General features: G+C 72.6%; 104 protein-coding genes (1 of these 104 cut by a window edge). 62 read left to right on the plus strand and 42 right to left on the minus strand.

What is annotated here, in order from left to right:
* Positions 1-93: biotin carboxylase N-terminal domain-containing protein (locus AC069K_RS30835; RefSeq protein ID WP_280842533.1), on the minus strand; the 93-nt coding region annotated here is incomplete at its 3' end.
* A gap of 385 nt (positions 94-478) precedes the next feature.
* On the opposite strand from AC069K_RS30835, the gene AC069K_RS30840 reads away from it, so the two are divergent.
* Positions 479-952 (plus strand): hypothetical protein, encoded by a 474-nt coding sequence (locus AC069K_RS30840; protein WP_365111650.1) that lies wholly within the window; start codon positions 479-481, stop codon positions 950-952.
* A gap of 7 nt (positions 953-959) precedes the next feature.
* On the opposite strand, the gene AC069K_RS30845 is transcribed toward AC069K_RS30840, so the two are convergent.
* The 4 genes from AC069K_RS30845 to AC069K_RS30860 form a co-directional block, all read right to left on the minus strand.
* Positions 960-1571, minus strand: a complete 612-nt coding sequence (locus AC069K_RS30845; RefSeq protein WP_358837858.1) for a nucleoside triphosphate pyrophosphatase — start codon at positions 1569-1571, stop codon at positions 960-962.
* Between the two features lie 20 nt (positions 1572-1591).
* Entirely contained in the window at positions 1592-1720 is a 129-nt protein-coding gene (gene mmpB / locus AC069K_RS30850; RefSeq protein WP_358837859.1) for a morphogenic membrane protein MmpB, read from the minus strand.
* 99 nt (positions 1721-1819) lie between these two features.
* Positions 1820-2026 carry an acyl-CoA carboxylase epsilon subunit gene (locus AC069K_RS30855; RefSeq protein WP_358836262.1) on the minus strand — a complete coding sequence of 69 codons (207 nt, stop codon included), beginning with the start codon at positions 2024-2026 and terminating at the stop codon, positions 1820-1822.
* 16 nt (positions 2027-2042) lie between these two features.
* Positions 2043-3635 carry an acyl-CoA carboxylase subunit beta gene (locus AC069K_RS30860; protein WP_358836261.1) on the minus strand — a complete coding sequence of 531 codons (1593 nt, stop codon included), beginning with the start codon at positions 3633-3635 and terminating at the stop codon, positions 2043-2045.
* A gap of 136 nt (positions 3636-3771) precedes the next feature.
* On the opposite strand from AC069K_RS30860, the gene AC069K_RS30865 reads away from it, so the two are divergent.
* From AC069K_RS30865 to hutH, 5 genes are all read left to right on the plus strand, one after another.
* Positions 3772-4632: a biotin--[acetyl-CoA-carboxylase] ligase gene (locus tag AC069K_RS30865; protein WP_358836260.1), complete on the plus strand. Its 861-nt coding sequence runs from the start codon at positions 3772-3774 to the stop codon at positions 4630-4632.
* A gap of 171 nt (positions 4633-4803) precedes the next feature.
* Positions 4804-5961: an adenylate/guanylate cyclase domain-containing protein gene (locus AC069K_RS30870; RefSeq protein ID WP_358836259.1), complete on the plus strand. Its 1158-nt coding sequence runs from the start codon at positions 4804-4806 to the stop codon at positions 5959-5961.
* A gap of 76 nt (positions 5962-6037) precedes the next feature.
* Positions 6038-6838: an enoyl-CoA hydratase/isomerase family protein gene (locus AC069K_RS30875; protein WP_365111646.1), complete on the plus strand. Its 801-nt coding sequence runs from the start codon at positions 6038-6040 to the stop codon at positions 6836-6838.
* Positions 6839-6945: 107 nt separating this feature from the next.
* Positions 6946-8106, plus strand: a complete 1161-nt coding sequence (locus AC069K_RS30880) for a GGDEF domain-containing protein (RefSeq protein ID WP_478621816.1) — start codon at positions 6946-6948, stop codon at positions 8104-8106.
* Positions 8107-8818: 712 nt separating this feature from the next.
* On the plus strand, positions 8819-10360 hold the full coding sequence (hutH, locus tag AC069K_RS30885) for a histidine ammonia-lyase (protein WP_478621950.1): 1542 nt from the start codon (positions 8819-8821) through the stop codon (positions 10358-10360).
* Between the two features lie 100 nt (positions 10361-10460).
* Here the strand turns inward: hutH and AC069K_RS30890 are convergent, their stop codons facing one another.
* Positions 10461-10772 (minus strand): hypothetical protein, encoded by a 312-nt coding sequence (locus AC069K_RS30890; RefSeq protein ID WP_478621818.1) that lies wholly within the window; start codon positions 10770-10772, stop codon positions 10461-10463.
* A gap of 109 nt (positions 10773-10881) precedes the next feature.
* On the opposite strand from AC069K_RS30890, the gene AC069K_RS30895 reads away from it, so the two are divergent.
* Positions 10882-11262, plus strand: coding sequence for a hypothetical protein (locus tag AC069K_RS30895; RefSeq protein WP_478621820.1), 381 nt, complete (start codon positions 10882-10884; stop codon positions 11260-11262).
* Positions 11263-11388: 126 nt separating this feature from the next.
* Complete coding sequence (locus AC069K_RS30900) at positions 11389-12654, plus strand: L,D-transpeptidase (protein WP_365111638.1); 1266 nt, start codon at positions 11389-11391, stop codon at positions 12652-12654.
* Between the two features lie 139 nt (positions 12655-12793).
* Here the strand turns inward: AC069K_RS30900 and AC069K_RS30905 are convergent, their stop codons facing one another.
* The gene (locus AC069K_RS30905) at positions 12794-13702 is read right to left on the minus strand and encodes a helix-turn-helix domain-containing protein (protein WP_358834829.1); all 909 of its coding nucleotides are present in this window, start codon (positions 13700-13702) and stop codon (positions 12794-12796) included.
* Between the two features lie 148 nt (positions 13703-13850).
* Between AC069K_RS30905 and AC069K_RS30910 the strand changes: the two genes are divergently transcribed.
* A complete protein-coding gene (locus AC069K_RS30910) occupies positions 13851-14888 on the plus strand; it encodes an NAD(P)-dependent alcohol dehydrogenase (protein WP_365111635.1) in 1038 nt (345 codons plus the stop codon).
* 364 nt (positions 14889-15252) lie between these two features.
* Here AC069K_RS30910 and AC069K_RS30915 read toward each other — a convergent pair whose 3' ends face one another.
* The 6 genes from AC069K_RS30915 to AC069K_RS30940 all read right to left on the minus strand — a co-directional run bounded on the left by AC069K_RS30915 (position 15253) and on the right by AC069K_RS30940 (position 20979).
* On the minus strand, positions 15253-16923 hold the full coding sequence (locus tag AC069K_RS30915) for a hypothetical protein (protein ID WP_478621822.1): 1671 nt from the start codon (positions 16921-16923) through the stop codon (positions 15253-15255).
* 366 nt (positions 16924-17289) lie between these two features.
* On the minus strand, positions 17290-18141 hold the full coding sequence (locus AC069K_RS30920; protein WP_478621952.1) for a helix-turn-helix domain-containing protein: 852 nt from the start codon (positions 18139-18141) through the stop codon (positions 17290-17292).
* On the minus strand, positions 18123-18632 hold the full coding sequence (locus AC069K_RS30925) for a DUF6879 family protein (RefSeq protein WP_478621824.1): 510 nt from the start codon (positions 18630-18632) through the stop codon (positions 18123-18125). The genes AC069K_RS30920 and AC069K_RS30925 overlap by 19 nt, the downstream gene beginning before the upstream one ends.
* Positions 18619-18825 (minus strand): hypothetical protein, encoded by a 207-nt coding sequence (locus AC069K_RS30930; RefSeq protein WP_478621826.1) that lies wholly within the window; start codon positions 18823-18825, stop codon positions 18619-18621. Before AC069K_RS30930 ends, AC069K_RS30925 begins: the two co-directional genes overlap by 14 nt.
* Before the next feature lie 102 nt (positions 18826-18927).
* Entirely contained in the window at positions 18928-19593 is a 666-nt protein-coding gene (gene msrA, locus AC069K_RS30935) for a peptide-methionine (S)-S-oxide reductase MsrA (RefSeq protein WP_365111627.1), read from the minus strand.
* Positions 19594-19872: 279 nt separating this feature from the next.
* Entirely contained in the window at positions 19873-20979 is a 1107-nt protein-coding gene (locus tag AC069K_RS30940; protein WP_365111625.1) for a tetratricopeptide repeat protein, read from the minus strand.
* Positions 20980-21132: 153 nt separating this feature from the next.
* Between AC069K_RS30940 and AC069K_RS30945 the strand changes: the two genes are divergently transcribed.
* Entirely contained in the window at positions 21133-22287 is a 1155-nt protein-coding gene (locus AC069K_RS30945; RefSeq protein ID WP_365111622.1) for a cystathionine gamma-synthase, read from the plus strand.
* Positions 22288-22462: 175 nt separating this feature from the next.
* Here the strand turns inward: AC069K_RS30945 and AC069K_RS30950 are convergent, their stop codons facing one another.
* The 3 genes from AC069K_RS30950 to AC069K_RS30960 form a co-directional block, all read right to left on the minus strand.
* Positions 22463-22714, minus strand: coding sequence for a hypothetical protein (locus tag AC069K_RS30950; RefSeq protein ID WP_478621828.1), 252 nt, complete (start codon positions 22712-22714; stop codon positions 22463-22465).
* A 106-nt stretch (positions 22715-22820) separates the two neighbouring features.
* On the minus strand, positions 22821-23315 hold the full coding sequence (locus AC069K_RS30955) for a sigma factor-like helix-turn-helix DNA-binding protein (RefSeq protein WP_365111616.1): 495 nt from the start codon (positions 23313-23315) through the stop codon (positions 22821-22823).
* Between the two features lie 31 nt (positions 23316-23346).
* A complete protein-coding gene (locus AC069K_RS30960) occupies positions 23347-23850 on the minus strand; it encodes a MarR family winged helix-turn-helix transcriptional regulator (protein WP_358834839.1) in 504 nt (167 codons plus the stop codon).
* A gap of 155 nt (positions 23851-24005) precedes the next feature.
* Between AC069K_RS30960 and ilvA the strand changes: the two genes are divergently transcribed.
* The 3 genes from ilvA to AC069K_RS30975 all read left to right on the plus strand — a co-directional run bounded on the left by ilvA (position 24006) and on the right by AC069K_RS30975 (position 27216).
* Positions 24006-25235 carry a threonine ammonia-lyase gene (ilvA, locus tag AC069K_RS30965; protein ID WP_478621830.1) on the plus strand — a complete coding sequence of 410 codons (1230 nt, stop codon included), beginning with the start codon at positions 24006-24008 and terminating at the stop codon, positions 25233-25235.
* Positions 25236-25393: 158 nt separating this feature from the next.
* The gene (locus AC069K_RS30970; protein WP_365111610.1) at positions 25394-26368 is read left to right on the plus strand and encodes an ATP-binding cassette domain-containing protein; all 975 of its coding nucleotides are present in this window, start codon (positions 25394-25396) and stop codon (positions 26366-26368) included.
* A complete protein-coding gene (locus AC069K_RS30975) occupies positions 26365-27216 on the plus strand; it encodes an ABC transporter permease (protein WP_358834842.1) in 852 nt (283 codons plus the stop codon). Before AC069K_RS30970 ends, AC069K_RS30975 begins: the two co-directional genes overlap by 4 nt.
* Positions 27217-27284: 68 nt before the next feature.
* Here AC069K_RS30975 and greA read toward each other — a convergent pair whose 3' ends face one another.
* A complete protein-coding gene (gene greA / locus AC069K_RS30980; protein WP_358834843.1) occupies positions 27285-27782 on the minus strand; it encodes a transcription elongation factor GreA in 498 nt (165 codons plus the stop codon).
* A 261-nt stretch (positions 27783-28043) separates the two neighbouring features.
* On the minus strand, positions 28044-28445 hold the full coding sequence (locus AC069K_RS30985) for a DUF4307 domain-containing protein (RefSeq protein WP_358834844.1): 402 nt from the start codon (positions 28443-28445) through the stop codon (positions 28044-28046).
* Positions 28446-28571: 126 nt separating this feature from the next.
* On the opposite strand from AC069K_RS30985, the gene mca reads away from it, so the two are divergent.
* Both mca and AC069K_RS30995 read left to right on the plus strand, forming a co-directional pair.
* A complete protein-coding gene (gene mca, locus AC069K_RS30990; RefSeq protein WP_358834845.1) occupies positions 28572-29453 on the plus strand; it encodes a mycothiol conjugate amidase Mca in 882 nt (293 codons plus the stop codon).
* Positions 29446-29721, plus strand: a complete 276-nt coding sequence (locus AC069K_RS30995; RefSeq protein ID WP_478621832.1) for a hypothetical protein — start codon at positions 29446-29448, stop codon at positions 29719-29721. Before mca ends, AC069K_RS30995 begins: the two co-directional genes overlap by 8 nt.
* Positions 29722-30044: 323 nt before the next feature.
* Here AC069K_RS30995 and AC069K_RS31000 read toward each other — a convergent pair whose 3' ends face one another.
* Complete coding sequence (locus AC069K_RS31000) at positions 30045-33314, minus strand: tetratricopeptide repeat protein (protein ID WP_478621954.1); 3270 nt, start codon at positions 33312-33314, stop codon at positions 30045-30047.
* 134 nt (positions 33315-33448) lie between these two features.
* On the opposite strand from AC069K_RS31000, the gene AC069K_RS31005 reads away from it, so the two are divergent.
* Positions 33449-35452 carry a thioredoxin domain-containing protein gene (locus AC069K_RS31005; RefSeq protein ID WP_478621834.1) on the plus strand — a complete coding sequence of 668 codons (2004 nt, stop codon included), beginning with the start codon at positions 33449-33451 and terminating at the stop codon, positions 35450-35452.
* Positions 35453-35541: 89 nt separating this feature from the next.
* Here AC069K_RS31005 and trhA read toward each other — a convergent pair whose 3' ends face one another.
* Positions 35542-36222 (minus strand): PAQR family membrane homeostasis protein TrhA, encoded by a 681-nt coding sequence (gene trhA, locus AC069K_RS31010; RefSeq protein ID WP_365111600.1) that lies wholly within the window; start codon positions 36220-36222, stop codon positions 35542-35544.
* Positions 36223-36493: 271 nt separating this feature from the next.
* On the opposite strand from trhA, the gene AC069K_RS31015 reads away from it, so the two are divergent.
* From AC069K_RS31015 to AC069K_RS31045, 7 genes are all read left to right on the plus strand, one after another.
* Complete coding sequence (locus AC069K_RS31015; RefSeq protein ID WP_365111598.1) at positions 36494-38317, plus strand: phosphoenolpyruvate carboxykinase (GTP); 1824 nt, start codon at positions 36494-36496, stop codon at positions 38315-38317.
* 272 nt (positions 38318-38589) lie between these two features.
* Positions 38590-39573 carry a serine/threonine-protein kinase gene (locus AC069K_RS31020; protein WP_365111595.1) on the plus strand — a complete coding sequence of 328 codons (984 nt, stop codon included), beginning with the start codon at positions 38590-38592 and terminating at the stop codon, positions 39571-39573.
* The gene (locus tag AC069K_RS31025) at positions 39560-40018 is read left to right on the plus strand and encodes a hypothetical protein (RefSeq protein ID WP_365111592.1); all 459 of its coding nucleotides are present in this window, start codon (positions 39560-39562) and stop codon (positions 40016-40018) included. The genes AC069K_RS31020 and AC069K_RS31025 overlap by 14 nt, the downstream gene beginning before the upstream one ends.
* Positions 40019-40213: 195 nt before the next feature.
* The gene (locus AC069K_RS31030; RefSeq protein ID WP_478621836.1) at positions 40214-41230 is read left to right on the plus strand and encodes a hypothetical protein; all 1017 of its coding nucleotides are present in this window, start codon (positions 40214-40216) and stop codon (positions 41228-41230) included.
* A gap of 37 nt (positions 41231-41267) precedes the next feature.
* Complete coding sequence (locus tag AC069K_RS31035; RefSeq protein ID WP_358832964.1) at positions 41268-42032, plus strand: vWA domain-containing protein; 765 nt, start codon at positions 41268-41270, stop codon at positions 42030-42032.
* 7 nt (positions 42033-42039) lie between these two features.
* On the plus strand, positions 42040-42834 hold the full coding sequence (locus tag AC069K_RS31040; RefSeq protein ID WP_365111586.1) for a PP2C family serine/threonine-protein phosphatase: 795 nt from the start codon (positions 42040-42042) through the stop codon (positions 42832-42834).
* Positions 42831-43979 carry a hypothetical protein gene (locus AC069K_RS31045; protein WP_478621838.1) on the plus strand — a complete coding sequence of 383 codons (1149 nt, stop codon included), beginning with the start codon at positions 42831-42833 and terminating at the stop codon, positions 43977-43979. The genes AC069K_RS31040 and AC069K_RS31045 overlap by 4 nt, the downstream gene beginning before the upstream one ends.
* A gap of 604 nt (positions 43980-44583) precedes the next feature.
* Here AC069K_RS31045 and AC069K_RS31050 read toward each other — a convergent pair.
* Positions 44584-44958, minus strand: a complete 375-nt coding sequence (locus AC069K_RS31050; RefSeq protein WP_358832967.1) for an SCO4983 family protein — start codon at positions 44956-44958, stop codon at positions 44584-44586.
* 76 nt (positions 44959-45034) lie between these two features.
* Positions 45035-46246 carry a pyridoxal phosphate-dependent aminotransferase gene (locus tag AC069K_RS31055; protein ID WP_365114622.1) on the minus strand — a complete coding sequence of 404 codons (1212 nt, stop codon included), beginning with the start codon at positions 46244-46246 and terminating at the stop codon, positions 45035-45037.
* Between the two features lie 836 nt (positions 46247-47082).
* Between AC069K_RS31055 and AC069K_RS31060 the strand changes: the two genes are divergently transcribed.
* The gene (locus tag AC069K_RS31060) at positions 47083-49014 is read left to right on the plus strand and encodes an alkyl sulfatase dimerization domain-containing protein (protein WP_478621840.1); all 1932 of its coding nucleotides are present in this window, start codon (positions 47083-47085) and stop codon (positions 49012-49014) included.
* Here the strand turns inward: AC069K_RS31060 and AC069K_RS31065 are convergent.
* Positions 48981-49229: a DUF397 domain-containing protein gene (locus AC069K_RS31065; RefSeq protein WP_478621842.1), complete on the minus strand. Its 249-nt coding sequence runs from the start codon at positions 49227-49229 to the stop codon at positions 48981-48983. The genes AC069K_RS31060 and AC069K_RS31065 overlap by 34 nt on opposite strands.
* A complete protein-coding gene (locus AC069K_RS31070) occupies positions 49226-50041 on the minus strand; it encodes a helix-turn-helix domain-containing protein (protein WP_478621844.1) in 816 nt (271 codons plus the stop codon). Before AC069K_RS31070 ends, AC069K_RS31065 begins: the two co-directional genes overlap by 4 nt.
* Before the next feature lie 94 nt (positions 50042-50135).
* Between AC069K_RS31070 and AC069K_RS31075 the strand changes: the two genes are divergently transcribed.
* The 3 genes from AC069K_RS31075 to AC069K_RS31085 all read left to right on the plus strand — a co-directional run bounded on the left by AC069K_RS31075 (position 50136) and on the right by AC069K_RS31085 (position 53218).
* Positions 50136-50561 (plus strand): ATP-binding protein, encoded by a 426-nt coding sequence (locus AC069K_RS31075; RefSeq protein WP_365109343.1) that lies wholly within the window; start codon positions 50136-50138, stop codon positions 50559-50561.
* 55 nt (positions 50562-50616) lie between these two features.
* Complete coding sequence (locus tag AC069K_RS31080) at positions 50617-51858, plus strand: FG-GAP-like repeat-containing protein (protein ID WP_478621846.1); 1242 nt, start codon at positions 50617-50619, stop codon at positions 51856-51858.
* A gap of 130 nt (positions 51859-51988) precedes the next feature.
* Positions 51989-53218 carry an FG-GAP-like repeat-containing protein gene (locus AC069K_RS31085; protein WP_478621848.1) on the plus strand — a complete coding sequence of 410 codons (1230 nt, stop codon included), beginning with the start codon at positions 51989-51991 and terminating at the stop codon, positions 53216-53218.
* Between the two features lie 7 nt (positions 53219-53225).
* On the opposite strand, the gene AC069K_RS31090 is transcribed toward AC069K_RS31085, so the two are convergent.
* Together AC069K_RS31090 and AC069K_RS31095 are read right to left on the minus strand one after the other, a co-directional pair.
* A complete protein-coding gene (locus AC069K_RS31090; RefSeq protein ID WP_478621850.1) occupies positions 53226-54863 on the minus strand; it encodes an N-acyl-D-amino-acid deacylase family protein in 1638 nt (545 codons plus the stop codon).
* An 8-nt stretch (positions 54864-54871) separates the two neighbouring features.
* A complete protein-coding gene (locus AC069K_RS31095) occupies positions 54872-56140 on the minus strand; it encodes an amino acid deaminase (RefSeq protein ID WP_478621852.1) in 1269 nt (422 codons plus the stop codon).
* 177 nt (positions 56141-56317) lie between these two features.
* On the opposite strand from AC069K_RS31095, the gene AC069K_RS31100 reads away from it, so the two are divergent.
* From AC069K_RS31100 to AC069K_RS31115, 4 genes are all read left to right on the plus strand, one after another.
* Positions 56318-57424, plus strand: coding sequence for a sugar kinase (locus tag AC069K_RS31100; protein ID WP_478621956.1), 1107 nt, complete (start codon positions 56318-56320; stop codon positions 57422-57424).
* The gene (locus tag AC069K_RS31105) at positions 57421-58185 is read left to right on the plus strand and encodes an IclR family transcriptional regulator (protein WP_478621854.1); all 765 of its coding nucleotides are present in this window, start codon (positions 57421-57423) and stop codon (positions 58183-58185) included. The genes AC069K_RS31100 and AC069K_RS31105 overlap by 4 nt, the downstream gene beginning before the upstream one ends.
* Positions 58182-58613: a RidA family protein gene (locus tag AC069K_RS31110; RefSeq protein WP_478621856.1), complete on the plus strand. Its 432-nt coding sequence runs from the start codon at positions 58182-58184 to the stop codon at positions 58611-58613. The genes AC069K_RS31105 and AC069K_RS31110 overlap by 4 nt, the downstream gene beginning before the upstream one ends.
* A gap of 123 nt (positions 58614-58736) precedes the next feature.
* Positions 58737-60221, plus strand: a complete 1485-nt coding sequence (locus tag AC069K_RS31115; RefSeq protein ID WP_478621858.1) for a GntP family permease — start codon at positions 58737-58739, stop codon at positions 60219-60221.
* 597 nt (positions 60222-60818) lie between these two features.
* Here the strand turns inward: AC069K_RS31115 and AC069K_RS31120 are convergent.
* Positions 60819-62198, minus strand: coding sequence for a M14 family metallopeptidase (locus AC069K_RS31120; protein WP_478621860.1), 1380 nt, complete (start codon positions 62196-62198; stop codon positions 60819-60821).
* Between the two features lie 437 nt (positions 62199-62635).
* Between AC069K_RS31120 and AC069K_RS31125 the strand changes: the two genes are divergently transcribed.
* Entirely contained in the window at positions 62636-63478 is an 843-nt protein-coding gene (locus AC069K_RS31125) for a S1 family peptidase (protein WP_478621862.1), read from the plus strand.
* A 46-nt stretch (positions 63479-63524) separates the two neighbouring features.
* Here AC069K_RS31125 and AC069K_RS31130 read toward each other — a convergent pair whose 3' ends face one another.
* Entirely contained in the window at positions 63525-65327 is a 1803-nt protein-coding gene (locus tag AC069K_RS31130) for a chitinase (protein ID WP_478621864.1), read from the minus strand.
* A 125-nt stretch (positions 65328-65452) separates the two neighbouring features.
* On the opposite strand from AC069K_RS31130, the gene AC069K_RS31135 reads away from it, so the two are divergent.
* The 16 genes from AC069K_RS31135 to AC069K_RS31210 all read left to right on the plus strand — a co-directional run bounded on the left by AC069K_RS31135 (position 65453) and on the right by AC069K_RS31210 (position 78082).
* On the plus strand, positions 65453-66304 hold the full coding sequence (locus AC069K_RS31135; RefSeq protein ID WP_478621866.1) for a hypothetical protein: 852 nt from the start codon (positions 65453-65455) through the stop codon (positions 66302-66304).
* A 67-nt stretch (positions 66305-66371) separates the two neighbouring features.
* Positions 66372-67076 (plus strand): Flp pilus assembly protein CpaB, encoded by a 705-nt coding sequence (gene cpaB, locus AC069K_RS31140; RefSeq protein ID WP_478621868.1) that lies wholly within the window; start codon positions 66372-66374, stop codon positions 67074-67076.
* A 7-nt stretch (positions 67077-67083) separates the two neighbouring features.
* Entirely contained in the window at positions 67084-68319 is a 1236-nt protein-coding gene (locus tag AC069K_RS31145; RefSeq protein ID WP_365109381.1) for a CpaE/TadZ family protein, read from the plus strand.
* Positions 68316-68714: a TadE/TadG family type IV pilus assembly protein gene (locus tag AC069K_RS31150; RefSeq protein WP_478621870.1), complete on the plus strand. Its 399-nt coding sequence runs from the start codon at positions 68316-68318 to the stop codon at positions 68712-68714. The genes AC069K_RS31145 and AC069K_RS31150 overlap by 4 nt, the downstream gene beginning before the upstream one ends.
* A complete protein-coding gene (locus AC069K_RS31155; protein WP_478621872.1) occupies positions 68711-69118 on the plus strand; it encodes a TadE/TadG family type IV pilus assembly protein in 408 nt (135 codons plus the stop codon). Before AC069K_RS31150 ends, AC069K_RS31155 begins: the two co-directional genes overlap by 4 nt.
* Positions 69119-69135: 17 nt before the next feature.
* Positions 69136-70473 carry a TadA family conjugal transfer-associated ATPase gene (locus AC069K_RS31160; RefSeq protein ID WP_358832990.1) on the plus strand — a complete coding sequence of 446 codons (1338 nt, stop codon included), beginning with the start codon at positions 69136-69138 and terminating at the stop codon, positions 70471-70473.
* An 8-nt stretch (positions 70474-70481) separates the two neighbouring features.
* Positions 70482-71420 (plus strand): type II secretion system F family protein, encoded by a 939-nt coding sequence (locus AC069K_RS31165; protein ID WP_365109390.1) that lies wholly within the window; start codon positions 70482-70484, stop codon positions 71418-71420.
* Positions 71421-71431: 11 nt separating this feature from the next.
* Entirely contained in the window at positions 71432-72319 is an 888-nt protein-coding gene (locus AC069K_RS31170) for a DUF5936 domain-containing protein (RefSeq protein WP_365109392.1), read from the plus strand.
* A gap of 10 nt (positions 72320-72329) precedes the next feature.
* On the plus strand, positions 72330-73637 hold the full coding sequence (locus AC069K_RS31175; protein WP_478621874.1) for a sensor histidine kinase: 1308 nt from the start codon (positions 72330-72332) through the stop codon (positions 73635-73637).
* Complete coding sequence (locus tag AC069K_RS31180; RefSeq protein ID WP_365109398.1) at positions 73634-74356, plus strand: response regulator transcription factor; 723 nt, start codon at positions 73634-73636, stop codon at positions 74354-74356. Before AC069K_RS31175 ends, AC069K_RS31180 begins: the two co-directional genes overlap by 4 nt.
* A gap of 129 nt (positions 74357-74485) precedes the next feature.
* Positions 74486-74716 carry a hypothetical protein gene (locus tag AC069K_RS31185; protein WP_358833109.1) on the plus strand — a complete coding sequence of 77 codons (231 nt, stop codon included), beginning with the start codon at positions 74486-74488 and terminating at the stop codon, positions 74714-74716.
* Complete coding sequence (locus tag AC069K_RS31190; protein WP_478621958.1) at positions 74716-75411, plus strand: pilus assembly protein TadG-related protein; 696 nt, start codon at positions 74716-74718, stop codon at positions 75409-75411. The genes AC069K_RS31185 and AC069K_RS31190 overlap by 1 nt, the downstream gene beginning before the upstream one ends.
* Before the next feature lie 43 nt (positions 75412-75454).
* Positions 75455-76045: a hypothetical protein gene (locus tag AC069K_RS31195; RefSeq protein ID WP_478621877.1), complete on the plus strand. Its 591-nt coding sequence runs from the start codon at positions 75455-75457 to the stop codon at positions 76043-76045.
* Positions 76046-76203: 158 nt separating this feature from the next.
* Positions 76204-76884, plus strand: coding sequence for an OmpA family protein (locus tag AC069K_RS31200; RefSeq protein ID WP_478621879.1), 681 nt, complete (start codon positions 76204-76206; stop codon positions 76882-76884).
* A 347-nt stretch (positions 76885-77231) separates the two neighbouring features.
* Entirely contained in the window at positions 77232-77651 is a 420-nt protein-coding gene (locus AC069K_RS31205; protein ID WP_478621881.1) for an SRPBCC family protein, read from the plus strand.
* The gene (locus AC069K_RS31210) at positions 77651-78082 is read left to right on the plus strand and encodes a MarR family winged helix-turn-helix transcriptional regulator (protein ID WP_478621883.1); all 432 of its coding nucleotides are present in this window, start codon (positions 77651-77653) and stop codon (positions 78080-78082) included. The genes AC069K_RS31205 and AC069K_RS31210 overlap by 1 nt, the downstream gene beginning before the upstream one ends.
* A 9-nt stretch (positions 78083-78091) precedes the next feature.
* On the opposite strand, the gene AC069K_RS31215 is transcribed toward AC069K_RS31210, so the two are convergent.
* Together AC069K_RS31215 and AC069K_RS31220 are read right to left on the minus strand one after the other, a co-directional pair.
* Positions 78092-78508: a VOC family protein gene (locus tag AC069K_RS31215; RefSeq protein WP_478621885.1), complete on the minus strand. Its 417-nt coding sequence runs from the start codon at positions 78506-78508 to the stop codon at positions 78092-78094.
* Between the two features lie 18 nt (positions 78509-78526).
* Positions 78527-78922 carry a DUF192 domain-containing protein gene (locus AC069K_RS31220; protein WP_478621887.1) on the minus strand — a complete coding sequence of 132 codons (396 nt, stop codon included), beginning with the start codon at positions 78920-78922 and terminating at the stop codon, positions 78527-78529.
* Positions 78923-79510: 588 nt separating this feature from the next.
* Here AC069K_RS31220 and AC069K_RS31225 point away from each other — a divergent pair.
* The 3 genes from AC069K_RS31225 to AC069K_RS31235 are packed head-to-tail and all read left to right on the plus strand — an operon-like array spanning position 79511 to position 82671.
* A complete protein-coding gene (locus AC069K_RS31225) occupies positions 79511-80212 on the plus strand; it encodes a prepilin peptidase (RefSeq protein WP_478621960.1) in 702 nt (233 codons plus the stop codon).
* 54 nt (positions 80213-80266) lie between these two features.
* Positions 80267-81061 (plus strand): class I SAM-dependent methyltransferase, encoded by a 795-nt coding sequence (locus AC069K_RS31230; RefSeq protein ID WP_478621889.1) that lies wholly within the window; start codon positions 80267-80269, stop codon positions 81059-81061.
* Between the two features lie 38 nt (positions 81062-81099).
* The gene (locus AC069K_RS31235) at positions 81100-82671 is read left to right on the plus strand and encodes a DUF2079 domain-containing protein (protein WP_478621891.1); all 1572 of its coding nucleotides are present in this window, start codon (positions 81100-81102) and stop codon (positions 82669-82671) included.
* Between the two features lie 382 nt (positions 82672-83053).
* On the opposite strand, the gene mgrA is transcribed toward AC069K_RS31235, so the two are convergent.
* Complete coding sequence (gene mgrA, locus AC069K_RS31240) at positions 83054-84097, minus strand: L-glyceraldehyde 3-phosphate reductase (RefSeq protein WP_365109424.1); 1044 nt, start codon at positions 84095-84097, stop codon at positions 83054-83056.
* A gap of 163 nt (positions 84098-84260) precedes the next feature.
* Here mgrA and AC069K_RS31245 point away from each other — a divergent pair, with 163 nt between their 5' ends.
* From AC069K_RS31245 to AC069K_RS31260, 4 genes are all read left to right on the plus strand, one after another.
* Positions 84261-85022, plus strand: coding sequence for an isoprenyl transferase (locus tag AC069K_RS31245; protein WP_365109427.1), 762 nt, complete (start codon positions 84261-84263; stop codon positions 85020-85022).
* Positions 85023-85326: 304 nt separating this feature from the next.
* The gene (locus AC069K_RS31250) at positions 85327-86649 is read left to right on the plus strand and encodes a PhoH family protein (protein WP_365109430.1); all 1323 of its coding nucleotides are present in this window, start codon (positions 85327-85329) and stop codon (positions 86647-86649) included.
* A gap of 368 nt (positions 86650-87017) precedes the next feature.
* Positions 87018-87707: an aggregation-promoting factor C-terminal-like domain-containing protein gene (locus tag AC069K_RS31255; protein ID WP_478621895.1), complete on the plus strand. Its 690-nt coding sequence runs from the start codon at positions 87018-87020 to the stop codon at positions 87705-87707.
* 156 nt (positions 87708-87863) lie between these two features.
* Positions 87864-89237 (plus strand): AI-2E family transporter, encoded by a 1374-nt coding sequence (locus AC069K_RS31260; protein WP_365109434.1) that lies wholly within the window; start codon positions 87864-87866, stop codon positions 89235-89237.
* Positions 89238-89291: 54 nt separating this feature from the next.
* On the opposite strand, the gene AC069K_RS31265 is transcribed toward AC069K_RS31260, so the two are convergent.
* The gene (locus tag AC069K_RS31265) at positions 89292-89825 is read right to left on the minus strand and encodes an alkyl hydroperoxide reductase (RefSeq protein WP_358833092.1); all 534 of its coding nucleotides are present in this window, start codon (positions 89823-89825) and stop codon (positions 89292-89294) included.
* A gap of 13 nt (positions 89826-89838) precedes the next feature.
* Positions 89839-90393 carry a peroxiredoxin gene (locus AC069K_RS31270; RefSeq protein WP_358833091.1) on the minus strand — a complete coding sequence of 185 codons (555 nt, stop codon included), beginning with the start codon at positions 90391-90393 and terminating at the stop codon, positions 89839-89841.
* 162 nt (positions 90394-90555) lie between these two features.
* On the opposite strand from AC069K_RS31270, the gene AC069K_RS31275 reads away from it, so the two are divergent.
* Positions 90556-91608, plus strand: coding sequence for a hydrogen peroxide-inducible genes activator (locus tag AC069K_RS31275; RefSeq protein WP_365109437.1), 1053 nt, complete (start codon positions 90556-90558; stop codon positions 91606-91608).
* 499 nt (positions 91609-92107) lie between these two features.
* Here AC069K_RS31275 and AC069K_RS31280 read toward each other — a convergent pair whose 3' ends face one another.
* Genes AC069K_RS31280 through AC069K_RS31295 form a run of 4 tightly spaced genes read right to left on the minus strand, consistent with a single transcriptional unit; the run spans position 92108 to position 95821 of the window.
* Complete coding sequence (locus AC069K_RS31280) at positions 92108-94477, minus strand: ABC transporter permease (RefSeq protein WP_478621898.1); 2370 nt, start codon at positions 94475-94477, stop codon at positions 92108-92110.
* The gene (locus AC069K_RS31285; protein ID WP_365109443.1) at positions 94474-95166 is read right to left on the minus strand and encodes an ABC transporter ATP-binding protein; all 693 of its coding nucleotides are present in this window, start codon (positions 95164-95166) and stop codon (positions 94474-94476) included. Before AC069K_RS31285 ends, AC069K_RS31280 begins: the two co-directional genes overlap by 4 nt.
* Positions 95163-95687, minus strand: coding sequence for a PadR family transcriptional regulator (locus AC069K_RS31290; RefSeq protein WP_067163548.1), 525 nt, complete (start codon positions 95685-95687; stop codon positions 95163-95165). The genes AC069K_RS31285 and AC069K_RS31290 overlap by 4 nt, the downstream gene beginning before the upstream one ends.
* Before the next feature lie 2 nt (positions 95688-95689).
* Entirely contained in the window at positions 95690-95821 is a 132-nt protein-coding gene (locus AC069K_RS31295; protein ID WP_478621901.1) for a hypothetical protein, read from the minus strand.
* Positions 95822-96080: 259 nt separating this feature from the next.
* Between AC069K_RS31295 and AC069K_RS31300 the strand changes: the two genes are divergently transcribed.
* Positions 96081-98483: a transglycosylase domain-containing protein gene (locus AC069K_RS31300; RefSeq protein WP_478621903.1), complete on the plus strand. Its 2403-nt coding sequence runs from the start codon at positions 96081-96083 to the stop codon at positions 98481-98483.
* An 87-nt stretch (positions 98484-98570) separates the two neighbouring features.
* On the opposite strand, the gene AC069K_RS31305 is transcribed toward AC069K_RS31300, so the two are convergent.
* The 3 genes from AC069K_RS31305 to AC069K_RS31315 form a co-directional block, all read right to left on the minus strand.
* Positions 98571-100664: a SpoIIE family protein phosphatase gene (locus AC069K_RS31305; RefSeq protein ID WP_478621905.1), complete on the minus strand. Its 2094-nt coding sequence runs from the start codon at positions 100662-100664 to the stop codon at positions 98571-98573.
* Between the two features lie 237 nt (positions 100665-100901).
* Positions 100902-101576 carry a cytidylyl-2-hydroxypropylphosphonate hydrolase gene (fomD, locus tag AC069K_RS31310; RefSeq protein ID WP_358833083.1) on the minus strand — a complete coding sequence of 225 codons (675 nt, stop codon included), beginning with the start codon at positions 101574-101576 and terminating at the stop codon, positions 100902-100904.
* Between the two features lie 93 nt (positions 101577-101669).
* Positions 101670-103061: a class II fumarate hydratase gene (locus AC069K_RS31315; protein WP_365109455.1), complete on the minus strand. Its 1392-nt coding sequence runs from the start codon at positions 103059-103061 to the stop codon at positions 101670-101672.
* Positions 103062-103168: 107 nt separating this feature from the next.
* Here AC069K_RS31315 and AC069K_RS31320 point away from each other — a divergent pair, with 107 nt between their 5' ends.
* Positions 103169-104683, plus strand: coding sequence for a ricin-type beta-trefoil lectin domain protein (locus AC069K_RS31320; protein ID WP_478621907.1), 1515 nt, complete (start codon positions 103169-103171; stop codon positions 104681-104683).
* Positions 104684-104768: 85 nt separating this feature from the next.
* Positions 104769-107408 carry a GNAT family N-acetyltransferase gene (locus AC069K_RS31325; RefSeq protein ID WP_478621909.1) on the plus strand — a complete coding sequence of 880 codons (2640 nt, stop codon included), beginning with the start codon at positions 104769-104771 and terminating at the stop codon, positions 107406-107408.
* A gap of 135 nt (positions 107409-107543) precedes the next feature.
* Here the strand turns inward: AC069K_RS31325 and AC069K_RS31330 are convergent, their stop codons facing one another.
* The gene (locus tag AC069K_RS31330; protein WP_478621911.1) at positions 107544-109235 is read right to left on the minus strand and encodes a fumarate hydratase; all 1692 of its coding nucleotides are present in this window, start codon (positions 109233-109235) and stop codon (positions 107544-107546) included.
* A 206-nt stretch (positions 109236-109441) separates the two neighbouring features.
* Between AC069K_RS31330 and AC069K_RS31335 the strand changes: the two genes are divergently transcribed.
* Both AC069K_RS31335 and AC069K_RS31340 read left to right on the plus strand, forming a co-directional pair.
* Entirely contained in the window at positions 109442-110146 is a 705-nt protein-coding gene (locus AC069K_RS31335) for a DUF1707 SHOCT-like domain-containing protein (RefSeq protein WP_478621962.1), read from the plus strand.
* 149 nt (positions 110147-110295) lie between these two features.
* The gene (locus AC069K_RS31340) at positions 110296-110652 is read left to right on the plus strand and encodes a WhiB family transcriptional regulator (protein WP_067163559.1); all 357 of its coding nucleotides are present in this window, start codon (positions 110296-110298) and stop codon (positions 110650-110652) included.
* Positions 110653-110790: 138 nt separating this feature from the next.
* On the opposite strand, the gene glpX is transcribed toward AC069K_RS31340, so the two are convergent.
* The gene (gene glpX / locus AC069K_RS31345) at positions 110791-111822 is read right to left on the minus strand and encodes a class II fructose-bisphosphatase (protein ID WP_478621913.1); all 1032 of its coding nucleotides are present in this window, start codon (positions 111820-111822) and stop codon (positions 110791-110793) included.
* 127 nt (positions 111823-111949) lie between these two features.
* On the opposite strand from glpX, the gene AC069K_RS31350 reads away from it, so the two are divergent.
* Positions 111950-112240, plus strand: partial view of a DUF4245 domain-containing protein gene (locus AC069K_RS31350; protein WP_365104664.1) — the 5' portion only. 243 nt of this gene lie beyond the right edge of the window; the window shows 291 of its 534 coding nt (coding positions 1-291); it begins with the start codon at positions 111950-111952; the stop codon falls past the right edge of the window.

Here is a 112240-nt window from a genome sequence, read left to right on the forward strand (position 1 = left end):
GTAGACGGCTACGCTGGCGATCCCGGCGTCCCGACACGCCCGGGCAACGCGGACAGCGATTTCGCCACGGTTGGCGATGAGCACCTTGCGCACGATGGCTCCCTCCTTGAAAACAAGCTGAGTTTAGGGAAGCCGTACACCGGCGCACGACCCGTCCCCCGTGGTGAGGTTGCCCACACGGAGTGTGACGCGCGGCTCGCTCATGTCGCGAAATCCCTTGTCGCACCACGGTACGCCGGGTCCCTGCCCGGCACATTAGCCTTCCGGTGTGGTCAAGGTCTCTGTCCCGAAGGCCAGGGGGCGCCTCACATTCTTTGTGGAGTCCCTACGAATGGCCGAATGATTCTTTGCCGTCACGAGATCGTGGTCCCCCTCGGCGTGCAGGACCCTTGCCCAGGGGTTTACCCATGAGTAGCGTTCGGTTGGCAGACGTACTACCGGTAACAGGGGCTGGGTGTCAGCAGGGGGGTGGTGCGCCGTGGCGCGCAGAGCGGTGGCCGTGGTGGCCGCGATCGTTCTTCTGGGCGAGGCCGTCGGCTTCGTGCTGGTGAACTGGTTCCTCGGCCGGGTCGTGCACCAGCAGAACATGTCGCTGGGCGGGATCGACTCGGGCACCATGTCGACCGCTACGTACGTCATGGGCGCGGTCTTCGGCCTCTATCTGGCCGTGTGCGGCGCCATCCTGCTGTTCACCGGCGTACGCGACCGCGCGCCCGGCCGGTTCGGCCGGATCCTGCTCATCACCTGCGCGGTGGTGCACGGCGTGCTGGGGGCGCTGACGGTCGGGCTGATGGGCTGGCCCGCGTTCGCCTTCATGATGCTGGTGCTGGCCCTGGTCGTCCTCGCCCTGCTGATGTACGCCGCGCCCCCGCTGCCGGCCGAGCCGCAGGACGGGCAGCCCGTCGAGGCCCCGCCGGGCAACGGGACCCCGCCGGAGCCGGCCGCCGCCTGAGCGCCGGTCAGCGGTCCGCCCACAGGTCCGTGATCGCGATGTCCAGCTCCGCCAGCAGCGTGCGCAGCAGCGGCAGGGAGAGGCCGATGACGTTGCCGGGGTCGCCGTCGATGCCGTTCACGAACGGGGCCGAGCGGCCGTCCAGGGTGAACGCGCCCGCCACGTGAAGGGGTTCGCCGCTCGCCACGTACGCGGCGACCTCCGCGTCGCTGGGCTCGCCGAAGCGGACCGTGGTGGACGCGGTGGCCGAGGCGCGGCGGCCGGTCGCCGTGTCGATCACGCAGTGGCCCGTGCGCAGCACCCCGGAGCGCCCGCGCATGGACTTCCAGCGGGCCGTGGCCTCCTCGGCGTCGGCGGGCTTGCCCAGTGCCTCGCCGTCCAGCTCCAGCACCGAGTCGCAGCCGATGAGCAAAGCCCCGGCGGCCTCCGGGCGGGCGGCCACCGCGTCGGCCTTGGCCTCGGCCAGGACCAGGGCGAGCTCGCCGGGGGTGGGGGCGGTGAGGGCGTCCTCGTCGACCCCGCTGACGATGACCTCCGGCGCGAGACCGGCCTGGCGCAGCAGACCGAGCCGGGCGGGGGAGGCGGAGGCGAGGACGAGGCGGCGTGCGGGGGCAGTCATACGGTCATCGTAGACAGCGCTCAGCGGATGCTGACGACGAACATCGCCAGCACCATGAGCAGGGCGAGGACGAGGCCCGCGCGGCGCATCTTCGCCTGCGCCTCGCGCAGTTCCTCGGGCGGCTCGTTCTTCGGGTCGGACCACAGCATGCTTTCGATACTGCGGCGGGAAACGGCCGGGCGCCTGAGTACGGGTACTCAACGCGGGCCGCCTCCGTACGTACGGAGGCGGCCCGCCTCGGCGAGGGCCTAGGCCGGCCAGTAGGTGCGCGCCCAGGAGCGCGGGCCCGGACGCGGCACCGGGTGGCGGGCGATGCGCGCCGGGTCGGACCAGTCCTCGGGGGGCAGCGGCGCACCGGACGGCGCGGAAGCCGTCGCCGCGGCGCGCGCGCGGACCACCGCCAGTGCGGCGGCCAGCTCCTCCGGGGTGGGATTGCCCCGTACGACCTTGATCATGACCGCTCCTTGGGGCCTAGAGGGGGATGTTGCCGTGCTTCTTGGGAGGAAGGCTTTCCCGCTTCGTCCGCAGCTGACGCAGCCCCCGTACGACGTGGGCACGGGTTTCGGACGGCATGATCACGGCGTCCACGTAGCCGCGCTCGGCCGCGATGTACGGGTTGAGCAGCGTGTCCTCGTACTCCGAGATCAGCTGCGCGCGGGTCGCCTCCTGATCGTCGGCGGCGGCGATCGTGCGCCGGTGCAGGATGTTCACCGCGCCCTGCGCGCCCATCACCGCGATCTGCGCGGTCGGCCAGGCCACGTTGAGGTCGGCGCCCAGGTGCTTGGAGCCCATGACGTCGTACGCGCCGCCGAACGCCTTGCGGGTGATGACCGTGATCAGCGGGACGGTCGCCTCGGCGTACGCGTAGATCAGCTTGGCGCCGCGCCGGATGATGCCGCCGTACTCCTGGTCCACGCCCGGCAGGAAGCCCGGCACGTCCACGAAGGTGATCACCGGGACGTTGAAGGCGTCGCAGGTCCGCACGAAACGCGCGGCCTTCTCCGAGGCGTTGATGTCCAGACAGCCCGCGAACTGCATCGGCTGGTTGGCGACGATGCCGACCGGGTAGCCCTCCACGCGCCCGAACCCGGTGATGATGTTCGGCGCGAACAGCGCCTGCGTCTCCAGGAACTCGCCGTCGTCCAGGACGTGCTCGATGGCCGTGTGCATGTCGTACGGCTGGTTCGCGGAGTCCGGGATGAGCGTGTCCAGCTCCCGGTCGGAGTCGGAGACCTCCAGGTCGGCCTCCTCGGGGAAGGCCGGGGCCTCGCTCAGGTTGTTCGAAGGCAGGTACGAGAGCAGCGACTTGACGTACTCGATCGCGTCCTTCTCGTCGCCCGCCATGTGGTGCGCCACGCCCGAGGTGGTGTTGTGGGTGCGCGCGCCGCCCAGCTCCTCGAAGCCGACGTCCTCGCCGGTGACCGTCTTGATGACGTCCGGTCCCGTGATGAACATGTGCGAGGTCTGGTCGACCATCACCGTGAAGTCCGTGATGGCGGGCGAGTAGACCGCGCCGCCCGCGCAGGGGCCGACGATCAGCGAGATCTGCGGGATGACACCCGAGGCGTGCACATTGCGGCGGAAGATCTCGGCGAACAGGCCGAGCGCGACCACGCCCTCCTGGATGCGGGCGCCGCCGCCGTCGTTGATGCCGATGACCGGGCAGCCGGTCTTCAGCGCGAAGTCCATGACCTTGACGATCTTCTCGCCGTAGACCTCGCCGAGCGAGCCGCCGAAGATGGTGAAGTCCTGGGAGTAGACGCAGACCGGGCGCCCGTCGACCGTGCCGTACCCGGTGACGACACCGTCTCCGTACGGACGGTTCTTCTCGATGCCGAAGTTGGTCGAGCGGTGCCGGGCGAACTCGTCGAGCTCGACGAAGGACCCCTCGTCGAGGAGCAGGTCGACCCGCTCGCGCGCGGTCAACTTGCCCTTGGCGTGCTGCTTTTCCACCGCGCGCTCGGATCCGGCGTGCGTCGCCTCCCCGATGCGGCGCCGCAGATCCGCGAGCTTGCCCGCGGTCGTGTGGATGTCGGTCACTTCTTGCTGCTCCGGCTCGGACATCGGGACGCGGCTCCCTGCCTGGTCACGGGTTTTCGGCTGGCTACTGACTCGTAGGGTAGTGGCGCGCCTACCGTTCGGCAGTGCGTCGTTTGCCACACCGGGGTGCGCTTGCGCCCGCGCGCCTAACCTGGGCCGTATGACGCCCCAGGACGCATCCGAAAGCCGCTGGTCCGACCTCGACCGGCCCCCTCTCAACGCCTCCGCGCTGCGCCACGCCCTGGTGCGGCCCGGTGCCCTGTGGACCTCCCTGGAGGTGGTCGGGGCGACCGGCTCGACCAACTCCGACCTGACCGCCCGGGCCGACGAGCTGCCCGAGGGCGCGGTCCTGATCGCCGAGGAGCAGACCGCCGGGCGCGGCCGGCTGGACCGCAGCTGGTCGGCGCCGCCCCGCTCGGGCCTGTTCTTCTCCGTGCTGCTGCGGCCCGGCGCGGGCGTCCCGGTGGAGCGCTGGGGCTGGCTGCCGCTGCTCACCGGGGTGGCGGTGGCCACCGGTCTGTCCCGCGCCGCCGGGGTGGACACCGCGCTGAAGTGGCCCAACGACCTCCTGGTCACGGTCGGCGGCGAGGAGCGCAAGGCGGGCGGGATCCTGGCCGAGCGGGCGGGCCGGGACGCGGTGGTGGTCGGCATCGGCCTCAACGTCACCCTGCGCGCCGACGAACTCCCGGTGCCCGCCGCCGGTTCGCTGGCGCTGGCGGACGCGGTCTCCACCGACCGCGAGACGCTGCTGCGCGCCGTGCTGCGCTCCCTGGAGCAGTGGTACGTGGACTGGCGCGAGGCGGGCGGCGACCCGGCCGCCTCCCGCCTCCAGGAGACGTACGCGGCGGGCTGCGCCACCCTCGGCCGGACCGTGCGCGCCGAGCTCCCGGGCGACCGCGCCCTGACCGGCGAGGCGGTCGCGGTCGACGGCGACGGGCGTCTGGTGCTGGCCACCGAGGAGGGCGTGCGCGAGCCGGTGGCGGCGGGCGACATCGTCCACCTGCGCCCGGCGGCGGGCTGAGCGCGTGCGCGCCGGGCCCGCCCCGCGCGCGCTCCCTCGCCCCCCTGCACCGCCTCGGGGACAAAGGCAACGGGTGCGAGGACGTGAGCTACGGCACACCTGCCGTATCGTGGAGCCCGATCCAGCGACAGATCGGCAGGGAATGCGCAGGGAACGGGCAGGAGGCGGCTGGTGACCGTCGACGACACGCAGTCCGGCGAGGGTGACGGCCCCCACTCGGAGCCGGCGCCCTCCGCCTACCCGACCCCGCACCACGTCGTGGACCACACCGCCGAGCCCACCGCCGATCCGCTCGCCATCCGTCTGGAGCAGCTGATCCTGGGCGCGGACCGGCGGTACACGCCGTTCCAGGCCGCCCGGACCGCCGGTGTCTCCATGGAGCTGGCCTCCCGGTTCTGGCGGGCCATGGGCTTCGCCGACATCGGGCAGGCCAAGGCGCTCACCGAGGCCGACGTGCTGGCGCTGCGCCGACTGGCCGGTCTGGTCGAGGCGGGGCTGCTCAGCGAGCCCATGGCGGTCCAGGTGGCCCGCTCCACCGGGCAGACCACCGCCCGGCTGGCCGAATGGCAGATCGATTCCTTCCTGGAGGGCCTGACCGAGCCGCCCGAGCCCGGCATGACCCGCACGGAGGTCACGTATCCGCTGGTCGAGCTGCTCCTGCCGGAGCTGGAGGAGTTCCTCGTCTATGTGTGGCGGCGCCAGCTGGCCGCCGCCACCGGGCGCGTGGTGCAGGCCGCCGACGACGAGGAGATGGTCGACCGGCGCCTGGCCGTCGGCTTCGCCGACCTCGTCGGCTTCACCCGGCTGACCCGCCGCCTGGAGGAGGAGGAGCTCGGCGAGCTCGTCGAGGCCTTCGAGACGACCGCCGCCGACCTGGTCGCCGCGCACGGCGGCCGGCTCATCAAGACGCTGGGCGACGAGGTCCTGTTCGCGGCCGACGACGCCGGGACGGCCGCGGAGATATCGCTCCGGCTGATCGAGACCATGGGCCACGACGAGACGATGCCGGCGCTGCGCGTGGGCATCGCCTTCGGCACGGTCACCACCCGGATGGGCGATGTGTTCGGTACGACCGTGAACCTGGCCAGCAGGCTCACCTCGATAGCGCCCAAGGACTCGGTGCTGGTCGACGGCGCCTTCGCGGAGGAGCTGGCGCGTACGGGCGACGCGCCGGTCTCCGAGACGCAGGCGGCGGAGGAGGCCGCGCGGGCGGAGAAGGAGGGCGAGGAGCCCCCCAAGTACCGCTTCGCGCTCCAGCCCATGTGGCAGCGACCGGTGCGCGGGCTCGGCGTGGTCGAGCCGTGGATGCTGCACCGCCGGGGCGCGTAGCCGCCCCTTACGGGGCGCGCGCCCGGCTGCCTAAGATCCCGACGTAACGTTCGTTAACGTCGGTCGGGAGGGTCTCATGGGCACGGATGAGCAGCGGTACGGGGAGTTCGTCGGCGTCAGGCGGCACGAATACGTCGCCGAGCTGGTCCTCGACCGGCCCAAGGCGATGAACGCGGTGTCCACCGAGATGGCCCGCTCGATCGCCGCCGCCTGCGACGCGCTCGCGGCCGACCCCTCCGTCCGCGTGACCGTGCTGACCTCCACGCACGAGCGGGCCTTCTGCGTGGGCGCCGACCTCAAGGAGCGCAACTCCCTCACCGACGCCGAGCTGGTGCGCCAGCGCCCCACCGCGCGCGCCTGCTACACCGGCGTCCTGGAGCTGCCCATGCCGACGGTGGCCGCCGTGCACGGCTTCGCGCTCGGCGGCGGGTTCGAGCTGGCGCTCGCCTGCGACCTGATCGTGGCGGACGCGACGGCCGTCGTCGGCCTGCCGGAGGTCTCGGTCGGCGTCATCCCCGGCGGCGGCGGTACGCAGCTGCTGCCCCGGCGCGTGGGCGCGGCCCGGGCCGCCGAACTGGTCTTCACCGCACGGCGGGTGGAGGCCGCCGAGGCCCGCGAGCTGAACCTCGTCGACCTGCTGGTGGACGCGGGCGAGGACCGTACGCGGGCGCTGGAGCTGGCGGGGCGGATCGCGGCGAACTCGCCGGTCGGGCTGCGGGCCGCCAAGCGCGCGATGCGCCTGGGCCACGGGCTGGACCTGCGGGCCGGGCTGGAGGTCGAGGACGCGGCGTGGCGGTCCGTGGCGTTCTCCGGGGACCGGGCGGAGGGCGTCGCGGCGTTCAACGAGAAGCGGAAGCCGCAGTGGCCCGGGGAGTGAGGAGTGCGCCGTCCCGGGTAACCGTGCATGACCGACCTTGATCGAATGTGATCGATCTGGCCCAGCCTAACCGATCAAACCGGGGCAAACCTCCCTAAGCTGGAGGGATGCGCGGTGAGGGTGAGGGTGTGGGCGGGACCGAGGACGCACGGCTGCGGGCGGTGGTGTCGCTGGCGCAGGCCATGGCGGCGGCCCACACCCCGCGCGAGTCCTGGCAGGCGGCGGCTCTCGGCGCGCGGGACGCCCTCGGCGGGAGCTTCGCCGCGCTCTCCACCTGGGAGCGGGAGCTGGGGCGGCTGCGGGTGCTGGTGAACGCGGGCGAACGGGCCGCGGGGGAGGAGGAGTTCCCCGAGGACGAGACGTATCCGGTCCACCAGTTCCCCGAGATCACCGAGTTCCTGCACGAGCGGTGGGCGGGCGGGGGCGAGCCCAACGCGTGGGTGGAGACGGCCGCCGGGCCCGCCGACTCGGCGGGCTACTGCCACGAGCGCGTCACCGCCCTGCGCCGGCGCGGGCGCGGCTGCTGCGTGGTCGCGCCGATCGTGCTGCACGGGCGCGCCTGGGGCGAGCTGTACGTGGCCCGGCCGGTGGGCGCTCCCGTCTTCGACGCCTCCGACGCGGACTTCGCCACCGTGCTGGCGTCCGTCGCGGCCGCCGGGATCGCCCAGACCGAACGCCTGGAGGAGGTCCGCCGCCTCGCCTTCACCGACCCGCTGACCGGCCTGGCCAACCGGCGGGCGGTGGACGTACGTCTCGACGAGGCGATCGAGGCGCACCGGCGGGACGGGTCGGTGGTGAGCCTGGTGGTGTGCGACCTGAACGGGCTGAAGCGGGTCAACGACACACGGGGGCACGCGGTGGGGGACCGGCTGCTGGAACGCTTCGGCTCGGTGCTCTCGCTGTGCGGCGCGATACTGCCGGGCGCGCTCGCCGCGCGGCTCGGGGGCGACGAGTTCTGCCTCCTCTCGACCGGGCCGCAGGCGGACGAGGTGGTCGAGGTGGCGTCCGAACTGTGCCTGCGGGCCGGGGAGTTGGAGCTGGGGGACGGGGTGGCGTGCGGGGTCGCGTCCACGGGCGACCCCATCGGCCAGGTCCGCTCGGCCCGCCGCCTGTTCCGCCTGGCCGACGCGGCGCAGTACCGGGCGAAGGCGGCCCGTTCGACGACGCCGGTGGTGGCGGGGCGGGACGGGGCGGTGGTGCAGCTCGCGGATTCGGCGGGGCCGGAGCGGGGGGAGCGCCGCCGCTTCCGCGGCCGCGGCACGCCCTGACCCCCGGGGCCGCACCCCCGGGGCCCCCGCACCCTGCGGGCGGCCCCTGACCCCCTTTCTGTCTGCGGCCCGGCGGGGGTCGCCCGCGCAGTTCCCCGCGCCCCTTGAAGGGGCCTGCGGCCCCCCGGGTCTCGTGTTCGTCTGCGGGCCGGCGGGGGCTGGCCGCGCAGTTCCCCGCGCCCCTTGAAGGGGCCTGCGGCCCCCCGGGTCTCGTGTTCGTCTGCGGGCCGGTGCGGGCTGGTCGCGCAGTTCCCCGCGCCCCTTAAGGGCCTGCGGCCCCCGGGGGCGCCGGACAGGCCGAGCACACTGCCGCCGGAGCCCCGAACTACCCAGGGGCGCGGGGAACTGCGCGAGCAACCCATCACGCACCCGCAGTCGAACCTGGGCCGGGGCGCGAGCGGCCCCCGCTTACCCGCAGGGCGAGCCCCGGACCCCTAGGGGCGCGGGGAACTGCGCGAGCAACCCATCACGCACCCGCAGTCGAACCTGGGCCGGGGCGCGAGCGGCCCCCGCTTACCCGCAGGGGCAGTCGAACCTGGGCCGGGAGGGGGCGCGAGCGGCCCCCGCTTACCCGCAGGGCGAGCCCCGGACCCTTGAGGGGCGCGGGGAACTGCGCGAGCAACCGTCCACGCACCCGCAGACGAACCCCGGGCCCCACCCCTCCCCCCTAGTGACACGCGCCGATTCAATCCGTACGCTGCTGAATATGGATATGCACACTGTCGTGGTGGGGACGTCCGGGACGACCCCGGAGGACGTCGTCGCCGTCGCTCGTCGCAACGCCAGGGTCGAGCTCTCGGCCGACGCCCTCGACGCCCTCGCCCGAGCCCGCGGGATCGTCGACGCCCTGGCCGCCAAGCCGGAGCCCGTCTACGGCGTCTCCACCGGGTTCGGCGCCCTCGCCACCCGGCACATCAGCCCCGACCTGCGCGCCCAGCTCCAGCGCAACATCGTGCGCTCGCACGCCGCCGGCATGGGCCCGCGCGTGGAGCGCGAGGTCGTGCGCGCGCTGATGTTCCTGCGGCTCAAGACCGTCGCCTCCGGTCACACCGGCGTACGCCCGTCCGTCGCGCAGACCATGGCGGACATCCTGAACGCCGGGATCACCCCCGTCGTCCACGAGTACGGCTCGCTCGGCTGCTCCGGCGACCTCGCGCCGCTCTCGCACTGTGCCATGACCCTGATGGGCGAGGGCGACGCGGAGGGCCCCGACGGCGTCGTCCGGCCCGCCGGCGAGCTGCTCGCCGAGGCCGGCATCGAGCCCGTCGAGCTGCGCGAGAAGGAGGGCCTGGCCCTCCTCAACGGCACCGACGGCATGCTCGGCATGCTGGTCATGGCCCTCGCGGACCTCAAGAAGCTCTACACCTCCGCCGACATCACCGCCGCGCTCTCCCTGGAGGCGCTGCTCGGCACCGCCAAGGTCCTCGCCCCCGAGCTGCACGCGATCCGCCCGCACCCGGGCCAGGGCGCCTCCGCCGCCAACATGCTGGCCGTGCTGAAGGGTTCCGGTCTGACCGGGCACTTCCAGGAGGACGAGGCCCCGCGCGTCCAGGACGCGTACTCGGTGCGCTGCGCCCCGCAGGTCGCCGGCGCCGGCCGCGACACCATCACGTACGCCCTCACCGTCGCCGAGCGCGAGCTCGCCTCGGCCGTCGACAACCCGGTCGTCCTGCCGGACGGCCGCGTGGAGTCCAACGGCAACTTCCACGGCGCCCCCGTCGCCTACGTCCTGGACTTCCTGGCGATCGCCGCCGCCGACCTCGGCTCCATCGCCGAGCGCCGCACCGACCGCCTGCTCGACAAGAACCGCTCGCACGGCCTGCCGCCGTTCCTCGCGGACGACGCCGGTGTCGACTCCGGTCTGATGATCGCCCAGTACACCCAGGCCGCCCTGGTCAGCGAGATGAAGCGGCTGGCCGTCCCGGCCTCGGCCGACTCCATCCCGTCCTCCGCCATGCAGGAGGACCACGTCTCCATGGGCTGGTCGGCCGCCCGCAAGCTGCGCACCGCGATCGACAACCTGACCCGGATCATCGCCGTCGAGCTGTACGCGGCGACCCGGGGCATCGAGCTGCGCCACGGCCTCACCCCCGCGCCCGCCTCCCGGGCCGCCATCCGCGCCGCCCGGGAAGCGGGAGTCGGCGGCCCCGGCCCGGACCGCTTCCTCGCCCCCGACCTGGCCGCCGCCGACGCGTTCGTACGCGGCGGGCACCTGGTCGCGGCGGTGGAGACGGTCACCGGCCCGCTGGCCTGACCGCCGCGCGGTACACGTGAAGGGGCGCCCGGGAACTTCCCGGGCGCCCCTTCACGTACGCGTACTTCCGTTCCGGCAGATCCCGTGCGGCGGCGGGAATTCAGTACTGCTGGCGCGCCCTGCGCACCGAGAAGACGACGAACCCGGCCCCCAGGCCGAGGAAGGCCGTGCCGCCGAAGAGGTACGGGGACGTGTCCACCGAACCCGTGTCGGCGAGGGCGGGACCCGTCTGCGTGCCCGGTGCGGCGCCCGCCGCGGCCCTTGGCGCGGCGGAGGGCGCGGCGGCCGCCGGACGGGCCGGGGCCGACTGTGGCTTCTCGTCCGTGGCGTTGGCAGACGGGACGAACCACAGAGCGCAGAGCAGCGAGCCCGCCGCGGTGGCGGTGAGCAGAGGCCGGCGAGCGACGGACACCTAGTCGATCCCCCTTGTGGATACGGCGAATTGGTGGTGTACGCCGATGCTAGTGAAAGCAGCGGGTCGCAGGAAAGTCGCGGAGGTCGCGAGGCCTACGCTCCGACGCATGACGACTGAAGAGACACCACGCTATGTCCGTCTCCGGGTGGATTTGGTACTGGAGATCGATGACGCGGAGGCGCTGACCGGCGCGGCCCTGGAGCGCATCGCGGCGGACGAGCTCCTTCCGGATCAGGAACGCGCGCATGCCCGGTCCGCCGTACGGGAAGACGAGGCGGAGGCCCTGGCGTATCTGGTCGATCCCTTCGACCTGGTCGCCCAGGTGCCGGGGGTCGAACTCGCGCAGGCCTCCTGGAGCAGCGAGGAGATCGCGTACGACCCCGACGACGAGGACTGGGACCTCGACGAGGAAGATGAGGGCGACGAAGAGGACGAAGCGGGCGACGAAGAGGACGAAGCGGGCGGGGGCGACGGTCCGCGGCTGTGACGTCCGAGGGCGCCCCGGGCCGGCCGGTTGTCCGGCCCGGGTGGCGTTTCCCACACCTCCCCCGGAAGGGGAACCACAGCTTCAGTGACTATGTTGTTCAGTCGATGGCCTGGGGGACCGGCAACGATGGAGAAGCGTGTGATAACGGAGAGTAAGCGGCGCAAGGGTCTTGTGGCCGCGTCCGCGGTGCTCGGCGGTGTACTGCTGCTGTCGGCCTGCAACGACGACGGCAAGGACGGGGGCAGCGCCGACGCCTCGAAGTCGTCGCAGTCCCAGGTCGACAAGGCGGCCGAGAAGGACACCTCCGACGCGAAGATCACCATCACGCCCAAGAACGGCGCCGACAACGTCGGCATCAACAACGACACCAAGGTGTCGGTGGTCGACGGCAAGCTGACCTCGGTGGTCATGACGTCCGCCGAGGGAACGCCGGTCGCGGGGAAGATATCCGCGGACGGGCTGAGCTGGACGCCGGACAAGCAGCTCAAGCGCTCCGCCAAGTACAAGATCTCGGCGACCGCCGAGGACGCCAAGGGCCGTCAGGCGCACGAGAACACCGCGTTCGCGACCGTCTCGCCCGCCAACAGCTTCATCGGCAACTTCACGCCCGAGTCCGGCTCCACGGTCGGCGTGGGCATGCCGGTGTCGGTGACCTTCGACAAGGCCGTCACCAACAAGAAGGACGTCCAGTCCCACATCTCGGTGACCTCCAGCAGCGGCCAGGAGGTCGTCGGGCACTGGTTCGGCGCCCAGCGCCTGGACTTCCGCCCGCAGGACTACTGGAAGTCCGGCTCGACGGTGACCATGAAGCTCGACCTCGACGGCGTCGAGGCCAAGCCGGGCGTCACCGGCGTCCAGGAGAAGACGGTCACCTTCAAGGTCGGCCGCAACCAGGTCTCCACCGTCGACGCCAAGACCCACCAGATGACCGTCACCCAGGACGGCAGGACCGTCAAGACGATCCCGATCTCGGCGGGCGCGCCCGACCACAAGACGTACAACGGCACCATGGTGATCTCCGAGAAGTTCAAGGAGACCCGGATGAACGGCGCCACCGTCGGCTTCACGGACGGCGACGGCAAGGGCGAGTACGACATCAAGGACGTCCCGCACGCCATGCGCCTGTCGGCCTCGGGCACGTTCATCCACGGCAACTACTGGGGCGCCAAGTCCATCTTCGGCAGCGCCAACACCAGCCACGGCTGTGTCGGCCTGTCCGACACCAAGGGCGCCGGCGACCCGAACACCGCGGCCGCCTGGTTCTACGAGCACTCCATCGTCGGTGACGTGGTCGTCGTCAAGAACACCGGCGACAAGACCATCACGCCCGACAACGGCTTCAGCGACTGGAACATGAGCTGGTCGGCGTGGAAGGCCGGCTCGGCGGTCTGATCCATACGACCGTACGGCCCCGTACGTTCGTCAGTACCACGCACACGGCCGTACGACCTGTACAGCAGCGGCGACGGCCGCGCCCGGTGTCCCCGGGCGCGGCCGTCGCCGTTGTCATGCGGCCGTGGGCGTCCTCGGGTCACGAGGAGCGCGTCGGCGGTGCGACCGGAGCGGGGCGGCCACCGGAATCCGCGTCGTCCGGGTCCGGAGCGGCCGCCCAGCTCGCCAGCAGCCGCAGCGAGTCCGCCGAGGGCGAGCCCGGCTCCGCGTAGTACGTCACCAGCGACAGGTCGTGCTCCTCGGGCAGCTTCAGCGTCTCGTACGACAGCGTCAGCTCGCCCACCACCGGGTGGTGCAGCCGCTTCGTGCCGTGGCCCTTCTGGCGGACGGTGTGGGCGGCCCACAGCGTACGGAACTCGTCGCTCTTCACCGACAGCTCGCCCACCAGCGCCGTGAGCAGCGGGTCGTCCGGGTAGCAGCCCGCGCACAGCCGCAGCACGCCGACCACCTCGGCCGCCTTGTCCTCCCACTCCAGGTACCGCTCGCGGGCGACCGGGTCGAGGAAGACGTGCCGGGCGAGGTTGCGCTCCTCCGCCGGGAGCGAGACGAAGTCGCCGATCAGGGCCGCGGCCATCCGGTTCCAGGCCAGCAGGTCCAGCCGGCGGCCCAGGACGTACGCGGGCACCGACTCCATGGAGTCGATCAGATGCCTCAGCTGCGGCCTGAGCTGCACCTGGCGGGAGAGCCCGGCCTTCTTCTTCTTGGCCGCGGTCGGCTTGGCCAGGTGCGTGAGGTGCTGCTGCTCGGCGTCGGTCAGCCGCAGCGCCCGCGCGATGGCGTCGAGCACCTCGGCCGACACGTTCTGCCCGTTCCCCTGCTCAAGCCGGGTGTAGTACGCCACCGACACCCCGGCGAGCTGGGCCAGCTCCTCCCGGCGCAGCCCCGGCACACGGCGGTGCCGCCCGAAGTCGGGCAGGCCCACGTCCCCGGGCTTGAGCCGGGCCCGGCGGGAGCGGAGGAATTCGCTGAGTTCGGCACGCTGGTCCATGACACACAAGTATCCGCCGTCGTACGACCGTGAGCCTGACCCTGCCAGTGGTACGCACGGCGGACGTACGAAGGACAGGGGGGTGGGTGACCTGCGCAAGGTGGGGCAGCGTGGTGGACGTACCCGACAAGCACGAGGAGTCAAGGCAATGACCACCGTCGCCGCCTACGCCGCCCCCGCCGCCAAGGCCCCGCTGGAGCGCACCACGATCGAGCGCCGCCCCGTCGGCCCCCACGACATCCTGATCGAGATCAAGTACGCCGGTATCTGCCACTCCGACATCCACCAGGTCCGCGAGGGCTGGGGCGAGGCCATCTTCCCGATGGTCCCGGGCCACGAGATCGCCGGTGTGGTCACCGAGGTGGGCTCCGGTGTCACCAAGTACGCCGTCGGCGACCGGGTCGGCGTCGGCTGCTTCGTCGACTCCTGCGGCGAGTGCGAGCAGTGCGCGGCCGGGCAGGAGCAGTTCTGCGCCCAGGCCGTGGGCACGTACAACGCCGTCGGCCGCGACGGCGAGCCCACCTACGGCGGCTACTCCACCCACGTCGTGGTCAGCGACCGCTTCGCCGTCCGCATCCCCGACGCCCTCGCCCTCGACGTGGCCGCGCCGCTGCTGTGCGCCGGGATCACCCTGTACTCGCCGCTCAAGCGCTGGCAGGCGGGCCCCGGCAAGAAGGTCGCGATCCTGGGCCTCGGCGGCCTCGGCCACATGGGCGTCAAGATCGCGCACGCGCTCGGCGCCGAGGTGACGGTGCTCAGCCAGACGCTGCGCAAGCAGGAGGACGGGGTGAAGCTGGGCGCGGACCACTTCCACGCCACCAGCGACCCGGAGACCTTCACCAAGCTCGCCGGCTCCCTCGACCTGATCGTCTCTACGGTCTCGGCCCCGCTGGACCTCGGCGCCTACCTCTCGCTCCTCAAGCCCGGCGGCGCGCTGGTGAACGTCGGCGCCCCCGAGGAGCCGAACTCCCTCAACATGTTCGGCCTCATCGGCGGCAACAAGATCCTCGCCGGTTCGATGATCGGCGGCATCGCGGAGACCCAGGAGATGCTGGACTTCTGCGCCGAGCACGGCCTGGGCGCGGAGATCGAACTGATCCGCGCGGACCAGGTGAACGAGGCGTACGAGCGGGTACTGGCGAGCGACGTACGCTACCGCTTCGTGATCGACACGGCGACGATCTGAGCTGAGGGGAGGGGGGCTGGGGGGTGGGTGCGGGGCCCGGGTCCCGCGCTGAACCTGCCTCTCCGGGTGCCCCCATCCCCCTGGGGGGCGCCCAGGCGCTGGGTGCGCCGGGTCCTTGGAGGGGCGCAGGGGCGCCGGGGGCGGGGCTGACCTTCACGCTCCGGGTGCACCCGTCCCCCTGAGGGGCGCGGGGACGCCGGGGGCTGACCTTCACGCTCCGGGTGCACCCGTCCCCCTCAGGGGCGCGGGGAACTGCGCGCTCAGCCCCCCACGGTCCGCGGCCGAAATCGGGGTTGAGGGGCGCGGGGAACTGCGCGACCAGCCACACACGGCCCGCACCCGCACAACAGCCCGACCCCCCGGGTCAACACCCCCGCCCCCACCGATAGGAAGACCCCACCCGATACACCCCCGCCCGCCGCACGGCGACCCGCACGAACTCCCCGTCCCGGGACAGACACGCCCCCCCGTCCACCCGCAGCCACGGCGAGTACGCGACCCGCAGGGTCACCGACCCCGCCCGGGGCATCCGCACCACCACCGACGCGTCGTCCCCCCGCACCACCACCCCCGGCGCCGACACCAGCGGCACGGCCCCCCGCACCCGGTACACGGTCCAGTGGGCGTCCCCCCACACCCGCTCCAGCCACTCCGGCCGGCTGCGCACCAGGGCCGCCTCGGCCGTCGCGGGCCCGTCCGGCAGGCCGTCGTGGAGGACGACGAACCCGACGGCCCACCGGTCCAGCCACGCCCGGTACGTCCCGGCGGAGAACGACCCGTCGTAGAACAGCCGCCCCCGCTCCACGTCCAGCTGCCGGTTCCAGCCGCGCGCGGTGTTGACGTACGCCGAGAGCACCGCCGCCTCGCGGTGGTTGCGCGCGGGCACCACCTCCACCCGCGTCCGGTCCGCGCCGAGCCGGCGCAGCTCACCGACGAGCCCGTCGGTCTCCACCGCCCACGCGGGCGTGGCGGTGGACACCCGGATGTCGTCGACGGTCTTGTCCCGCAGCCAGTTGACGGAGACGAGCAGCACGACCACCAGCACGACCCGCCGCACCTTGCCGAGCCCGGGCGCGAGGACCGCGGCGAGCAGCACGGGCGGCCCGGCGAGCCCGAGGAGCCGCTCGACGTTGGTACCGACGGGCGAGGCCACGAGGTACGTGAGGACGACCCCCGCCGCGTATACGGCCGAGCCGAGGCGCACGACCCGCCACGTGCGCGAGGCGGGCGCGGCGAGCAGCAGCGCGGCGCAGACGGCGAGCGGCATCCACAACTTGCCGACCGCCATGGGCTGTTCGCCCTCGAAGGGGAAGAGGAGAGTGGTGGCGCCGACGACCACGCAGGGCGGTACGCCCAGGACGGCGGCCTTGCCCCACTGCCGGTCCAGCCCGTACGCGGCGGCCACCACGACCAGGAAGAGCCCGGCAACGGGGCTGGCCATCGTCGCGAGAGCACTGCTCACCCCCGCGAGCACCAGCCTCCTCCGAGAGCGCCGCTCCCCAGCGGGCCCCACCGCACCCCGCGTGAGCCCCTGCACCAGCACGCACCCGGCCAGCGCGAAGACGACCCCCGTGGCAAAGGTCGTACGCCCCGACACGACGTTGCACCACAACGCCGCCGCAGCGAGCACCGCGGGCCACACCCCCCGCCCGCCCCGGGCCCCCTCCGCCCGGACGAAGAGCAGCGCCATCAGCCACGTACCGCACAGCCCCGCCGCGACCGACACCGTGCGCACCCCGAACGCCGCCATCAACCAGGGCGTCAGCAGGCTGTAGTTGGCGGTGTGCGCGCCGCCGTACCACGAGAGGTTGTACGCCGACCCCGGGTGCCGGGAGGCGAATCCGGCCCAGGCGAGCTGAGCGGCGAGGTCACCGCCACCGGTGGCGAGGACCAGCGCCCACACGACGTACAGCGGCAGAACACCCAGCGTCACCACGACCGGCACACGCCACCCGGCCCGCCGCCCCCTGCCGAACAGGGTCGAGCCCGCCGCGCCTGTGCCAGGATCGGTCCCCAGGACCTGACTGATGCCCATCCGCACACCCTACGGTCCCGCAGGGAAGCACTCCGCTGAAGCAAGTGAGCGAGCCCGGCCGCTGCCTCAGACGCTCCCGGCCACCACCGCCTCCGCGATCCGCACAGCCACATGCGCCGGGACCATGCCGACGTCCACCCAGGGCGTGCCCCGGCCACTCACGGTGGGCCGCAACCGAACCGTCTGCCCCTCGGGCACCCCGAGCCCCACAAGGGCCGACTTCAGCACCTCAGTGGCTTCCTGAGCCCGGTCCCATCCGCCCCGCCATTCCCGCATCTCCACCCTGCGCCGCCTCTCGCCGCGTTCGCCGCGCGCATTCCGTTCCGCGCCGCGGATCCCCATGCTCCAGCCGCCCGCCGACTCGGGCTAGCGGCTTTCCTGTTGGGGCAAGAAGCCGTCCCGGACATGGGCGACCAGCGTGCGCATGGGCTCGCCGTAAAGGGCAACGGCCGCGAACCGTGCGAACGTCCGGACGTAGGTCTGGATGTCCTTGGGATCCCTGGTGGTCAGCTCGGAGTGGAACGTCTCCACGATGACCAGCCGGTCGTCGTGCAGGCTGAAGCAGGTCATGGGGAAGTCCGGCATTCGGGCGTCGAGCGGCACCACTCCGATGCGTACGGCCGGGAGCCGGGACAGCGAGATCAGACGGTCGAGCTGCAGAGCCATCACGACGGGTTCGCAGATCAGCCACCGCACGACGTGCTCGCAGATCAGGAAGTGAAAGGACTGGCCGGATTCGTACAGGACGGCTTGCCGTTCCATGCGGGCCGCCACCGTGCGGGTCCTGGTTTCCTCGGGGAGCGCCGGAGGCAGGGAGAGTACGGCCGACGCGTACTCCGGCGTCTGAAGGAGCCCGGGGATCAACTGGCCCTGAAACAGCCTGAGAACGGTGGTTCCCGCTTCGATGGCCCTGATGGTCTGCTGGTGTTTCCACGGACCCAGGCGGCGCAGCAGGCGCCACGCCGTCTCCTCGGTGGCGGCTGCCCTCGCGGTTTCCAGGAACCCTGCCTTGACGTCGTCCGACACACCGAGAGCCGACAGGATCAGATCGACGTCCTGGACGGTCGGCAGGACCCGGCCGTGTTCGATCTTCGAGAGCTTGCTCGCGGACATGGAGGCCCTGCGGGCCACGGTCTCGCCGGTGAGTCGCGATGCCGCGCGCAGTGCCCGCAGGGCCTTGCCGAGGGATCCGTCCGCGGTCAGCGGTGGCGCTCCCAGTACTCCGAGAAGGGCACGGCGGCAGTCTGTGCGGCGTCCCGGTACGCGCGGTACTCGGGCAGCCGGGGGGACGTCAACGGCTCCGCGCCGATGAACCTGCCCGCGCTCGTGTAGTGCATGCGGTACACCTCGCGGTCGTCGAAGAGCCAGAAGTCGTGATCCGGCAGAGCGGGACCGGGGCCGTCCGCCAGATCGATGATCCCGATGCTCTCCCCGGCACTGATGTTGCCCGGATACGCGGAGAGTTCGTAGCGCAGATAGTCCGTGAGCGGCGACGTCAGCACGTGGACACGGGCTACCTGCTTGCCCCTGTCGGTCATCGACCGGATCCAGGGATTGTCCTCCCACTCCGGGCCCATGGGTTCGCCGGCCAGAAAGCGGCGGAACTCGTCCGCCTCCTCCTCGACGTCGTACACGGCCAGAGTCTCCAGCCGGAACGCCGTCCGCTTGAAGGACTCGAAGAGCCGCCCGAACTGCTCACCGGCGAGCACGGAAGTACTCCTCCAGTACGGAAGCGGGGACGACGACGGCACTCTCCCCGTCGGGAAGGCCGAGCTGCGCCAGTCGCTCGGGGTCGGTGACGACGTACCCCTGGACGACGTAGTGCTCGGCGTCCTCAGTGACCCACAGGGTCGGACAGGTCCCGTTCTTGCAGTCCGGGTCGCCGGACAGCTTCCGTAGCATCTTGCCCCCGGGCGTGGAGTACGACTGCCGGAGTCGATGCTCCCGGCCGGGGGCTGCCGGGGTCAACCGCCCCGGTTTCCACAACGGGAAAGAAGACCGGCGTCACCCCTCCGCCCGAGCCACCCCGATCGGGCACGACACCCCGGTCCCGCCGATCCCGCAGTACCCCCCGGGATTCTTGTCCAGGTACTGCTGGTGGTACGGCTCCGCCGGGTAGAAGGGGCGGCCCTGCGCCGGGAGGATTTCCGTGGTGATCGTGCCGTGGCCCGCGCCCGTCAGGACCCGCTGGTAGGCCTCGCGGGACGCTTCCGCCTCCGCCGCCTGGGACGGGGTGTGGGTGTAGATCGCGGAGCGGTACTGGGTGCCCACGTCGTTGCCCTGGCGGAAGCCCTGGGTGGGGTTGTGGGACTCCCAGAAGAGCTTCAGGAGCGAGGCGTACGAAACGACCGCCGGGTCGTAGACCACGCGGACCGCTTCCGTGTGGCCCGTCAGGCCCGAGCAGACCTCCTCGTACGCCGGGTTCTGCGTGTAGCCGCCCTGGTAGCCGGCCAGGGTCGTCCACACGCCTTCCGTCTGCCAGAACTTGCGCTCGGCGCCCCAGAAGCAGCCGAGGCCGAAGTCCGCGACCTCCAGGCCCTCGGGGTAGGGGCCGAGCAGCGGGTTGCCCAGGACCGTGTGGCGCTCGGGGACGGTGAACTCCGGCTCGGGGCGCCCCTTGAGGGCCTCCTCGGGCTGGGGGAGGACGGGGGTGCGGCTGTTCAGGAACATGCTGGGCTCCTCGGCGGGCGGGGGGCGGTGGTCCACCCCGTGCAACGCGGGAGCGCGGGGAGGGATTCCCCGGGGCCTGAGCCGCCGCCTCGGCCGCCCAGGCCGACTGGCCCTCCGGGCCGTCCGGTCCCGTCCGAGCCGCCCGGGCCTGCCGGATCGCCCGAGCCGCGTCCCCCACGCCCGTCCGGCCGGACCGCGCCCCCACGCCCGTCCGGCCGGACCGCGCCCTCACGCCCGTGCGGCCAGACCACCGAGGCCCCCCACGCCCCCAGGCGCGCCCTACTGCGGCAGCGTCGCCGGGTTCCCGCCGTTCGCCTCGTACCCCGCCACCGCCAGCGCTCGGTATATCGCGTACTCCGCGGCCGGGTCCTCGGACAGGGTCCACGGGAGGGCGCCCACGAAGCCGTCCAGGTGGGCGAACTGGTCCATCGCCTCCGACCAGCGCTCCGCGCGCACCAGGAAGAACGCCAGCAGATGGCGGACGTGGGCCGCGACCGGGTCGTCGGGGCGGGCCGAGTGGACCGCGTGCAGGGCGCCCTCCAGGGCGCGGCTGACCACCTGCGTGCGGTGGAAGTCCGTGACCATGACGATGTCGGGCATGTGCTCGTACACCGCGAAGAGCGGCAGCGCGGCCAGCAGCGAGCCGTGCGGGGCCCGCGCCGCCGCCGACGTCGCGAACTCGTCCGCCAGCACGCGCGAGCCGTGCCACTTCTCGCACCAGTAGTGCAGGGCCGCCAGGTGCGCCCCCATATGGGTCGGCGCGCGGTCGATCACCTTCGCCCACAGCTGCTCGAACTCGGGCTGGGAGTAGGCGAGGCCGCGCGCCACCGCCAGCTCCGTGAGGTACGGAACGGGGTCGCCGGGGGCCAGCAGCGCCGCCTCCGCGCAGACCGCGCGCGCCTCCTCCAGGATGATCCGGAAGTCGTCCTGGCCGGCCGACGAGGAGCGCCACGCCTGCTGGACCAGGAACTCCGCGTGCACCTGCGCCGCGCCCGCGTCCTTCGGCGCCTCCGAACGCCACTTGCGCAGCCACGCCCCGCCCGCGCCGGGGCGCTGCGCGAGCTCCAGGGAGGCCGCGCCCGCGAAGGCCTGGACGCGCTGCCAGCGCAGCTCGCCCTCCTTCGGCGTGCCCGCGAGCAGCTGCGCCGCCGCCCGCCACTCCTGGGTGGCCTGCACCACGTCCAGCACGTCCAGGAGGTCCTGGTCCGGGCCGGGCAGCCGCACGTCCAGCTCCTCCTGGCGCGCGAAGCCGTACGCCGCGGGGTCCGCCGCGTCGGGCGCGCCGGGCTCGGCCAGCTGGATGCCGAGCCGGCGGCGGCGCATCGCCCACGGGCCCAGGGCCATCGTCAGCATGCACGCGGCGATCAGGATCCAGAGAATCTCCATGCCTCAAGCGAACCAGACCCCACGGACTTCTGGCCAACCCGCACCCCGCCCTGTGGAAAACCCGGCGCCCGCGGTCTCACGAAATCGCGACCCGGGTCTCACCCAACGGCGACCGCGCCCGCCCGCGCCACCGGCGAACTACGCTCTGGACCCATGAGCCACGAGCACCTCGACAAGAGCTTCGAGACCATCGCGATCCACGCCGGCAACACCGCGGATCCGCTGACCGGCGCGGTCGTACCCCCGATCTACCAGGTCTCCACCTACAAGCAGGACGGCGTCGGCGGGCTGCGCGGCGGCTACGAGTACAGCCGCAGCGCCAACCCGACGCGCACCGCCCTCGAAGAGAACCTGGCGGCCCTGGAGGGCGGTGTCCGCGGACTCGCCTTCGCCTCCGGCCTCGCCGCCGAGGACTGCCTGCTGCGCGCGCTGCTGACCCCCGGCGACCACGTGGTCATCCCCAACGACGCGTACGGCGGTACGTTCCGCCTCTTCGCCAAGGTGGTCTCGCGCTGGGGCGTGGAGTGGTCGGTCGCCGACACCTCCGACCCGGCGGCGGTACGGGCCGCGGTCACCGACCGTACGAAGGCGATCTGGGTCGAGACGCCCTCGAACCCGCTGCTCGGCATCACCGACATCGCGGCCGTCGCGGCCGTCGCCAAGGACGTCGGCGCCAAGCTGGTCGTCGACAACACCTTCGCGAGCCCCTACCTCCAGCAGCCGCTGGCGCTCGGCGCGGACGTCGTCGTGCACTCCCTGACCAAGTACATGGGCGGCCACTCCGACGTCGTGGGCGGCGCCCTCGTCACCAACTCGGTGGAGCTGGGCGAGGAGCTGGCGTACCACCAGAACGCCATGGGCGCGGTCGCCGGGCCGTTCGACTCCTGGCTGGTGCTGCGCGGCATCAAGACCCTTGCGGTGCGCATGGACCGGCACAGTGAGAACGCCGGGAAGATCGCGGAGATGCTGAACCGCCACCCCAAGGTGTCGCAGGTGCTCTACCCGGGGCTGCCCGAGCACCCCGGCCACGAGGTCGCGGCCAAGCAGATGCGTGCCTTCGGCGGCATGATCTCCTTCCGGGTCGCGGGCGGCGAGCAGGAGGCGGTCGACCTGTGCGCCCGCACCAAGGTCTTCACGCTGGGCGAGTCGCTGGGCGGTGTGGAGTCGCTGATCGAGCACCCGGGCCGGATGACGCACGCCAGCGTCGTCGGCTCCGCCCTGGAGGTGCCGGGTGACCTGGTGCGCCTCTCGGTCGGCATCGAGAACGTCGACGACCTGCTGGCCGACCTCCAGCAGGCGCTCGGCTGACGCTCCCGCTGTCGGCGGCGGTCCCGGAGCCCGGCCCCGCTCCGGGACCGCCCACGCGCGCGTGGAGCGTCTGGGGTCCGCCGACCGGGTGCCAGCCCCGTTCCGGGGCCGGGCCACGGCCGCGTGGAGCGCGCCGGTGCGAGGCAAGTCTTCGGGACCCGGTGGTCCGGGACCCTCAGATCCCCTCCACCGGTGGCGCCACCGTCGACGGCGGCGTCGCCCACGGATGCACCCGCCACGCCCACACCGTGAAGACGGCCGCCGCCGCCAGGATCACCAGCCACATCAGCCGCCGCGCGGCCTGTCGGCGGCGCAGCAGGCGGCGGCCCAACTCGGCCGCGCGTACGGCGAGTTCGGGCGGAACCGGCGGATGCGGCCCCTCCAGCAGGCGGCGGACCTCAGCCTCCTTGCGGTCCGGCGGGCTCACGGCTGCCCCACGCCCGTGGGCACCTCTCCGCTCACGCCCCCTGCGCTCATGACCTCTGCGCTCATGGCCTCCGCATTCGCGATCCCCGCCCTCATGGCCCCGGCCCTCATGACGCCCCCTCCGGCGTCGCCCTGGGCAGCGGTCGGCGGGGCGGCGCGGACGCGCTGCGCATCGTCGCGATCGCGCGCGTGCACAGCACCCGGACCCGCTCGGCCGGCAGCCCCATCAGCGCGGCCACCTGCTCCTCGGCGACGCCCTCGTACAGTCGCAGGACCAGGACGATCCGCTCCTGCGGGGTGAGCCGGGCCAGTACGCCGCCCGCGCGGTCGCGGTGGCGGTGGTGGCGCCAGGCGGTGCTCGCGAAGCGGGCCGCCAGCTCCCGGCGGGTGCGGTCGTACGGGTCCTCGCCGCGCTCGGGGTCCCAGTGCGCGTACGTCCGTGCCAGAGCGGCGGTCAGCAGGCGGCGGGCCCGGTCGTTGTGTTCGGGCGGCTCGCCGGTGAGCAGGGTCGCGGCATGCAGCAGCCGGCCCCCCGCGCCCGCCACGAACGCCTCGAACTCGCGGGCACCGCGGCGCTGCCGTTCCGTCTGCCGCTCGCGCATGGCCTCATATGAAGCCCGTGCGCGCGGCAGGTCAAGAGGTCGGCGCCGCCGGGTCCTGGGCGGCCGACTGCCGGGCCGACAGAGCGGAGTTGAAGCGGGTCAGGAGGGTGCAGAAGGACTCCCGTTCCGCCTCGGTCCAGCCGTCGGTCACCTGGGCCATGAGCTCGCGGCGCGAGGAGCGGACCTCTTCGAGGCGGGTCTGGCCGCGCGGGGACAGCTGGAGCACGACGGCCCGGCCGTCCTCGGGGTGCGAGGTCCGCTTCACCAGGCCCGTGTCGACCAGCGGGGCGACCTGGCGGGTGACCGTCGAGGAGTCGATGCCCATGCCGGCGGCGAGGGCCTTGACGCCCATCGGGCCTTCCTGGTCGAGCCTGTTGAGCAGCAGGTACGCCGCGCGGTCCATCGAGTTGCGGACCTGGCCGACGCCGCCGAGACGGGTCTGCTCCGCGCGGCGCGCGAAGACGGCCACCTGGTGCTGGAGGGCATCGAGGAGACCTGGGTCGAGATGGGAAGTCATGTCCTGAGTAGTGGGCATGGCCGGGGCTCTCTCGTGCGGCGGTCGGTGTGGTGGGGGACAGAGTACGCGGCCCGGCCGGTACGCGTACCGGCCCTGCGCAAAGCTGTGGACAACTGCCGCGGGGATCCGGTCCGCCCCGGCCGCCGGGCCCATGAGCTGCGAGACTTGAGGTCATGGACTTCCGTACGCCCGGCCCCGCGCATCCCCTGATCCTCGACGATGTGCGAGGCGCGCAGAAGATGCTCGCGGGGGTCGCCAGGATGACCGCCCTTGAGGGGTCGCGGCACCTGACCGGGCTGGTCGGCGCCCCGGTCCACCTCAAGTGCGAGAACCTCCAGCGCACCGGGTCGTTCAAGCTCAGGGGCGCCTACGTACGGATCGCCGGGCTGCGCCCCGAGGAGCGCGCGGCCGGGGTGGTGGCCGCGAGCGCGGGCAACCACGCGCAGGGCGTGGCGCTGGCCTCCTCGCTCCTGGGCGTGCGCTCCACGGTGTTCATGCCGGTCGGCGCGCCCCTGCCGAAGGTCGCCGCGACCCGGGAGTACGGCGCGGAGGTCGTCCTGCGCGGCACGGTCGTCGACGAGACGCTGGCGGCGGCCGAGGCGTACGCGCGCGAGACGGGCGCGGTCTTCATCCACCCCTTCGACCACCCGGACATCATCGCGGGCCAGGGCACGGTCGGTCTGGAGATCCTGGAGCAGTGCCCGGAGGTGCGCACCATCGTCGTCGGGGTCGGCGGCGGCGGTCTGGCCGCGGGCATCGCGGTCGCGGTGAAGGCGGTCCGCCCCGATGTGCGGGTGGTCGGCGTGCAGGCGGCGGCGTCGGCGGCGTATCCGCCCTCGCTGGCGGCCGGGCGCCCGGTGGTGATCGACCCGGCGCCGACGATGGCGGACGGGATCAAGGTGGGGCGGCCCGGGGACGTGCCGTTCGCGCTGGTCCAGGAGCTGGTGGACGAGATCCGCACGGTCTCCGAGGACGAGCTGTCCAGTGCCCTGCTGCTCTGCATGGAGCGGGCCAAGCTGGTCGTGGAGCCCGCCGGGGCGAGCCCGGTGGCGGCGCTGCTGAGCGACCCCGGGGCGTTCCGGGGGCCGGTGGTGGCGGTGCTGTCGGGCGGCAACGTGGACCCCGTGCTGCTCCAGCGCATCCTGCGGCACGGCATGGCGGCGGCCGGGCGGTATCTGAGCCTGCGGCTGCGCCTGCCGGACCGGCCGGGGGCGCTGGCGGCCCTGCTCGCCTCGCTGTCGGTGGCCGATGCCAACGTCCTCGACGTGAGCCACGTACGGACCGATCCGCGGCTCGGACTGACCGAGGTGGAGGTGGAGGTGCACCTGGAGACGAAGGGGCCGGAGCACTGCCTGGAGGTCGGGGCGGCGCTGCGGGCCGAGGGGTACCGGGTCATCTCCTGACCGCTCGCGCCGCGGCGTCGTATCTGCGCCGCACCCCTTGAGTAAACGCGATACATCGCGTTAGCGTGTGTCCTGTGCCACAGCTCCACCGGGCATCAGCTGCCCGGCAATCCTAGGATTTGTGTACGAATCGACACCCAACTCTGGGGGTACCCGATATGCCAGGCGCCATCTATGCCGAAGGCCTGGTGAAGACGTTCGGCGACGTCAAGGCTCTGGACGGCGTGGACCTCGATGTCCCCGAGGGCACGGTTCTGGGCCTCCTCGGCCCCAACGGCGCCGGCAAGACCACCACCGTGCGCGTCCTGACCACCCTGCTCCGGCCCGACAGCGGCCGGGCCACGGTCGCGGGCATCGACGTGCTCAAGCATCCCAACGAGGTGCGCCGCGCGATCGGCCTGTCCGGCCAGTTCGCGGCCGTGGACGAGTATCTGACCGGCCGTGAGAACCTTCAGATGGTCGGCCGGCTGTACCAGATGAAGGCCAAGGAGGCGAAGGCCAGGGCGGGCGAGCTGCTGGAGAAGTTCCACCTCGCCGACGCGGCCGACCGCCCCGCGAAGACGTATTCGGGCGGTATGCGCCGCCGTCTCGACCTGGCCGCGGCCCTCGTCGTCTCGCCGCCCGTGATGTTCATGGACGAGCCGACCACCGGCCTGGACCCGCGCAACCGCCAGCAGCTCTGGGAGGTCATCCAGGAGCTCGTCGCGGGCGGCACCACCCTGCTGCTCACCACGCAGTACCTGGAGGAGGCCGACCACCTCGCGCACGACATCTGCGTCGTCGACCACGGCCGTGTGATCGAACGCGGCACCGCCGACCAGCTCAAGGCCCGCACCGGCGGCGAACGCGTCGAGGTCGTGGTGCACCAGCAGGAGGAGATCGAGCCCGCCCGCGCGGTGCTCGCCGGGTTCGGCAAGGGCGAGGTCGCCGTCGCCGCGCACACCCGCAAGCTCACCGTGCCGGTCACCGGCGGCGCCAAGCTGCTCGCCGAGGTCATCCGGGAGCTCGACAACCGCGGAGTGGAGATCGACGACATCGGGCTGCGCCGCCCGACCCTGGACGACGTCTTCATCTCCCTCACCGGCCACGCGGCCGAACAGAAGGAAGAAGACGAGAAGGAGGACGCCAAGTGACCGCCGTCGTCGAAACCCCGCGCCTCGCCGCCCCGCAGCCGCGCGGCGGAGTCGTCCAGTCGGTCAACGACTCGCTGGTCGTCGCCAAGCGCAACCTCATAAGGATGATGCGCATACCCGAGATGATCATTTTCGGGCTGATCCAGCCGATCATGTTCGTCGTGCTGTTCAGCTACGTGTTCGGCGGCTCGGTCAGCATCGGCGGCTCCCTGGACCCCGCCGGGTACCGCGAGTTCCTGATGGCGGGCATCTTCGCGCAGACCGTCACCTTCGCGACGGCCGGCGCGGGCGCGGGCATCGCGGACGACATGCACAAGGGGCTCATCGACCGGTTCCGGTCGCTGCCCATGGCCCGCGGGGCGGTCCTCACCGGCCGCACCCTGGCCGACCTGGTGCAGACGGCGCTCACCGTGGTGGTCCTCGCCGTCGTCGGCCTGCTGGTCGGCTGGCGGGTCCACCACGGCATCCCCAAGGCGCTCGGCGCGTTCGCGCTGCTGCTCCTGCTCGGCTACGCGTTCTCCTGGATCGGCGCCCTGATCGGCCTCTCGGTGCGTACCCCTGAGGCCGCCACCTCGGGCGGGCTGATCTGGCTCTTCCCGGTGACCTTCGTGTCCAACGCCTTCGTCGCCACCTCCGGGATGACGCCGTGGCTGAGGCACGTCGCCGAGTGGAACCCGTTCAGCGCCACCGTCCAGGCCTGCCGCGACCTCTTCGGCAACCCGGGCGTGGTGCCGTCCGACGCCTGGCCGATGCAGCACCCGGTGATCGCCTCGCTGCTCTGGTCGCTGCTGATCATCGTGGTGTTCCGGACGCTGGCGGTGCGCAAGTACCGCTCGGCGACGGCCTGAGGCACACGGCGAAGCCCCCGGCGGCCCTGGAAAGGGGCCGCCGGGGGCTTCTCGTGTGCGGGGCGGGCTCAGCCCGTGTACGGCGTGGCCGCGAGGATCTTCACCGAGGCCTTGCGGCCGTTCGGCAGCTCGTACTGGGCGTCCTCGCCGACCTTCTTGCCGTTGACGCCGGAGCCGAGCGGCGACTGCGGCGAGTACGTCTCGATCTCCGTCGACGCGTACTCGCGCGAGGCGAGGAGGAACTCCAGCGTGTCGTCCTCGTCGCCGTCGAAGGCGATGGTGACGAGCATGCCGGGGGCCACCACGCCGTCCGCGGCGGGAGCCTCGCCGACCTTCGCGTGCTCGAGGAGCTGGGTCAGCTGGCGGACCCGGAGCTCCATCTTGCCCTGCTCCTCCTTGGCCGCGTGGTACCCGCCGTTCTCCCGGAGGTCACCCTCCTCACGGGCCGCCGCGATCTTTACGGCGATCTCCGTGCGCGCGGGACCAGACAGATACTCCAGCTCGGCCTTGAGCTGGTTGTACGCCTCCTGGGTCAGCCAGGTGACGTTGTCGCTGGTCTGGGTCACAGGTGCTCCTCGTCGGTACTGGGAATACAAGCGCATCGCCCTACCCAGAAGAATGTGCCTTCTCGGGCGGGCGAAACCACGAGCCTAACAATTCAGGGCGCGTAGGGGGAGGACGAAAACCGTGGGGACATCGTCGGCGCAGGTCAGCGGGGACGATACGGCGGCGTCGCCCGGCGGGCCACACCGGGGCCGGGCGGAAGCTCCGGGGGCGCGCGGTGCGGGTGATGCGGGTGGGGCGGGTGGTGCGGGGGTGGGGACGGGTCAGACCGACTTGCAGCCGACCAGGTCGACCGCGGTCGCCCGCTCGGTGGTCTGCACGGTGATCAGCTCGTCGATACGGCTCTTCTTCTGCTCGAAGCGCACGTCCTTGCGGCCCACCTCGTCGCCGCCGGTCTCCAGCGCGCGCAGGGTGCAGACACCGGTCTCACCGCTGTCCTTGCGCACTTCCAGATGGACCTCGACGGCCTTGGCGGAGACCACCTTGAACTTGATGACCTCGGCGGACACCGACTGGCCGCCCACGTAGTCGTAGCCGATCCAGCCGACCACACCGAGCAGCGCGACGCCCAGGACCGAGCCGATGATCTTGAGCTTGCGGTCGGCGCGCTGGTCCGCGGTGCGCCCGTAGCGCCCCTCGGGAAGCGGTTGGCTTGCCGCGGCCATGGTCGTCCTCCTGCTGCTGGGGGTGCCGGAATTTTCCGCCCCCCGATTCGGTCACTATAGAAGCCGCCCGACGCGCCGGATCACGGAGGGCGACACCCAGGGCGCCGAATCACTGAGGATCTTGTCTTGACTGAGCAGCTGCGACTGATGGCCGTGCACGCCCACCCCGACGACGAGTCGAGCAAGGGCGCGGCCACCATGGCGAAGTACGTGTCCGAGGGGGTGGACGTGCTGGTGGTGACCTGCACCGGAGGCGAGCGCGGCTCCATCCTCAACCCGAAGCTCCAGGGCGACAAGTACATCGAGGAGCACATCCACGAGGTGCGCAAGAAGGAGATGGACGAGGCCCGCGAGATCCTCGGGGTCAAGCAGGAGTGGCTGGGGTTCATCGACTCGGGGCTGCCGGAGGGCGACCCGCTGCCGCCGCTGCCGGAGGGCTGCTTCGCCCTGGAGGACGTGGACCGGGCGGCGGGTGAGCTGGTCCGCAAGATCCGCGCCTTCCGTCCGCAGGTGATCACCACGTACGACGAGAACGGTGGCTATCCGCACCCCGACCACATCATGACCCACAAGATCTCCATGGTGGCGTTCGACGGGGCGGCCGACACGGAGAAGTTCCCGGAGGACGAGTACGGCCCGGCCTACCAGCCGCGGAAGCTGTACTACAACCAGGGCTTCAACAAGCCGCGCACGCTGGCGCTGCACCACGCCCTGCTGGAGCGCGGCATGGAGTCCCCGTACGCGGAGTGGCTGGAGCGGTGGAAGGAGTTCGAGCGGGTCGAGCGCACGCTGACCACGCACGTTCCGTGCGGCGACTTCTTCGAGATCCGCGACAAGGCGCTGATCGCGCACGCCACGCAGATCGACCCCGACGGGGGCTGGTTCCGGGTGCCGATGGAGATCCAGCGGGAGGTCTGGCCGACGGAGGAGTACGAGCTGGCGAAGTCGCTCGTGGACACTTCCCTCCCCGAGGACGACCTCTTCGCGGGCGTGCGCGAGAATGCCTGATATGAGCGCAAGCCTGGCACTGACGCATCTGGTCCCGCTGGCCAAGGAGATCGACAACGACAAGGTGACGCCCGGCGTCCTCGGGTTCATCGTCTTCGCGGCGCTGGCCGTGGGGGTGTGGCTGCTGATGAAGTCCATGAACCGGCACATGGGGAAGGTGGACTTCGAGGAGGCGCCCGACCCGGGCGCGTCCGCGTCTGCCTCCGCCTCCGCCTCTGCCTCCACCGCTGTCTCCGCCTCCGGCGAGGGTGGGGCGAAGAAGGTCTGAGGGGGCCGTGGTGGGCGGTCGGCCGCGGGTTGTGGGTGGCTGGTCGCGCAGTTCCCCGCGCCCCTAGGGGGTTGGGGGCGGGCCCGGGGTGAGGTTCGGGTGGGGCAGGCGGTCGGCTGCGGGTCGTGGGTGGCTGGTCGCGCAGTTCCCCGCGCCCCTGGGGGGTTGGGGCGTCCCCGACGGCAGGTTCGGGGCTGACCCGTGGCGGTCGCGCAGTTCCCCGCGCCCCTGGGGGGTGGGGGCGGCCCCGATGGCAGGTTCGGGGCTGACCCCGTGGCCGCCTGGGGGCTGGGGCCCGCCCCCCCACGCGTGGTCGCCGGGGTCTAGCGGTTCGCTCCCACCGGTACCCCCATCACCTCCCGGGAGTGGCGGGTCGGGACCAGGCCCAGGTGCCAGGCCTGCCAGTTGTCCTCCAGGTCCACCCCGCGCTCCAGCATGAGCGCGTACGCCTCCGCGCAGTCCTCCAATTTGCTGTCGCGGGTCGGGTGGTCGGCGCGGATCAGCTGGGAGAGCTCCTCCTGGGCCACCGCCACCCCGATCTCCGAGCCGCCCGCCGAGGCGTACGGCAGCAGGGTGCAGCGCAGGAAGCGGGCCCAGTCGCCGCCCCTGCGGTCCCCGTAGGAGTCGAACAGCTCGACCGCCTCGTCGCACAGCCGCAGCGCCTGGGGCGCGCGGTTGTTGCCCGCGTCGATCAGGGCCAGCTCCAGACAGGTCCAGGCCTCGCCGTGGGCCACCCCGATCCGGTGGAAGTCGGCGCGGGCGTCGACCAGGAGCTGGCGGGCGAAGCCGGAGTTGCGCAGGTTGCCGGTCTGCGCGGCGCGCTGGTCGCGGGTGACGCGGCCCGAGTGGTGGCGGGCGCAGGCCAGGCCGTACACGTCCCGCATCCGCGAGAACATCGTCCGGGCCCGCTCCAGCTCGCGGACCGCCTGGTCGCGGTCGCCGCGCTCCTCCAGGGCCTGGCCCAGGTAGTACAGCGTCCACGCCTCGCCCCGCGCGTCCTCCTGCTCGCGGTGGCGCGACAGGGCCTGGCGGAGCCCGTCGACGGCCGGGGACGGGTCGCCGTCCACCAGGCGGGCACGGGCCAGCTGGGTCAGCGCCCAGGCCTCGCCGCGGCCGTCCCGGGTGCGGCCGTACAGGTCGAGCGCGGTGCGCAGGGCCTCCTCCGCGCGCGGCACCTCGCCCATCCGCAGGAACACCTGGCCCAGCTGGAAGTGGGTCCACGCCTCGCCGTGCAGCGACTCGCCCTCGCGGTGCAGGGCGAGCGCCGTGTCCAGCAGGGTCAGGGCGTCCGCCAGGTTCGCCCGGTCGCGCTCGACGGCCGCCAGCGCGTGCAGGGACCAGGCCCGGTCCTCGTCCTGCCCGGGCGCGGCCTGGAGGTCGATGGCCTCGCGCAGCTTGACCGCCGCCTCGGTGAGGTTGCCCTGGTGGTGCAGGGTGATGCCGAGCGAGGCGAGCGCGAGGGCCGCGCCCGCGTCGTTCTGCGCCTCCCGGTAGAGGCCGACCACCGAGGTCAGGGTGGTGCGGGCGGTGTCGAGCTCGCCGAGCTGACGGGCCGCGATGCCGGTGCGCCACCGCACCGAGCGTTCGAGGAGGCCCTGGTCGACGGCCTGGGAGAGCTCGCTGATCTCGCCGAGCCGGTACAGGTCGCCGCGCAGCAGGCAGTAGTCGCAGAGCGCGCCCAGCAGGTTGAGCACGGCCTGCTGGTTCACGTCCTCCGCGTCGCGCAGCGCGGCCGTGATGAAGCTCGACTCGTCGTCCAGCCAGCGCAGGGCCGCGTCCAGCGAGGTGAAGCCGTGGCCGCCGAACTGCCCGGCGCGGGTGGAGAGTTTGCCGTCGACCATACGGATCACCGCGTCGGCGAGGTCCGCGTAGTTCTGGATCAGCCGCTCCTGCGCGGCGGTGCGCTCGGCGGCCTCCTCCTCGTCGAGCAGCCGGGCCCGTGCGAACGTCCGTACGGTGTCGTGCAGCCGGTAGCGGTCGGCGCGGACGCGGTCGATCAGGCCCGCCCGCGCCAGGTCGGCCAGCAGCCGGCCCGCCTCCGCCTCGCCGGTGGCGAGCAGCGCCGCGGCGGCCGCCGCGCCCAGCGAGGCCCGCCCGGCGAGCGCCAGGCGCCGCAGCAGCCGGCGCGCCGGCTCGCCCTGGTCGGTGTAGCGCAGCCACAGGGCCCGCTCCACGGGCGCCACCGGGCCGTACGCCCCGAGGTCCGCCGCGAGCGTCCGGGCGTCGCGCGCGCCCAGCGAGGAGCCCGCGACGCGCAGCGCGAGCGGCAGCCCGCCGCACAACTCCCGTACGAGCGCGACGGCTTCCGGGTCGTCGAAGGCGTACGGCTCCTTGGGGTCCTCCTGGGCCGACTCGCGCAGCAGCTCCTCGGCGCCCGCCTCGTCCAGCGGCTCCACCGCCAGGTGGTGGACCCAGGCCGGGAGGTCCTCGGGCAGCTCCAGCGGCCGCGCGGCCGTCACCAGGACCAAGCTGTCGGACCGCTCGGGCACCAGGGTGCGCACCTGCTCGGCGTCGACGGCGTCGTCCAGGATCACCGTGACCGGAAGGCCCGTCAGATGCTGGTGGTAGAGCTCGGCGAGCCGGCGCACCTGCTGGTCGGTGGACGACCTTCCCCGAGCTTTCGATTCCGCTCGACCAGGGGAGACCCCATCCCTGAACAGCAGTTGCTCACGGGGCGCGCCGAGCCGGTTGAGCAGGTGCAGCAGCGCGTCACGGGTCGACAGGGGGGCCTGGGTGCCCCGGCCGCCGCCGCGCAGGTCCACCAGGCAGGCGCCCCGGAACTGGTCCCGCAGCTGGTGGGTCGCGCGCACCGCGAGCGCGGTGCGGCCCACGCCCGCCGGGCCGTGCAGCACCACCACCGTGGGGCGGGTCTCGGTCGCGGCGCGCGCCGAGTGCACCCACTGGGCGATGCGGGTGATCTCCGCGCGCCGCCCCGCGAACGGGCCCTGCGGTTCGGGCAGATGGCCGAAGGACTGCTCCAGGACCGAGCGCCGCCGGGCGGCCGCGCTCTTGTCGGTGCCGCGCAGCTGGGTGGGGACGGAGGTGCTCGCCTTCTTGCCGGTGCGGGCCGCCGGGGCCGTCATGCGCTGCTGGTCGAGGAACGGGCGGATGCCCCGTACGTCCAGGGCGGTCAGCCACTGGAGCCGCAGCTGTTCGGCGCCGCCCGGACGGCCGAGTTCGCCCGCGCGCCGGTGGGCGGCCGGCCAGTGCGCGGCGGTGACCCGCAGGACGGTGGCCGCGGCCCCGGCGACGGCCACGGCCGCCCCGGCGCCGACCGCGGGTCCCGCGCCGGTCCCCAGCGCCGCGTCGGCGACGACGGCGGCGACCGCCGCGACGGCGGTCACCAGGAACGCCGTGCCCGCCTTCTCGCGCGCGAACAGCGCGCCGAGCGTCGGCCTCCCGGCCTCGGCCTCGTCCAGCGCCCGGGTGTACGCCGTGTACTCCTCCTCGGCGCTCGCGGCCAGCGCGTCCAGCGCCGCCCGGCCGCGGGCCATCAGCGCGTCGGCGTCGGCCCGGCCGCCGGAGCGGCGCACCTCCTCCTCGACCGCGCGTGCCAACAGCCGTTCGGCCTCAGCCCGATGGCCGTCCCGCATGTGGTCCCCCTCCGAGAGCGTCCGGTGCGACATGAGTCCTGGTCGAGTGTGCCGGTGGTGTCAAGTGTTCCGCGTGCCGCGCGTCGGCGCGAGGGAGCCGACGGATCGACCCGCCCGTGGGGGAGGATGGGCCCATGTCGAACCGCCTGGCCCATGAGACGTCCCCGTATCTGCTCCAGCACGCCGACAATCCCGTCGACTGGTGGCCCTGGTCGCCCGAGGCGTTCGCCGAGGCGCGCGAGCGCGGGGTGCCGGTGCTGCTCAGCGTCGGGTACAGCAGTTGCCACTGGTGCCATGTGATGGCCCATGAGTCGTTCGAGGACGACGCGACCGCCGCGTACCTCAACGAGCACTTCGTCAACGTCAAGGTCGACCGCGAGGAGCGCCCGGACGTCGACGCCGTCTACATGGAGGCGGTGCAGGCGGCGACCGGCCGGGGCGGCTGGCCGATGACCGTCTTCCTCACCCCGGGCGCCGAGCCGTTCTACTTCGGCACCTACTTCCCGCCGGAGCCGCGCCACGGCATGCCCTCCTTCCGGCAGGTCCTGGAGGGGGTGCGGGCCGCGTGGACGGACCGGCGGGCGGAGGTGGACGAGGTCGCCGCGAAGGTCGTACGGGACCTGTCCGAGCGCGAGCTGGTGTACGGCGGGGGCGCCGGGGTGCCCGGCGAGGAGGAGCTGGCGGGGGCGCTGCTGGGGCTGACACGGGACTACGACGAGCGGCACGGCGGCTTCGGCGGCGCGCCCAAGTTCCCGCCGTCGATGACGCTGGAGTTCCTGTTGCGCCACCACGCGCGTACGGGCGCGGAGGGTGCGCTGGAGATGGCCGTCGACACCTGCGAGCGGATGGCGCGCGGCGGCATCTACGACCAGTTGGGCGGCGGCTTCGCGCGCTACTCGGTCGACCGCGAGTGGGTGGTGCCGCACTTCGAGAAGATGCTCTACGACAACGCCCTGCTGTGCCGGGTCTACGCGCACCTGTGGCGGGCCACCGGCTCGGAGCTCGCGCGCCGCGTCGCCCTGGAGACGGCCGACTTCATGGTGCGCGAGCTGCGCACCGCCGAGGGCGGCTACGCCTCGGCCCTGGACGCCGACAGCGACGACGGCAGCGGCCGGCACGTCGAGGGCGCGTACTACGTGTGGACGCCCGCGCAGCTCGCCGAGGCGCTGGGGGAGAAGGACGGGGAGGCGGCGGCCCGGCACTACGGGGTCACCGAGGAGGGCACCTTCGAGGAGGGCGCCTCCGTCCTGCAACTCCCCTCCGGCGGCGGCCCGGTGGCGGCGGACGTACGGGAGCGGCTCCTCGCGGCGCGCGAGCTGCGGCCGCGTCCGGGCCGGGACGACAAGGTGGTGGCCGCCTGGAACGGCCTGGCGATCGCCGCGCTGGCGGAGACCGGCGCGTACTTCGACCGGCCCGACCTGATCGAGCGGGCGACCGAGGCGGCTGACCTGCTGGTGCGCGTCCACATGGACGACCGCGCGCGCCTGGCGCGTACGTCCAAGGACGGCCGGGTGGGCGCCAACGACGGGGTCCTGGAGGACTACGCCGACGTGGCGGAGGGCTTCCTCGCGCTGGCGTCGGTGACGGGGGAGGGGGCCTGGCTGGAGTTCGCCGGGTTCCTGCTCGACATCGTGCTCGACCGGTTCACCGGCGGCGGCGGGGTGCTCTACGACACCGCGCACGACGCCGAGCGGCTGATCCGGCGCCCGCAGGACCCCACGGACAGCGCCACCCCGTCGGGCTGGACGGCGGCGGCGGGCGCGCTGCTCTCGTACGCCGCGCACACCGGTTCCACCCCGCACCGGGCGGCTGCCGAGGCCGCGCTGGGCGTGGTGAAGGCGCTGGGCCCGCGCGCGCCGAGGTTCATCGGCTGGGGCCTGGCGACCGCCGAGGCGCTGCTCGACGGTCCCCGCGAGGTGGCCGTGGTGGGCGAGCCCGGGAGCGAGCTGCACCGGGCGGCGCTGCTGGGCCGGGCGCCGGGCGCGGTGGTGGCGGTGGGCGAGCCGGGCGGCGCGGAGTTCCCGCTGCTGGTGGACCGGCCCCGGGTCGACGGGGGCCCGGCGGCGTACGTGTGCCGCCACTTCACCTGCGAGGCGCCGGTGACCGGCGTGGACGACCTGGCGAGGGCGCTGTCCTGAGAGCCTGCCCCAGCCCCTGTCGCCCCCGCCGTCCGCCCGGAGGGCGGGCGCGGCGGCGGGCCGGCGCGCGCGGGCCGGCGCGGTGACGCTCAGGCGTGCCGGTAGGCGACCAGCGAGATGCCGATGTAGTGGACGATGAACGCGGCCAGCGTGAGGGAGTGGAAGACCTCGTGGAAGCCGAACCACCGCGGCGAGGGGTTGGGGCGCTTGATGCCGTAGATCACGCCGCCCGCGCTGTAGAGCAGCCCGCCGACCACGACCAGCACGAGCACCGCGACGCCCCCGGTGTGCAGGAAGTCGGGGAGGAAGAAGACCGCCGCCCAGCCCATCGCTATGTAGCAGGGCGTGTAGAGCCAGCGCGGGGCGCCGACCCAGAAGACGCGGAACGCGATGCCGGCGAGCGCCGCCGCCCACACCGCCCAGAGCAGGACGCGTCCGCTGGAGTCCGGGAGCAGCAGCAGGGTGAGTGGGGTGTAGGTGCCCGCGATGATCAGGAAGATGTTGGCGTGGTCGAGCCGGCGCAGGATCGCCTCGCCCCGCGGTCCCCACTCGCCCCGGTGGTAGAGGGCGCTGACGCCGAAGAGCAGGCAGGCGGTCAGGGCGTAGATCCCGCAGGCGACACGCCCGCGGGTGGAGTGCGCGAACGCGGTGAGCACGAGGCCGGAGACCACGGCCGCCGGGAACATCCCGGCATGCAGCCAGCCGCGCAGTTTTGGCTTCAACGGCTCGGTCGGCGAGAGCGCCGTCACCTGATCAGTCATGTCCCGCATGCTACCTACGCCTCCGTAAGTTACGGATAGGGGCGGCCCGTAACCCTATGCCCCGACCTCCTACCCGGAGGTGAACACCGGATGCCGAGTGGCGATGCTCACGTGAGAGTGCCTCTGGACATATGGGCGAGCGGCACGGATGATCAGATGAGTGCGGTCGGCACCGGATGAGCGCCAGGTAACACCGAAGCGTCCGGGTCGCAGCCCCCACGGGGCAACGAACGAAGAGACCCTCACCAGGGAATCACCGAACCCTCTACAAGGAGCGATCGTGGCGCGCGACATCGCGGCTCCCCTTTCCGTCCCGACCAACCACCAGGAACTGATCTCCTGGGTAGACGAGATCGCGGCCATCACCCAGCCGGACCGGGTGGTCTGGTGCGACGGTTCCGAGGCCGAGTACGAGCGCCTGTGCGAGGAGCTCGTCGCCCGAGGGACGTTCAAGAAGCTCGACCCGATCAAGCGCCCGAACTCGTACTACGCGGCGTCCGACCCGACCGATGTCGCCCGGGTCGAGGACCGCACCTTCATCTGCTCCGAGAAGGAGGAGGACGCGGGGCCGACCAACCACTGGAAGGCTCCGGCGGAGATGAAGGAGATCTTCGCAGGTGAGGAGGGGATCTTCCGGGGCTCGATGCGTGGCCGCACCATGTACGTCGTGCCCTTCTGCATGGGCCCGCTCGGCTCGGACCTCTCCGCCATCGGCGTCGAGATCACCGACTCCGCGTACGTCGCCGTCTCCATGCGCACCATGACCCGTATGGGACAGCCCGTCCTCGACGAGCTCGGCACCGACGGCTTCTTCGTCAAGGCCGTCCACACGCTCGGCGCGCCGCTGGCCGAGGGCGAGGCCGACGTGCCGTGGCCCTGCAACTCCACCAAGTACATCTCGCACTTCCCCGAGACCCGCGAGATCTGGTCCTACGGCTCCGGCTACGGCGGCAACGCCCTGCTCGGCAAGAAGTGCTACGCGCTGCGCATCGCCTCCGTCATGGCGCGCGACGAGGGCTGGCTCGCCGAGCACATGCTCATCCTCAAGCTGACCCCGCCGCAGGGCGAGGCGAAGTACGTCGCCGCGGCCTTCCCGTCCGCCTGCGGCAAGACCAACCTCGCCATGCTGGAGCCCACGATCTCCGGCTGGACCGTCGAGACCATCGGCGACGACATCGCCTGGATGCGGTTCGGCGAGGACGGCCGGCTGTACGCGATCAACCCCGAGGCCGGGTTCTTCGGCGTCGCGCCCGGCACCGGTGAGCACACCAACGCCAACGCGATGAAGACCCTGTGGGGCAACTCCGTCTTCACCAACGTCGCGCTCACCGAGGACGGCGACGTGTGGTGGGAGGGCATGACCGAGGAGCCGCCCGCGCGCCTCACGGACTGGAAGGGCAACGCCTGGACGCCGGAGTCCGGGACCCCGGCCGCCCACCCCAACGCCCGCTTCACCGTCCCGGCCGGCCAGTGCCCGACGATCGCCCCCGAGTGGGAGGACCCCAAGGGCGTCCCGATCTCCGCGATCCTCTTCGGCGGCCGCCGCGCCTCCGCCGTCCCGCTGGTGACCGAGTCCCTCGACTGGAACCACGGCGTCTTCCTCGGCGCCAACGTGGCCTCCGAGAAGACCGCCGCCGCCGAGGGCAAGGTCGGCGAGCTGCGCCGCGACCCGTTCGCGATGCTGCCGTTCTGCGGCTACAACATGGGCGACTACATGGCCCACTGGGTCAAGGTGGGCGCTGCCGCGGACGCCGCCAAGCTGCCCAAGATCTACTACGTGAACTGGTTCCGCAAGAACGACGCCGGCAAGTTCGTCTGGCCCGGCTTCGGCGAGAACAGCCGCGTCCTGAAGTGGATCGTGGAGCGCCTGGAGGGCAAGGCCGAGGGCGTCGAGACCCCGATCGGCATCCTGCCGACGAAGGAGTCCCTGGACACCGACGGCCTGGACCTGGCCGAGTCGGACCTGGAGTTCCTCCTCAAGGTCGACACCGAGGTCTGGCGCGAGGAGGCGGCGCTGATCCCCGAGCACCTCAACACCTTCGGCGACCACACGCCCAAGGAGCTGTGGGACGAGTACCGCGCGCTGGTCGCCCGCCTGGGCTGACCCGCCCGCCCGAGACTCGTGGCGGGCTGCCCCGAACACCGCCCTGACCAGTGGGGTCACGACGGTCCGCCACGTTCGCGTCCGGCCCCCGGAGCCCCCTCACGGCTCCGGGGGCCGGACGCTTTTCCGGACGGCCGCGCCCCGGCCGTCCCGCCCGGCGGTTTCCCCGGGTGGTTTTTCGCCAGGGTGGCTGCCGGGGACGGACGTTCGCGGGACACTCGGTCCCGGAGCGCGTGGGGCCGAGTGAGGGGGCGCGGAGGATGCGCACACCGGTGAGTGATCCGCTGCGGGTGGGGCCGTACCGCATCGTGGGGCGGCTGGGGTCGGGCGGGATGGGCTGGGTGTATCTGGGGCGGTCGCCCGCGGGCCGGGCCGTCGCCGTCAAGGTCGTCCGCCCCGAACTCGCCGCCGACGAGGAGTTCCGGCGCCGCTTCGCGCGCGAGGTGGCCGCCGCGCGGCTGGTCGGCGGGGCCTTCACGGCGGCGGTCGTCGACGCCGACCCGGAGGCCGACCTGCCCTGGCTGGCCACGGCGTACGTACCGGGGCCCGCCCTGTCCGAGGCGGTCGGCTCGGACGGGCCGCTCACCGGCGGCCAGGCCCGCAGGCTCGGCGCGGGTCTGGTGGAGGCGCTCCAGGCCATCCACGGCGCCGGGGTCGTCCACCGCGACCTCAAGCCCTCGAACGTGCTGCTCGCCGCCGACGGGCCGCGCGTCATCGACTTCGGCATCTCCATGGTGGCCGGGGCGACCGGGCTGACCCGCGCAGGGACGCTGATGGGCACCCCGCCCTACATGTCGCCCGAGCAGATGACCGGCGCCCGGGTCGGGCCCGCCAGCGACGTCTTCTCGCTCGGCGGGGTCCTCGTCTACGCCGTCACCGGGAACGCGCCCTTCCTGCACGGCGCCGGAGTGGCCTACCGGGTGGTGCACGCCGAGCCCGAACTCGACGACGTACCCGCCGAGTTGCGGCCCCTGGTCGAGGAGTGCCTGGCCAAGCGGCCCGAGGACCGGCCCGGTCTGGACGCGCTGCTGAGCGGGCTGCTCGGCCCGGACGCGGGCAGCGCGCGGGCGCTCACCTGGCCCCCGCCGACCGTGGCCCGCCGCATCCGGGTGCGCACCGGAGAGCTGGACGGCCGGCGGGCCGCCGGGGACCGGGCCTCCCTGCCGTCCTGTCTGCTGCTGCACGCCCGGACGCTCCTGGACGCCGGCCTCAGCGACGCCATGGTGATCGAGGCGGTGGGCCGTGCGGCACTCTGAGGGGGTACCGGCCGGCGCCGGGGCCGAACTGGGCGCGCGGTGGCGCCCGCTGGTCCACACCTGGGCGTCCGGACGCCACCTGCACTGCGAGGAGGACACCGTCTCCGTCTCGCTCCGCTTCGACCTCGCCGACGCGGGGCGGGCCGTCACCGTCCGGTTCATGACCACCACCAAGCTGCTGGTCGCGTTCATGACGGACGGCCGGTTCCTGCGCGGCGACCAGCTGGCGACGGCCGCCGCCGCGGCCAACGCGTGGAACACCGAGCAGTTGGTCCCGATGCTGTCGGTGTGGGACGTACGAGGACCCAGACCCTGTATCGCCGGGGTCTGCACGCTGCCGCTCAACTGCCGGATGGACCAGCGGGAATTCGATTCCCTGGCGGGCGACTGGGTGGAACAGGCGAGACAGATGTTCCTCCGGTGCCATCAGGTGTTCCAGCTGTAGAAGAGATGTTCGGATATCGCCCGGGAGTTGTCCCAAAAGGCCCGCGGTAAAACCCGGGAATGCCCTCGGAACGGTTGCGGAACAGCACCGGAACGGCCCGGGAATCGCCCCGGAATGGCCAAAACCCTTACGCGCGGCGGCCGGTGGCGCCATATTTGCGATGTGCTTTTCCGGGGGACGGGGAGGTTTTCGCCCATGGGGCTGCTGTGTGGTCCGCGCGGTGCGTGGCGGACGGGGGCGACGGCCGGGCTGCTGGCCGCGGCCCTGTTGGCCGCGGCCCTTCCGGCCGCCGCCGGTGACGGGTCCTGTTCGGGGAAGCTGGCCGAGCGGCTGGGCTGCTGGGCCGGCCGGGTGGACGCCCAGGACCCGGCCGTGCTCGTCACGCTGCACAGGCCGCTGGCGCTCGACGGCAAGGCCGCCGACTGGAAGCTCTCCCAGCGCAAGGCCGCCTTCGACCGAGGCCCGCTCGTCCTGACCGTCCCGGCCGGGCACCCCACCGGCGCGGGCGGCACCCTGCTGCTCGTCCTCGCCGGCGACCGGCTCGTCGACCCGGACGCCGAGATCACCCGCCTCGACGACAGGACGCTGGGCGCGCTGCGCGAGGCGGGCGTCTGCGAGCCCGGACTGTGCGAACTCGTCGCCGACGGCAAGAAGGCCAAGACCCTGCACGGCCAGGACCTCCTGGACGCGAAGCTGGCCGCCGAGCTCGGCCGCAACTCCGACAGCGTCGGCGGCGCGGACGACGGCTCCTCGCTGCTCGTCCCCCTGCTCGGCACCGCCGCCCTGCTGCTCCTCTTGATGGCCGCGCTGGTCTACGCGGTCCGCCGCTCCCGGGGCCCGCGCCTGGCGTACGCCGTGCCGGCCGGGCCGGGTCCGGCCGCCGTGCCCGCCGCCCGTACGCGCCCGGCGGCCACCGCTGCGGTGCCCGGCGGACACCGCGCGCCCGGCCGCGAGGTCGCGAGGCCAAGCGCGCCCGGCCGGATCGCCGTCGTCCGCACCGCGCTGCACCCGCAGGGGTACGTCGAGCTCGACCAGTGCCTGCGCCGGGCGGTGTGGGCCGCGCCCGCCGCGCCCGCGCCCGCCCCCGGCGCCCGCGTCGAGGTGAGCGAGGGCCGGGGCGAGGACGCCGGGATCCTGTACGCCCACACGTACGCCGACGACGGACGCGACGACGGACGCAACGTCACCAGCAGGGCGCCGCACGGCCGGTGAGGCGCGGCGAGGACACCGAAGGACGGGGAGAGGCCAGATGCGCAGGCAGCAGCCACCGAGGACGCTTCCGGCGGAGTACGCCGACATCGAGTTCGAGAACAACGCCCAGCGGCTGCCGCTGGTGCTGTGCCTGGACACCTCAAGCTCCATGGCGGGACCGCCCATCGAGGCGCTGAACCAGGCCCTGAACGAGTGGACCCGCGAGCTCCACGACGACGTCAGCCTCAGCTACAGCGTCGAGGTCGCCGTCATCACCTTCGGCGGCCGGGGCGTCACCGCCTGGCGGTCCGGCCAGCCCCTCGAACCCGGTTCGCCGGTCGGCCCGTTCGTCGCCGCCCACATGTTCGAGCCGCCGCGGCTCGCCGCCTCCGGGGTCACCCTGATGACCGAGGCCCTGGAGCTGGCCATGCATGTGGTCGCCGCCCGCAAGACCGAGCTGCGCTCCCAGGGCTTCCAGTACTACCGCCCGCAGATCTGCCTCGTCACCGACGGCCTGCCGACCGACGGCACCGGCCACATCAGCCGCACCTGGCAGCGGCTCGTCCCGGTCCTCGCCGAGGAGCAGGCGGCCCGCCGCTTCCGGCTGTACGCGATCGGCGTCGGCGGCCTCACCGACCTCGCCGAGCAGGTGCTCCAGGCGTACGCGCCGAAGTTCAACGCCCGCCTCCAGGGCTTCCCCTTCCGCCAGTTGCTCCAGATGATGTCGGCGAGCGCCAGCGCCGAGACCAAGGGCGCGGGCGACGAGGTCTTCGAGAAGATCTTCAGCCAGTTCAAGACGCAGCGCCCGGCCTGGGAAGCCTGAGCGGGCCATGGCGACGCGGACGCACGGGAGCTGGCGGGTGCACGGGCTGAGCGTGGAGGGCTACCGGCACCGCCGGGACGGCGTCCCCTGCCAGGACGCCTGGCGGTGCTCGACGGGCGGGCCCGTCACGGTCCTGGCCGTCGCGGACGGCGCGGGCAGCCGGCCGCGCTCCGGCGAGGGCTCCCTGCTCGCGGTCCGCCTCGCGGTGGAGCACTTCGGCAGGCTGCCCGCCTCCGGGGCCGACGGCCCCACCGCGCACCGGCTGCTGCGCCGGTGCTTCCAGCGGGTCGTGGACGACTTCCTCGACCGTACGGGCGAGGGGGCCGGGGACCACGCGACCACCCTGACCGTGGTGGTCCTCGGGTCCGGATGGCTGGGGTACTGCACCGTCGGGGACGGGTTCGTGGTGCTGCGGGCCGGGACCGAGGACGGCGAACGGCAGTTCCACCTCCTGCCGCAGCCCGCCGCGGTGAGCGAGTACAGCAATGAGACGGTCTTCCTCACCACCCCGGACGCGGCCCGCTGGGTGCGGACCGACTGCGTACGGGACGAGGGCGTCGACGGCGTGCTGCTCTCCACCGACGGCCTCGCGCAGGCCGCGCTCTCCTGGTCCGGGGGCGCCCCGCAGGCCCCCAACGGGTCCTTCGCGGCGTCGGTGCTGCGCTCGCTCGACATCGGCGGGGGCGTGCCGGACGACGAGGACGACCGGCTCGCCGCGCTGCTCCGCTCCGACCGGCTGACCGCGCTCAACGGGGACGACAAGACACTGCTGCGGGCGGTGCGGGACGGAGGGGGCGGATGAGCGGGCCCGCGCAGGGGCGGACCGTGCTGCTCGGCGGGGTGCCGGTGGTGCTCGCCGCCGAGCCGCTGAAGGGGGGCGGTCAGGCGGCCGTCTACCCCGTGGAGGGCGACGACCGGACCGTCGTCAAGCTCTACCGGGACCCGCCCGGGCCCGAGCAGGAGCGGCGGCTGACCCGGATGCTCACCATGTCCCCGCTCGGCGGACGCCCCACCGACCGCTCCCAGCGGCCCGAGCTCGCCTGGCCGACCGCGCCCGCGCGGGCGCCGGGCGGGGCGTTCCTCGGATACGCGATGCAGCGGTTCGGGGAGCCCGAACACGTCCAGCTGGTCGGCCTGTTCACGCGCGCCCAGCGCGTCCGGCTCTTCCACGGGCGGGCCGACTGGCGCTTCCTGCTGGGCGTCGCGTGGAACCTGGCGTTCATGACGGCGCGGATGCACCACGAGGGGCTGGTCATCGGGGACTTCTCCAGCAGCAACGTGGTGGTCGACGCGAACGGCTTCATCACATTCCTGGACTGCGACTCCATCGCCTTCACCGACGCGGTCACCGGGGAGCTGTTCCCCTGCCTGATGCACACCACGGACTACTCGGCGCCCGAACGGCAGGCGGGCGGCCCCGCCACCCGGGCCAGCGACGACTTCGCGCTGGCGGTCCTCGTCTACCAGCTGCTGACGGCCGGCAACCACCCCTTCGGGGGTGTGCCGCGCGACAGCGCGCCGGAGTCGACGGTCCAGGACAACATCGCGGCGAGCATCAGTTACGTGGTGCGGCCCGAGGGGGTGGTGGTGCCGCGGGGGACCGTGGACCCGTCCGTGCTGCCGCCCGAACTGCTGGACCTGTCCCGGGCGGCGTTCGGCCCCGGCGTCCTGGACCCCGGGGCCCGCCCGTCGGCGGAGGACTGGTTGCGGGCGCTGGACCGGGAGCGGGGCCGGGTGCGGGTCTGCCCGGCCCGCCCGGGCCACACGTACGGCTCGCACCTGACGGGGTGCCCCTGGTGCGTCCGGGCGACGCTGACAGGCCACGACGTCTTCAACCCGTCCCCTTTGCCGCCACCACCCCCGCCTCCATCCAACCTTCGGCCCGCACTGCTGATCGCGCTGGCGGTGCTGATCCTGGTGATCCTGGTGGCACTGACGAGGGGGTGACCCTGCGGGGCGGCCCGGGGTTCGTCTGCGGCCCGGTGGTCGGTTGCTCGCGCAGTTCCCCGCGCCCCTTTTGGCCCGGGGTTCGTCTGCGGGTGCTCTGTGGCTGGTCGCGCAGTTCCCCGCGCCCCTTGGGGGCTTGCGGTGCGCCGTTTTGTGCGGCTCGGTGGTGGGCCGGTCGCGCAGTTCCCCGCGCCCCTTGGGGGCTTGGCGGTGCGTGGTCTTGTGCGGCTCGGTGGGGGCTGGTCGCGCAGTTCCCCGCGCCCCTATAGGGCGCCCCGGAGGGGCGCATTTGAGGGGCGCGGGGAACTGCGCGAGCAACCGGCCACGGTCCGCAGACGACGACGGTTTTGGGGGCGCGGGGAACTGCGCGAGCGACCCTCCACCGGGGCGCAGATGACCGCCGGTTTTGCGGGCGCGGGGAACTGTGCGAGTAAGCCGTCACCGGGTCGCAGACGGACCCCGGGCCAGAAAGGGGCGCGGGGAACTGTGTGGGCAGGCGCGGATGGCCGTGTCCGTCGGTGCGGGCCGAGTCGCACTCGTACCCCGCGTACGCGAAACGTGGCACCCGGTCCGCGGACCTCCGCGGCGCGCGGACCGGGGCCGATCAGAGGGCGGCGGTCGCCGCCGAGTGGGCGTCCATACGCTCCGCCGCCAGGATCGCCGCTGCCGTGTCCGCGCGCGAGGCGGCGACCACCAGCGCGCGCCCCGCGAGCGCGTGCGCGCGCCCGTGCAGGGCCGGCGCCGCAGCCCGGCTCAGACCCGCGTGCCGCACCGGCGGATGCCCGCCCCGCAACCGCGCGACCTGCGACGCGATCGCGTCCCCGGCCTCGGTCAGTCCCAGTTCGTCCGTGACCGCGAGCAGCGCCGCGAGGTGCCCGGCGAGCTGGATGTCCAGCTCCTCCTCACGGGAGCGGCGCGGAACACGCGCGTCGGCGGCCATCGTGCTGTGCACCGACTTCGTCCGGATCGGCTCGTACATGGGATGACCTCCTTCTGACGCAGGATGCCATCCTATCTTAGATTCTGTCTAAAGTTGAGTACGGGCCACCACCTGGCTACATCTGGCTGTAGCCGTCCAGGAAGCTGCCGATCCGGGTCACCGCACCCGCCAGGTCCTGCGCCGAGGGAAGCGTCACGATGCGGAAGTGGTCGGGCTCGGGCCAGTTGAAGCCGGTACCGTGCACCACCATGATCTTCTCGGCCCGCAGCAGGTCCAGGACCATCTGGCGGTCGTCCTTGACCTTGTAGACCGCCGGGTCGAGCCTCGGGAACAGGTACAGCGCGCCCTTCGGCTTCACGCACGTCACGCCGGGGATCTGCGTGAGCAGGTCGTACGCCGTGTCGCGCTGCTCCAGCAGCCGCCCGCCCGGCAGCACCAGGTCCTCGATCGACTGGCGCCCGCCCAGCGCCGTGGCCACCGCGTACTGCGACGGCATGTTCGCGCACAGCCGCATGTTGGCGAGGATGGTGAGGCCCTCGATGTACGAGGAGGCGTGGGCCTTGGGGCCGCAGACCGCCATCCAGCCGGAGCGGTAACCGGCCACCCGGTAGTTCTTGGACAGACCGTTGAACGTCAGCACCATCAGGTCCGGCGCGATGACCGCCGTCGGCGTGTGCGTGGCGCCGTCGTAGAGGATCCGGTCGTAGATCTCGTCCGAGCAGACGACCAGGTTGTGGCGGCGGGCGATCTCCGTGAGCCCCCGCAGCATCTCCTCGTCGTAGACCGCGCCCGTCGGGTTGTTCGGGTTGATGATCACCAGGGCCTTGGTGCGGTCCGTGATCTTCCGCTCGATGTCGGCGAGGTCCGGCATCCAGTCGGCCTGCTCGTCGCAGCGGTAGTGCACAGCGGTGCCGCCGGCCAGCGAGACCGAGGCCGTCCACAGCGGGTAGTCCGGGGCCGGGACCAGCACCTCGTCGCCGTCGTCGAGCAGCGCCTGCATCGACATCTGGATCAGTTCGGAGACGCCGTTGCCGAGGTAGATGTCCTCGACGTCGAGGTCGATGCCCTTGGTCTGGTAGTGCTGCATCACCGCGCGGCGCGCCGAGAGCAGGCCCTTCGCGTCGCCGTAGCCGTGCGCCCCGGAGAGGTTGCGGAGCATGTCCTCCAGGATCTCCGGCGGGCACTCGAAGCCGAACGCGGCGGGGTTGCCGGTGTTGAGCTTGAGGATGCGGTGCCCTGCCGCTTCCAGCCGCATGGCTTCCTCGAGAACCGGGCCGCGGATCTCGTAACAGACATTGGCGAGCTTGGTCGACTGGATCACCTGCATGACAGTCACCTTACGGGCGCGTTTCGGGGGACGCGCGGGGTTTGCCCGTGGGGTGCGCCGGTCGGGGGTGCCCGGGCGGATGCCTGGCTTCCATCGGAATGCGGTCCTGGGGGCGTGGCCGTGGGATCGCCGGTCGGGGGTGGGGTACGGGCTTGGAATGCGCCTCCGGCGGTACGGCGGGTGAGATGCACCACGACGAGCCGCCCCGTTTGGCCGGGGGCCCGCCTGCGGCCCGGTGCTGGGCTGGTCGCGCAGTTCCCCGCGCCCCTTTTCGGGCCGGGTGTTTGTCTGCGGGTGGTCTGTGGCTGGTCGCGCAGTTCCCCGCGCCCCTTGGGGGGCTTGCGGTGCGTCGTTTTGTGCGGCTCGGTGGTGGGCCGGTCGCGCAGTTCCCCGCGCCCCTGAAACCAGTCGTCGTCTGCGGACCGTGGGGGGTTGCTCGCGCCGTTCCCCGCGCCCCTTGAAGCGCCCCTTCGGGGCGCCCCGGGAATGCCGCGCAGCGGCATGTGAGGGGCGCGGGGAACTGCGCGAGAAGCCCCACCGGCCCGCAGCCGGAGTCCGGGCCCTGAAGGGGCGCGGGGAACTGCGCGACCAGCCACCGTCCACCCGCAGACGAACCACCGGCCCGAAAGGGGCGCGGGGAACTGCGCGAGCAACCGACCACCGGCCCGCACCCGAACGCCCGGCCGAACAGGGGCGCGGGGAACTGCGCGGACGGGCCACCCCCACTACCGGCCCCCACACCGCCCGCATCTCGGCCACGCACCCCCTCGCCCCCTTTCGTCCCCCCTCCCCACAGCGTTACGTTCCCGCCCCGCGACGCCCCGAGGAGGCAGCCCATGACCAACGGCAGCAACGGCGCGCAGCACCACCCCCAGGCCCAGCACCACCCCCAAGCCCAGCCCCACCCCGTCGAACCGACCCCGTACGTCATCCGCAGCAACCGCCCCGCGGGGCCGCACGGCGTCCCCTCGGACGTCTCCGACTTCCGCACCGCCTCGCGGGGGCTCGTCGCCCGCCCGGACGTGGCCGTGATCCCGGCCCGGGACGGGGGAACCGCCTGGGACTTCGCCCGGTTCGACTTCCTGCGCGACGAGGACACCGACATACCGCCCTCCGTCAACGCGCGCGTATGGCGCCAGGGCCGCATGAACGCCATGGCCGGCCTCTACCTGGTCACCCGCCCGGACCACGGCCGCGGCGGCGTCCACCAGATCCGCGGCTACGACCTCGCCAACATGATGATCGTCGAGGGCCGCACCGGACTCGTCGTCATCGACCCCCTCGGCTCCTACGAGACCGCCCAGTACGCCCTCCGCCTCTACCGCGAGACCACCGACGACCGCCGCCCGGTGAAGGCCCTCGTCTACACCGCGAGCTGCGTCGACCACTTCGGCGGCTCCCGCGGCCTCTTCGCCGAGCGCGGCGACACCGTCCCCGAGGACCTCGCCGTGTACGCGCCCGACGGCTTCCTCGACGACGCCGTCCGCCGCCACGTCGTGGAAGGCCTCGCCACCGCCTGCCTGGTCGACCACACCTACGGCACCCGGCTGGAAGCCGGACCGTACGGCCTGATCGACAGCGGCCCCGGCCTCACCGTCTCGGCCGGCGAGCCCACCCTCGTACCGCCCACCCACCAGCTCTCCGGCGAGGTCGAGGCCGACGGCGTACGGATGGTCCTCCAGCCCGCCGCCGGCCTCCAGTCCCCGGCCGAGATGAACGTCTACCTCCCCGGCCACAAGGTCCTCTATCTGACCGCCCCCGGCCTCCTGGGGGGCCTCGGGGACGTACGCGCCCGCCACCTCGACGAGACCCTGAAGGCCTTCGGCGGCGTCGCGGAGATCGTGGCCGGGGCGTACGAGTGGCCCGGCTGGGGCACGAAGGCCGTCACCGCCCGCCTCGCCGCCCGCCGCGACGCCTGGGTCAGGCGCCAGACCCAGCCCTCGAACCAGCCGTTCTACGCCGCCGGGTACGTCGGCACCGCCACCCAGGCCGCCCGCCAGACCTGGCTGCGCCTGCTCGGCCACGAGTTCGTCGCCGCCACCGACGCGGTCGCCGCGACCCCCGCGTCCGCCGCGACCGCCCAGCGGTACGTGGTGGCCCTGGGCGGCGCCGAGGCGGTGCTGGCCACCGCCCGCGAGGAGTACGACGCGGCGACGCCCCGCTACGAGCGGACCGTCGAGCTCCTCGACCACGTGGTGGCCGCCGCCTGCGACCCGGCGACGGTCCCGCCCGCCGTCCTGGACGCCGCCACCTCACTCCAGGCGCTGGCGCTGACCCAACTGGGGTACCTCGCCGAATACGGCCCGCTGCGCAACGCCTATCTCACGGCCGCCCAGGACCTCCGCCCCGGCCCGCGTCCGCCCGGCGCCCGTCCCGTCGTCGGGGACCTGGTGCACCACGCCAACCCCGCCCAGTACTTCGCGGCCCTCGCCGCCCGCCTTGACGGTCCGAGCGCGGCCGAGCTGCGTGATCCGGTCGTCCTGCTGTGGACCTTCACCAACACCGGCCAGTCGGGCGTCACGGTCCTGCGCGACGGCGTCCTCGTCTACACCGACACCCGCGGCGACACCATGCCGCCGGGCGTGGACAAGCCGCACGCCACGATCGTGCTGACGCGCGACACCCTGGACCGGCTCCTGGCGTCGGGCCCGGACTTCGCCGCGAACTTCGACGAAGCCGTACGCGCGGGCCGCGCCCAGATCGACGACCGCGGCCCGGCGGACACGGTCTTCGGCTATCTGCTCCCGGCTATCCCGGCCGTGAACTGAGCCCAGGCGGCGGCGGGGACGGCGAACGTCGGGCTGTCCCCGCCGAGCTTGGAATCGCGTACGTGGACGGTGTGGGGGCAGGTGGCCACCTCGACGCAAGCACCGCCTTCGGAGTCGCTGTAGCTGGACTTCCGCCAGTCCAGGGCGACTTCGACGCAGGCGCTGCCCTGGTCGTCGCTGTAACTGGACTTGAACCATACGAGCTGGTCGCTCATAGCTCCTCCGCCAATTTGCTGATGAACTCCGTCGACTCCTCGACGCTGAGGGCGTGCATCCGGATCATGCCATGGCGTTGCGTCAGTTCGCTGACCTTGACGGGGTCCGCGTAAAGCGCGCTGGTTGTCTGGCCTTCGGCGAATGCGTAGTGCTCGTGATCGGGATTCTCCAGTAGAACCACTGATCCGGAGAGGGCGAGCCCGCTGCACCGCCCCATCGGCAGCACCTGCACCGACGCATTGCGCAACTCACCCACCGCCAACACGTGTTCAAGCTGCCGCTTCATCACGTCCCGGCCGCCGACCAGCGTACGCAGAGCGGCCTCGTACACCACGAAGTTGAAGACCGTGGACGTTCGCGCACGCAGCGCCTCCTGCCTGCGCAGCCGCGCGTTCACCCGTTCCTCGACCGTCTCGTCATCCAGCGGCGGGTAGCTCTCGCTGATCAGCGTCCGCGCGTACTCCTCCGTCTGCAACAAACCCGGGATGAGCAGCGGCTCGTACCAGTGGACGGCGATGGCCTCCGCCTCCACCTGCATGAACTCCTGCGACCGCGCAGGGAACGGCTCGGGCTTCAGATACTGGTTCGCCGCCAGCAACTTCCCCTGCGCCCCGCACATCTGATCGGCCACCGTCAGCAGCCGCAGAGTAGGCTTGCGGCGGCCGTTCTCCATCGACTTGACGTACTCGTACTGGTAGTCCGCCGCCTTGCAGAGGTCGTTGCGGGACACCCCGGCGCCCTCCCGCCAGCGCTTCACCTGGTCGCCGCAGTAGCGCCACGCGATCGGCGGCAGGGAAGTCGGCTCGGTCATTGAACCCGCCCTTCGGGTACCTCGCGGGTACAGCCGGGAATGTACCCACTTTGATACTCCCAGAGGCTATGCCCGGCCCAGCACGGTATGAGCCATGGATTGCACAACTTCCCCCCTTCCGAAGGACGTTGCGTGGCGTCTTCCCTGCGGGCCCCGCAGCGTCTCGCGCGCGCGAGCGCTGCTCGCGGAGCAGGCGCGCGCCTGGAAGGTCCCCGACGAACCGGCCGCCACCGCCGTCCTGCTCCTCAGCGAGCTGATGACCAACGCCGTGCGCCACGCGCGCGTGCCCGTCGGCCGCGAGATCGTCGCCCGGTGCGTGCTCGGCGGGGACCTCTTCCGGGTCGAGGTGATCGACGCGAACGCCGCGCTGCCGTGTCCGAGGGCGGCCGGTCCGGACGACGAGTCGGGGCGGGGGCTCGCGCTGGTGGAGGCGCTGTCCGACGCCTGGGGCGCCAACCCGCGGCCGTACGGGATCGGCAAGACGGTCTGGTTCGAACTGATCGTCGGCGGGGGGCTATGATCCGCTGACTTTCCACAGCATTCGCACATACCCGGGGGGGAACCGCGTGCGTTCCATGTCTTCACGCCTCGTACGCGGCGGGCTCGCGGCCGCCGTCACCGCAGGACTGGTGGCCGCCGTCACCACCGTCACCACCGCGCCCGCCCGGGCCGCGAGCGGCTACGACCGCTGCGCCTACGGCAAGCTGTGCGTCTTCAGCGACCCGATGGGCCGGGGCGACATGCTGGTCGTCACCGGGTCCATGCTGCGGCTCGGGTCCTGGGACAACCGCATCAGCTCGTTCGTGAACCGCACCGACATGCCGGTCTGCTTCAACAGCGAGCCGGACCTGGACGGCGACCCTGGGCGGGCCAGGGCCACGCACTACTACTCCGCCCAGGTCTCCTTCGACGAGAGCTCCCGGCCGGACCTCGACAACAGCGTCAGCTCGCTCGACCTGGACCGCGAGGCGGACTACTTCTGCGGTACCGAGGGACGTTTCCCGACGTACTCGGGGGACTTCGAGAGCAAGCCCCGTCCGGCCGGGCAGCCCGCCGCGGCCGCGTTCGGTGACATGGACGGCGACGGCTTCGGCGACCTCTACGCGCGCGACGCCTTCGGACGGCTGTGGGCGGACCACTCGTACGTGAGCAAGAGCGGCAACCGCCTCGTGGGCGGCGGCTGGAACGCGATGACCCGGCTCACCCGGCACGGCGACTACGACGGGGACGCCAAGGAGGACCTGTTCGCCCGGGACCGCTCGGGCGTCCTGTGGTTCTACCCGGGCCGGGGCGACGGCACCCTCGGCGACCGCGTCAGGGTCGGCGGGGGCTGGAACGCCATGAGCGACGTGGCCGCCGCCGGGGATCTGACCGGCGACGGCCGCGCCGACCTGCTCGCCGCCGACACCACCGGCACCCTGTGGACGTACCCCGGCGACGGGCACGGCACCTTCGGTGACCGCCGGAAGGTCGGCGGGGGCTGGAAGGTCATGAACGAGCTGGTCGGGGCCGGTGACATGAACGCGGATCAGCGTTCCGACCTGGTGGCCCGGGACACCGCGGGGAAGCTGTGGTTCTACCCCGGCACCGGGCGCGGCACGTTCGGTGACCGCAGGCTCATCGGCACCGGCGGCTGGAACGGGCTCACCGAGCTGGCGGGTGTCGGTGACGTCACCGGCGACGGCCACCCGGACCTGCTCGCGCACGCGCCGGGGCAGAAGGAGCTGCGCGTCTACCCGGGCACGGGCGCGGCGGACGGCGGCCTGCGGGCGCCCCGGCAGTACGCCCAGGCCCGCGCCACCCACCTCGTCTTCTGACCCTCCGGGGTCCCGCGACCTCCTGGGCGCCCCCCACCCTCGGGTCCTGCGACCTCCGGGAGCCCGTCACCTCCCGGTCCTGCGACCTCCGGGTTCCTTTGATCCTCTGATTCCGAACGGAGTTCGGTCCATGCTCGGCACCACCCAGGCCCGGCGGCTGATCGGGACGGCCACCGCCGTCGCCGCGTCGCTGGCCGCCCTTCTCACCGCGGCCCCGCCGGCGGCCGCGGAGAACTACGACCGCTGCCCGGCGGGCAAGCTCTGCGTGTTCCAGTACGGGAACTTCACGGGCAAGATGGAGATCGTCTCCTCCAGCCGCCCCACCCTCGGCATCTGGAACAACTCGATCTCGTCCTTCGTCAACAACAGCGACCTCTACGTCGCGCTGGCCACGGAGGCGAACTACGAGGGCGAGCGCTACTACATCCACCCGCACAGCGGCCCCAACGACCTCACCGGCGGCACCATCGGCCGGGCGTGGGACAACAAGGTCAGCTCCGTCCGCATGGCGACCACCGACTACGAGGTCACCCAGGGCGTGCCGTGGATGGAATGGTTCGTCCAGGACGAGGAGAAGCGGCCCGCCGGGCTGCCGGCGGTCGCGCAGTTCGGTGACCTGAACAACGACGCACGCCCCGACCTGCTGGAGCGCGCGGACGACGGGCGGCTGTGGTTCCTGTCGGGCGCCGGCGACGCCAACTGGGTGACCAAGGGCAGGCTCGTCGGCGGCGGCTGGAACGCGATGACCCAGCTGACCCGGCACGGCGACCACAACGGGGACGCCAAGGAGGACATCTACGCCCGCGACGGCTCGGGCACCCTGTGGTTCTACCCGGGCCGCGGCGACGGCGCCTTCGGCGACCGCGTGAAGGTCGGCGGCGGCTGGAACACCATGCGCGAGATCAGCGCGGCGGGCGACCTCAACGGCGACGGCCGCCGGGACCTGCTGGCCCGGGACACCTCCGGGGTGCTGTGGACCTACCCCGGCAACGGCCGGGGCACCTTCGGCGACCGTCTGAAGGTGGGCGGCGGCTGGAACGCCATGAACCAGCTCGCCTCGCCCGGTGACCTCAACGGCGACGGCAGGGCGGACCTGGTGGCCCGGGACGGGTCCCGGAACCTGTGGCTGTACCCGGGCAACGGCCGGGGCACCTTCGGCGACCGCGCCAAGCTCCCGTACGCCTGGCCCGCCGACGCCCCGGTGCTGGCCACCGGCGACGTCAACGGGGACGGGGTGTCCGACCTCATGCGGCCCGTCAACTACCAGCTGTACGCCTACCACGGTGACGGGCACGGCGGCCTCGGCAACCCGGTGGCGGACATGCTGTGGGACACCGCCCGTAACGTACGGGTCTTCTGACGGCGGGTCAGGCCGTGGGCGGGGTGGGCGTTCTGCGGACCGCGCGCCCCGCCAGGACGTCCGTGCGCCGCCCGTCCTCGATGACGAACCGTCCGTCGATCAACACGTACGGGATGCCGGTGGGCAGCGTCCTGGGCCGCTCGAAGGTGGCGCCCGCCGCGACCGTGCGCGGGTCGAACAGCACGAGGTCCGCGCGGTAGCCCTCCCGGACCAGGCCCCGGTCGGTGAGCCGCAGCCGGGCCGCCGGGCGCGAGGTCAGATGGGCCACCATCTCCTCCAGGGAGAGGATGCCCAGGTCGCGGGCGTAGTGCCCCAGGTAGTGCGGGAAGGTGCCGTAGGCGCGCGGATGCGGCTTGGCGCCCTGGAGGATGCCGTCGCTGCCGCCGGTGTGGACGCGGTGGCGCATGATCGCCCGCACGTTCTCCTCGTGGCCCACGTGCTGGAGGATCGTCGAACCGAGGCGGTCGTCGATCAGCAGCCGGCGGGCGGTCGTCCACGGCGTCTCGCCGCGCTCGCGCGCGGACCGGGCGACCGTCCTGCCCACGAAGGACGCGAGGGCCGGATCGCCCACCCCCGAGACCTCGATCGTCTCCCAGTCGATGGGCACGCCGTGGCAGCCGTCCGCCCCGGCCACCTCCAGGTCGTGGCGGATCCGCTCGGCCGTCGCCTCGTCGCGCAGCCGCGCCAGCACCGCCCCGGGTCCGCCCGCGCCCGCCCAGCTCGGCAGCATCGCGGCGAGCGTCGTGCAGCCCGGGGTGTACGGATAGGTGTCCAGCGTGATGTCCGAGCCGGTGGCCAGCGCCCGGTCGAGCAGGGCCAGCAGCTCGGGGGCGCGGCCCTCGTTCACGCCGAAGTTCATCGTGGCGTGCGCCAGGTGCAGCGCGCAGCCCGCCGCCCGGGTCAGCTCCACCATCTCCTCGTACGCGCGCAGGGCGCCCGCCCCGTAAGAGCGGTGGTGCGGGCAGTAGTAGCCGCCGTACCGCGCCACCACCTCGCACAGTGCGGTCAGTTCGGCGTCCGGGGCGTACATGCCGGGCGTGTAGGTGAGCCCGGAGGAGAGGCCGACCGCGCCCTGCTCCAGGCCCTCGGCCACCAGCCGCCGCATCCGCTCCAGCTCCCGGGGCGTGGCCGCCTGGTCCTCCCAGCCCACCGCGTACATCCGGACCGTGCCCTGGGGGACCAGATAGGCGGCGTTGACGGCGATGCCCTCGCCGTCGAAGCCGTGGTCGAGGCGGTCCAGGTACTCGCCGACCGTGCGCCAGTCGAAGGCGAGGTCCGTGTCCCCGGGCGCGCCGCCGTTCCAGCCCGCGACGGCCGTGCGGACCTCGGCGAGGGTGCGGTCGTCGACGGGCGCGTAGGAGAGCCCGTCCTGGCCGAGGACTTCGAGCGTGACGCCCTGCGCGGCCTTGGCACTGTGGTCCGGGTCGCGCAGCAGGGCCAGGTCGGAGTGGGCGTGCATGTCGATGAAGCCGGGGGCCAGGACCAGCCCGTCGGCGTCCAGGACGCGTGCGCCGGCCGGCCGGGGGCCGCCGTCGCCGTCGCGGCGCAGCGCCGCGATCCGTCCGTCCCGGAGGCCGACGTCGGCGCGGAACGAGGGCCCGCCGCCGCCGTCGACCACCCGGGCGTCCCGTATGACGAGGTCCATCAGGGGCCTCAGAAGTAGGTGCGGATGTAGTCGACGACCGTGCCGTCCGCCTCCACCAGCGGGATCAGCGGCCACTTGTCGAAGCTGGTGCACGGGTGGGAGAGACCGAGGCCCACCCAGTCGCCGACCTCCAGCTCCACGCCCGGGCCGGTGCGCAGCCAGGCGTGCTGGTCGGACAGGGCGGTGACCTCGATACCGGTCGCCGGACGCTCGGTCCCATCCGCCGCGCGCACCACCTGCGCCTCGGGCAGGTCGAGGTCGTGCGCCGCGTCCCGCTTGCCCGCGTTCACGAACGCCTGGCCGGGGCCGGGCCGCGAGACGACCTGCGCCCACAGGCGGAAGGCGGGGTGCAGGGCGCCCTCCTCGGGGATGCGGTTGAAGGGCGTGACGCGGCGGTACTGGCCGTCGTCGTGGCTGACGTACGCCCCCGAGCGCAGCAACTTCAGGACCGGCAGCGACAGTTCGGGGATGTCGGCGAAGACCTCCGCCACCGCGTCGAACCAGGCGCTGCCGCCCGCGCTGACGACGATCTCGTCGAGTCCCGCCCCCGAGAACCGGCCCGCGCGGTCGAACTCCGCGGCCAGCGCGGTCAGCCTGCGCAGCCAGGCCGTGACGCGCTCGGGGGTGGCCCCCGGGACCTCGGCCTCGTACCCCGCCACGCCCACCAGGCGCAGGGTGCGGGTGGCGGCCACGGCGTCGGCGACCGCCGTGCAGTCGGCCTCGGTACGGGCGCCGGTGCGCGCCCCCTCGCCCGCGCCCAGCTCGACCACCACGTCCACCGGGCGGGGCGCCCCGGTCAGCGCCGCGTCCATCAGCTCGACCCCGCGCACCGAGTCCACGTAGCAGATGAACCGGAAGGCGGCGTCCCGGGCCAGCTCGGCGGCGATCCACTTCAGGGCCGCCGCGTCCACCAGCTCGTTGCCGAGGAAGATCCGCTCGACGCCGAACGCGCGCGCCACGCGCACCTGGTGGGGCACGGCCAGGGTGATGCCCCAGGCGCCGTGGTCGAGCTGGCGGGCGAAGAGCGCGGGAGCCATCGTGGTCTTGCCGTGCGGGGCGAAGGCGAGGCCGTGACGGGTCGCGTACGTCTCCATCAGCGCCAGGTTGTGCTCCAGGCGCTCGGCGGAGAGGGCCAGGACGGGGGTGGTGAAGCCGTCCGTGAACAGGTTCCGGCGCTGGGCCGCCAGTTCGCCCACGGTCAGCCCCTCGGCGTCCGGGGGCAGCCCCTTGAAGCGGTGGTCGACGCGCTCTTCGGCCAGTCCTGCCAGGAACCCCATGGAAGCCTCCGTGATCGCTGCTGCGCCAGGTGTTGCAGCATGTGCAACGCCCGTTGCGTGTCTCGCTGACCGCTGTCTAACATCCGGGCCAACGCCGGGTCAATGGTGAGGGGCCGGGGTCCAGGGTGAAGGGAGCGCCGACGGGTGGACGTGGATGCCGTCTGTCTCGGGGAGTCCATGGTCGCGTTCCTGCCCACCCGGCCGGGACGCCTCGCCGATGTGCCCTCCTTCGAACGGGGCGTCGGCGGCGCCGAGTCCAACGTGGCCTGCGCGCTCGCGGGCGCCGGGCACACGGTGAAGTGGGTCGGCCGGGTGGGCGCGGACGGCTTCGGGGACCACCTCGTCTCGGCCGTCGGCGCGTACGGCGTGGACACGTCCGGGGTGCGCCGGGATCCCGTACGGCCGACCGGCGTGTACTTCCGCACCGCCGACGACCGTTCGGACGCCGCGCACGAGGTCGCGTACTACCGGACCGGGTCGGCCGCCTCCGCGCTGTCCGTGGCGAACGTGCCCTGGGATTCCGTGTGGTCCGGGCGGGTGCTGCACCTGTCCGGCATCACCGCCGCGCTGTCGGACGACTGCCTGGAGCTGATGCGGGCGCTGCTGGCGCGCCGCCCCGGGCGTCCGCTGGTGTCCTTCGACGTCAACCACCGGGCGGGGCTGTGGCGTCCGGGCTCCGATCCCCGGGTGTCGCTGGAGCTGGCGCGGGGCGCGGACGTGGTGTTCGTGGGGGAGGACGAGGCGGAGGAGGCGTGGGGGGTACGGGGGGCGTCCGCGGTGCGGGCGGCTCTGCCGGAGGTGGGGGTGGTGGTGGTCAAGCGGGGCGCCCTGGGGGTGACCGTGTTCGAATCCCCCGCCCCGCCCTTTCCCGAAAGCCGCCGGCGGTTGTCGGCCGGGCGCGAGCCGTCCGGGGCCGGTCGCACAGTTCCCCGCGCCCCTGGCAGCCAGGGGGCGCGGGGAACCGCGCGCTCGGCCCAGCACGGTCCGCGGCCCGACGTCACCGTCGTCCCCGCCCCCCGCGTGGACGTCGTCGCCCCCACCGGTGCCGGGGACGCCTTCGCCGCCGGGTTCCTCCACGGCACCCTGCGCGGACTGCCCGTACGGGAGCGGGCGCGGCACGGGCACCTCATGGCCGCGGCCGTGCTGACCGTGCCCGGCGACCACACCGCCCCGCCCGCCCGCACCCGCGCCGACCGGCTCGCCGCCCTGGACGACGACGCCTGGGGGAGACTTCGACTCGGCCCCGGCTGGACGGGGGAGGAAAGGGAGGTACGGACGCCATGAGCCAGACCGTCGACCGGGCGCTGAGCATCCTGCCGCTGCTGGCGCAGGGCCCCGCCGACCTCGGCAGGGTCGCCGAGCGGCTCGGGGTGCACAAGTCGACCGCCCTGCGGCTGCTGCGCACCCTGCACGAGCACGGCCTCGTCTACCGGCAGGAGGACCAGCGCTACCGCCTCGGCGCGCGCCTGTTCGCGCTCGCCCAGGAGGCCGTCGAGAACCTCGACGTACGGGAGATCGCCCACCCCCACCTCGTCGCGCTCAACGAGCGCATCGGGCACACCGTCCACCTCGCGGTGTACGAGGACGGCGAGGTGCTCTACATCGACAAGGTGGAGAGCCGCTATCCCGTCCGCATGTACTCGCGGGTCGGCAAGCCCGTCGCCATCACCGTCGCCGCCGTCGCCAAGCTGCTCCTCGCCGACCTTCCCGAGGCCGAGCGCCGGGCCGTCGCCGACCGGCTCGACTACCCGCTGTACACGTCCCGTTCGACGCCGAACGCCGCCGCGTTCCTGAAGGAGCTCGCGGCCGTACGCGAACAGGGCTGGGCCACCGACCTCGGCGGCCACGAGGAGTCCATCAACTGCGTGGCCGCGCCCGTGACCGGCACGGACGGCCGCGTGGTCGCCGCGATGTCCGTCTCCGCGCCGAACGTCGTCGTCACCGCCGAGGAACTCCTCGCCCTGCTCCCGCTGGTGCGCCGCACCGCGGAGGCCATCAGCCGGGAGTACTCCGGCACCATCCCCCCAGAGGAAGGCAGTTCATGACCGGCACGAGCAAGGGACCCGAGAAGACCGCCCTGGTCCCCGCCACCCACACCGCCCCGCCCGCGAAGTTCTCGCACGGCGTGCGCAAGGGCAACATCCTCCAGGTCGCCGGGCAGGTCGGGTTCCTGCCGGCGGCCGACGGCCGGCCCCCCGTCGTCGCCGGCCCCACCCTGCGCGAGCAGACCCTCCAGACCTTCGCCAACGTCAAGGCGGTCCTGGAGGAAGGCGGCGCCACCTGGGACGACGTGATGATGATGCGCGTCTACCTCACCGACGTCGGCCACTTCGCCGAGATGAACGAGATCTACAACGCCTACTTCGAGGAGCAGGGCCTGAAGGCCCCCGCCTCGGCGCGGACGACGGTCTACGTGGGCCTGCCCCCGGGCCTGCTCATCGAGATCGACGCGCTGGCGGTCCTGGACGACTGACCGCCGTATGCGCTTGGCACGACCGCAGCACAGGCCGCACGGGGCGGCGCCCCGGACCGCCGGGGCGCCGCCCCGCGGTCCCCCACGCCCCGGAACAGCCCCGCCGAACACCGGAGTCGCCGTATGTCGTTCCCGCTCGCCACCACACCGCCCCCGCCGCCCCCGCCGCACACGGGCGGCATCCTCCCGCTGATCGGCGGCACCACGGGCCTGCTGACCGTCGCCGCCCTGGGCATAGCGCTCCTGCTCTACCTCATCATCAAGATCAGACTCCAGCCGTTCGTGGCGCTCCTCGCCGTCTCCATAGCCGTGGGCCTGGGCGCGGGCCTGTCGGTGACCGAACTCTTCGGTACGGTCCAGAAGTCCGCCGCCGTCTCCACGGTCGAGGCCGGCATGGGCGGCATCCTCGGCCATGTCGCGATCATCATCGGGCTCGGCACGATGCTGGGCGCCATCCTCGAAGTCAGCGGCGGCGCCGAGGTGTTGAGCGCCCGGCTGCTGGCGCTGTCCGGAGAGGAACGCGCCCCGCTGGCCATGGGCCTGACCGGCCTGGTCTTCGGCATCCCGGTCTTCTTCGACGTGGGCATCTTCGTCCTCGCCCCGATCGTGTACGCGGCAGCGAAACGCTCCGGGAAGTCGATCCTCCTCTTCTGCATGCCGCTGCTGGCGGGCCTGTCGATGACCCACGCCTTCCTGCCCCCGCACCCCGGACCGGTCGCGGCGGCCGGCCTCTTCCACGTCTCGCTCGGCTGGGTGATCCTCATGGGCGCGCTCGTGGGGCTGCCGGCGGTGCTGGCGGCCTGGGCGTACGCCGCCTGGATCGGGAAGCGGATCTTCGTGGAGGTGCCGCAGGACATGGTGGAGGCGGCGCGGGAGGCGCGGGCCGCGGTCGAGGCGGAACGGGCGGCGGCGGGGCTGCCGCCCGCGTCCGGGGAGAAGCCGGTGCCGCTGACGACCGTCCTGGCCGTGATCGGGACCCCGCTGGTCCTGATCCTGGCGGCCACGTTCTCCTCGATCGCGCTGGACCCCTCCCGCATCCGCTCGGTGATCGAGTTCTTCGGCCACCCGTTCGTGGCGCTGACCATCGCGCTGGTGCTGGCGTACTACCTGCTGGGGATACGGAGGGGCTGGACCCGCACCTCCCTGGAGCGGGTCTCCACCGCCTCGCTGAAGCCGGTGGGAAACATTCTGCTGGTGGTGGGCGCGGGCGGGGTCTTCGGCGCGGTCCTGAAGGCGTCCGGCATCGCGGACGCCCTCGCCAGGACCTTCCACGACGTGGGCCTCCCGGTGATCGTCCTGGCCTGGCTGATCTCGGTGGCCCTGAGGGTGGCCCAGGGCTCGGCGACGGTCGCGATCGTGACGACGGCGGGGATCGTGGTGCCGCTGGTGGAGGGGTCCGGGTACTCCCAGGCGCACCTGGCGCTGGTGATCATGGCGATCTCGGCGGGGTCGATCTTCGCGTCGCATGTGAACGACGGGGGGTTCTGGATGGTGGCGAAGTACTTCGGGATCAGTGAGCGGGATACGTTGCGGTCGTGGACGGTGCTGGAGAGTGTGCTGTCGGTGACGGGGTTCGGGGCGGCGGCCCTCTTGAGCCTGCTGCTTTAGCCCCCACCCCGCCCGTTCCCTAAAGCCCTCGGGCGGGCGGCCGGGGGGCTCCGCCCCGGGCCGGGTGTTCGTCTGCGGGTGATCTGTGGCTGATCGCGCAGTTCCCCGCGCCCCTTGTCGGCCGGGGTGTCCGTCTGCGGGTGGTGGTGGGTTGCTCGCGCAGTTCCCCGCGCCCCTTAAGGGGCCCGGTGTTTGTCTGCGGGTGGTGGTGGGTTGCTCGCGCAGTTCCCCGCGCCCCTATAGGTACTTGCGGCCGCTCTATTTCGGATCCTCGGGCGGGAACAATTCAGCCCCTCCGGCGTTCGGGGTCCGGGGCGGGGCCGCAGGCCCGTCTTTCAGGGGCGCGGGGAACTGCGCGATCAGCCCCCTCCGGCCCGCAGGCTGACGCGCAGCGGGACGCGGGGGCCGCAGGCCCGTCTTTCAGGGGCGCGGGGAACTGCGCGATCAGCCCCCACCGGCCCGCAGGTTGACGCGCAGCGGGACGCGGGGGCCGCAAGGCCCCGCCCGGGGGCCCGGGGACGGAGCCCCCGGGGAAGCTTCCCCCGCCCCCGCCCCCGGAGGGTTTAGGGAAGGGGCGGGGTGGGGGCTGTCCCGGGGTCACGCACCCGCGCAGTACTGCGACTCCTTCCCGATCGACCGGTACATGCAGTCCGCGTTCTCCAGCAACTGCAACACCGCGTCCCGGTTCCGAGCGGTCTCCCGCTCGATCACCTCGTCGGGCGGGTAGAACCCGCCCCCCGCCCCGGACTCCCCCGGATACATCTCGAAGGTGAAGTCGAAGATCTTCTGGGCGCCCCAGAGGTAGTCGTCGATCGTGCCGTCCGTGATGTACAGGTCACTGGACTGCTCGGGCGTGTACCCGTTGGACGCCGCCATCTTCCCCCCGACCGCCGCGAACGCGTCGTGGTCGTCCTTCGTCAGCCCGGTCGCCGTGTCGTTGTACGTGTAGCCGAACGGCCACAGCACCAGCTCGCTGTAGGTGTGGAAGTCGATCCCGGCCTTGATCTGCTGCTTGCCCCCCACCACCCGGCTGCGGGCGAAGTCGGCGACGACCTTCACCTCGGGCGCGGACTCGGCGGCCGAGCCCCGGTACGTCTCGGAGCCCTTGCTGCCCGAGGAGCCGCCGCAGCAGCCCCACTTGTAGTTCCAGTTGCGGTTCAGGTCCGTACCGACGTACGACGAACCGGAGTTGGGCTGCCGGTTCTTGCGCCAGCTGCGGTACGACCCGGTGGCGATGTCGTACTCGCCGCCGTCCGGGTTGAGGTCCGGCACGATCCAGATCTCGCGGTTGTTCACCATGTTGGTGATCCGCGAGTCCTGGCCGTACCCCGCGCCGAACTCCCGCAGCAGATACAGCGCCATCTCCACCGTGAGGTGCTCACGGGCGTGCTGGTGGAAGGTGAACAGGACCTCGGGCTCGTTCTCGTCGGTGGCCACGTTGTCGCTCACCTTGATGGCGACGATGTCCCGGCCCTGGTACGACTTGCCGATCACGCGTCTGCTCATGATCGAGGGGTACTGGGCGAGGCGCTGGTCGACCTCCGCCGTCATCTCCGCGTAGTTGTGGTACTTCGCGTCCGCCGGCGGGAAGTCGAAGGGCACCGCCTTCAGGCCGCCGCTGCGGTCGGGCGGTCCGGGCAGCGCCTTGAGCGTGTAGCCGAGCGTGCGCAGGTTCCGTGCCTGGCGGGCGTCGGCGCTGACCACGACGGTGTGCTCGCGCACCTCGTCGATGGAGACCCCGGTGGCCGCGAGGGCGGTGCGCGCGGCGGGGGTGGCCGGGCCGTGGATCTCGTACTGGACGGTGGCCTCGTCGGCGGCCAAGTCCGCGCGCTCGCGCGGGGTGGGCGCCGGGGACGCGGTGGCGTGGGAGGTCAGCGGGGCGGCCAGGGCCATCGCCAGGAGGGCCGCGAGGCCCGCCGAACGTCTGGCACCGCCGCGTGGCGCGTGGGTGGCGCGCGTACGCGTACGAAGTCGCATGAATGCTCCTGGGGATCCAGAGGTGGGGGTGTTCATGTCGACGTTGCTGGGGTGGTGCGTCGCACCCTGAGCTTCTGGGCATGGCATGTCAGCGTCAAGGTGCGCCGTTCCTCACCCGGTCCGGGTGGGCGATATCCCGTCAAGGTCGTTCCGGCGCGGCTCCATGGAGTGCATGGTGCTCGGCGGAGCCGCCGATCCGATCGTCCGACCGGTCCCGGTGGGCCGTACGGGCGTACGGGATGCCCCGTACCGCTCTTTCCGGGCGGCCGCGCGCGTACGTGACCGGCGATCGGCCCGCCCGGCCCGACCGCCCGACCGGCCCGACTGGCCCGAACCGGACGGTTGCCCCCGGGGGTTGGGGGGTCCAACAATGCTCATGACAACTTCAGGAACCCACTCCTGAAGCCCTTCAGAACCCTTCAGAGGGGAACCCCCACATGAAGAAGCCTCTCGTCGGCACGGTGCTGGCGCTGCTGCTCGTCGGAGCGGGCGCGGCGCCGGTCGTCGCGGCGCCGCACACCCACAGCGGCGACAAGGCGACGGTCAAGGCGGTCGACTTCGCCGGAACGGTCGCGCTCAGCAACTGTTCCGGGTCGCTGGTCCGCACCCCGAGCTCCCAGCCGAACGACCCCGCTCTCATCCTCTCGAACGGCCACTGCCTGGAGACCGGCTTCCCGGCCGCCGGCGAGGTCATCACCGACCAGCCCTCCTCGCGCAGCTTCTCGCTGCTCAACGGCTCGGGCAGCAAGGTCGGCACCCTGCGGGCCACCAAGGTCAGCTACGCGACGATGACCGACACCGACATCACGGTCTACCAGCTGAGCAAGACGTACGCGCAGATCCAGAGCCAGTACGGGATAGGCGCGCTCACCCTCAACGACCAGCACCCGGTCGCGGGCACCGCCATCAAGGTGGTCTCCGGGTACTGGAAGCGCACCTACAGCTGCAACATCGACGGGTTCGCGTACCGCCTCAAGGAGGGCGACTGGACCTGGAAGGACTCCGTCCGCTACACCTCCGCCTGCCAGACCATCGGCGGCACCTCGGGCTCCCCGGTCATCGACACCGCCACCGGCAAGGTGGTGGCGGTGAACAACACCGGCAACGAGGACGGCCAGCGCTGCACGGAGAACAACCCGTGCGAGGTGGACCAGAACGGCAACGTCACCGTCCACTACAAGATCAACTATGCCCAGGAGACGTACATCATCGTCCCCTGCATAGGCGCCGGCAACCGGGTCGACCTGAGCCGCCCGGGCTGCACCCTGCCCAAGCCCTGACCCACGTCTCCCCGCGCCCCGGACCGGGGCGCGGGGAGAGGTGCCGCTACGGCAGGGCGTGGACGTGCGGTCCCACCGCGTTCGACCAGGCGTTGCCCGCCTTCGCGTCCCAGTTGGTCGACCAGGTCATGGCGCCGCGCAGCCCCGGCCAGGTCCGCGGGGGCCTGAAGGAGCCGCAGTTGGTCCCGGCGGTCAGGCAGTCCAGGGCCGCGTTCACCACCGACGGGGAGACGTAGCCGCTGCCCGCGCCGCTGGGGGAGGCGGGCAGGCCGAGGCCCACCTGGGACGGGTCGAGGCCGCCCTGGAGCTGGATGCAGGCGAGCGCGGTCAGGAAGTCGACCGTGCCCTGCGAGTAGACCTTGCCGTCGCAGCCCAGCATCGAACCGCTGTTGTAGTACTGCATGTTGACGACGGTCAGGATGTCCTTGATGTTGAGCGCCGTCCTGAAGTACTCGCCCGACGTGGACTGCATGTCGATGGTCTGCGGCGCCATGGTGAGGACGAGTCTGCTGCCCGCCTTCGACGCCAGCGAGCGCAGGGCCTGCGTCATGTAGGTCGAGTTGAGGCCGTTCTCCAGGTCGATGTCGACGCCGTCGAAGCCGTACGTCTGCATCAGCGCGTAGACGGAGTTGGCGAAGTTCGCCGCCGAGGTCGCGTCGTTGACCGACACCGTGCCGTTCTGGCCGCCGATGGAGATGATCACCGACTTGCCGGCCGTGTGCTTGGCGGCGATGTCCGCCTTGAACTGGTCGACGGTGTAGCCGCCGAGGCCGGCCGTGTCGAGGTTGAAGGTCACTCCGCCCGGCGTTCCGGTGGCGTCCGCGAAGGAGACCGCGATGATGTCGTAGGCCGCGGGCACGTCGCTGATCTTCTGGACGGTGGCGCCGTTGTTGAAGTTCTGCCAGTACCCGGTCACCGCGTGCTTGGGCACGGTCCCGCCGCCCGGGTTGCCGGTCGCGGAGGTCTTCGCGGTCACCGCCGCCGACCTGGCGGACTCACCGGCGGCGTTGGTCGCGCTCACCTGGAACTGGTACGAGGTCGACGCGCTCAGCCCCGTCACGGTCGCCGAGGCGCCGCCCACCGACTGCACCTTGGCGCCGTCGCGGTAGACGTTGTAGCCGGTCGCGCCCGAGACCGCGCCCCAGGACAGGTCCACGGAGGAGGAGCTCACCGCGCCGACCGCGAGGCCGCCCGGGGCCGCCGGGACCGTCGGGGCCGGGTCGCCGCCCCCGCCGCCGTCCGGGCCGAAGACGGAGACGTCGTCGGCGTAGTACGCGCTCTGGCCGTACCAGCCGTGGGTGTAGATCTGCACGGAGGTGGTGGAGGCCCCGGTCCTGAACGTGGTCGACAGCTGGTTCCAGCCGCCGCCGGTGCCGGGCGTCCAGGTGGAGACGTCGGTGGTACCGGTCCCGGAGGCGCCGAGGTAGACGTAACTGCCCTGCACCCAGGAGCTCAGCGTGTACGTGGAGTTGGGCTTCACGGCGACGCTCTGGACGCACTGGCCCGTGTCGGAGCCCGACGGGCTCGCCTTGAGGGCGGCGGCTCCGCCGTGCACGGGCGAGGAGACGACGGATCCGCTGCCGGCCGTACAGCTCCAGCCCGCCAGACCCGACTCGAAGCCCGCGTTGCGGGCGTTGTTGACGTCCGCCGCGTGGGCGGTGCCGGTGAGCCCGGCTATGGACAGGGCGCCTGCGGCGGCAACGGCCAGGCCGACTCTGCCGCTTGCTCGTTTCACTTGCTGCCTCCGGTGGGGGAGTGGGGAGGGCGGTGGGGAGGGGAGCGCGCGCTGTGCGTACAAGTTGGTCCAGACCAATCCGGTTGTCAAGACCTCTGGCGCCCCTCGTGGCATCACAGAAACGAGAAGACTGTTCACGCGCAGCTATCTCGTGGATACAGTGCTGCTTCAGGGGGGAAGTGCGGTGGTCACGTACGGCTGAGGGGGCCCGTCTCGGGCCGAGGGAACGGGGACTTGATGTGCCAACCGCGATAGCCGTCACCAGCCCGGACCTGGTGTTGCCCGCGGCCGATCCACACACGCCGCCGCCCGCGGTCCTCTCGTCCCCCGACATCCAGCCGCTCGACGACGCCCTCGCCCACGCGCACCGCCTGCTCGACCTGCACGGGCATCTCGTCGTGCTCCACCCGCGGTCGCTCGCGCCCGCCCACGAACGGCGGCTGCACACCGTCCGCTCGCTCCTGGAGAGCGACCGGATCGCGCTGGTCGCCTCGCCGCTGCCGCCGCTGGGCCTGGCCGTGCTCGCCCGCCAGCTGTGCCAGCTGTCGGTGTGCGACTTCAGCCCCGGGGTGCTCGCCTCCTCCGCCCGGCTGCTCGCGCACTACGTGCACGCCGGGGCTGTGCTGAACTCCGTCACCCGGCTCGACCACGTGCCGGTCGGCCTCAAGACTCACGCCAAGTCCTGGCTGCCCGGCAGCCAGTTCGCGGTCGTCGCCCACCCGGAGCCGCAGCTGGTCCGGGTCGGCGCGGGCGAACTGGAGGGCCCCGACTACGCCTGCCGGCTGCTGGTGGCGGGCGCCGCGGCGCCCGCCGAGTGGGTCACCGTCCACCTCGCCGCCGCCTGGCGGGTCGGCGCGGTGCTCGAAGCGCCGCTGCCGGGGTACTCGCCCTCGTGGTGGGGGACGTCCAAGCTCACCGAGTTCGCCGCGTACCTCTCCGATCTGTCCGTGCTGTACCAGCTCGTGGCATCCGTACGACGGGAGTCGTGCCGGTGGTGCGGCATGGAACTGATCGGCGACCGCTGCGGGTTCTGCGCCTCCCCCGTCCCCGCCCCCGAGCACCGGCTGCCCGCGGGAGGCACGTACAGCTAGCCGCCGCGCAGCCCGCCCGGTGGCCCGTCCGCCCAGTCCCACGTCATCGAACGAGGTCGTACGGTCAATGAACTCCCGTCAGCGCCGCGGCGTCATCCTTCTCCTGGTCTCGGTCCTGTGTGCCGCCGGGGCCTTCGCCGGGGTCCTCTCGGTGATCCACGACGCCGACTCCAAGGTCGGCCCCGAGGTGACGGCGTACCGGGTCAAGAACGACATCAAGCCCAACACCGAACTCCAGCCCGGCCAGTTCAGCCGGACGACCATGCCGAAGCGGTGGCTCTCCCGCAACGCCGTCACCGACCTCTCCGCGATCCGCGGCAAGGTCGCCGTCTCCGCGCTCCGGTCCGGCTCGCTGCTCCAGTCCGACATGATCGCCGAGCGGCCCGCACTGCGCCCCGGCGAGCAGGAGATCGCCATCATGATCGACGCGTCCACCGGCGTCGCGGGCAAGATCCAGCGCGGCTCCTCCGTCAACATCTTCGCCACCTTCGCCGCCGCCAAGCAGGGCGAGACCCCCCAGTCGAAGATCATCGTCTCGGGCGCCCGGGTCCTCGACGTCGGCACGCTCACCCCCCTCGACCCCGGCCGCGACGACCGCAACAAGACCACCGAGGCGGTCCCGATCACCTTCGCCCTGGGCACCCTCGACGCCCAGCGCGTCGCGTACGCGGAGTCCTTCGCCCAGCACGTCCGGCTCGCGCTCGTCGCGCCCGGCGGCGACTCCACGGTGCCGCCCGGCGACCGCACGTACCGCCTCGAAAAGGACCAGTGAGGTTCGGATGACCACCAGGATCCTCCCGGCCGTCCAGGACGCCGACGCCGCCCGGTCCGTCACCACCCTGCTCAGCCAGCTCCCCGACGCCGAACCCGCCGCGCCCGTCGCGGACTCCACCCAGCTCCTGGACACCCTGGCCCGGCTCGCCGGGGACTCCCTGGACGAGCTGCCCGAGGTCGTCCTCGTCCACGAGCGCATCGGGCCCGTCCCCGCCCTGGACCTGGTGCGCGAGGTGGCCCTGCGCTTCCCCGCCGTCGGCGTCGTCCTGATCACCTCGGACGCGGGCCCCGGCCTGTTCGCCGCCGCCATGGACTCCGGCGCGCGCGGCCTGGTCACCCTGCCGCTCCACTACGAGGAGCTGGTCAGCCGGGTCCAGGCAGCCGCCCAGTGGTCGGTCGGCGTCCGCCGCCACCTCGGCGGCGGGGGCGAGGCCACCGGCGGCCCCGGCGGCACGCTCGTCACGGTCACCGGCGCCAAGGGCGGCGTCGGCGCCACCGTCACCGCGATCCACCTCGCCCTCGCGGCCCGCGCCTCGGGCCGCACCACCGCCCTGGTCGACATGGACCTCCAGGCCGGTGACGTCGCCTCCTACCTCGACGTCCAGTTCCGCCGCTCCGTCGCCGACCTCGCCGCCATCACCGACATCTCGCCCCGGGTCCTCCAGGACGCCCTCTTCAGCCACTCCACCGGCGTCGGCCTGCTGCTCGCCCCGGGCGACGGCGAACGCGCCGAGGAGGTCACCGACCGCGCGGCCCGCCAGATCCTCTCCGCCCTGCGCCACCGCTACGAGGTGGTGATCGCCGACTGCGGCACCCAGATGAACGCCGCCAACGCCGCCGCCGTGGAGATGGCCGACACCGCCCTGCTGGTCACCACCCCGGACGTGGTGTCGGTCCGGGCCGCCAAGCGGATCGTCCGGATGTGGGACCGCCTCCAGATCCGCAAGGCCGAGGAGACGACGACCGTGGTCAACCGGCACACCCGCGCCACCGAGATCCAGCCCGCGCTGGTCCAGAAGGTCACCGGCACCCGCGCCGCCCGCACCTCCGTCCCCGCGGCCTTCAAGGAGCTCCAGGCCGTCGTCGACGCGGGCCGGCTGCACGACCTGGACGCCAAGTCCACCGTCAAGCAGGCGCTGTGGACGCTCGCGGGCGAACTGGGCCTGGTCAAGGGCGTCGGCCCCGCGCCGGAGAAGAGCGGCCGCGGCACCCTCGTCCTGCGGCGCCGGGGGCACGGATGAGAGGCGTGAGGGGCATACGGACAGCGGCCGACCGGGACCGCGGGCAGATCGTGGTCGAGTTCACCGGCATGGTCCCGATCATCCTGGTGACCCTCGCCGCGATCTGGCAACTGGTCCTCACCGGATACGCGTTCACCGTCGCCGGGCACGCGGCGGACGAGGGCGCCCGCGCGGGCGCGGCCCGGGACGGCGGCGCGGCGGCGTGCGCGGCGGCCGTGCGGGCGGCGGCGCCGGACGGCTGGGAGGTGTCCGCGCAGGAGTGCGGCGGCGGCGGGAAGGACGTCTTCACCGCCACGGTCGGCGTACGGGTCCCGGTGCTCTTCCCCGGCGCGTTCACCGTCCCGCTCACCACCGTGCACGGGCACGCCGGGGCGGCCCGCGAGGACGAGCCGTGAGCCGCCCGGGGCGCGCGAGGGGGCGGTTCACCCGGCTCCGGGGCCGCGACCGGGGCTCGGCCGCCGTCGAGTACCTGGGCTTCCTGCCCCTGCTGCTGCTCGTCGCGCTCGCGGGCGTCCAGCTGGGGCTCGCCGCGTACGCCGCCCAGCAGGCGGGCACGGCCGCCCGCGCCGCCGCACGTACGGCAGCCCAGCAGGAGCGGGCGGGCGGGGCCGAACAGGCGGGCCGGGCGGCGGTCAGCGCCTGGGTGGCCCAGCGCAGCACCATCGGCGGGACCGGCGGCTGCCCCGGGGACGCGGTGACCGTCACCGTCACCGTGACCATCCCCTCCGTCTTCCCCGGCGTCGACGCCTTCGGCCCGGTCCACAAAAGCGCCACCATGCCCTGCGACGAGAGCAACTGACCGAGGAGGCACGCCCCATGAGCCTGCGGGCCCGTATCACCGCCCCCGAGGAGAACCGGGGCGGCGAGGGCGACGCGCACCTCGTCGCCACCTACCGGGGCAAGCTCCTGGAGGAGATCGACCTCGCCGAGATGTCCTCGCTGGCCGCCGCCGAGCGCCGGGCGCGGCTCGAACGCGTCCTCGGCCACATCCTCAGCCGCGAGGGACCGGTCCTGTCCACCGGCGAGCGGGCCCAGCTGATCCGCCGCGTCGTCGACGAGGCGCTGGGCCTCGGCGTCCTGGAACCGCTCCTGGAGGACGCGTCCGTCACCGAGATCATGGTCAACGGCCCCGACCAGATCTACGTGGAGCGCTCCGGGCGGGTCGAGCGGCTGCCGATGCGGTTCGCCTCGCACGAGCAGCTGATGCAGACGATCGAACGGATCGTGTCGACGGTCAACCGCCGGGTCGACGAGTCCAACCCGATGGTCGACGCCCGGCTGCCGTCCGGCGAACGCGTCAACGTGATCATCCCGCCGCTCTCGCTGACCGGCGCCACCCTCACCATCCGCCGCTTCCCGCGCTCCTTCACGCTCCCCGAGCTGATCGCCTTCGGCTCGCTCGACGAGCCCATGCTGATGCTGCTCGCCGGGCTGATCCAGGCCAAGTTCAACGTGATCGTCTCCGGCGCCACCGGCACCGGCAAGACGACCCTGCTCAACGCCCTGTCCGGGCTCATCCCCGAGCACGAGCGGATCATCACCATCGAGGACTCCGCCGAACTCCAGCTCCAGCAGAGCCATGTGATCCGCCTGGAGGCCCGCCCCGCCAACGTCGAGGGCAAGGGCCACGTCTCCATCCGCGACCTGGTCCGCAACTCGCTGCGCATGCGCCCCGACCGCATCGTCGTCGGCGAGGTGCGCGGCGGGGAGTCCCTCGACATGCTCCAGGCGATGTCCACCGGCCACGACGGCTCGCTGGCCACCGTCCACGCCAACAGCGCCGAGGACGCCCTGATGCGCCTCCAGACGCTGGCCTCCATGTCCGAGATCAAGATCCCCTTCGAGGCCCTGCACGACCAGATCAACTCGGCCGTCGACGTCCTGGTCCAGCTCACCCGGCACGCCGACGGCTCCCGCCGGGTCACCGAGATCGCCCTGCTCGACAGCCACGGCCGCGACCCCTACCGGCTCGCCACCGTCGCCCGGTTCGACCCCCGCCCGATGGCCGCCGACGGGCGCGTCCACGGCGAGTTCCGCCACCTCCCGCTCCCGCGCCGCGTCGCCGAACGCCTCTATCTGGCGGGCCTGCCCGTCCCGCAGGCGTTCGGCATCGCCGCCTTCGACGAACAGCTCGCCACCCGAGAGGCCAGGTAGCACCGCCCATGACCGCACTCACCCAGCTGACGACCGGGGTCACCCTGCTCGCCTGCACGGCGGCGGTCGCCGGTGTGCACGTGTACGCCAGTGGCCGCGCCCAGCGCCGGGCCCTGGTCGATCGGCTCTCCACCGCCGGGGAGCCGGAGTCCGCCGGGCGCCGCCGGCCCTTCGCCGGGGTGGACCGCAGGCTGCGCCGCACCTCCGCCGGCCGGCGCGTCGCCCGCAAGCTGGCGGTGACCGGCCTCGACCTCAGCCCCGGCGAGTTCGCCGTCTACGTCCTGGCCGCCGTCGTCGGGCTGTGGGTGGTGGCGGCCTCGGTGCTCGCCTCGTTCTTCGGACCGCTCGCCGCGCTCGCCGGGCTGTGGGCCGCCAACACCTTCCTGAACTGGCAGCGCACCCGGCGTACCGAGGCCTTCATCAACCAGCTCCCCGAGATCTCCCGGGTGATCGCCAACGCCACCCAGGCCGGGCTCGCCCTGCGCACCGCGATCGCCATGGCGGCGGACGAGCTGGAGGCCCCGGCGGGCGACGAGCTGAAGACCGTCGCCGACCAGCTCGCCGTCGGCCGCACCCTGGACGACGCGCTCGGCGAGCTGGCCAAGCGGCTCCCCTCGCGCGAACTGGTCGTCCTGGTCTCGACGTTGATCCTCTCCAACCGGGCGGGCGGCGCCGTCGTCCACTCGCTGCGCAACCTCACCACCACCCTGGAAGAGCGCAAGGAGACCCGCCGCGAGGTGCGCACCCAGCTGTCCCAGGTGAACACCACGGCGTACGCGGTCCCGGCGATCGGGGTCGGCGCGATGCTGCTCGTCAACCAGATCGCGCCGGGCTCGCTCGCCAAGATGACCGGCTCGTTCCTGGGCCAGGCGGCGGTCGTCGTGGCCCTCGCGCTCTACGCGCTGGGCTTCGTCGCGATCCGCCGCATCTCGAAGATCGACGTGTGAGGGGGGCGGGCATGGAACTGATCCTGGGACTCATCGTCGCCCTCGGCGTCCTGGGCGCCTTCCAGGGCGTACGGATGTACCGCGCCGAGGTCAAGCTGCCCAGCGACCTCGTCCTCGCCCTGGAGGTCGGCGCCACCCGCACCACCCGCGCCGGCGGCGCCATCGACCGCCTCGGCATCCGCTGGGCCCCGCTCGTCCTGCGGCTGATGGGCCCCCGGCGGGTCGCCGAGAAGCGGCGCAGGATCGACATGGCGGGCAACCCCGGCGGCCTGACCATCGACCGGTACGCGGCGCGGCGCGCGGTGTACGGGGCGCTGGGCGCGGTCGGCGCGGTGGTGATGGTCTCGGGCGGCAACTACCTGCTGGCCCTGCTGATGGTCGCGTTCGCGTACTACTGGGTCGAGGTCGGCATCTGGGCGGCCGTGCGCCGCCGCCGCGACGACATCGAGCGCACCCTGCCGGACTTCCTCGACGTGCTCGCCGTGGTGGTCTCCGCCGGACTGGGCTTCCGCCAGGCCCTGGAGCGGGTCGCGGAGAAGTACGAGGGCCCGTGGGCGGACGAGGTACGGATAGCGCTGCGCCAGATGGACATGGGCGTCAGCCGCCGCCAGGCCTTCGACGACCTGCGGCGGCGCAACGACTCCGAGCAGGTCGCCATGTTCGTCACCGCGCTCCAGCAGGGCGAGGAGCTGGGCGCGCCCATCGTGGACACCCTGATCGCCATCGCCACCGACATGCGCCGCACCGACGCCCAGAACGCCCGCCGCAAGGCCGCCAAGGCGGTGCCCAAGGCGACGCTGATGGTCACCACGTTCATGGTGCCCGCGACCATGATCCTGATGGCCTCCGCGATGCTGCTCGGCTCCGAGGCCGACATCGGCTCGCTCACGGGGAAGTGAGGGGTCCGCCATGCGGAAGCAGTCGCAGTCGCAGGCGCAGGCGTATTCGCCGGTGCCCGTCAAGGGCGGGCCGCCGTCCGGGGCCGGGCCCGAGCCCGAGGTGTCCCTCCAGCTCAACGCGCTCCAGGCGCTGTGCCGCCAGGTCTTCCTGTTCCGGCTCGCGATGATAGGGCTCGGCACCCCCTTCGCCCTGGCCAACTCGGCGCGCGGGGTGGCCACCTGGCTGGTCTCGGGGGCCGTCCTGATCACCTTCATGGGCTCGTACGCGCTCTACCGCGACTGGGAGCGCTTCGGCCCGCTCCTGCTGCGCCACCCGTGGCTGCTCGGCGTGGACACGGCGTTCGGCGCGCTGCTGGTCTTCACCGCGACCCCCGACTCCCCGCTCGGCTATGTGGTCGTCTGCACCCCGCTGCTCGCCGGCCTGGTGTACGGGTGGCGGGGCGCCGGGGTCTTCGCCGGGCTCCAGTGCGTGGTCCTGGCGCTGGCGTACATGGCCCAGCACCGCCACCACCAGCCGCTCGCCCCCGCCCTGCTGCTGCCCGGCTTCTGTGTGCTGGCGGGCGCGGCCGGGGTGGCGCTGCGGGGCCTGCTGCTGCGGTTCGGACTGGCATCCCGGGCGCTCACCGAGGCGCGGGCCAGGCTGGCGGTGGAGGAGGAACGCGCGCGCCTCGCCCGCGAGCTGCACGACTCGGTCGCCAAGACCCTGCACGGGGTGGCGCTCGCCGCCGAGGGCCTGGCCGCCTCGGCCGACCGCACCGACCCGGTGACCGTCCGCCGGGGCGCGACGCTGGTGGCCCGCTCGGCGCGGCGCGCCGCCGCCGAGTCCCGCGAACTCCTCGCCGACCTGCGCCGCGAGCCGGGCCCGGACGGGGGAGTGGACGTCCTGGCGGAACTGGCCGCGCGTGTACGGGACTTCGCGGCGCGCGGCGAGGAGGTCGGCGTGAGCTACCGCTGCCTCTCCCTCCCCCTCGGCGGCCCCGCGACCCGGGTCCCGTACCCCGTCGCCCGCCAGCTCCTGACGATCGCCTCCGAGGCCCTGGAGAACGCCCACCGCCACGCGGGCCCGGCGCGCGTGGACGTCTCGGCGGGCGTGGTGGGTGACGTGCTGCGCATCAGCGTGTACGACGACGGGCGCGGCCTGCCCCCCGGCACCACGCTCGACGGGCTGCGCAGGGCGGGCCACTTCGGCCTGGTCGGCATGGTCGAGCGCGCGGCGGACCTCGGCGCGCGCATCCGTATCGGCCGGGGCGAGGCGGCGCGCGGCACCGAGGTCCGCCTCGACGTGCCGCTGGCGGCGCTGGAGAGGAGCGGGGTGTGACCCGGGTGGTGGTGGCGGACGACAACCCGGTCGTACGGGCCGGGCTCACCGCGCTGCTGGAGAGCCACGGCGGCACGGAGGTCGTGGCCGAGGCGGCGGACGGCCGCCAGGCGTACGAGGCGGCCCTGCTGCACCGGCCGGACGTGGTCCTGCTCGATGTGCGGATGCCGGGCGTGGACGGCCTCACGGCCCTGCCCCGCCTGGTGCGGGTGGCGCCGGTGATGATGCTGACGTACAGCGCCGAGGCGGAGACCGTACGCGAGGCGCTGCGGCTGGGCGCGCGCGGCTATCTGGTGCACGGCGAGTTCACGGTGGAACAACTGGTCGGCGCGGTACGGGACATCGCCCGGGGCGAGGCGTCCGCCGTCGCCCCGCCGGGTGTCATGGGTGTCATGGCCCGGTCCATTTCATTAAATCCGAACGAAGAGGCTTCGCGGATGCAACCGGATGTGGGACAGTCGTCGACGGGACACCGGAACCGAACTCCGCTCCGGCGCCCGGAACTTGGGACACACCGGCTGAGCAGGAGGGAGGTGGAGGTGATGGAGCTGATCGCGGCGGGCATGAGCAATCAGCAGATCGCCGCCGCCTGCTTCATCAGCGAGAAGACGGTGAAGAACCACATCAACCGCATCTTCGCGAAGCTACACAGCAACAGCCGCGCCCAGGCGCTGGCGACCTGGCTGGGTACGCGGGCGGGGCGGGGGGCGGCGGGATGAGGCGCGCGAGCCGGAAGGACTCCGCCCGCCTCCGGAATTGGGCCCAGGGGCCCTGTGCCGGAACCGGAGGGCCCGGGTACGGTGCGGCTGTCGAGCGCGGCACCGCCGTAGACCCCGGAGGGGACCACCATGAACGACAAGCTCCTCAAGCCCGCGACCGCCACCAGGATCCGGGTCCACGGCTGGCTGAACACCACGGCGACGGCGCTGCGGCGGCGGGGGGACCGGGGGCAGGGCGCGGTCGAGTACATGGGGATCATCATCGTGGTGGTGGCGATCATTCTGGTGCTTACGCAGACGAATTTCGGCACGACGATCGCCGGGAAGATCACGGCGGCGATCAACAAGATCAATCCCTGATCCCACGCGCCACCCGCCGGCTCACCGGCGACCGGGGGCAGGCCTTCCCCGTCTACATCACGGCGGTGGCGGGCCTGCTCTTCCTCGCGTTCGCGTACTTCGCGGTCGGCCAGGCGGCGACGAAGCGCAACGAGGCCGAGACGGCGGCGGACGCGGCGGCCCTCGCGGCGGCCCAGGACTTCCGCGACCAGCTGAGAAAGGGTCTGCTCGGCGGCTTCGACCTCGTGCGCTGGCAGAAGCTGCTCGACGGTGACCAAGGCGGGCTGCTGCCGCACGACTCCTGCCCCGCGGCGCGTGAGCTCGCCGCGCGCAACGACGCCACGGCCGACCTCTGCGAGCTCTCCTTCCAGCCCGAGCCCACCTACCGGGTGGCCGTGCAGACCAACAGGACGGCGGGCCACTCGGTCATCGCCGCCACCCAGGACCACAAGGGCGCGGCGAAGGCGGCCGCCGTGGTCGTACCGCGCTGCCACATCCGGGACGCGTCCGGGACCGGGCCCACCACCCTGCCCGCGGAGCCGGGGCCGGCCCCCGAGCCCGGGCAGTCCCCGGGGCCCGACGGGCCGGGGGACGACCCGAAGGGGACGTATCTGCTCGTGTGCGAGAAGAAGAGGGACTTCGAGGTCGATCCCGCCCACCTGGACCTGTTGCCGAAGGCGTCCGACCTGTTCTCCGTCCATCTGGCCGACAAGTAAGCGTATGAAGTGCGCAGCACGAAGGACCGAGGGGGCTTCACTCATGGACAACGCCACGATCAGGGCGCGGGCCAGAGACACGGCGGTCGCGGTGGCCGCCGCCGCCCTGGCGCTCGCGCTCACCGCCTGCGGGGGAGACGGCGGTGACAAGCCGAAGGCCGGGGACAAGGCCTCCACTCCCGCGGCGGCGTCCGGCGGGAACAGCTCCCCGTCCGGTGGCCCCTCCGCCCAGAGCACCGAGGTCCTCGCGACCATCACCGGCACCGGTGGCGTCGAGGTGGTGATCAATTCGGCCAAGCGGGACCCGGGAGGGTTCGTCACGGTCCAGGGTGTGGTGAAGAACGGGTCCAAGGACCTGTTCTCCGCACCCGGATGGCAGGGCAGCGAGCAGGAGCTGAGGAACAACGGCGCCTCCATGGCGGGCGCGGCGCTGGTCGACAAGGCGGGCAAGAAGCGGTATCTGATCCTGCGCGACACGGACGGACGCTGTCTGTGCTCGCAGTTCACGACCGGCATCCAGGCCGGGCAGGAGGCGCCCTTCTACACCCAGTTCCCCGCACCCCCCACCCCCGTCCAAGAAGTCGACTTCCAGCTCCCCACCATGCCCACCGCCACCATCAAGATCTCCGGCTGAGGCTGAGGCCCCCCATGCAGGCCACTCAGGCAACCGCGAACCAGGCACCCGCGACCGCGCCCCGCGCCGCCGTGCCCCACGCACCCGCGACCGCGCCCCCGGTGACCACACCCTCGGCAACCGTGCCCCCGGCAACCGCGACCACACCCTCGGCAACCGTGCCCCCGGCAACCGCGCCCGCGCCCACGGCCACCGCGCCCCCGGCAACCTCCGCCCCCCGCCGCCACCGGCACCCCCGCCCCGCCGTCCTCGTCGTCGCCGCGCTCCTCCTCGTCGGGACGGGCGCGGGGGCCGGAACGGCCGGGGCCGACGAGCCGAACCCGACCGCCGTGCCCGCCGCCGCCCCGCCCGTGAAGGTCGACGCCAACGCGCCGGGGCTCAAGCTCTCCGACGGGGCGACGCTCGCCGCGCCGAGGGTGCTCGACATCAAGTCGGTCGTCGAGGACATGGGCGGCGAGGAGCGCCGCTCCGACACCAACGCCGACATCTCCTTCGCCCTCCAGGCCGAAGTCCTCTTCGGCAAGGACAGCGCCGCGCTCTCGGCCGAGGCCACCGGCCGCATCCGGGCCATCGCGGAAGAGATCAAGAAGCAGAAGGCCACGAACGTCCGCGTGTTCGGCTTCACGGACAACCTCGGCACGCACGAGCACGGCGTCGTCCTGTCCAAGCAGCGCGCGGACGCCGTCCAGGGCGCGCTCGCGCAGGCGGCGGGCGGCGCGGTCACCTTCGACATCCGGGGATACGCGGAGGACTACCCGATCGCGGACAACTCCTCCGAGGACGGCCGGCGCAAGAACCGCCGGGTCGAGGTGTCGTTCCCGCGCGGCGCGACCGGCTAGGCGCCGGGCGGAGGACGGGCCCGGCCGGCCGGGTGGAGGTGCGGTCGGCCGGGCCCCGTATGTGCGCGGGCCCCCGTCAACGTCCGTAGGAAGTGACGTTCCCGCGCACCACAGAGGCTGCCAGCCGCACCCCGCCCCGGACTTGGAAAAAAGCGCACGCCGGGACGGGACGGCCGGTAATCGACGCTCTGGCGCGATGAGGCCCACGAGGGGCGCGGGGGAGTGGGGGCGCGGGGGGCCGGGCCGGACAGGGTGCGGTCTGGACAGATGGTCTGCGCGCAGATAATCTCTGCACAGGTCAAAACGCGGCACGCGAACGCGGACGCGAACCCTGCGGAGGAGTCGACATGTGGGTGTACGAGCACGGTGTGGAGACCAGCGCGGCTCCCGAGGCCGTCTGGCGGCTGTGGGCCGACGTGGAGAACTGGGGCGACTGGAACGCGGACATCCAGAAGACCGAGATCCGGGGCCCGTTCGCGGCCGGGACCGAGATCACCATGGGGGCCGAGGGCCAGGACCCGATCGAGCTGCGGCTCACCGAAGTGGCCGAGAACGACCTGTTCGTGGACGAGGCCCGCTTCGAGGGACTGGTCCTGCGGACCACGCACCGGCTGGACCGGCTCGGCCCGGACCGTACGCGCGTGGTGTACCGGATGGAGATCACCGGCCCGGCGGCCGACGCAATGGGCCCGCGGATCGGCCCGGCCATCACCGCCGACTGGCCGGAGACGACGGCCGCGCTCGTCCGGCTCGCGCAGACGCGCTGATGGCGCTCACGCCCGGGGAGAGCCCCGGCTTCCTGCTCTGGCACGCCACGCTCCGCTGGCAGCGCGGGGTGACCGCCGCCCTGACGCCGCTGGGCCTGACGCATGTGCAGTTCGTGCTGCTCGCGTGCACCTGGTGGCTCAACGGGCAGGGCGAGCACCCCAACCAGCTGGCGGTCGCATGCCAGGCCGGCACCGACGTCAAGATGACGTCCCAGGTGGTGCGCACCCTGGAGGCGAAGGGTCTGCTCGTACGGGAGACGGACCCGGCGGACACCCGGGCCAAGCGGCTGCGGGTGACCGAGGCGGGCGCGGAGCTGGCGCCCCGGGCGATCGCGGCGGTGGAGGCGGTGGACGCGGAGTTCTTCCGGCCCGTGCCGGTGAGCGAGGCGGTGGCGCTGCTGGCGGCGCTGGCCCGGCCGGACGGCGAGTGAGCCGCGCCGCTACGCCGTACCGCCGCCGGCGCCCGTGCCGCCGCTTCCGCTTCCGTACGGCCTGGTGATCATCTCCATGGCGTGGCCGGACGGGTCGAGGAAGTAGACGCCCCGGCCGCCGTCGTTGTGGTTGATCTCGTCGGGGTGCTTCATGTACGGATCGGCGAAGTAGCGGACGCCCCACTGCTTGATCTTCTCGAAGCCGGTGTCGAACTCGTCCTCGGAGACGAGGAAGGCGTAGTGCTGCGGCACGATCCGGTCCGGGTCGCCGGTGGCGAAGTCCAGGGTGACGCCGTTGCCGGTCTCGACGGGGATGAACGGTCCCCACGCGTCACCGACCCGCAGCCCCAGGATGTCCGCCAGGAACTCGGCGGAGGCCCGCTTGTCGCGGGAGTGGACGATGGTGTGGTTCAGCTCGACTGACACGGTGGAATGCCTCCAAAGTCAGCGTTCGTCGGACCCGCCGGGCTGGGCGCGGCTCCCGTCCGGATGTACGCGTACCCGTACGTGTACGCCGGGCCGCATCCCCCATCCCGCCATCGCGCCCGCCCCGGCCTCCAGGACGTGGCGGGCGCGGAGGCGGGGGGCGGTGAGGCGGTTCGGGGGGACGGTGTGGAGGGCGATCACGCGCAGGTGGCGGTCGAGGTAGGCGATGTCGAGGGGGAAGCGCATACGGAAGGTGTGGACGGAGGCGGCGGGGGTGAGGAGGAGCGCGCCCTCGACGCGGGTGCGGCCGAGGAGGCCGCGGGTGCGGGCGCGGTAGGAGGAGGCGATTTCGAGGGGGACGCGGACTCCCCCTTCGACCGCCAACTCCCCGTGCCCGTCACCCCATGCGCGCATATCCCCACGGTACATACCCCCACCCCCGGAACCACCCCCCAAACCCGCCGACGGCACGACCCCACACACACATTTCCCGCCACCCCGACCACCCAGGGGCGCGAGGAACGTCGCGAGCAACCCACCCCAACCGGCAGACGACCACGGGCCCCGACAAGGGGCGCGGGGAACGGCGCGAGCAACCCACCCCATCCGGCAGACGACCACGGGCCCCGACAAGGGGCGCGGGGAACGGCGCGAGCAACCCACCCCATCCGGCAGACGACCACGGGCCCCGACAAGGGGCGCGGGGAACGGCGCGAGCAACCCACCCCAACCCGCAGACAACCACCGGCCCAAAAGGGGCGCGGGGAACTGCGCGCTCAGCCCCCACGGACCCGCAGCCGAACACGCGCCCCCGCCACGGCTCCCCCCGGAGGGGCCCCGCACCCGCAGACGGACACGCGCCCCAGCCACGGCTCCCCCCGGAGGGCCCCCGCACCCGCAGGCGAACACCCGCCCCCGCCAGGGCCCACCCCCGGAGGGTTACGGGAAGGGGCGGGGTGGGGAAAGACCCCCCGACGCCCCTAGGGTTCCCCCGTGCCCCCACTGACCCTCCTGGCCGCCACCACCGCCGCCCTCTGGGGCGCCACCCTCGGCCGCCTGGTCCCCCGCGCCGCCTACCGGCTCGCCGTCGAGCCCGGTGCGCCGCCCCGGGACGTCTGCCCCAGGGGGCACCCCCTGACCCGCTGGCCCGGCGGACCGGTGTGCGCGACGCGCGGCACGGGGTGGGGCGCCGTGTGCGCCGTCGCCGCGGCCGGGCTCGCCGCCACCACCGGCCCCCGCCCCGAACTCGCCGTCTGGCTGCTCCTGCTGCCCCCCGCCGCCCTCCTCGCCGCCGTCGACGCCCGGGTGAACCGGCTGCCGGACGTCCTCACCCTCCCGCTCGCCGCCGCGGCCGCCCTCCTCCTCGGCGCCGCCGCCCTCGCCCCGCACCCGGCGGGATCCTGGCGACACGCCCTGCTCGGCGGACTCGCCCTGGGCGGCGGGTACTTCGTGCTCTTCCTCCTCCACCCCGCCGGCCTCGGCTTCGGTGACGTCAAGCTCGCCGTGGGCCTCGGCGTGGTGCTCGGCTGGTACGGCTGGGGCATCCTCCTCACCGGCGCCTTCGCGGGATTCGCGGCCGGCGGCACGTACGGTCTGGGGCTGATCCTGGCACGCCGCGCCGACCGCGGCACGGCCATCCCGTTCGGCCCCTTCATGATCGGCGGGACCTATCTCGGCCTGCTGCTCGGCGGCCTCGGCACGTAGCGGACGCGCGGACCTTCGGCCCCTCGGCCGCGCAAGACGCGTAGGGTCCGGAATATGGCGCAAACCATCCGCAACCACAACACCCGCACTTTCGAAGACCTGATCGACGAGGCGGCGTCCGCCCCGGTGGACGGCTGGGACTTCTCCTGGCTGGACGGACGGGCCACCGAGGAGCGCCCCTCCTGGGGGTACGCCCGTGCCATGGCGGCGCGCTGGGCCCGGGCCACGGCCGCCCTCGACGTGCAGACCGGCGGCGGCGAGGTCCTGGCCGCCGTCCCGCAGCTGCCACCGCTCGCCGTCGCGACCGAGGGGTGGCCGCCGAACGTCGCGCGGGCCACCTCCCTGCTTCATCCGCGCGGCGTCGCGGTGGTCGCCGACGCCGACGAGCCGCCGCTGCCGTTCGGCGACGGCGCCTTCGACCTGGTGACCAGCCGTCACCCCGTCCAGACCTGGTGGCCTGAGATCGCCCGGGTCCTCACTCCCGGCGGCACGTACTTCTCCCAACAGGTCGGACCCGCCAGCGTGTTCGAGCTGGTGGAGTACTTCCTGGGTCCGCAGTCCGCCGACGTCCGGGGCAGGCGCGACCCGGGCAGGGCGCGCGCCGAGGCCGAGGCCGCCGGGCTCCAGGTCTCCGACCTGCGCCAGGAGAAGCTGCGCGCCGAGTTCCACGACATCGGCGCCGTCGTGTACTTCCTGCGCAAGGTGGTCTGGATGGTGCCGGGTTTCACGGTCGAGAAGTACCGCGACCGGCTGGCGGAGCTGGACGAGCAGATCCGTACGGACGGGCCCTTCGTCGCCCATGCGACACGGTTCCTCATCGAGGCCAGGAAGCCGCTCCGCTCCTCCTGAGCCGCCTAGCATCCGGCCCTATGGAACGGATGCGGACAGTGCGGACAACACGGACAGCCGGGGTGGCCAGGGCGGCCAGGGCGATCAGATCCGCGGGCACCATCCGGGTCGTCAGCCGTGATCCGGCGCCCCGCCGGTCCCTCGCCGCCGCCCTCGCCGACTGGAAGAACACCCACACGCGGCGGCCCGCCCTCCTGTGGTGGGGGTGGGCCGCCGCGCTCTTCGCGCTGTACGCGACGGTCGGCGCCCGCCGCCAGGCGCTGATCCGCACCACCGGCTACGACCTCGGCATCTTCGAGCAGGCCGTGAAGGCGTACGCCCAACTGCGCGCCCCCGTCTCGCCGTTGCGCGGCGAGGGGTTCAACCTGCTCGGGGACCACTTCCACCCCGTGCTCGTCGTCCTCGCGCCGCTCTACCGCCTCGCCCCCTCCCCGTACACCCTGCTCTTCGCGCAGGCCGCGCTGCTCGCCGTCGCCGTCGTGCCGCTCGCCCGCCGCGCCCGGCAGGCGCTGGGGCGGCGCGCGGCCCACGTCGTCGCCTTCGCGTACGGGCTGAGCTGGGGCATCGCCTCGGCCGTCGCGTTCGACTTCCACGAGGTGTGCTTCGCGGTGCCGCTCGTCTCCTTCGCCCTGGAGGCGCTGGCGCTGCGGCGCTGGGGGGCGGCGGTGGCCTGGGCGGCGCCGCTGCTGCTCGTCAAGGAGGACCTGGGGCTCACGCTCGCCGCGATCGGCGGGTACATCGCCTGGAAGGGGCGGCGCCGGCTGGGGCTGACGACCGCCGCCGCGGGGCTGCTCGGCAGCGCGCTGGAGTTCAAGGCGCTGATGCCGTTCTTCAGCCCGGCCGGCACCTACGCCCACGCCGCCAACCTGGAGCCCGCCCACGGCTCCCTGCTCGCCACCCTGGCCTTCGCCCCGCTGGACGCCGTGCGCCCCGAGGTGAAGGCCACCACCCTGGTCCTCGTCTTCGCCCCGGCGGCCCTGATCGCCCTGCGCTCACCGCTCGCCTGGATCGCGGTGCCCACCCTCGGCTGGCGGATGCTCTCGCAGAACCCCTTCCACTGGGGCACCTCGTTCCACTACACGGCCGTGCTCATGCCGGTCGTGCTGGCCGCCATGACCGACGCCCTCGCCCCCTACCGGCGCGCCGGCGACGCCCTGGGCCGCCGCCATGTGCGCGCCTCGCTCGCCACCACCGCCGCCGTCACCCTCGTCCTGATCCCCTCCTTCCCGCTCGCGCAGCTCGTCCACCGCTCCACCTGGCGCTCCACCGAGCACGTCGCCGCCGCCCGCGCGCTCCTGGACCGCATCCCCGACGGCGCCACCGTCGCCGCCTCCAACCGGCTGGCCCCGCAGCTCACCTCCCGTACGGACGTGGTGCTCTTCCCGACCTACCCGGTCCACTGGCGGCTGTACGACACGGGCCGGCAGGTGCCGCCGCCGAGCGCCGAGTGGATCGTGTACGACCGGGTGCCGCCGGAGTCCTGGCCGTACCCGCCGGGCTACTGGCCGTACCCGAGGGAGCGTCAGGAGGCCGAGCTGGTCAAGGCCGAGCAGGCCTACGGCTACCGGGTCGTCGCCCAGCGCGACGGCATCACCCTGCTCCGGCGCTGAGGCCCCCGGCCGGCCCCGAACCCCGCTCACCCACCCGGGTGAGTGGGGTGTCGCACACCCAGAGGCGGTTTCGGCCCCGCGGCAGGGGGCGCACGGTCCGGCCGGAGCCGGTTCGTACCGCTCTGACCTGCACGGTCAAGGAAGCGCGCGGCCCCCGGATCCCCCGTGCGGGGGTACCCCCGGCGGTGTCCCCGCGGTGCCCGGGCGATTTCGGAGCGTAGTTTCGGCACGCCGTGGCACCCACCATCACTTACGAAGGGTTATGGTGGAAACCCCCCCTCGGGCCGGTCCGTATCCCCCCCACGGACCGGCCCGTTTTTTTGGGGCGCGTCGGCCGCGGCGGTTCCTGTGGACCCGCTGTGCGCCGGCGGTCAGGCCTTGATCAGCCGCGCCCGGCCCAGATGTTGGTGCCCGCGGTGTCCACCGCGAAGGTGTCGATCTCCTTCAGCTCCTCGGCCGTCAGCGGCGCCCCGGCGAGGGCCGCCACGTTCTCCTCCAGCTGCCGCACGCTCGACGCGCCGATCAGCGCCGACGTCATCCGCGGGTCGCGCAGCACCCACGAGATCGCCAGCTGGGCGAGCGACTGGCCACGCCGGGCCGCGATGTCGTTCAGCCCGTTCAGCCGCCGCACCACCTCCTCGCTGAGCAGACCCGGGTCGAGCGACTTGCCCTGGGTGGCCCGCGAGCCCTCCGGGATGCCCGTGAGGTACTTGTCGGTGAGCAGCCCCTGCGCCAGCGGCACGAAGGAGATGCAGCCCATCCCGGCCTCTTCCAGGGTGTCGAGCAGGCCGTCGTCCTCGGTCCAGCGGTTGATCATCGAGTAGGACGGCTGGTGGATGAGGGCCGGGACGCCCATCTCCCTCAGGATCCGCGCCGCCTCGGCGGTCTGCTCGCTGGTGTACGAGGACACGCCCACGTACAGCGCCTTGCCCTGCTGGACGGCGGACGCCAGCGCGCCCATCGTCTCCTCCAGCGGGGTCTCCGGGTCGAAGCGGTGCGAGTAGAAGATGTCGACGTACTCCAGGCCCATGCGGGCGAGCGAGGCGTCCAGTGAGGAGAGCAGGTACTTGCGCGAGCCCCACTCCCCGTACGGCCCCGGGTGCATCTGGTAGCCGGCCTTGGTGGAGATGATCAGCTCGTCCCGGTACGGCCGGAAGTCCTGGGCGAAGACCTTCCCGAAGTTGAGCTCGGCCGAGCCGGGCGGCGGGCCGTAGTTGTTGGCCAGGTCGAAGTGGGTGACGCCCAGGTCGAAGGCCCGGCGCAGGATCGCGCGCTGGGAGCCCAGGGAGCGGTCGTCGCCGAAGTTGTGCCACAGGCCCAGGGAGAGCGCGGGGAGCTTCAGACCGCTGCGGCCGGTCCGCCGGTACTCCATGGAGTCGTAGCGGTCGTCGGCGGCGATGTGGTGGAGGGGGAGGGATTCAGTCACGTTTCCCTGCTTATCACGGACTTGTGACAGGCCGAGTTGGGCCCCTGTGACCCGTCCGCAGTACTGTGCCTTCCTTGGGGGTGCCCTCAGGCCGTACAGGCACTGGGGTTGGGCCGTATGCGGTGCTGCGGCGGCTCCCGGAAGCAACGAGAGGGTGGAATCGGTGAACTTGCGCGACCTGGTGTACGGGCTCTACGCACGCCGGGTGGAAGGTCGCCTCGACCACGACCAGGCGCCCAAGCACATCGGCGTCATCCTGGACGGGAACAGGCGCTGGGCCAAGGCCTCCGGTGGCAGCCCCGAACAGGGGCACCAGGCGGGCGCCAGCAAGATCCACGAACTGCTCGGCTGGTGCGCGGAGACGGACGTCGAGGTCGTGACGTTGTGGATGCTCTCCACGGACAACCTCGACCGGCCCGACAACGAGCTGGTCCCGCTGCTCGGCATCATCGAGGGCGTGGTGCGCGACCTGGCGGCGGACGGGCGGTGGCGCGTCCACCACGTGGGCCAGATGGACCTGCTGCCCGCGCGGACCCAGTCGGTGCTCAAGGAGGCCGAGCAGGCCACGCACGACGTCGGCGGCATACTCGTCAACGTCGCCGTGGGCTACGGCGGCCGCCAGGAGATCGCGGACGCGGTCCGCTCGCTGCTGCTCGACGCGGCGGCCAAGGGCACCGGTTTCGAGGAGCTGGCCGAGACCGTCTCCATCGACAGCATCTCCGAACACCTCTACACCCGCGGCCAGCCCGACCCGGACCTGGTCATCCGCACCAGCGGCGAGCAGCGCCTGTCCGGATTCATGCTGTGGCAGTCGGCCCATTCCGAGTACTACTTCTGCGAAGTGTTCTGGCCCGCCTTCCGCAAGGTGGACTTCCTGCGCGCCCTGCGCGACTACGCGGCACGCCACCGGCGCTACGGGACCTGATCCGTCCCGTCCGTCCCCCCATGTCATGACCTGTCCGGCGGGTCCTGACCGGGAGTCACTCCCTCTGGTCCCCACCAAGCGCATATGCCTGTGCATGGCCGCGCTTGTTCGAGGGAATACCCCCTCCAGTTGAACGGCCAGAAGTGGCCGCTCACCCGGGAGGCCCTTTGCACCAGGACGCGCGTGCACTGTGCACGTACGGAGCGGAGGGCCGGTGCTCGGCCCGCGCAGCGTGGCCACAGCCCGGCCCCCACCCCCGCGACGCCGTCGCACCCCGACCTCTTCCGAGGGGGTACGTCCTTCCGTGGTGACCAGCACAAAGCGCCGCATGCCCGACCGGCGCACCTACGTCCTCGACACCAGCGTCCTGCTGGCCGACCCCAACGCCATGGCCCGGTTCGACGAGCACGAGGTGGTGCTCCCGATCGTCGTGGTCACGGAACTGGAGGCGAAGAGGCACCATCCGGAACTCGGCTACTTCGCGCGCCAGGCCCTGCGCCTGCTCGACGACTTCCGGGTCCGGTACGGACGCCTCGACGCACCCATCCCGCTGGGCGATCTCGGCGGCACGCTCCGCGTCGAACTCAACCATTCCGATCCCGGCGTCCTGCCCGCCGGCTACAGGCTGGGGGACAACGACTCACGGATCCTCGCCGTCGCCCGCAACCTCCAGGCCGAGGGGTACGACGTCACCGTCGTCTCCAAGGATCTGCCGCTGCGGATCAAGGCGTCGTCGGTCGGCCTGCTCGCCGAGGAGTACCGGGCGGAACTGGCCATCACCGACTCGGGTTTCACCGGGATGTCCGAACTGTCGCTCTCGGGCGAGCAGGTGGACCTTCTCTTCGAGGAGGAGACGCTCTTCGTGCCGGAGGCCGCGGGCCTGCCGGTCCACAACGGCCTGGTGCTCCAGTCCGAGCGCGGCAAGGCCCTCGGCCGCGTCACGGCCGACGGCAACGTGAAGCTGGTGCGCGGGGACCGGGAGGCGTTCGGTCTGCGCGGCCGCAGCGCCGAGCAGCGCATCGCGCTGGACCTGCTGCTCGACCCGGACATCGGCATCGTGTCGATGGGCGGCCGGGCCGGCACCGGCAAGTCCGCGCTGGCCCTCTGCGCGGGCCTGGAGGCGGTCCTGGAGCGCCGCCAGCACAAGAAGGTGATGGTCTTCCGCCCGCTGTACGCGGTGGGCGGGCAGGAGCTCGGCTATCTGCCCGGCTCCGAGGCCGAGAAGATGGGCCCCTGGGCGCAGGCGGTCTTCGACACGCTCTCGGCGGTCACCACGCGCGAGGTGATCGAGGAGGTGACGTCGCGCGGCATGCTGGAGGTCCTGCCGCTCACCCACATCCGCGGCCGCTCGCTCCACGACGCGTTCGTGATCGTGGACGAGGCCCAGTCGCTCGAACGGAACGTCCTGCTGACCGTGTTGTCCCGTATTGGGGCGAACTCACGTGTGGTGCTCACCCATGACGTGGCGCAGCGGGACAACCTGCGGGTCGGCCGGTACGACGGAGTGGTCGCCGTCGTCGAGAAGCTGAAGGGCCATCCGCTCTTCGCGCACGTCACCCTCACCCGCTCCGAGCGGTCGCAGATCGCCGCACTGGTGACCGAAATGCTGGAGGACGGCCAGATCTGATACCGAACGCCCGAATCGGCGCCGCCCGCGAAGCCGTTGAGCTTAGCCGGGCGGCGCCTTTTCGTGGGCCGGATACGCCAAAACACGTGGGGCTGAAGGGGTGTGAGGTTTCACACGCGGTGGGGAATTGCCTTGCGGCTCCGCTCTCGGGCAAAGTCTTGCATCCGTCAGGCCCCGCATACGGCACACCTGTACCTCGTAACTCCATAGCGTCGCCGTATGCCGCCCGAGCACCACGCGGCGCTCCCGCAAGGGAGTTGCCCACCGGGTCAGTTCCTCCCGTGACCTGAGCAGTTGGGAGGAGAGAGCCAGGGGCACGATTGCGTCCGCTCAGGTCACCAGTGCGGGCGCTGCTGGAAGGAAACCGTGTGAGCCGGATCTCGGTCCGGGGATTCGCGGTGGCGTCAGCCACTGCGGTCACCACCGTCGGTGCCGTCGTGGGCGTCGCCTCGGGCGCGCCCCAGTCCGCTTCGAACGACAACGTCGAGGCGACCGCCGCCGACACGACGCTTCTCGCGGACATCCCCGCGGGCCAGCAGGCCCAGGTGCAGACCGCGTCCCTGACACAGCAGGCGGACGCCCAGTCGGCCCAGGCCAGCGCCGCGGCGAGGAAGTCCGCCGAGGAGGCCGCCCGCCTCCAGGCCGCCAAGGACGCCAAGTCCAAGAAGGAGTCGGCCGAGGAGAAGGCGAAGGAGCGCGAGAAGGAGCAGGTCGCCAGCCGCTCCGCGACCCGCGACCCCGCGTCGTTCCCCGTCCAGGGCTCGTACACGGTCGCGCAGGTCCAGGCCATCGCCCGGCAGATCGTGCCGGCGGACCAGTTCCAGTGCTTCAGCAACATCGTGAACCACGAGTCGACCTGGAACTACCAGGCGGTCAACTCCGGCTCCGGCGCGTACGGCCTGGTCCAGGCGCTCCCCGGCTCCAAGATGTCCTCGGCGGGCGCCGACTGGCGGACCAACCCCGCCACCCAGATCAAGTGGGGCCTGAACTACATGAACTCCCGGTACCACAGCCCCTGTGGCGCCTGGTCGTTCTGGCAGGCCAACACCTGGTACTAGCCGCCCCGGCAGTCTTCGCCCCGGGCACTCAACCTTTCGAAGCCCCTTACCGTCCTTCGGTGAGGGGCTTTGCCCGTGTACGGTCGGTGGCGACGACTCCGGTGTGGGGGGGGAGTGGTGGGGACGCTTCATGGGGGAAAGGGAAACGGCAGCATCATGTCGAAGGTTCCGGGGCTGCTCGGGGCGCTGGGCGCCGGTCTGACCCGTATGGGAGAACGCCTGGACGAGCGCCGGGCGGAGGCCGAGGCGCGGGCCGACGCGGACGTGGGCCTGGACGGCTCCGCCGCGCTCGGCAGTGACGATTCACCGGCCCCGGCCGAGGAACCGCCCGCGCCCGAACACGTGCCCGCCCCGCCCGCCTACGCCCCCGCGGTCGCCGCGCGGCCCGACCCCGTGGACGCCGTGCCGTGGGGGATGCGGGTGGCCGCCGAGATCGGCTGGCGGCTGCTGATCCTCGCGGGGACGCTGTGGGTGCTGATGCGGGTCATCAGCGCCGTACGGCTGGTGGTCCTCGCGTTCGTGGCCGCGCTGTTCATCACCGCGCTGCTCCAGCCGACCGTCTCGCGCCTCAAGCGGATGGGACTGCCCCGGGGCCTCGCCACCGCCGTGACCGCGATCTCGGGCTTCATCGTGATGGGCCTGATCGGCTGGTTCGTGGTCTGGCAGGTCATGGACAACCTGGACACCCTCTCCGAGAAGGTCCAGCGGGGCATCGACGAGCTCAAACGCTGGCTCCTCAACAGCCCCTTCCACGTCACCGAGGACCAGATCAACCAGGTCGCCAAGAACCTCAGCGACACCATCGGCCACAACACCAACGAGATCACCTCGGCGGGCCTCCAGGGCGTGACCGTCCTCGTCGAGGTGCTCACCGGCATCCTGCTGGCGATGTTCTCGACGCTCTTCCTGCTCTACGACGGCCCGCGCATCTGGAAGTGGGTCCTGCACCTGGTCCCGGCCCAGGCCCGGCCGGGCGTCGCCGGAGCGGGGCCGCGCGCCTGGCGCACGCTCACCGCGTACGTGCGGGGCACGGTGATAGTGGCGCTGATCGACGCGATCTTCATCGGCCTCGGCATCTACTTCCTGCACGTCCCGATGGCCGTGCCGCTCTCCGTCTTCATCTTCCTGTTCGCCTTCGTCCCGCTGGTCGGCGCGGTGGTCTCGGGCGCGCTGGCGGTGGTGGTCGCGCTGGTCACCGAGGGCGTGTTCACCGCGGTGATGGTGCTGCTCGTGGTGCTGCTGGTCCAGCAGATCGAGGGCCATGTGCTCCAGCCCTTCATCCTGGGCCGGGCGGTACGGGTCCACCCGCTCGCGGTGGTCCTCTCGGTCGCCGCGGGCGGCCTGATCGGCGGCATCGGCGGCTCGGTGGTGGCGGTCCCGCTGGTGGCGGTGACGAACACGGTGGTCGGCTATCTGCGGGCGCACGCGAAGGAGAACGCGCTGCGCAGCGCGCGGCAGGCGGCGCAGCCGCCGCCGGACGAGGAGCCGGAACCGGGGCCGGACCTGGCGCCGGCCCCGGCGGAGAAGTGACGAAGGCCCCCGCCGACGATGTCGGCGGGGGCCTTCGCGCGTACCGGTGCAGACCTACTCGGCCAGGACGGCTTCCGCGTCCAGCGTGACGCCGACCGCCTGGATCACCGAGGCGACCTTGAAGGCCTCCTGGATGGTCTCGCGGGAGACGCCGGCCTTGCGCAGCACCTGCTCGTGCGAGTCGAGGCACTGGCCGCAGCCGTTGACCGCGGAGACGGCCAGCGACCACAGCTCGAAGTCGACCTTCTCCACGCCCGGGTTGCCGATGACGTTCATCCGCAGACCGGCCCGCAGCGTCCCGTACTCCGGGTCGGAGAGCAGGTGGCGGGTGCGGTAGAAGACGTTGTTCATCGCCATGATCGCCGCGGCGGACTTGGCGGCGGTGTACGCCTCGGGGGAGAGGTTGGCCTTGGCCTCGGGCTCCAGCTCACGCAGCACCTTCGGCGAGCGCGAGGCGATCGCGCAGGCGAGGACGGTGCCCCACAGCTGCTGGGCCGGGAGCTCGCTGTTGCCGATGACCGAGCCGAGGTTCAGCTTGAGGTCCTTGGCGTAGTCCGGCAGGGCGGACTTCAGTTCGTCGAGAGCCATGTCGTACTCCCGTTCACTCGCCCGAGAGGAGCGCGACCGGGTCCAGGGTCTCGTCGCCCTTGGACCAGTTGCACGGGCACAGCTCGTCGGTCTGGAGGGCGTCGAGGACCCGCAGGACCTCCTTGGGGTTACGGCCGACGGAGCCGGCGGTCACCATGGAGAACTGGATCTCGTTGTTCTGGTCGACGATGAAGACGGCGCGCTTGGCGTATCCGTCCTCGCCCTCGATGCCGAGGTCACGCATGAGCTCGTGCTTCGGGTCGGCCATCATCGGGAAGGGCAGGTCGGTCAGGTCCGGGTGGTCCTTGCGCCAGGCGTGGTGGACGAACTCGGAGTCGCCGGAGAAGCCGAGGACCTGGGCGTCACGGTCGGCGAACTCCTCGTTCAGCTTGCCGAAGGCGGCGATCTCGGTCGGGCACACGAAGGTGAAGTCCTTGGGCCACGCGAAGACGATCTTCCACTTGCCCTCGTAGGTCTTGTGGTCGATCTGCTGGAACTCCTTGCCGCTCTCCAGCGACACGCAGGCGGTCAGGTCGAACTCGGGGAACTTGTCACCAACAGTGAGCACACGCTCTCCTTGCGTTCGGGAAGGGTCCTTTTTGGGGGCTTCCCTCGGGGGTTGGACGGATTAGCGATGGTGTCACAGGAGGCATTGATCAGGGAAATAGCTAGACTCGGTCATCGTGATCGGAGGTGCTTATCAGTGACAGGAGATAGAGGAGTGCCGGGGATGCCGGGGACGGAGCCCGGGGCGCCGGGCGGCCGGGGAAAGCGGGCGCAGCCGTCGGCGAGGCCGGTGAAGGCTGTGAACCCGGTGAAGCTGGTGAAGCCCGTCAAACCGCTGAAGCAGCCGAGCCTGGCGCAGCTGCGGGCGTTCGCGGCGGTGGCCGAGCACCTGCACTTCCGGGACGCGGCGGCGGCGATCGGGATGAGCCAGCCCGCGCTGTCCGGGGCGGTCTCGGCGCTGGAGGAGGCGCTGGGGGTGCAGCTCCTGGAGCGCACCACGCGCCGGGTGCTCCTGTCGCCCGCCGGCGAGCGGCTCGCGGTGCGGGCGAAGGCGGTGCTGGACGCGGTGGGGGTGCTCCTGGAGGAGGCCGAGGCGGTACGGGCGCCGTTCACCGGGGTGCTGCGGCTCGGGGTGATCCCGACGGTGGCGCCGTATCTGCTGCCGACGGTGCTGCGGCTGGTCCACGAGCGGTATCCGGAGCTGGACCTCCAGGTCCACGAGGAGCAGACGTCCTCGCTGCTGGACGGGCTGGCGGCGGGGCGGCTCGACGTGCTGCTCCTCGCCGTTCCGCTGGGCGTTCCCGGGGTGACCGAACTCCCGCTCTTCGACGAGGACTTCGTGCTGGTGATGCCGAGCGAGCACTGGCTGGGCGGGCGGGAGGACGTACCGCGCGAGGCCCTGCGCGAGCTGGACCTCCTGCTCCTCGACGAGGGCCACTGCCTGCGCGACCAGGCGCTGGACATCTGCCGGGAGGCGGGCCGGGACGAGGGGGCCGCGGTGACGACGACGGCGGCGGGGCTGTCCACGCTGGTGCAGTTGGTGGCGGGCGGGCTGGGGGTGACGTTGCTGCCGCGAACGGCTGTGCGGGTGGAGACGGACCGGAACGAGCGGCTGGTGACCGGGTACTTCGCGGAGCCCGCGCCCTCGCGGAGGGTGGCGCTGGCGATCCGGTCCGGCGCGGCGCGCCAGGCGGAGTTCGAGGAGTTCGCGGGGGCGTTGCGGGGGGCGATGGGGGGTTTGCCCGTACGCCTGTGCCCCTCCCCACCCGCTCCGTGACGCCCGGGGCGGGGCCTCCCCCGGGTCGGGGGGCGCCTCCCCCGGGGCGGGGGGCGCCTCCCCCGGGGCTGCGCCCCAACCCCCCTTCCACCTGCGGACCGTACGGGGTCGCCCGCGCAGTTCCCCGCGCCCCTCAAGGGGCCTGCGCCCCGAGGGCTGATTTCGTCTGCGGGCCGGTGGGGGTCGGTCGCGCAGTTCCCCGCGCCCCTTAAGGGGGCTGCGCCCCGAAGGCTGTTTCGTCTGCGGGCCGGTGGGGGCCGGTCGCGCAGTTCCCCGCGCCCCTGGGCGGCCCGGCCCCTGGTACGCCGGAGGAGCCGAACCCGTTAGGGGCGCGGGGAACTGCGCGCTCGGCCCCCGCCGGCCGGTGGTTGACCGACCGCCTCTCAGGGGCGCGGGGAACTGCGCAACCAGCACCCGCCCCCGGCGCAGCCGCAACCCGCCGCCCGGCCGAGGGCTTACGGGGAGGGGCGGGGTGGGGGGAACACCCCGCCCCCCACCGCTACTCCGTACGCAACCCGTCCGCCCGCATCAACCTCCACAGCGGCGGCAGCGACAACACCGTCACCAGCACCACCACCCCACCCCCGATCCCCACCATCCCCAGCACCGACGTCCAGTCGACGTGGATCGGGCGGCCCACCATGCGGAGCAGGACCGCCCCCAGGCCCAGGCCCACCCCCGTCGCCAGGGTGAGCCCCAGCGCCACCGGGACCGCCGTCTGCCACAGGACCGACCAGCTCAGGGTCGTGCGGCGGGTGCCGAAGGCGACCAGGGACGACAGCAGGCGCTTGCGTTCGCGCAGTTGCTCCAGCATCGACACCAGCAGGCTCGTGCCGATCAGCAGCAGAACCGCCGCCGCCCCGATGTACAGCCCCCGCCGCACCCCGGCGAACCTCGCCACCGTCTTGACGTCGTCGAGCGCCCGCGCCTGCGTGAACGGGTCCGCCGCCCAGGCCGCGTTCAGGACCCGGTCGGCCACCAGCGGGTCGCCGGGGCGCGTGGTCACGTACGTCGTGGAGAAGACGCGCACCTTCGTAAGGCCGCGCAGCGCCCCCGGCGTCGCCAGCAGGCCGCCCCGCCTGGTGCCCATGGGGTCCACCCGCGCCGGGACGACCCGGGCGTCACGCGGCACCGTGTACGGGATCTGCGTGCCGGGGCGGCCGCCCTGCGACGGGGTCTCGAAGAACAGCTTCGCTCCCGGCGCCGCGCCGTCCCCGCCGAAGTCGCCCCCGGACGTGACGAACACGTCCCCGTCCCGGCACGAGGCCAGCTCGCCCACCTCGCGCAGCGCGCGGCAGTCCCCGACCGCCATCTCGACGTACTTCTGCGACTCCGGGTCCTTGGACTCGGTGTGCAGGCCCACGTTGCCCAGCGTCGTCGTGCCGGTCACCCCGGGCACCGCCTTCAGGTTCGCCTCGCGGCGCTCCTGCTCGGCCTTGGACAGGTTCGCCGACATCGGTACGACCAGCTGCGCCCGTGCCGTGTCCTCGCCGCTGGAGGTCACGTAGTCGCCCTCGATGCCGCTGAAGAGCATCTGGAGCGCGATCGCCCCGGCCACCGCCACCGCGATGCCGTTGACCAGGCGGGCCGCGGCGCCCGAGTTCATCTGGAGGCGGCGGACCGCCAGTTGCCAGCCGACCCCGCCGCCGCCGAGCCGCCGTACCACCGTCTCGATCACCCACGGAAGCAGCGCCGTGACCCCGATGAGGAGCAGGACCGTACCGCCGATCACCTGGCCCTGGTTGTAGAAGCCGGTGTCGCGGCCCTTGTCGAACATCGGGACGAGCAGGCCGAGTCCGACCACCGGCAGCAGCAGCCGCCACCACAGGCGCCGCGGGCGCGGCACCGAGGTCCGTACGACGCCCAGCGGCTCGATCACCACCCCGCGCAGCGCGAACAGGGTCACCGCGACCGCCGCCGCCGGCACCGCCGCGCCCACCAGGAGCGCCAGGCCCAGGCTGGGGTCGAGGTCGGAGGGGAAGATGTTGAGCCGGGCGATGGTGACCTCACCCACGTACTGGCGGGCGATGAGGAAGAACACCGTGCCGAGCGCGAGTCCGAGGACCGAGCCCGCCAGCGCCTCGCCCGCCGCGATCCAGCGGGTCATCCGGCTGTCCGCGCCCACCAGGCGCAGCGCGGCGAGCCGCTTGTCGCGCCGGTCGCCGCCGAACCGTACGGCCGCCGCGATGAACACCGCGACCGGCAGCAGCAGCACCACGAAGATGATCACGATGAGCAGGGCCAGGATCGGGTCGATCGGCTCGGACAGCGGCTTGTCGGGGAAGGACTTGATCCGCTCGACGTCGATCCGGTCCGCGTCGAGCGCCTCGTGGCCCTTGAGCGTGTCGCTGCCCGCGTAGTAGGCCAGTTCGTGCGGGCCGAGGAGACCGGCGTCCTTGATGGTTCCGGTGATCCGGTACGGGACGCGCTCGCGCAGCAGCTTCCCGCCGGGCGATTCCAGCAGCGCGCGCAGGTCGGGCGAGACCACCATGGTGCCGGGCGCGGGATGCGCGGAGAGCCCCGGCGGCACGGGCGCGCGGTCGCCCTCGGGCTGGAGCAGCCGGCCGCGGATGTCCTTGCCGCCGAAGACCGTGTCGGTACGGGCGAGCAGCATGGTGTCGGCGCCCGCGGACACCTGCTGGGCGCCGTAGTCGTTGCGGGCGTTGTCGCGCGCGTCCCGGGCGGCGAGCGCGCCCGGCAGGGCGGTGGTGGCGAGCAGCAGCGCCACGCCGAGCCCGACACCGACCGCCGTCATCAGGGTGCGCGTCCACCCCTCGCGGCCGCCGGTGAGCGCGAACCTGGCGCCCAGCGCGAGTTCGCGGACCCGGTTCGCCGCGTGTGCGGCCCTTCCCGCGCGTGCCTGGGTCATACGGAGTGCTCCAGCATCATGTCGCGGGACCGGCCGTCGCGTACGACGATCTCGCGGTCGGAGTAGGCGGCGACCCGGGCCTCGTGGGTGACCAGGACGACCGCCGCGTTGGTGGACCGGGCGGCCTCGGTGAGCAGGTGCATCACGCGTTCGCCGTTGAGCGAGTCGAGGGCGCCGGTGGGCTCGTCGGCGAAGACCACCCGCGGCGAGGTGACCAGCGAGCGGGCCACCGCGACGCGCTGGCCCTGGCCGCCGGAGACCTCGCCGGGCCGCTTGCGGGCCAGGTCGTCGACCTCCAGGCGCTCCATCCAGGCGAGCGCCGTGCGCTCGGCCTCCTTGCGCCGCGTCCCGGTCAGCCGCAGCGGCAGGGCCACGTTCTCCACGCAGGTCAGCTCGGGGACGAGCTGGCCGAACTGGAAGACGAAGCCGAACTCGCCGCGGCGCAGGGCGCTGCGCTCGGCGTCCTTCATCGACGACAGTTCGCGGCCGTCGTAGAGGATCGACCCCGAGTCGGGCGTGACGATCCCGGCGAGGCAGTGCAGCAGCGTCGACTTGCCCGAGCCGGAGGGGCCCATGACGGCGACGACCTCGCCGGGGTGGATGGAGAACTCGGCGCCGTCGAGCGCGGGCGTGGGCCCGTACGACTTGCGCAGGTCCTTGGCGAGGAGCAGGGAGCCGGCGGGCATCATGCGCGTACCTCCGTGGCGAGCTGGTCGAGACGGGCCGCGGTGAGCTCCAGCCAGCGCAGGTCCGCCTCCAGGTGGAAGAGCGCGTGGTCGCAGATCAGCTGGTCGGAGAGGTCGCCGCGGCGCTTGCGGTCGGTGAGGATGCGCATCAGGCGCAGATGCTCGGCGCGCTGGGTGTCGAGCAGGTCCCCGGCGCTGCGGCCGGTGAGCAGGGCGAGGACGACCTTGGTGTAGAGCGTCGACTGGAGGTATGGCTCGGGCTTCTCCGGCTGCCTGAGCCAGGCCTCGACATCGGTGATGCCGGCCTCGGTGATCGCGTACCGCTTGCGCTCGGGGCCGCCGCCGGCCTCCACGCCGTCGACCTCCACGAGACCGTTCTTCAGCAGGCGCGACATGGTCGAGTAGACCTGCCCGTAGTGCAGCGGGCGGTCGTGCCCGAACTTCTCGTCGAAGGCGCGCTTGAGGTCGTACCCATGGCGCGGGCCCGACTCCAGGAGTCCGAGGAGGGTGTGGCCGATGGACATGCTCAGATGCCTTTCTGCTGGTACGGCTGGGGACGGGAGGGGCGGGCGGGCGCGGGACCGAACGCCTTGCACAGCCCGCTCGCGCCGAGCAGGGGCGTGTACGCAGCCGGACCGGGGGACGAGCCGAGTGACATGGGGAGGACTATACGCACCAGGTATACGCGGGGTGTATACCCCCGGTGCATAGTGCCATGAGGAACATGACATTCCCTGGCAAAAAAGGGCAGGATCCTGGGTTCTGGCAACCCTCGGGGCCGTTTGTCAGTCGGTTCCCATGGGCCGGGTGCTGATTGTCACGTACGGAAAAGACGTGATGGGCTCCTCTTTGTCCACAGGTGCGGTGTTAGTTTTCTGAGCTGATCTGGCGAGTCAAGAAGGCGAGCGACTGAGGTTATGGGCCGAGCGGAAGAGCGGCGGGCCCGGCAGCGCGGTGCGCGCCGGACCCAGCAGACGAAGGGCGGCCGAATACGCAGGCTCTTCACCTGGAAGAAGATGCTCGGCACCTTCTTCGGGCTCGTCCTGCTCGGCATGGGCGGCTTCTATGTCATCTATCTGATGACGCCGATTCCTGAGGCGAACGCCCAGGCGCGCATGGAGAGCAACGTCTACAAGCTCCCCAACGGCAAGATCATCGCCCGGACCGGGCAGCTCAACCGCGAGGTCGTCGGGCTCGACAAGATCCCCGAGAAGGTCCAGCTCGACTTCGTCGCCGCCGAGAACATGTCCTTCTACAAGGACTCCGGCGTCGACCTCAAGGGCACCGCCCGAGGCCTGCTGAACACCGTCTCCGGCAAGGGCAAGCAGGGTGGTTCGACCATCACCCAGCAGTACGTCAAGAACTTCTACCTGAGCCAGGACCAGACGGTCACCCGCAAGCTCAAGGAGCTGGTGATCTCCCTCAAGGTCGACCGGAAGTACTCCAAGAAGGAGATCCTGGCCGGCTACATCAACACCAGCTTCTACGGCCGCAACTCCTACGGCATCCAGGCCGCGGCGCAGGCGTACTACGGCGTGGACTCCTCCAAGCTGACCATCGAGCAGGGCGCCTATCTGGCGGCCCTGCTCCAGGCGCCCAGCCAGTACGACTGGGCGGTGGCCTCGGAGACCGGCAAGAAGCTGGTGACGGCCCGCTGGAACTACGTCCTCGACAACATGGTCAAGATGAAGGAGCTGGACGAGGGCCAGCGGGCCGGGATGAAGTTCCCGGTGCCCGTCGAGCCGAAGCCCGACCCCGGCATGGACGGCCAGACCGGTTACCTCGTCCAGGCCGCCAAGGCCGAGATGATCCGCAACGGCATCAGCGAGGCCGACCTCGCCAAGGGCGGCTGGACGATCACCCTCACCATCGACCCCAAGAAGCAGAAGCTCCTTGAGGACTCGGTGAAGCAGGAGCTGACCAGCAAGCTGGACAAGAAGAAGAAGGTCGACCAGGACGTCCAGGCGGGCGCCGTCTCGGTGGACCCCAAGACCGGTTCGGTCGTCGCGCTGTACGGCGGCCAGGACTACATGAAGCACCAGATCAGCAACGCCACCACCGCCACCTACCAGCCCGCCTCCACCTTCAAGCCGCTGATCCTCGCCACCGCGCTCAACGACAAGGCCGAGACGCAGGACGGCAAGGAGATCCGCGCCAACACCATCTACAACGGCGACAACAAGCGTCCGGTGAAGGGCGAGGGCGGCAAGGGCTACGCGCCGCCCAACGAGGACGACCAGAGCTACGGCCCCATCACCGTCCAGACGGCGATGAACAAGTCCGTCAACAGCGTCTTCGCACAGATGGGCGTGGACGTGGGGCTTCCCAAGCTGCGGGACACGGCCGTCGCGCTGGGGCTCAACCACATGAAGGGCGTCAGCGCCGAGCCCGCCATGACCCTGGGCTCCTACGGCGCGAGCCCGATGGAGATGGCCGGCGCGTACGCCACGCTGGACAACCACGGCAAGAAGGTCATGCCGTCCATCGTCAAGTCGGCCCAGCACAAGGAAGCCAAGTACAACAAGCCCGATCCCATCGGCGACCAGGTGATCAGCCGGGACGCGGCCGACGCCGTCACCTCGGTGCTCACCGGCGTCGTCGACGACGGTACGGCCAAGAAGTCGGTGCGGGACGCGTCCAACCGGGACGGACAGCCGGTCGCGGGCAAGACCGGTACCTCCGACGACAACAAGTCGGCCTGGTTCACCGGGTACACGCCCTCGCTGGTGACCTCGGTGGGCTTGTGGGGCGAGGCGGCGGGGCCGCGCACGGTGAAGAGCGACGGCAAGGAGATCACCGTCCCGAAGGGCGGCCAGGTCTCCCTCACCGACGTCGCCGACATCGACGGCCGGGTCGCCGGTGGCTCCATCCCGGCCCGGATCTGGGCCGCGTACACCTTCGACGCCGTAGGCAGCGACGACTCCAAGTTCGACCTGGAGACCGACCAGGGCGCGGCCGTGGAGCCCGATGTGACGCCGGTGACGACGCCGTCCGGGACCCCGTCCAACACGCCCTCGCGCACCCCCTCGCACACCCCGTCCAAGACGCCCTCCTCGCACCCGCCGACGCACAAGCCGACGAAGACGCCGACGACGGGCGGTCAGACGACCGGGGGCCAGACCACCGGCGGTCCGACGACGGGCGGCCAGACCACCGGGGGCCAGACCACCGGCGGTCCGACGACGGGCGGCCAGACGACGGGGGGCCAGACCAACGGTGGGCAGACCACCGGAGGCCAGACCACCGGGGGCACCACCACCGGCACGACCGACGGCGGAGCCACCCAGGGCGCCATCGAGGGCGCCGGCAGCACGCCGTAGCCCCGGCCCGTGACGTACGGCGGCCCCCCACCCGCACGGGTGGGGGGCCGAACCGTTTGCGGGGCGGCCTCGCCGCCCGTCCGCGTCTCAGGGGCGGGTCGGCAGCTCGAACCAGACCACCTTGCCGCCGGAGAGCCGGGTCGCGCCCCACCGCCTGGCCAGCCGGTTCACCAGGAACAGCCCGCGCCCGCCCTCGTCGGTGTCGCGGGCCCGCCGCTGGCGGGGCAGCTGCGGGGAGTCGTCGCCGACCTCGCAGCGCAGTACGTCCGTCTTGAGCAGCCGCAGGGTCACCGGGCGCTCCGCGTACCGCACGGCGTTGGTGACCACCTCGCTGACCAGCAGCTCCACCGAGTCCGTCAGCTCCTCAAGACCCCAGCGGTCCAGGGCGCGCCGGGCCAGGCGCCGGGCCCGGCCGGGGGCGGAGTCCTCCGGGTCCAGGAACCAGTACGCCACGTCGCTCGGCGCGATCCCGTCGAAGCGGGCCGCGAGCAGCGCGATGTCGTCGTCCCGGTCGCCGGGGCCCAGCATGTCCAGGACGTCGTCGCAGAGCGCCTCCAGGGGCGGCGGGTGGTCCGGGCCGGTCAGCTGCGCGGTGGCGGCCAGGCGCTCCCGCAACTGCTCGATGCCGGTCCACACGTCCCGCAGCCGGGACTCCACCAGGCCGTCCGTGTACAGGAGCAGGGTGGCGCCCGCCGGGGCGTCCAGCTCGACCGCCTCGAAGTCGACCCCGCCCACGCCGATCGGCGCGCCCGGCGGCACCCGCAGCACCTCGGCGCGCCCGCCCAGGTGCAGCAGCACCGGCGGCGGGTGTCCGGCGTTGGCGATGGTGATGCGGTGGGCGACCGGGTCGTACACCGCGTAGAGGCAGGTCGCCATCCGGTCGGTGCCCAGGCGCTGGGCCTGCTCGTCGAGGTGGTGCAGCACCTCCTGCGGCGGCAGGTCGAGCCCGGCCAGCGTCTGCGCGGTGGTGCGCAGCTGGCCCATGATCGCGGCCGAGGTCATGGAGTGGCCCATCACGTCGCCGACGACCAGCGCCACCCGGCTGCCGGGCAGCGGGATCGCGTCGTACCAGTCGCCGCCCACCCGGGCGGTCTCGGCGGCGGGCAGATAGCGCGAGGCCAGCCGCACCCCGGTGGGCTGGGGCAGCGAGTCCGGCAGCATGGTCCGCTGGAGCTCGTCCGCGATGTACGCCTCGCGCCCGTACAGCACGGCCTTGTCAATGCCGAGCGCGGTGTGGGTGGCGAGCTGGGCCGCCACCAGCAGGTCGTTCGCCTCGAAGGCGGGCCGCTCCAGGCCGCGGACGAACACGGCGGCGCCGATCACCCGGCGCCGGCCCCGGAGCGGGGCGAGTATGGTCCGGTGGCCGCCGGGGACCGGGCGGTCGGGGCCGAGCAGCTCGGCCAGGGCGAGACGGGCGGGCACGGAGTCCCCGAAGACCGGCCGCACCCCGCGCAGCACCTCGGCGAGGGCGCCGCCGGTGCGGACCTCGCAGAGCTCGGCGGTCGGGGTCAGATCGGTCTGGGAGTTCAGCGGGGACAGGGCGTCGGCCGCCTCCGGCTCCTGGAGCGACTCGTCGACTAAACGCAGCCGGTCGGTTCGGCGCAGCCGCAGCACGAAGGGGCTGGCGGGCCGCTCGTCCCCGACCGGCAGCGGGTCGCGCAGATGCACGAGAATCGCGTCCGAGAAGGTGGGGACGGTGGCCCGGCACAGCCCCAGCACGATCTCGTCGAGGTCTATGCCGCGCGCGATCCGGCGGGTGGCCGCGCCCACGAACCGCAGCCGGTCGCCCTCGCGCCGGGCCACCGCGGCGCCGTCCCCGCCGGGCACCTCGCCGCCGCTCCCGGACCCGGTGGCGCCGGAGGCCGGGCCGCCGGGCACGCCCCCGCCCGGGGACGGGGAGGGACCCCGTCCGGGCGGCGCCCCCATCGCTCCGGCGGCCGCCGCAGCGCCCAGGTCCCGGGCGAGGTCGCGCGAGCCGGGTTCGGGCTGGCCGGGCACGGACGCGGTGACCGGGCGGGCCTGCCGCCGGGCGGCGGGGGAGGCGACCTGGCCGGCGGGCGCGCCGGAGTGCGCGGCGGAGGCCGCACCCGGCTCGTCCGGGCGCGGCCGGGCCGCCTCAGGAGGCCGGGCCAACTGCTCCTGGTGCCGGCTCTCGTGCGAAGTGGGCTGATGCTCCGTCACGCGTCGGGTTCCGTCCGTCCGGAGTGAGACATCCACCGTGCTGGGGGCAGGACAGGGATGCGCGAGGCAGTCGCTTCGTGCGGTATACCCGCTCCACGGGCGGCCGCGACACCCCTCACGTCCCGACCCCCCTCGAGGTGACATACGGTCAATGTGCGCCCTGGGTTCCCTCGTTGTCGATGCGCAGCCTTGCGGAGGACGATCCTACGTTTGAACCCCGGGGGCGCATCAAGGGTCTCACGACGGCATATGCGCCGGAGTGCGATCCCAGTCCGCCGGGAGCGCGGGAACCGGCCACCGCGGATCGGGCCGCCACTCCTCCCATCCGTCCGAGAAGGGCCTGCCCCAGGCGCGGATCACCTCCACCGCCGCCGCCCCGGCCGCCCGCACCCGCCGGGCGCGGGCCGCGTCCATCAGCCCCACCCGCTGGGCCTGCGCGAACTCGTCCTCGTCCCGCCACTGCCAGGTGCGGTCCGGGTAGACGGAGATGTCGAGGAAATGGTCCTCGGAGTCGACCCCGCCCGACCACCGGGCGCGCGGCTCCTCCAGGTTCACGTACCAGCTCCGGAAGCGCCAGCCCCGCTCCCAGAACAGCCAGACCGACCAGGGCTCGCCGGGGCGCGCCAGCTTGAGCACCCCGGTGCCGAACCACCGGGCGCGCTCGGTGGTGCGCGGGGCGGTGTAGCGGGTCGCCAGCGGTTCCTCGTGCACGGGGGTGCCGTCCGCGAGCACCGGCTTGACGCACTCGGTGCCGGGCGCCATCCAGACGGCGAGCAGGTCGTCGGTGTCCTGGACGACGGTGACCGGGCGGCAGATGTGGACACGGCTCCTCAGGTCCGGGCCGTTGCCGCGGTAGCGCCAGAGGATCTGGTCCCCCGGCGCCCAGTGGTGCATGCCTGAGGTACCTGTCATGCGCAGATCTTAGGAGCACGGTCAAGTGCGCGCTGCGACCCGCGTCACGGCCGCGGTCACCGCCCGGTCATCGCCCCCGGTGGGGCCCACCTGTCACGGCCGGGTCATCCGCAGCACGTCCAGCGCCTCGTCCAGCTGCGCCTCGGTGAGGTCGCCGCGCTCCACATAGCCGCCCTCCAGGACCACCTCGCGGATGGTCTTCCGTTCGGCCAGCGACTTCTTGGCGACCTTCGCCGCCTCCTCGTACCCGATGTACTTGTTGAGCGGGGTCACCACCGAGGGCGAGGACTCCGCGTACTCGCGCGCCCGCTCGCGGTGGGCGGTGATCCCGTCGACGGTCCGGTCGGCCAGCAGCCGGGAGACGTTCGCGAGCAGCCGCACCGACTCCAGCAGGTTCCTGGCGATGACCGGGAGCATCACGTTCAGCTCGAAGTTGCCGGCCGCGCCCGCCGCCGCCACCGTGGCGTCGTTGCCGGTCACCTGCGCGGCGACCATGAGCACCGCCTCGGGGATGACCGGGTTGACCTTGCCGGGCATGATCGAGGAGCCCGGCTGGAGGTCGGGCAGGCTGATCTCGGCCAGGCCGGTGCGCGGCCCCGAAGCCATCCAGCGCAGATCGTTGGAGATCTTGGTGAGCGAGACGCCGATGGTGCGGAGCTGGCCGGACGTCTCCACCAGGCCGTCCCGGGCGCCCTGCGCCTCGAAGTGGTCGCGGGCCTCGGTCAGCGGCAGCCCGGTGGTCCGCGCCACCTCCGCGATGACGGCCGCCGAGAAGCCGGGCGGGGTGTTGATGCCCGTGCCGACGGCGGTGCCGCCGAGAGGGAGCTCCGCGAGCCGGGGCAGCGAGGCCCGCAGCCGCTCCACGCCGTAGCGCACGGCCGCCGCGTAGCCGCCGAACTCCTGGCCGAGGGTGACGGGAGTGGCGTCCATCAGATGCGTACGCCCGGACTTGACCACGTCCGCGAACTCGGCCGCCTTGCGCTCCAGCGCCCCGGCGAGGTGGTCCAGGGCCGGGATCAGATCGCCGGTGACGGCGGCGGTGGCGGCGATGTGGATGGAGGAGGGGAAGACGTCGTTGGACGACTGCGAGGCGTTGACGTGGTCGTTGGGGTGGACGTCCCGGCCGAGGCGCTCGCTCGCCAGGGTGGCCACGACCTCGTTCATGTTCATGTTGGACGAGGTGCCCGAGCCGGTCTGGAAGACGTCGACCGGGAAATGCTCGTCCCAGCGCCCCTCGGCGACCTCCGAGGCCGCCTCCTGGACCGCCTTCGCGATGTCCCCGTCCAGCACGCCGAGTTCGGCGTTCACCGTGGCCGCGGCCGCCTTGATCCTGGCCAGCGCCTCGATGTGGGCGCGCTCCAGGCGCTGCCCCGAGACGGGGAAGTTCTCCACCGCCCGCTGGGTCTGGGCCCGCCACTTGGCGTGCGCGGGGACCCGCACCTCGCCCATGGAGTCGTGCTCGACGCGGTACTCACTGTCGTTCATGTCCGTGAACCTCCTAGTAAAGATGAGCACTTGTCTTGTTCCAGCTATTCCCCAGCACCCCTACCGGCCGGTAAATACCGGGGGTAACTCATCACCGGGGAGGCGCAATGAGGCGCACCAGGCACAGACTCCGCCGCACGTTCGCCGCCGCCGCGGTCGCGGCGGCCGCGTTCGGCGGCATGACGGCGACGGCCGCGGCGGCACCCGCCGCGACGGTACAGTCCACCCCCCTTCCGCCCGAGCTGGAGAAGATCCGCGCCGCCGAGGCGCTCAAGCTGTACGGGGATTCCGCCGAGCGGCCCATGGACCGGCGCAGGACCGGGCTGATCTCGCTCGGCGACAGCGAGATCTCCGGCGAGGGCGTCGGCACCTACGAGGCCGGCACCAACGGCCCCGACAACTGGTGCCACCGGGCGCCCGACGCCGCGATCCACCGCACGGGGATCCCCGCCGACGAGACGTACAACGTGGCCTGTTCCGGCGCGTACACCGGCAACATCCGGACGGGCGGCTCCAAGCAGTACGCCGACGAGCTGGTCCAGAGCGACAGCCTCGCGATCAAGGCCCGCAACACCCGCGTCAAGATGGTGCTGCTGGTCGTCGGGGCCAACGACGACCTCCAGTTCGGCCCGGTGATGACCGACTGCGTGGAGCGGTACCTGCTGCTCCAGGGCCCGTGCGCGGCCAAGTACGCGCCGGGCTGGCAGGCGCGGGTCGACGCGCTCGTGCCCAAGGTCGAGCAGACGGTCACCGACCTGAAGACCGTGATGCGCGACGCCGGGTACGCCGACGGCGACTACAAGCTGGTCGTGATGGGCTACCCGAGCCCGATCGGCCCCGACTTCCACGACAACCCGAACTTCCCCGGCAAGCTCGTCTGCGGCGGCCTCGGCTACGACTCCGACACCGTCTGGGGCCGTGACACCGCGGTACCCGCCTTCGAACGCGGGATGCGCAGGGCGGCCGCCGACACCGGCGCCGTCTACCTCGACAACTCGCGCCTCTTCCACGGCCACGAGGTGTGCATGGAGGACACCTGGGCGCGCGGCCTCTACATCGACCTCTCCAAGCCCGGCCTGCCGGACTCCAACTCGGTCCGCCAGTCCTTCCACCCCAACTACCGCGGCCACGGCGCCTTCGCCTCCTGCCTCACCCAGATCTACGACGCGGACGTGCGCGAGGCGAGCTGCGCCGACCCCGCCTCCACCGGCTCTCCGGTCCTCTACCCGCTCGCCTGGGACGACGCCTACCGGCCGCTGACGAACGCGGCGACCGGCAGCTGCCTGGACGTGAGCGGCGCGAGCAGCGCCGACAACACGGCCGTGCTCGGCTGGGACTGCCACGGCGGCCGCAACCAGGGCTGGTGGTACGACGGCGCGCGCAGGTCGCTGCACACCCAGCTCACCCAGGACCGCTGCCTGGACGTGCCGGGCGCGGCCTACACGGCCGGGGCAAAACTGATCATCTGGAACTGCCACGGCGGCGCCAACCAGGAGTTCGTCCGGGACGGCTCCACCCTGCGCCCGGCGGCGGCCACCGGGCTGTGCGCCACGCTGGCGGCGGCCAGGGACCCGCTGACGCTGCGCCCGTGCGACGGCTCCCCGGCGCAGCGCTTCGCGTAACGGCTCCCGGGGCACGACCGCCCTCCACATCACCGGCCCCTCCCTTTAGGTTAGGCTGTCCTAACTTACAGGGAGGGGATCGGGCGTGAACGCCGAGGTCTATCGCGACAGCTGGGGCGTCCCGCATCTACGGGCGGACGGCCCCCGCGCGCTGGCGTACGCCCAGGGCCGGGTCACCGCCGTCGACCGGGCCTGGCAGCTGGAGGTCGAACGGCACCGGGTGCAGGGCACCACCGCCGCCTTCCTCGGCCCCGACGCGGCCGGCTGGGACGTCTTCGCCCGCCGCGCCCGCCTGGCCGACACCGCCCGGCGCTGCTTCGCGGCGCTGGACGCGGAGACGGCCGACTGGGTCACGGCGTACACGGAGGGCGTCAACGACGGACTCGCCGAGGGCGCCGCCGCGCAACCCGGCTTCGCCGCGACAGGCCTGACCCCCGGCCGCTGGGAGCCGTGGACCCCGCTCGGCGTCTGGCTCTCCACCCACATCCTCTTCGCGGGCTTCCCCACCAAGCTCTGGCGCGAGCGGGCGGTCGCCGCCCTCGGCCCCGGCGCGGTGGAGCTGTTCGCCACCGACGGCCCCGGCACCGCCGGCTCCAACGGCTGGCTGATCACCGGCGAGCACACCGCGTCCGGCGCCGCGATCCTCGCCGGCGACCCGCACCGCTTCATCGAGGACCCGGGCGTCTACCAGCAGATCCGCCTCGCCTGCCCCGAGTTCGACGTCGTGGGCCTCGCCGTCCCCGGCGTCCCCGGCATCGCCCACTTCGGCCACACCGGCTCGGTCGCCTGGGCCATCACCAACGCCATGGCCGACTACCAGGACCTCTACCGCGAACGCCTGCGGCGCGACGGTACGGGCGTGGCCGCGTTCGGCCCCGACGGCTGGGCCCCCGCCGCCGTCCACACCGAGACGGTGGAGGTGGCGGGGGCGGCCCCGGTGACGGTCGAGGTCATCGAGACGGACCGGGGCCCGGTGATCATCGGCGGCCCCGACGCGCCCGACGCCATCAGCCTGCGCCACCCGCCCCGCGTCACCGCCGCCCTCGGCTTCGCCGCGCTCCCGGCGCTGCTGCGCGCCCGTACCGCCGACGACGTCGACCGCGCCTTCGACGACTGGGTCGAGCCCGTCAACGTGGTCCAGGCCGCCGACACCACGGGCGGCCGGCTGCACCGGGTGGCGGGCCGCGTACCGGTGCGGCACGCGACCAACCGCGTACGGGTCGTACCGGCCTGGGAGGCGGACCACGCCTGGACGGGCTGGGCCCCCATGCCGCGCGCGGAGGTGCACGGGACGGCGGTGATGGCCAACGAGCGGGGCCTGGCGGCGCCGCTGGGCGTGGAGTTCGCGCCCCCGTACCGCGCGGAGCGCATCGCGGCACTGCTCGCCGGCTCCCGCTCCTGGACGCCCGGGGAGATGTCCTCCCTCCACATGGACACCCACCTGGCGTCGGCGCGCCCGCTGCTGAAGCTCCTCGCGTCCCTGGAGGACCTCACCCCCGGGGCGGCGGCGCTCCGGGACCGCCTGGGCGCCTGGAACCGCCGGATGGACGCGGACTCGACGGACGCGACGGCGTACGCGGCGGTACGGGACCGGCTGGTACGGGCGCTGGCCGCCCACCCCTGCTTCGCGGACCTCGCCGAACTCCCGCCGCTGCCCGACCTGTTCCTGCCCTGGCTGGCGCTGACACCGAGGATCGCGTTCGCACTGGAGACGATCCTGACCACACCGATGCTGCCGGAGCTGGACAGACCGCACCTCGTCAGGGTGGCGCTGGAGGAAGTGGCGGCCGGGGGCGCGGAGTTCGGCCCCTGGGCCGAGGCGCACCGGCTCGCGCCGTGGCAGGCGGTGCCGACCCGCGAGGAGTGGCCGGGCCTGGCGGGCGACCACGACTGCGTCCTGTCGACCAGCAGCGTCCCAGGCGTGACCCACCACAGCGCCCGCGGCCCGGCGGCACGATACGTCTGGGACCTGGCAGACCGTCAGAACAGCCTGTGGGTCGTCCCGTTCGGTGCCTCGGGCACCCCCGGCAGCCCGCACCACCGCGACCAGACGCGGCTGTGGACGGCGGGGGAGTCGGCGCGGGTGGAGACGCGTTGGAGCGAGCTGAGAAGAGAGCGGACGGTGACGGAGCGTATGGACGAGCGGATTCCCGGGCGGACGGCGGAGGGCGCTGAGGTCTACGAGGAGAAGATCCCGGACTTCGGAACGGTCCGGCTGCGCCGGCTGGACCCCTCCGGCGACGCGGAGCTGATCCACTCCTGGGTCACCGAGGAGCGGGCGCGCTTCTGGGGGATGCTGGACGCGGACCGCGCGTACGTGGAGGAGACCTACGCGTACGTGGACTCCCTCCCCACGCACCACGCCTTCCTCCTCCTCCTGGACGACGAGCCCGTGGGGCTGTTCCAGACGTACGAGCCCGGGGCGGACCCGCTGGGGGAGTGCTACGAGGTGCGCCCCGGCGACGTGGGCGTCCACATCCTGCTGGCCCCCGCACCGGGCCCCGGGCGCCCCGGCTTCACGGGGACGCTGATGAGCTCCCTGATCCGCTACGTCCTCTCCGACCCGTCCCACCGGCGGATCGTGGTGGAACCGGACGTCCGGAACGAGAAGTCGATCGCGCGGATGGTGCGGGCGGGGTTCGTGCTGGGGGAGGAAGTGCAAAAACCAGAAAAAAGGGCCCGCCTGGCGTTCCTGGAGAGGCCTTCGACGCCACCCCGCCCCTGAACCGCGGGCCGCGCCCCTGACTGCCCAGGGGCGCGTGGAACTGCGCGACCAGCCACACACGGTCCGCAGACGGACTCCGGACCCCCGCCCGGGGGCCCGGGGGGCGCAGCCCCCCGGGAGACCCCGAAAAACCCCTTACGGCTGCGCCACACCCCGTACCGGAATGTTCAAGAACGTAGGCGCCTCAGCCGGAGCCTGGAAGAAATCGTTCCCCTTGTCATCGACCACGATGAACGCCGGGAAATCCTCCACCTCGATCCGCCACACCGCCTCCATCCCCAGCTCCTCGTACTCGACGACCTCGACCTTCTTGATGCAGTCCTGCGCGAGCCGCGCGGCCGGCCCCCCGATCGACCCCAGGTAGAACCCCCCGTGCGCCTCACACGCCCGAGTGACCTGCGCCGACCGGTTCCCCTTCGCCAGCATCACCTTGGACCCGCCCGCCGCCTGGAACTGCTCCACGTACGAGTCCATGCGCCCGGCCGTCGTCGGCCCGAAGGACCCCGACGCGTACCCCTCCGGCGTCTTGGCCGGACCGGCGTAGTACACCGGGTGGTCCTTGAGGTACTGCGGCATCTCCTCCCCCGCGTCCAGCCGCTCCTTGATCTTGGCGTGCGCGATGTCGCGCGCCACGACCAGCGGACCGGTCAGCGAGAGCCGGGTCTTGACCGGGTACTTGGTGAGCTCGGCGAGGATGTCGTCCATCGGCTGGTTGAGGTCGATGCGCACCACGTCGGAGGACTCGTCGAGGTGGTCGTCCGTCGTGTCCGGCAGGAACCGCGCCGGGTCCTTCTCCAGCTCCTCCAGGAACACGCCCTCGGCCGTGATCTTCGCGACCGCCTGGCGGTCCGCCGAGCAGGACACGGCGATCGCGACCGGCAGCGAGGCGCCGTGCCGGGGCAGCCGCACCACGCGCACGTCGTGGCAGAAGTACTTGCCGCCGAACTGCGCCCCGATCCCGATCTTCTGCGTCAGCTCGAAGACCTTCTCCTCCAGCTCCGTGTCACGGAAGCCGTGCCCGGTCGCCGAGCCCTCGGTCGGCAGCTCGTCGAGGTAGTGCGCGGAAGCGTACTTCGCGGTCTTCAGCGCGAACTCGGCGCTGGTGCCGCCGACCACGATCGCCAGGTGGTAGGGCGGGCAGGCCGCCGTACCGAGCGAGCGGATCTTCTCCTCCAGGAACTTCATCATGGAGGCCTCGTTCAGGACCGCCTTCGTCTCCTGGTAGAGGAACGACTTGTTGGCCGAGCCGCCGCCCTTCGCCATGAAGAGGAACTTGTAGGCGCCGCCGTCCGTCGCGTACAGCTCGATCTGCGCGGGCAGGTTCGAGCCGGTGTTCTTCTCCTCCCACATGGTGAGCGGAGCCATCTGCGAGTACCGCAGGTTGAGCTGGGTGTACGCGTCGAAGATGCCGCGCGAGAGGGCTTCCTCGTCGCCGCCCTCGGTCAGCACGTTCTGCCCGCGCTTGCCCATGACGATCGCCGTGCCGGTGTCCTGGCACATCGGCAGCACGCCCGCCGCCGCGATGTTGGCGTTCTTCAGCAGGTCGAGCGCCACGAACTTGTCGTTGCCGGACGCCTCGGGGTCGTCGACGATCCGGCGCAGCTGGGCCAGGTGGGCCGGGCGCAGATAGTGCTGGATGTCGTGGATCGCCTCGGCGGCCAGCTTGCGCAGCGCCTCCGGCTCGACCTTGAGGAACGTACGGCCGTCGGCCTCGAAGGTGGAGACACCTTCGGCGGTCACCAGGCGGTAGGGCGTGTTGTCCTCTCCCAGGGGGAGCAGATCGGAGTACGCGAACGCAGGGCTGGGAGGGCGGGAGACGGGGGACATGTGTACGGCCATTCCTCACTCGGCAGACAGCGGCTGACCTCCATTGGCACAGCGCCCTCAAGCGTATGCCGCCGCCACCGCGCCGATTCTGTGAGGTAGGGCTCAGTCGCGGCGGGGGTGGCGCGCGCGTGACGGACGCGCCGACTGTCGCGAACCCCTAGTCGCGATCTATCGCGTTTGGGTACGCTGGCCGCGTGGACGATTCCGTGGACCTGGAGAAGCACGCCGAGCAGCAGCCCCCGAAGCCGACGGAGGCCGCGCTCCTGCGCGCCTCCGACGCCGACCGCGACCGGGCCGCCGACATCCTGCGCGAGGCGCTCGCGGAGGGCCGGCTGGACGCGGAGGAGCACGCCGAGCGCATCGACGGCGTCTACCGCGCGAAGACGGTCGGCGAACTGGAGCCGCTCGTACGGGACCTCCCGGCGGCCGCCGGCGGCGCGCACCGCTTCGGCGCGCCCGCCACCGCCTCATCCGCGCCCGCGTACGCGACCGCACACGCCCCGGACGAGCCCGCCGGACCCGTCGCCGCCGAGAACCTGGTCGCCGTCTTCTCCAGCTCGACCCGCAAGGGCCGCTGGCGCGTCGGCCGCCGCACCAACGCCTTCGCGCTCTTCGGCAGCGTCGAGATCGATCTCACCGAGGCCTACTTCGAACAGCGGCTTTCCGTCATCAACGCCACCTCGATCTTCGGCAACGTGGAGGTCCGCGTCCCCGAGAACCTGACCCTGCGCGGCAGCGGGACCGGCGTTTTCGGCAACTTCGAAGTGGACACCCTGGAGGCCGAGCACCCCGAGGCGCCCGTGGTCGTCGTCAACGGATACTCGGTATTCGGCAACATCGAGGCGAAGCCGAAGCGCGGCAAGCGGATCGCCGACCTCCACGGCCGCCTGCGCAAACACCTCGGCTCCTGAGGCGTCACGTCCGCACACTTCCGGTCAACGGCGCGCGTTCGCACTTCCGGACATCGGAACTCAGTGCATAGGCACGCGTACAGCGGGTAGGGACTGTCGCATCGTCGCTCGCTCGCGAAGCCGTCGTCAGCCGTCGTCAGGAGTTGGCCGTGCTGCATCCGCCGCATCAGTCCCTGCAGGTCGCCGTCGCCGTCCCGCCGCAGCGCGGCCCCGCTCGGGAGGACCAGGCGGGCCCGTGGCACACGGAGGCGGTCTGCCGCCGGGACGAGGCGGGGCTGTTCTTCGCCCCCTCCAAGGAACCGACGGCCGCGCGCCTGTCGCGCGAGGAGGCCGCCAAGCGGGTCTGCGCCCGCTGCCCGGTCATGGTCGAGTGCCGTGAACACGCCCTGCTGATGCCCGAGCCGTACGGGGTGTGGGGCGGTCTGACGGCGGCCGAGCGGCGTGTGGTGCTGGCCCGGCGGCGCCGGCGCGAGGTCGAGCTGAAGAAGGCGGCGTCCGCCGCCTGACGCGCGCGTACGTACGCGAAGGGGCGCCCCCGTCCGCACAACGGGAGCGCCCCTTCACGTACGTAGGAGACCCGAAGCCCCCGGCCGGACCGAGGGCCCGGCCCGGGGCTTCGGCGCCCCTGCGCCGCTACCTCTGCGTCACTTCGCCCGGTCGAAGTCGATCTGGCTGTAGGCGCGCAGCTTCGAGAGGCGGTGGGTGGAGTCGATCTGGCGGATCGTGCCGGACTTCGAGCGCATGACCAGCGACTGGGTGGTGGCGGTCTCGGCGCGGTAGCGCACGCCGCGCAGCAGCTCGCCGTCGGTGATGCCGGTGGCGACGAAGAAGACGTTGTCGCCGGAGACGAGGTCGTTGGTCGACAGCACCCGGTCGAGGTCGTGCCCGGCGTCCAGCGCCCGCCGGCGCTCGGCCTCGTCCTTGGGCCAGAGCTTGCCCTGGATCGTGCCGCCGAGGCACTTGATGGCGCAGGCGGAGATGATGCCCTCGGGCGTGCCGCCGATGCCCATCAGCAGGTCCACGCCGGTGCCCTCGCGCACGGCCATGATCGACCCGGCCACGTCGCCGTCGGAGATGAACTTGATGCGGGCGCCCGTCTCGCGGATCTCCTTGACGATGCCCTCGTGGCGGGGCCGGTCGAGGATGACGACGGTGACGTCCTCGGGCGAGGAGTTCTTGGCCTTGGCGACGCGGCGGATGTTCACCGAGACGGGGGCGTTGATGTCGACGAAGTCGGCGGCCTCGGGGCCGGTGACCAGCTTGTCCATGTAGAAGACGGCCGACGGGTCGAACATGGTGCCGCGGTCGGCGGCGGCCAGGACGGCGATGGCGTTCGGCATGCCCTTGGCGTTCAGGGTGGTGCCGTCGATCGGGTCGACGGCGATGTCGACCTCGGGGCCGGTGCCGTCGCCGATCCGCTCGCCGTTGTAGAGCATCGGGGCCTCGTCCTTCTCGCCTTCCCCGATGACGACGACGCCGTTCATGGAGACGGTGGAGACGAGGGTGCGCATGGCGTTGACCGCGGCGCCGTCGGCGCCGATCTTGTCGCCGCGCCCGACCCAGCGGCCGGCGGCCATGGCGGCGGCCTCGGTGACCCGGACCAGTTCCAGGGCGAGGTTGCGGTCGGGAGCCTCGGGCGAGACCTCGAGTTGGGGCGGCAAGTTGTGCTCGGTCATCGGAGCGCACCTTTCTGTACGGCGACGGCCGGGAAAAAAAGAGGGTGCCTGGACTCTATCGTCACGTCGACAAAATGAGCAGTGGGGGCCACGTATGAGCAGCGATACGACCTGAGACCATGGGTGAGTGGCAGGAACACGTGGCAAGCAGAGTGTGCGGAACATGCTGCAGTCGTTGGCGGTGATCGGTATCGCCGTGGCTGTGATCTACATGTTCGTCCCGCACGACGGGAAGAAGGATCCGGTCAAGGCGGTCGACTACCGGGTCGAGCTCCTGACGGTCCGGCGCGCCGCGCCGTATCCGGTGGCGGCGCCGGTCGGGCTGCCCGACCAGGACAAGTGGAAGGCGACCTCGGTCACCTACGACGGCCAGGCCGACAACGCCTGGCACCTGGGCTTCCTGGACCCGGACAAGGAG

It is taken from the genome of Streptomyces sp. NPDC043908, from assembly GCF_056435525.1.

Bases quoted from the DNA above. Each gene is read 5' to 3' on its own strand.
- AC069K_RS30845 (WP_358837858.1), bottom strand. From the start codon at position 1,571: ATGACTGCCCCCGCACGCCGCCTCGTCCTCGCCTCCGCCTCCCCCGCC.
- mmpB (WP_358837859.1), bottom strand. From the start codon at position 1,720: ATGCTGTGGTCCGACCCGAAGAACGAGCCGCCCGAGGAACTGCGCGAG.
- AC069K_RS30855 (WP_358836262.1), bottom strand. From the start codon at position 2,026: ATGATCAAGGTCGTACGGGGCAATCCCACCCCGGAGGAGCTGGCCGCC.
- AC069K_RS30860 (WP_358836261.1), bottom strand. From the start codon at position 3,635: ATGTCCGAGCCGGAGCAGCAAGAAGTGACCGACATCCACACGACCGCG.
- AC069K_RS30865 (WP_358836260.1), top strand. From the start codon at position 3,772: ATGACGCCCCAGGACGCATCCGAAAGCCGCTGGTCCGACCTCGACCGG.
- AC069K_RS30875 (WP_365111646.1), top strand. From the start codon at position 6,038: ATGGGCACGGATGAGCAGCGGTACGGGGAGTTCGTCGGCGTCAGGCGG.
- AC069K_RS30880 (WP_478621816.1), top strand. From the start codon at position 6,946: ATGCGCGGTGAGGGTGAGGGTGTGGGCGGGACCGAGGACGCACGGCTG.
- hutH (WP_478621950.1), top strand. From the start codon at position 8,819: ATGCACACTGTCGTGGTGGGGACGTCCGGGACGACCCCGGAGGACGTC.
- AC069K_RS30895 (WP_478621820.1), top strand. From the start codon at position 10,882: ATGACGACTGAAGAGACACCACGCTATGTCCGTCTCCGGGTGGATTTG.
- AC069K_RS30900 (WP_365111638.1), top strand. From the start codon at position 11,389: ATGGAGAAGCGTGTGATAACGGAGAGTAAGCGGCGCAAGGGTCTTGTG.
- AC069K_RS30905 (WP_358834829.1), bottom strand. From the start codon at position 13,702: ATGGACCAGCGTGCCGAACTCAGCGAATTCCTCCGCTCCCGCCGGGCC.
- AC069K_RS30910 (WP_365111635.1), top strand. From the start codon at position 13,851: ATGACCACCGTCGCCGCCTACGCCGCCCCCGCCGCCAAGGCCCCGCTG.
- AC069K_RS30915 (WP_478621822.1), bottom strand. From the start codon at position 16,923: ATGGGCATCAGTCAGGTCCTGGGGACCGATCCTGGCACAGGCGCGGCG.
- AC069K_RS30930 (WP_478621826.1), bottom strand. From the start codon at position 18,825: ATGCTACGGAAGCTGTCCGGCGACCCGGACTGCAAGAACGGGACCTGT.
- msrA (WP_365111627.1), bottom strand. From the start codon at position 19,593: ATGTTCCTGAACAGCCGCACCCCCGTCCTCCCCCAGCCCGAGGAGGCC.
- AC069K_RS30940 (WP_365111625.1), bottom strand. From the start codon at position 20,979: ATGGAGATTCTCTGGATCCTGATCGCCGCGTGCATGCTGACGATGGCC.
- AC069K_RS30945 (WP_365111622.1), top strand. From the start codon at position 21,133: ATGAGCCACGAGCACCTCGACAAGAGCTTCGAGACCATCGCGATCCAC.
- AC069K_RS30955 (WP_365111616.1), bottom strand. From the start codon at position 23,315: ATGCGCGAGCGGCAGACGGAACGGCAGCGCCGCGGTGCCCGCGAGTTC.
- AC069K_RS30960 (WP_358834839.1), bottom strand. From the start codon at position 23,850: ATGCCCACTACTCAGGACATGACTTCCCATCTCGACCCAGGTCTCCTC.
- ilvA (WP_478621830.1), top strand. From the start codon at position 24,006: ATGGACTTCCGTACGCCCGGCCCCGCGCATCCCCTGATCCTCGACGAT.
- AC069K_RS30970 (WP_365111610.1), top strand. From the start codon at position 25,394: ATGCCAGGCGCCATCTATGCCGAAGGCCTGGTGAAGACGTTCGGCGAC.
- AC069K_RS30985 (WP_358834844.1), bottom strand. From the start codon at position 28,445: ATGGCCGCGGCAAGCCAACCGCTTCCCGAGGGGCGCTACGGGCGCACC.
- AC069K_RS30995 (WP_478621832.1), top strand. From the start codon at position 29,446: ATGCCTGATATGAGCGCAAGCCTGGCACTGACGCATCTGGTCCCGCTG.
- AC069K_RS31000 (WP_478621954.1), bottom strand. From the start codon at position 33,314: ATGCGGGACGGCCATCGGGCTGAGGCCGAACGGCTGTTGGCACGCGCG.
- AC069K_RS31005 (WP_478621834.1), top strand. From the start codon at position 33,449: ATGTCGAACCGCCTGGCCCATGAGACGTCCCCGTATCTGCTCCAGCAC.
- trhA (WP_365111600.1), bottom strand. From the start codon at position 36,222: ATGCGGGACATGACTGATCAGGTGACGGCGCTCTCGCCGACCGAGCCG.
- AC069K_RS31030 (WP_478621836.1), top strand. From the start codon at position 40,214: ATGGGGCTGCTGTGTGGTCCGCGCGGTGCGTGGCGGACGGGGGCGACG.
- AC069K_RS31035 (WP_358832964.1), top strand. From the start codon at position 41,268: ATGCGCAGGCAGCAGCCACCGAGGACGCTTCCGGCGGAGTACGCCGAC.
- AC069K_RS31040 (WP_365111586.1), top strand. From the start codon at position 42,040: ATGGCGACGCGGACGCACGGGAGCTGGCGGGTGCACGGGCTGAGCGTG.
- AC069K_RS31045 (WP_478621838.1), top strand. From the start codon at position 42,831: ATGAGCGGGCCCGCGCAGGGGCGGACCGTGCTGCTCGGCGGGGTGCCG.
- AC069K_RS31050 (WP_358832967.1), bottom strand. From the start codon at position 44,958: ATGTACGAGCCGATCCGGACGAAGTCGGTGCACAGCACGATGGCCGCC.
- AC069K_RS31055 (WP_365114622.1), bottom strand. From the start codon at position 46,246: ATGCAGGTGATCCAGTCGACCAAGCTCGCCAATGTCTGTTACGAGATC.
- AC069K_RS31060 (WP_478621840.1), top strand. From the start codon at position 47,083: ATGACCAACGGCAGCAACGGCGCGCAGCACCACCCCCAGGCCCAGCAC.
- AC069K_RS31065 (WP_478621842.1), bottom strand. From the start codon at position 49,229: ATGAGCGACCAGCTCGTATGGTTCAAGTCCAGTTACAGCGACGACCAG.
- AC069K_RS31070 (WP_478621844.1), bottom strand. From the start codon at position 50,041: ATGACCGAGCCGACTTCCCTGCCGCCGATCGCGTGGCGCTACTGCGGC.
- AC069K_RS31075 (WP_365109343.1), top strand. From the start codon at position 50,136: ATGGATTGCACAACTTCCCCCCTTCCGAAGGACGTTGCGTGGCGTCTT.
- AC069K_RS31080 (WP_478621846.1), top strand. From the start codon at position 50,617: ATGTCTTCACGCCTCGTACGCGGCGGGCTCGCGGCCGCCGTCACCGCA.
- AC069K_RS31085 (WP_478621848.1), top strand. From the start codon at position 51,989: ATGCTCGGCACCACCCAGGCCCGGCGGCTGATCGGGACGGCCACCGCC.
- AC069K_RS31090 (WP_478621850.1), bottom strand. From the start codon at position 54,863: ATGGACCTCGTCATACGGGACGCCCGGGTGGTCGACGGCGGCGGCGGG.
- AC069K_RS31095 (WP_478621852.1), bottom strand. From the start codon at position 56,140: ATGGGGTTCCTGGCAGGACTGGCCGAAGAGCGCGTCGACCACCGCTTC.
- AC069K_RS31100 (WP_478621956.1), top strand. From the start codon at position 56,318: ATGGTCGCGTTCCTGCCCACCCGGCCGGGACGCCTCGCCGATGTGCCC.
- AC069K_RS31105 (WP_478621854.1), top strand. From the start codon at position 57,421: ATGAGCCAGACCGTCGACCGGGCGCTGAGCATCCTGCCGCTGCTGGCG.
- AC069K_RS31110 (WP_478621856.1), top strand. From the start codon at position 58,182: ATGACCGGCACGAGCAAGGGACCCGAGAAGACCGCCCTGGTCCCCGCC.
- AC069K_RS31115 (WP_478621858.1), top strand. From the start codon at position 58,737: ATGTCGTTCCCGCTCGCCACCACACCGCCCCCGCCGCCCCCGCCGCAC.
- AC069K_RS31120 (WP_478621860.1), bottom strand. From the start codon at position 62,198: ATGCGACTTCGTACGCGTACGCGCGCCACCCACGCGCCACGCGGCGGT.
- AC069K_RS31125 (WP_478621862.1), top strand. From the start codon at position 62,636: ATGAAGAAGCCTCTCGTCGGCACGGTGCTGGCGCTGCTGCTCGTCGGA.
- AC069K_RS31130 (WP_478621864.1), bottom strand. From the start codon at position 65,327: ATGCCACGAGGGGCGCCAGAGGTCTTGACAACCGGATTGGTCTGGACC.
- cpaB (WP_478621868.1), top strand. From the start codon at position 66,372: ATGAACTCCCGTCAGCGCCGCGGCGTCATCCTTCTCCTGGTCTCGGTC.
- AC069K_RS31145 (WP_365109381.1), top strand. From the start codon at position 67,084: ATGACCACCAGGATCCTCCCGGCCGTCCAGGACGCCGACGCCGCCCGG.
- AC069K_RS31150 (WP_478621870.1), top strand. From the start codon at position 68,316: ATGAGAGGCGTGAGGGGCATACGGACAGCGGCCGACCGGGACCGCGGG.
- AC069K_RS31160 (WP_358832990.1), top strand. From the start codon at position 69,136: ATGAGCCTGCGGGCCCGTATCACCGCCCCCGAGGAGAACCGGGGCGGC.
- AC069K_RS31165 (WP_365109390.1), top strand. From the start codon at position 70,482: ATGACCGCACTCACCCAGCTGACGACCGGGGTCACCCTGCTCGCCTGC.
- AC069K_RS31170 (WP_365109392.1), top strand. From the start codon at position 71,432: ATGGAACTGATCCTGGGACTCATCGTCGCCCTCGGCGTCCTGGGCGCC.
- AC069K_RS31175 (WP_478621874.1), top strand. From the start codon at position 72,330: ATGCGGAAGCAGTCGCAGTCGCAGGCGCAGGCGTATTCGCCGGTGCCC.
- AC069K_RS31185 (WP_358833109.1), top strand. From the start codon at position 74,486: ATGAACGACAAGCTCCTCAAGCCCGCGACCGCCACCAGGATCCGGGTC.
- AC069K_RS31195 (WP_478621877.1), top strand. From the start codon at position 75,455: ATGGACAACGCCACGATCAGGGCGCGGGCCAGAGACACGGCGGTCGCG.
- AC069K_RS31205 (WP_478621881.1), top strand. From the start codon at position 77,232: ATGTGGGTGTACGAGCACGGTGTGGAGACCAGCGCGGCTCCCGAGGCC.
- AC069K_RS31210 (WP_478621883.1), top strand. From the start codon at position 77,651: ATGGCGCTCACGCCCGGGGAGAGCCCCGGCTTCCTGCTCTGGCACGCC.
- AC069K_RS31220 (WP_478621887.1), bottom strand. From the start codon at position 78,922: ATGCGCGCATGGGGTGACGGGCACGGGGAGTTGGCGGTCGAAGGGGGA.
- AC069K_RS31230 (WP_478621889.1), top strand. From the start codon at position 80,267: ATGGCGCAAACCATCCGCAACCACAACACCCGCACTTTCGAAGACCTG.
- AC069K_RS31260 (WP_365109434.1), top strand. From the start codon at position 87,864: ATGTCGAAGGTTCCGGGGCTGCTCGGGGCGCTGGGCGCCGGTCTGACC.
- AC069K_RS31265 (WP_358833092.1), bottom strand. From the start codon at position 89,825: ATGGCTCTCGACGAACTGAAGTCCGCCCTGCCGGACTACGCCAAGGAC.
- AC069K_RS31275 (WP_365109437.1), top strand. From the start codon at position 90,556: ATGCCGGGGACGGAGCCCGGGGCGCCGGGCGGCCGGGGAAAGCGGGCG.
- AC069K_RS31280 (WP_478621898.1), bottom strand. From the start codon at position 94,477: ATGACCCAGGCACGCGCGGGAAGGGCCGCACACGCGGCGAACCGGGTC.
- AC069K_RS31285 (WP_365109443.1), bottom strand. From the start codon at position 95,166: ATGATGCCCGCCGGCTCCCTGCTCCTCGCCAAGGACCTGCGCAAGTCG.
- AC069K_RS31290 (WP_067163548.1), bottom strand. From the start codon at position 95,687: ATGTCCATCGGCCACACCCTCCTCGGACTCCTGGAGTCGGGCCCGCGC.
- AC069K_RS31295 (WP_478621901.1), bottom strand. From the start codon at position 95,821: ATGTCACTCGGCTCGTCCCCCGGTCCGGCTGCGTACACGCCCCTGCTC.
- AC069K_RS31300 (WP_478621903.1), top strand. From the start codon at position 96,081: ATGGGCCGAGCGGAAGAGCGGCGGGCCCGGCAGCGCGGTGCGCGCCGG.
- fomD (WP_358833083.1), bottom strand. From the start codon at position 101,576: ATGACAGGTACCTCAGGCATGCACCACTGGGCGCCGGGGGACCAGATC.
- AC069K_RS31315 (WP_365109455.1), bottom strand. From the start codon at position 103,061: ATGAACGACAGTGAGTACCGCGTCGAGCACGACTCCATGGGCGAGGTG.
- AC069K_RS31320 (WP_478621907.1), top strand. From the start codon at position 103,169: ATGAGGCGCACCAGGCACAGACTCCGCCGCACGTTCGCCGCCGCCGCG.
- AC069K_RS31330 (WP_478621911.1), bottom strand. From the start codon at position 109,235: ATGTCCCCCGTCTCCCGCCCTCCCAGCCCTGCGTTCGCGTACTCCGAT.
- glpX (WP_478621913.1), bottom strand. From the start codon at position 111,822: ATGACCGAGCACAACTTGCCGCCCCAACTCGAGGTCTCGCCCGAGGCT.